The sequence below is a fragment of the Kitasatospora sp. NPDC088391 genome (assembly GCF_044753345.1).
Classification (GTDB): domain Bacteria; phylum Actinomycetota; class Actinomycetes; order Streptomycetales; family Streptomycetaceae; genus Kitasatospora.
The window spans coordinates 164,689-280,031 of record NZ_JBIVNB010000002.1 but is presented as its reverse complement, the minus strand read 5'-3'; the positions used below and the strand labels follow the sequence as shown (position 1 = coordinate 280,031).

The following is a 115,343-nucleotide window of genomic DNA, read 5'->3' as shown; positions in this document are numbered from 1 at the left end:
CCAGAGGGTGTTGCCGGGGATCGGTTCGACGTTGCCGTGCACGGTCTGGCCGGAGACCCGGGGGCGCCCGAAGTGGGTGTCGCGGTACGCCTCGACGTTCTCCAGGCAGGCGTTCAGGTCGTCGCCGCGCTGGAAGTTCTCGCCGGGACGGACCGGTGCCTCGTGCGGATTGACCTTCTGGAGCAGCGAGTTGCTCATCGGCGGGTGCACCTTGGGCTCGCCGCCGAGGTAGTCGACCAGTTTGCCGGTCAGCTCGTGCTCGGGGCCGATCCGCCGGTAGCCGCGGTCCTGCATCACGGCGTCGGTGTTCTCGTACGCGGGGGTGCGCTGCCGCTTCGCCGCGGGCGCGTCCTCGTCGCGCACGGCGGTGGGTTCGTCGTCCTCGCGGCCGCGCTTGCGGCTGTTGGCGGCGGGCGCGGGCGTGTCCGCGTCCCGCATGACGGTGTCCTCGTCGTCGTCCCGGCCGCGCTTGCGGCTGGTGGGGGCCGGCGGTTCCTCGCGCACGGCGGTGGGCTCGTCGTCCTCGCGGCCGCGCTTGCGGCTGCCGCCGGTCGGCGTGTCCTCCCGCATGACGGTGTCGCCGTCCCGGTCGGTGGTGTGCTCGGTCGGCGGGGTGTGCGGCTGTCCGGTGCCGGGCGCGTGGTCGGTGCCGGGCGCGTGACCGGTGGTGCTGCCGAAGCCGTGGCCACCGGTGCCCGGGGTGTTGGCGGGCGGCGGGGCGGGGGCGTTCAGGTCGAGGTCGTCCATCCGGCGGCGGACGTGGCGGATCGGGCCGTCGGTGCTGCTGTCGCTGTCGGAGTCGTCCTGTTCCCGGGGGCGCTTGCGCTCGGGGCGCCCGGTGTCGGCCGTCCCGTCGTGCATCTGCACGTCCTGGTCGGTGGCGGGCCGGTCGGCGTCGTCCATCACCGTGTCGGTGTCCCGGGCGGGGGCCTGGACCCGGTCGGGCTGGTAGTGGCCCTCGGTGCCGAGGCGGTTCAGCTGGTCGTCCGTCAGTTTGCTGCCGTCGGCGCGGTTGGCGAACTCGCCGGAGGAGCTGACGGGCACCCGGTCGGCGTGCGGGGCGGGGAGGCCGAGGTCGTCGACGATGATCCGGGAGCTGGCGCTGAGCTTGTCGTCGGCGCGCAACTGTTCCAGGTCGCCCTGGGTCTTGGGGGTCATCACGTCGCGCAGCTCGGGCGGCACCAGGCCGTTGGCCTCCAGGCTGCGGACGGCCTGGAGCAGGTCGGCGGTGTGCGGGGAGTACAGCACCTCGGGCGGGAGCTGGTCGTGGGCGACGGCGGTGAGCAGGTCGGGGTCGCGGACCAGGTGCGGGTCCAGGAAGTTCTGGATCCACTTGTTGACCATCTCGTCGCCGAACCGCAGGTTGGAGCCGCTGTTGGAGAGGCCGGCGGTGATCTGCTCGACCAGCGCGGGCACGTCCTCGACCTTGGCGGTCAGCGCCTGGTCGAACTTGGCGGCGGGGTGGTTCTCGCCCGCCGCGCCGTCGCGGGCGTACGCGCCGCCGTGCTGCTGGCCGACGAACTCGAGGTCGACGGTGCCCCAGGCGACCCGGGCGGCGGTGGTCTTCTCGGCGGCCTTGGGCTTGGTGATGCCGGCCAGTTCGTCCTTGTTGACGGCTTCGACGCGCCGCTGGATGTCCCGGTAGACGGTCAGGTCGTGGTCGGCGTTGACCACGTTGGCCCGGGCGGTGGCCAGCTTGTCGCGGGCCTTGCCGGCGGCCTCGTCGGCGCTCTTCAGGGCGGCGGCGTCCTTCTTCGCCGTCTCCTTCTTGGCCTTGTCGCCCTTGTCCGCGTCGGCCGCGGCGGCGGAGGCGTCGGCCTTCTGCTGGGCGGCGGCGAGGTCGGTGTCGGCCTTCTGGGACGCCAGTTCGGCGGCGTCCCGCTTGTCCTTGCTGGTCTCCAGGGCCTTCTCGGCCCGGTCGACGTCCTTGCCGGCCTGGTTCACCGGGCGCTTGGTGCCGTCCTTGACCGGGTCGGCCATGGACTTGATCCGCTGCTCGATCTCGCGCTTGCGGACGTCCGGGCGCTCGTCGCGGAGCTGCTTCTCCGTCGCGGCGAGCCGGTCCGGGGTGACCTGCTCGGGGTGCTGCCGCAGGTCGGCGGCCAGGTCGCGGAGCGCCTTCGGGTCGCCGCCGTTCTTGTCGTAGCGGGTGGCCAGGTCGTCGAGCCGACCGGCCAGCTTCTCCCGTCCGGCGGGGGTGTGGGTGCCACCGCCGCCCTTGGCCGCGGTGTCCAGCGCGGCCGCGGTGTCGTCCAGCAGGCGCGGGCCGATGACGCCGTTGACCAGGGCCAGGTCCTCGACCGCCTGCTGCTTGACCTTCTGCTCCAGCGTCGCCATCCCGGCGTGCACGTCGGCGAGTTGGGACGGGGTGGGGTGGTCGGGATGCAGTGCGTCGACCTTGGCGGCCAGCTCGTCCAGTTCCTTGCGGACGGGAACGTCCAGGCCGTTGCGGCCGAGTTCGCGCTCCAGGTTCGCCCGGGCCTCGTCGGCGGTGCGGCGGTCGGCGACACCGGCGGGGTCGAACGCACCGGGCAGCCGGTCGTTGCCGTAGGTGGTCCGCAGGTCGACGTCGTGCTCGGTCATCGCCAGGTCGCGGCGGGCCAGCGCCGCCTCCTCCGGACCGCCCGCGTGCAGCCGGTCCTCGGCCTTGCGCCCGAACCCGTCGTAGATCCGGTGCCGGTCGGGGGCCATCACCGAGACGAAGTCGCCGAACGCCTCGGAGGCGGCCCGGTGGCTTTCGCCGTCCATCGCCCGGGCCTTGAACACGGCAGCCGTCACGTACTTGTGCACCATGTAGTCGGCGATGACGTGGTTGCGGTTGATCTTGGCGTCGGCGAGCTTGACCTCGTGGTTCTTCATCCGGACCACGGTCTTCTCGGCGTGCGGCTCCTGGCTCATCACGCCGTGCTCGGAGTGGCCGAACGCCGTGCGGTAGTCGTCCTCGAACTTCTTCCACGCCTCCTTGCCGACCGGCTCGGGCACGCTCTTGCGCCCGCCGCCGGCCGCCGCCGGAGGGGCCGGCTGCTTGACCGCGGCCTCGGCCTTGGCGAGGTCCTGCTCGCGCTGCTCGCGGTCGGCCTTCAGCTCGTCGCGGCGGGCCTTCAGGTCCCTGATCCGGTCGTCGTGCACGGTGGACGCGCTCTTGCCCGCGTCCGTCCGGTTCTGCTCGGCCTGGTCGAGGAGTTCCTGGTTGCGGACCTCCTCGGCCTTGATCCGCTCGATGCTGCCGGGCAGCACCCGGGTCTCGGCCTCCTGCCGGGCCCGGGTCTGGGCGGCGGTCGGCTTCTCCTGCTGCGCGTGCTCGAAGATCGCCATCCGGTCGCGCTGCTCCTGCAGCCGCTCCCGGGAGGCGGTCAACTGCTCCCGCTCGGCGCGGAGTTCGGCCTGCCGGTCCGGGGTGTGCTGGTTGTTGCCCAACTCCCGTTCCACCCCTGCGATCCGGTCGTCGACCCGCTCGATCGCCTTGGGCAGCTCGTCGCCGCTGCGCGCGAGCACGTCGACGTGCTGGCGCTTCTGGTTGCGGTACTGGGCGAGGATGGCGGCGGTGTCGCCGTCCTCCAGCGCGGCCCGGTCGTAGCCCTCCAGGTTCTCCCGGACCTGCTTGAACTCCTGCGAGCCGCCGAGGAAGTGCTCGATCGTGTCGAAGGTCTTCTTGCCGTCGATCTTGTGCTCGTAGCCGCCGCCCGCCTTGGCCGGGGCCGAACTGCCGGACGCCGCGTGCTGGTTGGCGTGCGAGGCGGACGTGGACGGGGACGGCTGGGGGCTGGTGGTGCCGAAGCCGCGGCGCGGGCCGGCGGTACCGAAACCGCGCTGCGCCGGGGCCGGGGGCGGGGTGGCGGTGCCGGTGTCGCGGCCCGCGCCCGGGCGGATGGTGCCGCCCGCCGGGCCCGCGCCGTCGCCCGGCCGGACCGGGCCGGTCCGCGGCGTGTCCCGCACCTGGTGCGGAACGTTCGCCCCCGCGGACGGGCGGCCGCCGCCACCGTGCCCGATCGCGCCGCCACCGCCCACCGGGCCGGGCGTGAAGCCGCCCGCCATCGGGTTCTGCACGGGCGCCGAGGACGGCGCCCCGTCCGCGAGCCCGTCCGGGACCAGCTGCGGCGGCACGCCCTCCGGCGCGCTGCGCACCGGGGCGGGCCCGGCCGAGAGGCGGGTGCCGCCGTCCAGGTGGGTGCCGCCACCGGCGGTCGCCCCGGCCAGCTGCCCGGCACTGCCGAACACCCCCGAGAGGTTCGGCGTCGCCGTCCCCCGGGAGGGCTGCGCCGACGTGTCCGGGGTCGGCGAACTCTCGTGCGCACCACCGGTGTTGACGGCCTGCACCGGCTCGGTGCGCGGCGCGGACGTCGTGCCGCCCTCGTGGGCCGGCGGCGTGGGCTGGTGGGTCGGGGCCGCCGAAGTCTCGTGCCCGGCGGGCGGGTTGTGCGCGGCGGCGGCAGGCTGCTCGTGACGCGGGGCCGGTGCCGGGGCCTCGTGGACCTGCGCGGCGGGCTGCTCGGTGCGCGGCGCGGCCGTCGTGGTGCTGTCGTGCGGCTGCATCGGCTCCTGCCGCGGAACCTGCTCGTGCACCTGCTCCGGACGCGGCGCGACCGTGGTGGTGTCGTGCGGCTGCACGGTCTCGTGCCGCGGCGCGGGGGCCTGCTCGTGAATCTGCGCGGCGGGCTGCTCGTGGCGCGGCGCGGGCTCGTTGACCTGCGCGGGCTCGTGGCGCGGGGCCTGCTCGTGGATCTGCGCGGCGGGCTGCTCGGAGCGCGGCGCGACGGTGGTGGTGTCGTGCGGCTGCGCGGGCTCGTGGCGCGGGGCCGGAGTCTCGTGGACCTGCGCGGCGGGCTGCTCGTGGCGCGGGGCCTGCTCGTGCGCCGGGGCCGTGACCGGTTCGGTGCGCGGCGTGCTGGTGGTGGTGTCGTGCGCGAGGGGGGCCTGTTCGTGGCGTCCGGCCTGCTCGTGCACCGGGGCGGCGGGCTGCTCGGAACGCGGGGCGGTGGCGGGCTGCTCCGAGCGCGGCGCGGCCGAGGTCTCGTGCGTGGCCGGCGCGGACTCCTGACGCGGCGTCGACTCGTGCACCGGGGCGGTGGGCTGCTCGGAACGCGGGGCGGTGGCGGGCTGCTCGGAACGCGGCGCGGCCGAGGTCTCGTGGGTCTGCGCCGGGACGTGCGGCTGCTGCTCGGCGCGCGGGGCGGCCGAGGTCTCCGTGCGGCCCGCCTCCTGGCGCGGCGGCGCGGATTCGTGGGTCGGCGCGGGCGCGGACGTCTCGTGCGTGCTCGGGGTGCTGTGCCCGGCCCCGGACGTCGAGGTCTCGGGGCGGGGCGAGCCGCCGCCGAACGGGGTGAGGCCGTTCGGCTTCGCGCCGCCGGAGCCGGAGCCGCCCGGGTCGTGCGAGGTGCCGCCCGTCCCGAGGTCGCCACGGCTGCCCGCGCCCGAACCCGCCGAACCCGAACCCGAACCCGAGCCCGCCGAGCCGCTGTCGCCCGAGGGGCCGTGGTACGAGCCGGCGCCGGAGGCCGCGGAGGTGTCGGGCTTGTTGAAGGTGGGCGTGCCGCCGCCGTGTTCGCCGGCGGTGCCGCCGGCCGGGATGTCGAGCTTCGGGGGTTCGGCGGCCTTGGGGGTGTTGAAGTGGCCCTTGGCGGCGGAGGCCCCGGCGTGCAGGCCCGCGCCCGCCCCGCCGGAGAGGCCGGAGCCGAGCAGCGAGTCGCCGTCGACCTTGCCGGTGGTGATCAGCTGGGTGGAGACGTCCGCGCCGACGCCGACGGCCGCGCCGGAGGCCATCTTGCCCGCGGTGGTGTTGAGCGCGCCCTCGGCGCCGAGCTTCTTGCCGCCGGCGCCGATGCCCTTGCCGAGCAGGTGGGCGGACGCGCCGCCGACCGCGCCGCCGAGGACGTTCTGGCCGAGTTCCTTGCCGTCGATGCTCTTGCGGTGGCCCTCGGCCACCTCGATGCCCTGGGCCAGCAGGTTGATCGCACCCATCTGGGCGGCCTGCTTGGCCGCCATCATGAGGGTCTCCTTGAGCAGGGTCTTCAGCAGCTGCGAGACCACCACCCGGCTGGCCGCGATCATCGCCGGGACCTGGATCAGCGAGGCGCCCGCAGTGAACGGGGCCTCGGCCTCGGCGGTGGCCAACTCGAAGGCCAGGATGCCGAGTTGTGCGATGATCTGGATCTTGGCGGTCTCCGCGGAGTTGGCGACCTGCTCCAGCATGTCGCCCATGCCGTTGAGCGCGTTGACCGCGCCGGGGAGGTAGCCGGGGTCCTGTTCGGTGCCCTTGCCGACCGAGTACTTCTCCCAGTACTTGCCCAACGCCTCGGCCGCGACGCCCTGTTGGCCCTCCAGCGCGCGTTTGACCGCGTTGTCGGCGCCCTGCGCGGCGTCCTTCAGACCGTCCGCCGTCTTCCGGCAGTGCTCGGCCATGTCGCGCAGCTGGTCCTCGTCCGCCTCCGGCCACCGGGTGCCGGCGAGCAGGAGGAGGACCCACTGGAGCGGCTCCGGGAGTTCGACAGCCATGGGGTCAGTGCCTTCCGCTCTGGGTGGTCCGCGGGGTCATCGGGACGTGCACGGGGGTGGTGGGCATCGCGGGCGAGGCGGGCATCGCCACCGCGTCGGTCTCGATGCCGGCGAGTTCGGCGACGACCCCGCCGTCGGCGTTCTCGTAGCCGGCGGCCATCGCCTTCAGGCCGTCGGCGATGCCCTTGAGGGCGTCCGGGAGTCCCTTGAGGACGTCCAGGGTGTCCTTGCTGTACTTCAGGTAGCCCTTCTCGCCCTCGGCGAACTTCTTGCCCGACTCGTCGTTGCCCCAGGGGTTCTGGGCCTCCATCGAGGGCAGGAAGGCGCTCAGCGAGCGGTAGAGGTTGGCGACCTGCTCGGACGCGGCGAGCATCGGCGACACCGCGGACTGGTACTGCGCGGGGTCGACCTGGAAGCCCTTCCCGGCGTTGCCGGAGGCGCCGTCGGCGCGCCGCTTGGTCGCCTCGGTCCGGGCGGTGGGCTTCGCGGCGTCCCGCCGGACGGCCTCGGTCCGCTGCAGCGGCTGGGCGAGGTCACGGCCGCGCTCCGCCTGCAGGGGCTCGGCGAGGTCCCGGGCCCGCAGCGGCGTGGTCTCCGTCGGCATCGCCCGCTCGAAGGGCTGCAGCGGTGTCGTCTCCACCGGCCGGGCCCGTTCGAAGGGCTGCAACGGCGTGGTCTCCACCGGCGTGGCCCGATCGAAGGGCTGCAGCGGCACGCCCTCGTGGGCGGGGGTCAGCCGGTCCGTCGGCCGGAGCAGTTCGCCCTCCTGGGTGGGCAGCAGCCGGTGCGCGGCCTGCAGGGGTTCGGCCTGCTGCGCGGGGAACACCTGGTGGGCGGCCTCCAACGGGGCGTCGGCCTCCCTGGCCTGCACCCGCTGCATCGGCTCCAGCGGGACGCTCTCCTGCTGGACGGTGCCGACCCGGAAGTGCGTGGGCGCAAGTGGCTCCTCCGGCAACTCCCGGGCGACGTGCGCGGGTTCGGTGTACCAGACCTGCTCGTCGTTGCTCATGGTGGTCCTTCGTCAGTGCGGCGGTCGACGGGCGGGCGCGGTCAGTCGGCGGCGGGCGCGGCGGCCAGCCGGGACAGGGCGGCGCGCAGGAACGGGCTGGGCACCTGGTAGCCGCCCTCCTCGCGGAGCGGGGCGCGCTGCGGCGCGGCGGCCGCGTCCCCGGCGGCGGCCGAAGCCGTTCCCGAAGCGGTGGCACCGGCCGTGGCACCGGCCGTGGCACCGGCCGTGGCGTCGGGCGCGTCCGGGTGGCCGCGGCGGGCGGCGGCGCTGCGCGAGCGCTCCAGGTAGGCGTCGTCGGTGCTCTCCGCCGGTGCGGTGGCGGTCTCCTGACGGGTAGTCAGGTCGACGGCGGGGGCGGTCGTCGGGTCCGGCGCGGGGACGCCGTCCGGGGCCGTGTCGCCGGTGGCCGCGCCGCCGCCGAGCAGGACGCCGGCCAGCTGGCTGAGCGCCTCCTGCTCGCTGGCGGGACCGGCCGGGGCGGTGGGGGCCGGGGCGGGCTCGGGGAGGGTGAAGGTGCCGTCGGCGCGGGCGTCGTCCAGCCAGCGGCGGCGGGCGCGCTGCCAGTGGCGGTCGCGCGGGTCGACCTCGCCGGCCTGGCCGAGGATGCCGGCGTCGCCCAGCAGCTCCTCGTCCTCCTCGCCCTCCTCGCCGAAGCGGGTGGGGCTGAGGAAGCGGTTGCCGGCCCGGCCCTCCTTGCCGCCGCGGCCGCCGCCGTGGGCGCCGCCCATGCCGGGGCCGTGACCGCCGGCCGCGCCGGGGGTGCCGGCCGCGCCGGCCGAGCCGCCGCGGCCGGAGGTGCCGCCCGCGCCGAGGACGCCCGCCCCGGCCCTGCCGACCGCCGATCCGGCCCCGGACATGCCGTTCGCGGAGGCGCCGAGGCCGCCGCCGGCCCGGGAGGCCAGCGAGCTGCCCGCGCCGAGGCCGCTGCCGCCCGCGCCGCCGCGCAGCCCGGCTCCGCCCATCGCGCCGCCGCCGGGGCGGGCCGAGCCGCCGCCGACGACGCCGCTGCGGGCGGAGCTGCCGCCCGGGCCGCCGAGGCCGAACGGGCTGCTGCCGGTGCTGCCGAAGGGGCTGAGGCCGCCGCGTCCGGTGAGGCCGCCGGTGCTGGGGCGGCCGGTGCTGCCGCCCGGGCCGCCGAGGTTGCCGATGTTGGCCAGCGGGTTGCCGAGGTTGAAGGGGGCGGTGCTGCCGCCGGGCCCGCCGAGGTTGCCGGTGCCGCCCATGCCGGGGCCGGGGTTGAGGTTGAACGGCGTCGGGGACATCGTGGCGCCGGGACCGCCGGGACCGCCGAGGTCGCCGAGTCCGGCCAGGCCGAGCGAGCCCGAACCGGGGCTGAAGCTCGGCGGGGTGAACGTCGGCATGCTGCCGCCCGTGTTGCCCCCCGGGCCGCCGAAGCTCGGCATGTTCGGGGCGGGCATGCTGAACGGCGCCAGGCCGTTGCCGCCGCCCGCACCGCCACCGCCCGCGCCGCCGCCGGGAGTTCCGCCGGTTCCGCCGAACGCGCCCGAACCGCCGGGACCGGTGGACAGGTTGAAGGGAGTGGGCGAGGCGGGTCCGCCGTTGGCGCCGCCGAGCGCGGTCGAACCGTCCGGCGGGGTGGGCAGGTTGAAGGGGGTCGGCGTGCCGGTGCTGCCGGGCCCGCCGGTGCCGTCGGGCCCGCCGACGACGGTTCCGTCGGGGGCGAGCATCCCGTTCGGGAGGGTGCGGGTGCGGTCGGTGGCGCTCATCGTGCCGCCCGTCCCGGTGCCGCCCGAACCGCCGTTCCCGCCCGAGCCGTTGAGGGCGCAGGTCTGGCCCATGCCGGTCATGGTGGTGATGTGGTCGGCGCTCTGCCGGAGCATGCCGTCGACGCCGTTGCCGACCTGGCCGATGTACTGGTGGTAGACCTCGGCGGCCTGCTTGATGCCTTCGGACTGGGCGATGTCGTCGTGCTTGCCCGCCGGGTTCTGCTCCATGTACTCCTTGGCGTACTGGAGTTCGCGGACCATCTCGTTCTTGGTGCCGGTGACGGCCTGCGAGGCGCCGTGCAGCGAGTTGGCGACGGTGAAGCCGGACTGCAGGGTGGTGGCGACGTGCGAGCCGTCGCCGCCCGCGAACTTCTCCAGGTACTGCTGGAAGCTCTCGGCGGCGGGGCCGGACATGTTGCCCATCGCACGCTGGGCGGCGTCGGCGATCCCCCGGATGTGGGTGTCGGCGATCTGGTTCCACTTGTCCCAGGCCGCGCCGAGTTCGGCGAGCAGTTCCTCGTCGCCGTCGGGGAAGGCGATGTCCGCGCCGTGCTCGTTGCTCTGGACGGTCTTCAGTACCTCGGCGAGGTCGGCGGGCAGCTCGATCATGGCGGGAGGCTCTCCGGGAGGGCGATCGGGTACGGAGCGTGGACCGGCGGGAGCCGGCGCGGGCCGCGAACGGCCTGGGGAAGGATGCGAGGTGACGGCCCGTCGGCAAGGCGACGGACGAGGTCAGACCATGCGGGGTCCGGCGCCGCCGCCGTGGTTCAGCCGCTCGACCAGCGGGTTGCCGTGGTTGTACTCGAGGTCGGGCGCGTCCGGGTCGTGGTAGCCGCCGCCGGGGTTGGTGGTGCCGATCGTCACGACCGGGGCGGGCGGGGGCAGCGGCGGGTCGTCGCCGGTGACGACCTGGCCGGGCGCCGCGTCCGGCCGGGTGAGCGGGGTGGCGGGGACGGATTCGACGGTGCCGATCCGCAGGCCGGCCAGGTTCGGGTCGGCGGGCATCGCCCCGGTGTCGGTGATCCGGCCGAGTTCGGCGGCGCGCGCCTCGTCGTTGGACCGGTGGCTGTCGGCCATGGTCTTGAGGTTCTGGCCCATCGCGGTGGCGTTCTGGATCAGGGTGCGGATGCCCGCGAGCACCTGCTCCTGGTGGTCAGCCAGCCCGCCGACCGAGGAGCCGCCGCCCTGCAGCGACTTGCCCAGCAGGTCCGTCCCGTAGACGGAGGCCCGCACCTGCTTGATCTTTGCCTCCAGTTGGTTCGCGGGGCCCTCCAGCTCGTCCAACAGGTCCATGATCAGTTTCGCCGCCGCGTCGACCTCGTCGAGGTCGATCCACACCGAGTCGCCCGCCACCCCGCACGCCCTCCCGCACTCTGCGCCGCCCCGGACCGGCCCGCTTCCGCGCAGGGCAGGTCCGACCGGTCCGTTCGCCGCCGCCGGACGGACCAGGTCACTGCCACTCTACGTCCGCGTGACCGCGCACGGCCAAGCCCGGACGGCCGTTCTGACATCTCGTCACTCTCCGGACGAGCTTCGCAGACGTGCGGGAACCGGCAAGGACCCGCAAGGTATGCAGTTGGTAAATTCACGGTGTGAATTACGGGGTGGATTTCCGGTGACCCGGCCCGGTCGCCCGTGACCGACCCGGTCGAGTGGTGAAGATTCGGTGAACCTCCGCATCCGACCGGGTCGTTCGGCGCCCGTGACGTGAGGCTGGTCACCACCGGGCCGGGCGCCCCGTCAGAGCGTGACGGCCCCGGCGGGGGTGACGATCCGCAGGCCCGCCGCGTCGAGTTCGATGGCGAGCGGGGTGCCGTCCAGCGCGGCCTCGTTGAGCAGGGTGGCGCTGCCCAGGTGCCAGAGCCGCAGCGTGCCGTCCGCGTCGCCCGCGGCGAGCAGCGCCTCGCCGTCGAACTCCCGTCCCACCACGGCCCGGACGGCCGCGCCGCCGCCGGTCAGCTCGGCGGTCCGGCCGCCGCTCTGGACGTCCCAGACCAGCACGGTGCCGTCGGCCGCGCCCGCGATCACCACGGGGCGGCCGCCGATCTCGGCGAAGGCCAGCACCTCGGCGGGGCGCGCCAGGCCGGTGCAGACCGGTCCGGCCGCGCCGCTGCCCGCGTGCCACAGCCGCACCGCGAGGTCCTCGCCGGCGGTGGCCAGCACCGGCTGCCCGCCCGCCGAGGTGGCGGCGAGCGCGGTGAACGGGCCCTGCCCGGTGCGGAACCGGCGGCTGTCGGCGCCGTCGGCCGCGCCCCGGACCGCGATCACGCCGTCGCGTCCGGCGGAGACCAGCAGCGGCTGCTCGCCGGCGGTGAAGGCCAGCCCGGTGACCGCCCCGGCGTGCGGGACGGGCAGCGGGAGCGCGGTGCCGTCCGCGAGCCGGTGGCTGCGCACCGCGCCGGTGGCGGTGCCGCTGACCAGCAGCGGGCCGCCGGGGCCGGCGGCGGTCAGGTCGAGGGTGTGCACGGGGCCGCCCTCGGCGGGCAGGTCGAGCAGCTGACGGCCGGTCGGCAGCTCCCAGACCGCGAGCGCGCCGTCGCCGAAGCCCGCCGCCAGCACCGGGGCGCCGTCCGCCTCCCCGGCGGCCAGCGCGGTGAGCGGGGTGCCGGGCCGCCCGGCGGGCACGCCCTCGGTGCGGGGCCGCCCGGTGGCGGTCTCCCAGGCGGTGATCCGGCCGGTCTCGTCGCCGGTGTACAGCAGGTCGCCGACGGCGGCCAGGCCGGTCAGCCACTCGCCGGCCGGCCAGCCGGTCAGCGGGCGGCCGTCGTAGACGTCCCAGGTGCGCAGGGTGCCGTCGAGCGCGGCGGAGGCCAGCACCGGGCGGTCGGCCAGGGTGGTGAAGGCCAGGCCGGTCACGGTGCCGGTGTGGCCGTCGAGTTCGGCGACGCTCTGGCCGGTGGCGAGGTCCCAGACCCGGATCCGGCGGTCCTGCCCGGCGGAGGCCAGCACGGCCTGGTTGTCGACGGTGAGCACGGCCAGCGCCAGCACCTCGCCGCGGTGGCCGACCAGCAGGTGCATCAGCTCGCCGGTGCCCGCGTCCCAGACCCGGACGGTGCCGTCGGGCGCGGCGGCGGCCAGCAGGTCGAGGCCGCCGCAGTGCGCGGCGCGCAGCGCGGTGGCGCCGTGGCCGCCGGTCGGCAGGGTGCCGAGCACCCGGCCGTCGTCGGCCCGGACGGCCCGCAGGTCACCGGACTGCCCGGCCGAGAACGCCACCGGGATGTCCCGGCAGACCAGCGCGGCGACGGCCTGCGCGCCCTCGCCGCCGGTGGTGCCGTGCAGCACCTCGCCGCTGGTGGCGTCCCAGACCTGGACGGCGCCGTCGGTGCCGCCGACCGCGAACAGCGAGCGCCCGGCGGCCTCGCCGAGCGCGACGGCGGTGGGCGCGAGCCCGGCGTCGGCGCCGGAGCCGCCGAGCGGGGCCGCGTCGTCCAGCGCGGTCAGGCCGAACGCGCCGTCCGGCTCGACCAGCGCGTAGGCGGCCCGGCCGGCGACGGTGCCGACCACGGCGGCGGTGCGGGCGGTGCCGGACACCGGGTCGGGGAGGGCGAGCGCGGCGGGCAGCACGGCCGCGGCGGACGGGTCGCCGAGCGCCAGTTCCAGCAGCGCGCCGAGCGCCGCGGCGGACGGCGGCACCGGCGCCCCGGTGCCGTCGGCCCACTGCCGGTCGGGCTGCCCGGGCTGGCCCTGGACGGTCAGCCGCCGCCCGGCGGCCGGGTCCTCGACGGGGGCGGGCGCGGGGCCGAGGCCGCCGAGCACCCGGCGGATCAGCGCGGGGTCGATCCGGCCGGTGCGCTCCCGGCCGTCCCGGGTGGCGCGGAACGCGCCGTCGGCGGTGATCAGCAGCTCACCGCGGGCTCCGTCGTCCAGTCGTACGCTTCCTGACATGTCGTCACTCCTGCTTCGGGTGCGGGGAGGTGGGAGCCTCGGGGGGTTCGGCGGGGTCGCTCGTCGAGGTCCGCCCGGCCCTCGGGGCCGTCGCGGTCCTCGGTGTCGTTCTCGGTCTTCGGTGTCGTTCTCGGTCTTCGGGTTCTTCGGGGTCGTTGCCGGTCTTCGGGGCGGTCGTCAGCAGAGGTCTTCGGGCACGAGGGTGGCGTGCACGGCGTCGTGCAGCCGGTGGGTGCGGGAGCTGCGGAAGGCGCCCGGGCGGTAGCCGGCCCGGCGGAAGCCGATCGCGGCGCCCATCAGCTGGCTGGGCATGTTGTCGGCGGCGGCGTAGGCGTCGATCCGTTCCAGGCCGAGGCGTTCGAAGCCGAACCGGCAGACCAGGCGGAGCGCGGCCTTGGCGGTGCGCAGGCGGCGGTGCTCGGGCAGCAGCCAGACCGCGACCTCGGCGCGCGCGGCGGCGGGGTCGATGTTCACCAGCTCGGCCCAGCCGACGGGTTCCCCGGTTCCGGGGGGCGCGTCGGGGGCGGCCGCGGCCTCGACGGTGAAGTAGGCGGCCCGGCCGGTCCGCCAGAGCAGCGGGGGGACCTCGGCCAGCCAGCGTTCGGCGGCTGCGGTGTCCCGGTGCGGGACGACGGCCTGCAGGAACTCCCGGACCAGCGGGTCGTGGGTGCCGCGGTGCACCAGGGCGGCGTCCGCGGGGCACGGTCTACGCAGGACCAGCCCGTCGGCCGCCATCGGTCCGTCCTGAACTCCGGCGAGTGCCCTCACCGTTCCCCCCGTCGCCCTCCCGGGCTGCTCGGCAGCCTTCCGGCGTACCCTCCCCCGGGTGTCGACCGTCAGTCAAGTCAACCCCTTGCGCTCGGCGTTTGCGCACGTCAGCAGGACGTTAGTGGAACGTGAGCGCCGCCTTCCACACTGATTGCGGGGTTCGTCACTCCTTGTCCCGCCGCCCACCCTGCCCACTTGATCTCTCCCGGGCCGGGCGCCCCCGCTACGGGCGGCGGGACTCAACCCCCCTTCTTCGCCTTCCCGTCACCGCCCGTCCACCGCGATCGCGCCGTCGGGCAGCGGGACGGCGCGCAGCGTGCGGATCAGCGCGCGGACGGCCGCGGTCCTGGCCAGTTCGGGCGTGGTGACGTAGCCGACCTGCCGCGACGGGCGGTCCGGTCCGAGGTCGCTGACGGCGAGTCCGTCCGGCAGCCGGTCCAGGCTGAGCCGGGGCATGATCGCCATGCCGAGGCCGCGGGCTGCCATCGAGAGCACCACGGTGTCGTCGGAGACGTTGATGGTCGCGGGCGGTATCCAGTCCTGGCGGCGCCACCAGTCGGCCGTGTAGGAGCCGCAGTTCTCGTCCCAGTCGACCAGCGGCAGGCTGCGCGGGTCCGGGTGCCCCTGCCGGTGGGCGAGGGCGTACTCCTCGCGGTACAGCGGGGCGGCGACCAGGCCGGGCGGGACGGGGCCCAGGGTGGCCAGCGCGAGGTCGGCCCGGCCGTCGGCGACCTCCCCGGCGGTGCCCCGCCCGAGGTCCCGGACCACCCGGACCTGCGGCTCCAACTCGGGGTGCTCCGCGGCGAGTCGGGCCAGTACGGCGGGCAGCACCTGGACGGCGGCGCTGCGGAAGGCGACGATCCGCAGCGGTCCGCTCGGCCGCTCCGGGGCCTGCGGCCGGGCCTCGGCGGGCAGCGCGGCCAGCAGGCGCAGGATCCGCCGGGCGTGCCCGGCCACCCGCTCCCCCGCCGCGGTCGGCACCGCCCCGCGCCGCCCCCGCTCGAACAGCACCGCGCCGAGTTTGCGCTCGCAGCCGCGCACGGCGTGCGAGACCGCCGACTGGGTCAGCCCGAGCCGCCCGGCCGCCGCCGTGAACCCGCCGCTGTCCGCGACCGCCACCAGGATCCGCAGCTCCTGCGGGAGCAGTTCGTCCGCCATCGGACCAGCCTAGCCCCTGCCATGAACGGCGTTCATGGAACGGGGGCTGCCATCGACGACGGGGGCTGCCGGGCGGCGGCCCCGCTCCGTAGCGTTTCCCCACGTCACCCCCTTCCTCCTTGCTCCCTCCTCTCGAAACGGAGTGCTCCGCCATGCCCCGTACCGCCACCCGGTCCGCCCGCGCCGTCCACCAGGTCGCCCGCCCGGACGGGCTGCCCACCGCCGAGCTGTTCGCCTTCGTCGAGGACGAGCTGCCGCCGCTGACCGAGGGCGCGGCGCTGGTCGAGAACGCCTTCCTCTCGGTGGACCCGTACATGCTCGGGTCGATGGCGGGCGGCCCGGACGGCTACGGGCTGCACGCACCGCTGGAGGGGCGGGCGGTGGGGCGGGTGGTGGAGTCGCGCAGTGCGGCGCTGCCGGTCGGGACGCCGGTGATCCACCGCCAGGGGTGGCGCACCCACGCGGTGGTGGCGCCGGAGCAGGTCCGGGTGCTGCCGGACCCGGCGGGGGTGCCGTTGAGCGCGCACCTGGGCGTCCTCGGCGGCACCGGCCTGTCCGCGTACGTCGGCCTGACCCGGGTCGCGGCGCTGAAGCCCGGCGAGGACCTGTTCGTCTCGGCGGCGGCCGGCGGCGTCGGCACCGCGGCCGGCCAGCTGGCCCGGCTGCTCGGCGCCCGCCGGGTGGTCGGCTCGGCCGGCAGCCCCGCCAAGACCGCTTTCCTGACCGGGGAGTTGGGCTTCGACGCGGCCTTCGACCACCACGACGGGCCGGTGGCCGAGCTGCTCGCGCAGGCCGCGCCGGACGGCATCGACGTGTACCTGGACAACGTCGGCGGCGAGCACCTGGCGGCGGCGATCGGCGCGATGCGCGACTTCGGCCGGATCGCCTGGTGCGGCGCGATCGCCCAGTACGGGGCCGCGACGCCGCCCGCCGCCCCGCACAACCTGTTCGAACTGGTCGGCCGGAGCATCCGGCTGGAGGGCTTCCTGGTCCGCCACCACCTGGACGCCCAGCAGGAGTTGTACGACCTGCTGATCCCCGGGCTGCGCTCCGGCCGGGTGCTCGCCGCCGAGACGGTGCTGGACGGCTTCGACCGGACGGTGGACGCCTTCCTCGGCGTGCTGGCCGGTGCCAACACCGGCAAGATGCTGGTCCGCCTGTGAGCGGCGGGAGTTGACGGTCAGTCAGGAGCCGGGGATCAGCCGGCCGCCAGCCGGAGCTGCTCCTCGGCCACGATCCGGGCGGCCAGCGCCCGGTCGGAGCCGTCCACGGCCTCCGGCGTGTTCTCCGCGAGTTCGCTGCGCCGGGCGTAGCCGTCGAACAACTCGGCCTTGCGGCGCAGCAGTTCGACCAGGCCGCGGTCAACGCTGTCGGTGCCGAGCAGCCGGTGCACCCGGACCCTGCGGAGCTGGCCCATCCGCTGGGCGCGGGCCACCGCCTGGTCCTCCAGGGTCGGTTTGAGCTGCGGTTCGCACAGCAGCACCACGTTGGCGGCCTGCAGGTTGAGGCCGGTGCCGCCGGACTGGATCTGGCAGAGCAGCACGGCGTGCCCGGCGGTGGCGGTGAACGCGTCGACCAGGCGCTGCCGTTCCTCGATGTCGAGGCCGCCCTCGACGGTCCCGGCGACGGCCGGGCCGAGCGCGCCGGCGACGGCGGCCAGCACCTCCCGGAAGTACGAGAAGACCACCACCTTGTGCCCGCTCTCGGCGGCCTCGCCGACCAGTTCGCGCAGGCGGCGCAGCTTGGCGGAGTGCGCCGGGTCGGCCCAGGCGGCGCGGCGCATCGCCATGAAGTTGCCCTCGGCGACGGCCGCGGCGTAGGCGGCGCGGTCCGGGCCGGAGAGGTCGGTCCACTCGTCCACCCGCACCACGTCCGGGAGTTCGGTCAGCACGTCCTGCTGGTTGCGGCGCAGGTAGCCGGGGGCGACCGCGCGGCGGAACGCGCGCGGGCCCAATGCGCCGATCGTGGTGGGGAGTTCGGCGAGCAGTTCGGGCTGGAGGTGGCCGATCAGGGTGCGGAACTCCTCGACCCGGTTCTCCATCGGGGTGCCGGTGAGGAACAGCGCGTACGGGGTGCGGGCGGCGAACGCGGCCACCAGGCGGGTGCGCAGCGCGGCCGGGTTCTTGACGAAGTGCGCCTCGTCGACGACCAGGGCGGCGACGGGCTGTTCGGGCAGCGTCCGCAGCGACTCGTAGGTGGCGACCAGCACCCCGCCCTCGGCCTCCCAGCGTTCCCGGGCGGCCTCCCGGCCGGGGCCGTGGTAGCGGTGCGCGGCCAGCGTGGTGCGGGCGGCGGTCTCCCGCTGCCAGTTGACCAGCACGGAGGCCGGGCAGACCACCAGGAAGCGGGCCTCCCCGTTCTCGGCGGGCGGCGCGGCGGCGGGGCCCTCGGCGCCCTCCCCGGCCCCGGCGGCGGCCCGTTCGGCGAGGTGGGCGAGGACGGCGAGGGCCTGGACGGTCTTGCCGAGGCCCATCTCGTCGCCGAGCACGACCCGGCGGCGGGCCAGTGCGAAGCGGGCGCCGAACGCCTGGTAGCCGCGGAGCGAGACGGTGCAGCGGCGTTCGTCCAGCGGCTGGGCGCGGACCGCCTCGGCGAGCGGGTCGGGGAGGTGGCCCTCGGCGGCGGGGCGGCCGCCGCGGGTGGTGGGGCCGGTGAGGCGGCCGTCCTCGGCGAGCAGGGCGAGTTCGGCGTAGAAGTCGGCGGGGGCGTGCTCGAACGCCACCCAGCTCTCGACCCGGTCGGCGGCCGGGCGGAGCAGGTCGGCGCCGGCCTGGGCGATCCGCAGCGGCAGCCCGTCCGCCTCCGCGGCCCCGACCTGTTCGGCCACCGACTCGACGGCGGCCCGGGCGAGTTCGCGGCGCTCGGCACCGGCCAGCAGGCCGCGCAGCCGGCCCCGGGCGGGGCGGGCGGCGGCCAGCGGCGCGGCCAGGCGGTCCGCGAACGCGGCGGCCTCGGCGACCGTCCGGCGGGCGGCGGGCCCGGCCTGCACCAGGTGGTGGACGGCGGCGAGCAGCGCGGTGGCGTCCTCGTCGGGGTGCGCGGGGTCGAGGCGGACGGCGGTGCCCTCCTCGACGGCCGCGGCGATGCCCGCGGCGGCGGCCAGCAGCCGGGTGGCGGCGGGGGCGGTGACGCCGGGGACGCGGAGCAGGTCCTGCCGGGTGCGGTCGTGCACGTCGGCGACCGTCCGGTACCCGGCGGCGGTGAGGGCGCCGACCTGCAGGCGGCCCTCGCTGACGTCCTTGAGCCGCTCGACCGGGATGGCCGCGAGTTCGGCCCGCACCAGGCGTCCGAAGACGGCCCGGTGCGCGACCGCCACCCGCTCGACGGCGGCCCCGTGGTCGGCGGCCAGCACCCGGGCCGCCCCGACCAGCCGCCCGGCCCGGCCGAGCACTTCCCGGACCTCCCGCGCACCGCGCCCCACCGGCCACCCCTCCCGCTCCACCACCACCCGCCCGTACGGCCCCATCGTCGCACCCACCACCGTCGCCCCGGGGCCGGGCAGGAGGGGCCGTTCGGTTCCGGCCGGTCCCGGGGGACGAACCGGTTCGGGCGGCAGGCGGTGGGGTGGACCGGGCGTCCGCAGCCTCCGCACGGAGTCCGCCCGCCCCTGGTGGTCATAGGTCTCGAACAGCACCTCCCCCGTCCCCGCGGCGCACCACTCGTCCAGGGACCGGTACTCCCCGACCGGGCAGGTCAGGCGAGTTCGAGGCGGTCGGCGAGGCCGGCGGCGGTGAAGGCGGCGAGCAGGGGTTCGCGGCCCTCGGTGAAGTGGGCCCAGCTGTCGAAGTGGACGGGGACGACGCGGCGGGCGCCGAGGAGGGCGGCGGCCTCGGCGGCGCGGGCGCTGTCGAGGGTGAGCAGGGCGTTGTCGAAGATGCCGGTGCGGGCGGCGCCGGCGAACAGGACGGCGGTGTCGACGGGGCCGAAGCGTTCGGCGATCCGCTCGACCACGGCGAGCGAGGCGTTGTCGCCGCTGACGTAGACCACGGGGAGGCCGTCGCCGGTGAGGACGAAGCCGATCACCTCGCCGACGACCGGCTCGCTGCCGTCCGGCCCGTGCTGGGCGGGGACGGCGGTGACGGTGACCGCGCCGCCGCCGGGGCGGTCCAGGTCGACGCTCTGCCAGGGGGCGAGGCCGCGCGCGGTGCCGCCGAGGCGTTCGGCGCCGCCCCGGGTGGTGAGGGTGAGCGGGACGTCGGCGAGCAGGGCCCGGCCGCTGCGGTCGAGGTTGTCGGGGTGCTCGTCGTGCGAGAGCAGGACGGCGTCGACCGGGGTGAGGGCGGCGGGGTCGACGGTGCCGGGGAGGGTCTTGGTGAGGAACCGGCCGTCGCCGCGCGGGTAGTCGCCGGGGGCGTCGAAGGTGGGGTCGGTGAGCAGGCGCAGGCCGCCGTACTCGATCAGGGCGGTGGGGCCTCCGAAGACCTGCACGGTGGGGACGGCGGACATGGCGCACCTCGCGATTCGACATTCCCTCACGGGAAAACTTCAACTTCTCCGTGAGAGAAATCTAGCGACCCCTCACGGACGACCGCAAGCTTTTCCGTGAGAACGGCGCGCGACTCCTCATGCCCAACCCGGACGTTTAGCATGAGAGGCATGAACCCGAGCAGCCCCGCCGTCCCCGCGCCCGCCCCGGGCACCGACCGGTACCCGGCACTGGACTTCGCCAACTCGCTGCTCACCCTGCCCTCGGGGCCGCACGACCTGCTGGCGGTGCCGGAGCAGGCCACCGCCTGGCTGGTCGAGCACCGGCTCGCGCCGCCCGACGGGCGCGTCCACCAGGTCTGCACCGACCGGCTCCGGGGGCTGCGGGCGGCGGTCCGCGCCCTGCTGGCCGCCCGGGTCGACGGCGGCCCGCCCACCGCCGAGGCGCTGGCCGCCGTCAACGCGGCGCTGACGGCCGCCCCGTCCGCGCCGCTGCTGCACTGGGACGCCGAACGGGGCCCGCACCGGACGCTGCCGCACCCGGCCGACCGGATCGCCGACCGGGCGATGGCCCTGCTGGCCGCCGACACCGCCGACCTGCTCACCGGCCCGGACGCGGACCGGCTGGCCCGCTGCGGCGGCGCGCCGTGCTCGCGCTTCTTCGTCCGCACCCACGCCGCCCGGCACTGGTGCTCGACCCGCTGCGGCGACCGGGTCCGGGCCGCCCGCGCCTACGCCAGGAAGCGCGCCGCGGCACCGAACTGACGGCGCGTCGGGCACCGGAGCGCCCCAGGAAAGCACGGAACCCCGCCCGGCCCGGAGGCCGAACGGGGTTCCACGACGGTGCGGACGCGTCCACCCGGACGCGGCGGTGCGGACGCGTCAGTGCGCGGCGACCGGGAAGGTCGGGTACTCGACGCCGGAGACGTGCTGGACGACCCGCACGACCTGGCAGGAGTAGCCGAACTCGTTGTCGTACCACAGGTAGAGGATCGCGTTGTCGCCCTCGACCTTGGTGGCGCCCGCGTCGACGATCGAGGCGTGGCGGGAGCCGATGAAGTCGCTGGAGACCGCGTCGGGCGAGTCGATGAAGTCGATCTGCCGCTTCAGCGGGGAGGTCAGCGAGACGTCCCGCAGGTGCTCCAGCACGTCCTCGCGGGTGGTCTCGCGGGCCAGCTGGAGGTTCAGGATGGCGATCGAGACGTCCGGCACGGGAACCCGGATCGAGCTGCCGGTGATCTTCGCCTGCAGGTCCGGGAGGGCCTTGGCGACGGCCGAGGCGGCACCGGTCTCGGTGATCACCATGTTCAGCGGCGCGGACCGGCCGCGGCGGTCGGCCTTGTGGTAGTTGTCCAGCAGGTTCTGGTCGTTGGTGAACGAGTGGACGGTCTCCACGTGGCCGCGCAGCACCCCGTACTCGTCGTTCATCGCCTTCAGCGGCGGCACGATCGCGTTGGTGGTGCAGGACGCGCAGGAGATGATCTGCTCGTCCGGCTTGATGGTGTCGTGGTTGACGCCGTGCACGATGTTCGGGACGTCGCCCTTGCCGGGGGCGGTCAGCACGACCTTGGCGATGCCGGGGCGGAGGTGCTTGGACAAGCCCTCGCGGTCGCGCCAGCGGCCGGTGTTGTCGATCAGGATCGCGTCGTCGATCCCGTAGGCGGTGTAGTCCACCTCGCTGGGGTCGTTCGAGTAGATGACCTGGATCGCGTTGCCGTTGGCGACGATCAGGTTGTTCGTCTCGTCCACGGTGATGGTGCCCTGGAACTGGCCGTGGATCGAGTCGCGGCGCAGCAGCGAGGCGCGCTTGACCAGGTCGTCGCCGCCGCCGTTGCGGACCACGATGGCGCGCAGCCGCAGGCCGCCGGCCTTCTCGACCAGCAGGCGGGCCAGCAGGCGGCCGATCCGGCCGAAGCCGTAGAGGACCACGTCGCGCGGGGCCTGGCGGTCCAGCTTGTTGGCGCCGGTCGCACCCGACACCGCCCCGGCGGTGAACTCCGCCACCGACAGGCCGCGGTCGTCGGCGCGGTACGCGGCGGCGAGCAGGCCCAGGTCGATCTGGGAGGGGCCGAGGTCGAGCGAGGCGAGGGCCTGCAGGAACGGGAAGGTCTCGGTGATCGAGAGTTCCTCGCCGGCGATCTGGCGGGCGAAGCGGTGGGTCTTCAGGATGCTGACCACCGACTTGTTCACCAGCGAGCGGCTGTGCAGCAGGACGGTGACGTCCCGTTCGCGGTGGAGCCGGCCGATGATGGGGATCATCGACTCCGCGAGCTCCTCGCGGTTCTTCCAGTCAGTGAACACGTCGTCGTTGACAGTCACGATTCAACTTTCGAGGGTAGGCCGAGCTAGGCGCCCCCATGCTAGCCAGCGCCGCCCGGCCGACCGGGGACCGGTCTGCCCGCTGACCAGCGGTGGTTCCCGGGGTGTACGTGACGGCGGCCACACCCCGCCCGGCCCAGGACGGCTACCGCGCAGCTCCCGGCCCGAACTGACGGACCGTCAGCGCCCCGCGCCCCGTTCACGGGGCGTGACCAACATCACCCGCGTCACCTCCGTCACTCCCCCGGGTGACGCACCGTCAGTTCCGCCGGGGCCCGGCCCGCCGGCCCCGCAGAGTGGGAGACCCGGCCGAGGCCCGGCCGCACCGGCCGGTCCCGCCGCGACGAAGGGACCCCCGCCATGACCGAGCAGGCACACCGCCGGGCCGCGCTGGTCTTCACCCTGTTCGACGCCAACGGCAACGGAGTGCTGGACGCCCAGGACTTCGAGCTGATGACGGAGCGCGTACTCGCGGTCGCCGACGACTCGGCACCGGCGCACCGGCAGGCCCTCGCCGACAGCCTGGACCGCTACTGGCAGCAGCTCACCACCCTGGACACCGACGGCAACGGGGTGGTCGACGCCGAGGAGTTCGGCGGCTTCGTGCTGGACCCCGACCGCTTCGGCCCCACCGCCGCCGCCTTCGCCGACGCCCTGGCCGCGCTCGGCGACCCGGACGGCGACGGCCTGATCGAGCGGCCGCGCTTCCTCGCCCTGATGACCGCGATCGGTTTCGAGAAGCCCAACACCGAGGCCCTGTTCGACGCCATCGGCCCGGACCTGGCCGACCGGATCGCCGTCACCGACTGGGCCCGCGAGATCCGGCACTTCTACGCCCCCGACCGGCCCGACGCGCTCGGCAACCACCTGGTCGTCCAGCCTTCCTGATCCAGCCCGGCCCCGCCCCGCCACTTCCGAGGAGTCCCCGTATGACCGCAGCACGCATCGCCCTGGCCGTCGGCCGCGGCACCGGCCCCGAACTCGCCCCGGTGTTCGAACGGGTGCTGGACCGGATCGTCCGGCTGCACGGCCGCCGGGTCGAGCTGGTGCGCTCGCCACGGCTCTACCACTCGTACGTGTCGCTGCGGGCCGAGGCGGCCGGTACCGCGGAGGTCGCCGCGCTCACCGAGCAGGACGCCGCGCACTACGAGGCGTTCTGCCGGGAGCAGGCCGCGGCCGGCGTCCGGGCGGTGTTCCGGACCGCGATCAACGCCCAGTCGCTGTACCTGGTCCGGCAGCGGCTGGCCGCCGTCAAGGTCGAGCCGCTGACCGCCGACGGGGCCCGGCTGCTGCTGGTCCGCGACCAGGCCCAGGGCTTCTACACCGGCGAGAACGCGCACACCCCCGGCCGGGTGGTGCGCACCCTGGAGTTCGACCGCGCCACCACCGGGCGGGTGGTCCGGTACGCCGTCGAGCGGGCCCGCGCGCTCTGGCCGGAGGGCCCGGCCCGGGTGCTGATGGCCTACAAGTACCACCTGCTGGACGGCGCGCTGGACGACTGGACCGCCGAGCTGTCCGCCGAACTCGGCCTGGACATCGGCCTGTTCCAGCCCGACACGGTCAACCGCAACCTACTCGCGCACGGCGCCGCGGACCGCACCCTGCTGATCGCCGGCAACGAGTGGGCGGACATCATGCACGTCGTCCTGCTCGACCGGTACGGCTCCGAGCGGCAGGAGAACCGCTGCACCGAGAACGTCCACCTGCACCCGGACGCGGCCGGGCTGACCGAGTACCAGACCGTCCACGGCTCCGCCGACGACCTGGCCGGGCTCGACCTGGTCAACCCCGTCGCCACCATCCGGGCCGCCGCCCGGATCGCCGAGCGGCACGCCGGCTGCCCCGGCGCCGAGGCCGCGGTGGAGCGGGCGCTGGCCGAGGCGCAGGCCCGCGGCGCCCGCACCCCCGACCTCGGCGGCAGCACCGGGACGACCGAGGCCGCGGACGCCGTGCTGGCCCGACTCGGCTCCCCCGGGCGGGTGTTGGTCCCCGCGAGCGGGTCCGGCGCGCAGGCGGTGGCCCGGTGAGCACGGCCCTGGTGGTGGTCGACCTGCAGAACGACTTCTGCGTCGGGGACGTCGCCGCCGCCCGCTTCCCCGGCGAACCCGCGCTGCTCGCGCTGGCCGCAGCGAACTGCGCCCGCGCCGTCGACCTGGCCCGCGGCTCCGGCGTCGAGGTGCTGTTCGTCCGTTTCCTCGGCGACCCGGCCCACCAGGGCCCGGCCTGGCAGTGGCGGGACGCCGTGCTCGGCAAGCGGCCCAAGTGCCTGGAGGGCAGTTGGGGCGCCGAGTTCCACGCCGTCCGGCCCCGGCCGGAGGAGGCCGTGTTCACCAAGCGGGCCTGCTTCGACGCCTTCCAGGACCCGGAGTTCGAGCCCCACCTGCACCGCCGCGGCATCGACCACCTGGTGCTGGCGGGCCTGTTCACCGACGTCTGCGTGGACTCCACCGCCCGCACCGCCTTCCAGCGCGGCCTGCACCTGACCGTGCTGCGCGACTGCACCGCCGCCCTGCACCTGGCGGACGCCGACATCCTGCGCTTCATGGCCCGGCTGTACGGCGCCCGGATCACCGACCTCACCGACCACCCCTTCGCCCCGCCCGTCCCCCTCGCAGCACCCGAACCGGCAGGCCGACGATGACCCCCCTGAACGCCACAGGAACAGCGGCCGGAACGAGGACGGCAGCCGAGACCGGGGCCGAGGCTCGGGCCGGAACAGAGACCGAGGCCGGCGCCCGGACCGGGGCGGAGGCAGAGGCCGGGGTCCGAACCAAAGCGGAGGCCGAGACCGACGCCGGGGCGGAGGCGGAGAACGCCACGGGGGTCGGGGCCGGGGCTGGAGCCGGAACCGGGGCCGAGGCCGGGGCTGGAGCCGGAACCGAGGCGGAGGCCGGGGCCGGAGCCGAGGCCGGCACTCGGACCGGGACGGGAGCGGAGGCCGGGACCGACACTGGGGCAGAGGCAGCGTCCAGGGCCGGGGCGGAAGCGGAGAACGGTGCGGGGGTGGGCACCGGGGTGGGGCGGACCGCGCTGCTGGTGGCGCACGCTCGGGCGCTGGAGTCCCGGCGGCCGCGGCCGCTGGCCGTCGACCCGTTCGCCGAGCACTTCGTCCGGGCCGCGCCGGGCTGCGCCGACTGGCCTCGCGACCCCTCCCGGATCGCCCCGGGCGACCCGGTCTGGGACCGGCTGGCAGGCTACTTCGCCCTGCGCACCCGGGTGTTGGACGTACACCTGCTCAGCGCGACGCTCGCCGGCACCCGGCAGGTGGTGCTGCTCGGCGCCGGGCTCGACGCCCGCGCGCACCGGCTGCCCTGGCCGGCCGGCACCACCGTCTGGGAGGTGGACCGGCCCGAGGTGCTGCGCTTCAAGCAGGACGTCCTGGACGGGCTGGCCGCAGCTCCGCGGGCCGACCGCCGCCCCGTCCCCGCCGACCTGCGCGCGGACTGGACCGGCCCGCTCACCGCCACCGGACTCGACCCGACCCGACCGGTGGCCTGGCTCGCCGAGGGCCTCCTCCTCTACCTCCCGGCCGCCGCCGAACTCCGCCTCGCCACCGCCCTGAACGCCCTCAGCGCCCCCGGCAGCACCCTCGCCTACGAGGTCAAGACCGCCCCGGAGTCCCCCTCCGTCCGCTCCTCACCGGTCTACGCCGCCACCCGCACCCGCCTCGGCATCGACCTGCTCGCCCTCTTCGCCCCCGGCCCCCGCCCCGACACCGCCGCCACCCTCACCGGCCTCGGCTGGACCACCACCACCCGCACCCCCTTCGACCACTCCCCCGCTTTCCGCCCCGAGCCCCACGACCCCTTCGCCGCCAACCGCTGGATCACCTGCACGAAGCACCCGCACGTCTGACCCCGCAAGCGCCCGGAGCGCAAGCGCCGCCCCGGCCGGGCGGGCGGGCGCAAGCAGCCGCCCCCCTTGGCCCACAACCGCGCGGAGCGCGAGTGTCGGCCCGGCAGAACGCGGGACGACCCCAGTGGCAGACGAAGCCCCCGCCGGGGCGGGTGCCCACAGCCGCCGCCTCCCCGCACAACCGCGCGGAGCGCGAGCACCCACCCAGCGGAACACGGGACGCCCCCGACAGGGCAGGGCGCGAGCAATCGTCGCTGTTCCGCCCGGGGTGGGGTCGCCCGTCCGTCTCTCCCTGATCCGCTTTGCCGGCGCGGCCGTTCACTCCCGGCGGGCGCGCAGGGCCGGGCCGAGTTCGGCGATCAGGTCGCGGTAGACGGCGAAGGCCGGTTTCGGGGTGTGGTCGTCGCGGAGCAGGCCGAAGTGGTGGAAGAGGCGGTCGCCGGAGCTGTCGGCGTCGCGGAGGGCGAAGAGGGTGTAGCCGTCGAGGTTCAACTCCGCTGCCCGGCGGGCGACTTCGCGGATCACGGTGGCCAGCGCCCGGGCCTGTTCGGCCTCCGGGCGGCCGGGGCCGGTGGGCCAGCCGTTCTCGCAGATCCGGATCGGGACCGTCGCGGGGATGCCGGCCGCCGGGAGGTCGGTGTGCCGGAACCGGTCCAGGGCCCAGGAGACCGCGGCGGCGAGCTGCCCGGGCGGGACGGGGCGGAAGACGTCCGGGAAGAAGTCCAGGCCGACGTAGTCGAGCGCGGCGGGGAAGTCCGGCGGGGCGAGCGCGCCGAGCGCGGGCCAGAAGTCCGCGGCGGGGTCGAGGGTCGGCACGGCGTTGAACCCGACGGGGGCGGTCAGGCCGAGCGCCCGGACCTCGGCCTTCGCCGCCAGCACGCCCTCGACCAGCGCGGCCCGGACGCCGGGGACGCTGCCGTCGAGGACCGGCAGGTCGGCGTTGGGCTCCTCGCAGATCTGCACCGAGCCGAGCCGGGGACCGAACCGGCGGACCTGCCCGCGCACGTACTGCGCCCAGCCGTCCGTGCTGCCGGTGGGCTCGCGGAACTGGAGCACCAGGTCGAGCTTCCGGCCGGGGCGGCCGGTCCGGTCGGCCCAGTCGCCGGGGGTGCGGTCGGGCGGGGCGACGGTGCGGGCGAAGGAGTGGTAGATCCGGACCAGGAACTCCGGTTCCGCGCCCTGGAGTTCGTCGAGCACCGCGGCCAGCGCGACCGGGTCGTCGGGCCGGACGGGGTGGACGATCCCGGTCTCGTCGCCGAGCAGGGCGCCGGGGTAGATCCCGAACCTGAACGCGTGCCGTCCGTCCTGGTGCATCTGCGGCTCCCGAAAAATATTAGTGTCACTCCAATTTTTCAGTGACCCTATCATTGCCCCATGGCATCCCCGGGACTTCGTGAGACCAAGAAGCGGCAGACCCGCCGCGCCATCGCCGACGCCGCGCTGCCGCTGTTCCTGGAGCACGGCTTCGACCGGGTGACGGTCGCCGAGGTGGCCCGGCACGCGGGCGTCTCCACCAATACGGTCTTCAACTACTTCCCGGCCAAGGAGGACCTGTTCTTCGACCGGCAGGCCGAGGTCGAGCGGCACCTGGCCGCCCTGGTGGCCGCGCTCCCGCCCGGGCGCTGCCCGGTGGCGGCCGTCCGCGACGACCTGCGGGGCGCGCTGGAGCGGATCGACCCGGCGTACGGCCTCGGCCCGGACTCGGCGCCGTTCTTCCGCGCCGTCGAGGCCAGCGCCGCGCTGCGGGCCCGCGAGCGGGAGATCGGCGAGCGCGCCGAGGCCGCGCTGGCCGCCGCCCTGCCCCCCGCCCCCGGCTCGCCGCTGCTGGCCGGCGCGCTCGCGGGCGTCCACCGGGCCACCCTGCGCGAGCTGCGCCGCCGCGTCCTGGCCGGCGAGCCGCCGCGCGCCGTCGCCGCGGACCTCGCGGTGGCCGCCGGGGCCGCCTTCGACCTGCTCTGCCGCTGCCGCGCGCACCCCTGACCCGGGCCCGGCGCCGGGCCGTCCCGGCCACCTCGGGGGCCGTGACCGGCCCGAACGGGACAGTTCGGCGGAGTTGATCAGCACCGTTTCGCCGCATCGGGACTTGACGCGGCCTGGCCGGACGACGAAGGTGAGCGCACCATCTGACATGTTGCGTGTGAAATAACACAGGTGGCCTCACGCCACCGCCGAGGCGGGGCCGCCCGCACGCGAGGGGGGAGGCCCCGGGCCATGGACCTGGAACTGCGACACCTGCGGGTGCTGTGCGCGATCGCCGACACCGGCAGTGTGGGCCGGGCGGCGGCCGCGATCGGCGCGTCCCAGCCCGCCACCAGCACCCAGTTGCGGCGGATCGAGCGGCACCTGGGCGCGGTGGTGTTCGAACGGACGGCGGCCGGGGTGGTGCCCACCACCTTCGGCGCCGAAGTGCTGGCCGCCGCCCGCGAGGTGCTGTCCCGGGTGGACCGGCTGGGCCACGCCGGGGGCCCGGACGGCGAGCGCCCGCAGCGCGAACTGCGGCTGGTCACCGACTGCCCGGCCCTGCTGCCGGGCGCGCTGGCCCGGGCCCGGCAACTGCGTCCGGAGCTGCGCTGGACGGTGGCCGCCTGCCGCGAGGAGCCGTTCGACCTGGCCCTGCTGCTCGACCACCCGGGGGTCGGACCGCGGCCCCCGCAGGCGCTGGCCGGCCGGGCCGTCGCCACCGAGCCGGTGTTCGTCGCCCTCCCGGCCGGGCACCCGCTGCGCCACCACGCCGAACCGGCGCTGGCCGACCTGGCGGCGGAGACCTGGCTGCTGCCGGCCGCCGACGGGGCCGGCTGGCCCGCCCTGTTCCGAGCCGCCTGCGAAGCGGCGGCGCTGACCCCGGCCGGGGTGCGCGAACTGCCGTACGGGCGGCGCGAGGTGCTCGACCTGGTGGCGGCGGGGCTGGGCGCGGCGCTCGTCCCGGCGAGTACACCGCCGACCCCCGGGGTGATGCTGAAGCCCTTGCTGGGGGCGCCGGTCTGGCTGCGCTACCTGATGCTGTGGCGGCCCGCGGTGCTCGGCCCCGGACTGGTCGACACCCTGTTCGGGGCGGCGGTCGCCGCCTACCGGGAACTCGCCGCCGAGGCCCCCCACCTGCACAGCTGGGCCAGCCGGACGTTCCGCCCGCCGCGGGTCTGAGCCCCCCGGGCCAAGGCATTCCCGGCGGTGTTATGCCGCGTCGAGGAAATGTCATATGACCTGTGACATTGTTCTGACCCTGTCGACAGTGCCAGGATGCAGACGCGTCAACTCCCCCCATCTGATGCTCAGTGAGCTCCCCCACAGGAGAAGAAGTGCGCCTGCGCATACCCCTTCCCGTGCTGACGGCCGGTCTGCTGGCCGGCTGCGCCACGGCTGCCACCCTGCTGCCGGCCCCCGCCTTCGCGGCCACCGGCGGACGGTCCGAGGCCGCCGCGGCGGCCACCGCGTCCGGCGGGCAGAACGCCGCCGCCCCCGGCGGGGCGGTCCCCAAGCCGCTCGGCCCGATCGTCGACGCGGCACCCGACACCCACACCTCGGTGGCCGCCCCGCTGCCGCCCGCGCTGCTCGGCCAGGTCCAGATGGGCCAGCCCGCCGGCACCGCCGTCCAGACCACCCCCCGCCCCGCCGCCAAGCAGGGCCTGACCGTCAAGAGCGCCAAGGCGGGTGCCTCCGGCGCGGCCGCCGCAGCCGCCGCGGCCGCCCAGAGCTGTACCTACGGCGACTTCGGCAGCCGCTCCGGCGCGAGCCTGGTGGACTTCGTCAAGGGGTCCAGCACCACCTGCATCGGCACCCTGTACAACGTGACCGGCACCGACGCCGGCGCGATCTTCAAGCAGGCCAACATGCTGACCGTCGCGGGCGCCTTCAAGACGCTGGCGGCGAGCTACGACGGCACCAACAACTCCGGCATCCTGCAGCTGGTGCAGTTCCTGCGGGCCGGCTACTACGTGCAGTCGTACAACGCGGGCGCGGTCGGCAGCTACGACTCCTCGCTGACCGCCGCCACCAAGGCCGGCCTCGACACGTACTTCGCCGGCACCCGGTGGAAGGACGTCACCGACGCCAACGGCATCGTGCTGTACGACGTGCTGGTGCTGACCGACAGCGCCAACATCCAGGCGAGCTACCTGAACACCTACAAGCAGGTGCTCGGCTCGTACAACAACAGCTACAACGCGACGCCGAAGATGGTCAACGCCGTCAACGCGGTGCTGTTCGCCCCGCTGTGGCGCGGCAACTGGAACCCGGACTTCGTCAACGCGGTCGCCGCCGACACCAGCCTGGTCACCACGCTCGGCAACTTCGCGCTCAACCACCGCGACCTGATGGGCACCGCGAACGCCTTCCTGGACGTCAACGCGGGCAACGACCTCTCCCGGATGGCCGGTGCCTCCACCGCCGCCGAGAACACCGCCAAGCCGCTGATCAAGCAGATCCTGGACACCACCCAGATCCTCGGCGCCACCGGCTCGCTGTACGTGCACACCGCCTTCCAGGCCAACCAGTACGACGCCGGCCAGTGCTCGTACTACGGCATCTGCGACCTGCCGACCAAGCTCGCCGACACGGTGCTGCCGAACGTCCTGGTCTGCGACAACCGCACCCTGCGCGCCCAGGCGCTGACGGTGGCCCAGCTCCAGCCGGTGTGCGAGCACCTGCGCGGCGAGGACACCTACTTCCACGCCATGGTCAAGGACAACGGGCCGGTCCCGAACCAGTACGGCAAGACCGTCACCATGCCGGTGTTCGCCAGCGCCACCGACTACCAGACCTACTCCTGGGCGATCTACAACAACTCGACCGACAACGGCGGCCAGACCGTCATGGACGTCACCGACCCGAACAACAAGCCGGTCTGCGTGATGTACCAGAAGTCCTGGAACGACGACTTCCCGGGCAACATCTGGAACCTCACCCACGAGTACACGCACTACCTCGACAACATCTACGACATGAAGGGCAACTTCACCACCGAGACCTCCGTCCCGGACATCTGGTGGATCGAGGGCGTCGCCGAGTACGAGTCGTACTCCTACCGCGGGGTGACCGACACCCAGGCGATGACCGAGGCCGGCAAGCACACCTACAAGCTCAGCACCATCTTCCAGAACACGTACGGCAACTCGGACTCCACCCGGGTCTACCCGTGGGGCTACCTGGCCGTCCGCTACATGTTCGAGAAGCACCCGGCCGACGTGTACAACATGCTCAACCACTTCCGGGCCGGCGACTACCAGGGCGGCTACGCGGTCTACAACGGCGTCGGCACCTCCTACGACGCGGACTTCGACGCCTGGCTGACCCAGTGCAACGCCGGTGCCTGCTTCGCCACCGGCCCGACCGCGCTCTTCGACCAGGCCGTCAACGGCCCGACCGTCACCCTGACCGACCGCTCCGTGGTCACCAACTCCCCGGCGCAGATCACCGCCTGGCACTGGACCTTCGGTGACGGCACCTCCTCCGACGAGCGCAACCCGTCGCACAGCTACGCCGCCGCCGGCACCTACACCGTCGCGCTGACCGTCACCGACTCGACCGGCCGCTCCACCGCGACCCCGTCCTCGGTCACCGTCGCCTCCGGCACCGGGACCGGCACCACCCTGCCGACCTGCACCGACCAGCGCACCGACGCGATGGGCCAGAACTGCCAGCGCACCGGCCGCGCCCGGACCGCCGGCAACACCGACTACATGTACGTCTACCTGCCCGCCGGCACCACCACCCTGAAGATCACCGCCACCGGCGGCACCGGCACCGCGTACCTGTACTACAACGACAGCACCTGGGCCTCGCAGAGCGCCTTCACGGCCTCCTCGACCCTGTCGGGCACCGCCCAGACCATCACCGTCACCAACCCGACCGCCGGCTACCGCTACCTGAGCCTCTACGCGGTCACCGACTTCTCCGGCGTCACCGTCTCCACCCAGTTCTGACCCGCTGACCCCCACCCCGGGGCAGCCGCGGCCCCCAGCCGCGGCTGCCCTTCGGCGTTCCCGCCCTCAGCGGCGGGTTCGGGACGCGGCCGGGCGGGGCGGGCGCGGGGCGGGCGGTGCCGCCAGGCCCCAGTGCGCCCAGCAGGCGGAGTCGGGGTGCTCGGGTTCGGCGCCCGCGAGCAGCCGCAGCGTGTCCGCCCGCAGGCCGTCCCACCATGCGACCGGCCACTCGCCGGACAGGGTGCCCAGCACGTCCTGCCACCACTCGCCGCCGCCGAGGACGTAGCGCGGCAGCGCCGCCCGGGCCTCGGCCGAGCCGGTCCGGGCGAGGACGGCCAGCAGGCCGTGGGAGCGCCAGTTGTCCTGGTCGGTGCCGTCGAGCAGCGAGACCGGGAGGTCGATCGGCAGCGCCGACTCCCGGACCAGGTGGGCAAGGTAGTCGTGGCGCTGGTCGACCTGCCGGTCCCAGCGGGTGTCCGTCCGCAGGCAGTCGAGCACCGCCGCGCGGGCCGCGTCCGGCTCCTGCCGGGCGCGCAGCGCGCCGAGGCCGCGGCCGCGCTCGATCAGGCCGGCCGGGCTGTCGGGCGGGGCGTACCGGTATCCGTCGTCGTCCGTCACGGGCCACGACGATGCCCGATCGGCCGGTCCCCCGCGACCGGGTTTCCGCCGGGCGGTCCTCAGCGGCGGGCGGCGGCGGCCCTGACCTGGGGGTGTTCGACCGGGTTGTCGCGCAACTCGGCGGCGCGGGCCAGGAGTTCGGGGGTGTCCGGGGCGTGGGTGAGGGCGTGCAGGCGGGCCGGGCGTTCGCAGTCCCAGAGCGATTCGTGCAGCAGCGGGGCGGCGGCCGCGGGGGCGACGGCGGTCAACGCCCGCAGGTAGCCGGGGCGTTCGAGGGAGTGCGGGGTCTCGGACCAGAAGCGGTGCAGGGTGGGCGCCGCGTCCGCCGCGGCCGGGCCGAGGCGGGCCAGGCCGTCGGCCAGCCGGTCCGGGGCGTCCCAGTCGCGGCTGGTCCAGCGGCGTTCCAACTCGGCCAGCAGGAGCGGGAGATCGGCGGTGGTGCCGAGGTCCGCCAGGACGTCGAGGCCGAGGGCCGCCAGCCAGGGTTCACCGGACGCCGCCCACGCCCGGGCCGGGCCGAGGGCGAGCGGGCCGAGCCGCTTCACCTCGCCGCCGAGGTACGGCAGCGCCCGCGGCTTCGGGCCGCTCTGCCCGGCGCACCACAACTGCGGCACCAGTGGCAGCAGTTCGGGCACGGGCGGGCCGTCGGCCAGCGCGCGCACCCGGATCACCCGGCCGATGTCCGAGGTCCCCGGGTCGGCGAGTTCGGCGAGCAGCAGGGCGGCGTCGGGGGCCGACCGGGGCCGGGGTTCCCGCGGCACCTCGGGGGCGGCCGTCCCCCAGTGCGCCCAGCAGGCGGAGCCGGGGTGGTCGGGTTCGGCGCCCGCGAGCAGCCGCAGCGCGTCCGCCCGCAGGCCGTCCCACCATGCGACCGGCCACTCGGCGGACAGGGTGTCGAGCACGTCCTGCCACCAGTGGTGGCCGCTGCGCACGTAGCGCGACAGCGCCGCCCGGGCCTCGGCCGAGCCGGTCCGGGCCAGGACGGCCAGCAGGCCGTGGGAGCGCCAGTTGTCCTGCTGCCCGGCGTCGAGCAGGGCGATCGGGAGGTCGATCGGCAGCGCCGACTCCCGGACCAGGTCGGCGAGGTAGTGGTGCCGGGAGCCGGGCCCGCGGTGCCAGCGGGTGTCCGTCCGCAGGCAGTTCAGCACCGCGTCGCGGGCCTCCGCCCGCTCCTCCCGGGCCCGCAGCGCGCCGAGGCCGCGCCCGCGCTCGATCAGGCCGGTCAGGCTGTCGGCCGGGGCGTACCGGTACCCGGTGGCGGCGTCCTCACCCGGCATGCGGTTCCCAGCCGGTGGCGGCGGCCCAGGGTTCGGCGACGGCGATCACCAGGTCGACCACCGGGTCCTTGACGTCCGCGTAGGAGTCGAGGTCCGGGAGGGTGTCCGCCAGCAGCGACTTGAAGCGGGCGTAGGCGGGCACCGCCTCCGGGTGGTGGCGGAACCAGTCCCGGAACAGCAGCGCGAGCCGGGTGTTGGGCCCGCCCAGCACCCGCACGTGCAGGTTGCAGTCCGGCCCGGCGTGCCCGCGCCGCCGCCAGAACCGCTTCTCCCAGCGCCCGGGATCGTCGTCCAGCCCCGCCGGCACGTGGTCGTACCGGTGCGGGGAGCCGTCGAAGCCGAGCGCGGCGAGCGGGCCGGCGAAGAGCCGCTCGGCCTCGGCGAGGTCCGCGACGGCGACCTGCAGGTCGATCACCGGCTTGGCCGCCATCCCCGGGATCGCCGTGCTGCCGATGTGCTCGACCCGCAGCGCCGACTCCCCCAGCACGGCGCCCAGTTCGGCCACCAACCGCTCCGCGAGCCGGGACCACCCGGGATCGGGCGGCAGGACCAGGACGGGGCCGGAGGACGGGGCTGCGGTCATTCCCGGGAGTCTAGAGGAACGCCCCCGGAAGGATTCAAAGGTCCGGCGGCCGTCCACCGGCCCTCGGCGCCGGCTCGGCAAGCCCGGTCGGTGTGCGGGCGCCGTTCCGCGGGGGACGTTCCGAGGGGGGCAGCGATCGCGTGGCCGTAGTCGATCCCCGTACGGGCAGTCCCTTCGCAGGCCGAGCCGGACCCTCCCCCGACGTACTGGCCCCGGCCCGGGCGGTGGGCCGGGGGTCCTCGCCGTCGTCCGGCTCGACCGGGTGCGGCCGGGGGCCGTCCGGGTCTCTGTCGCATCCGGTACGCGGAGGGGGCGGGGTGGGAGATCATTCTCCGCATGACCCCCGTTCTGGTGTTCGGACTCGCCCTGCTGATCGCCCTGTTGACACAGTGGCGGCAGTGGAGTGCCCGGCGCCGGGCGGAGCTCGGGCGGGAGACGGCGCCGGGGGCGTTCGATCCGGAGGCGTACGGGCTGGTGCGGTCGGCGGAGCTCGATCCGGGGCGGGCCGGGCCGCCGATGCGGCTGTTGCGGCGCAAGGAGTTGGAGGCGCTGACGGACTCCTGCCTGGCGGGCGGCTGGCGGGCCGCGGCGGCGTACATGACGGCCGCCGGGCGGGACTGGGACGAGCGCTGGGCCCGGCTCGACCTGCTGACCCGGGTGGCCGCCGAGCGCGACGAGTGGCTGACCCGGTGGCGGGCGTCCGGGGTGGAGGGGGCGGCCGCGGCGACGGTGCAGGCCCGGCTGCTGCTGCGGCGGGCCTGGGAGGCGCGCGGCACGGGCCGGGCCGCCGAGGTGCCGCCGGACCGGCGGACCGCGTTCCGGGCCCTGCTGTCGGCCGCCCGCGAGATCGCCCAGCAGGCCGCCGAGCTCGATCCGGACGACCCCGGCCCGTGGGTGGTGCTGGTGACGGCGGCCCGCGGCGCCCCGCTGTCGCGGCGCCGGTTCCGCGCGCTGTGGGGCGAGGTGACGGCACGGGCCCCGCAGCACGCGGCCGGGCACGGGCAGGCGCTGCGCTACCTGGGCGCCGAGTGGCACGGCAGCGACCGCCGGATGCTGCGCTTCGCCGAGCGCGCGGTGCGCACCGCGCCGGACGGTTCGCCGCTGCCCGGGCTGTACCTGCAGGCGCTGTACCAGTTGGAGCAGCGGCACGGCCCGGCCGGGCTGCCGTGGGCCCGGCGGCGCCGGGCCCTGCTGCCGAAGGTGGCCGAGGCCCTCGCCGCCCTCCCCCCGACGGACGACCGGCTGCCGTCGCTGCGCCACCTGCTGGCGCACTTCGCGCTGCTCAGCGGTCGGCCCGAGCTGGCGCTGGAGCAGTTCCGCCTGATCGGCCCGTGGTGCGGCGCCCACCCGTGGACCTCGATGCGCGACCCGGTCCGGGGCTTCGACCGGGCCCGGGCGCTGGCCGTCTCGCTCACCGCCCGGACGCCCGGCCGGAGCCCCGGGGAACCGGCCGGACGGGTCGGCGGCCGCTCCGCCTGACGGCCCCGTCGGCACCCCGGCCACGCCCCCGCCGCACCCCCGCCGGGGGCGCGCGGGGAGGCCGCCGCGGCGGGATCGCACCCGTCCGGCACGGCGGACGGGCGAGTGCCGTGACCGCCCCTGGTTTCGGTCGTTATGACCGAACGTGAGTGCCGACCCCTGGGCCCCAACGGGCGTCCGTGACGAAACGATTCAGCAGGCTCCCATTTACGCCGGACTGGTGACGCTGTGGCACCAGTCGGGCCGCACCGTGCCCGGACGCCGGGACCACGAGTGGTCCCGGCTGGCCACCCCGCCCCGGTTCGCCGCCCGCCCGGCGCCGGAGCCGTTCACCCCGCTGCCGCCGCCCGACCCCGAACGTGTCCCCGGGCCCGAGCCCGAACGCCGGCGGGCCCAGGCTCCGACCCCGAGCCCGGCCCCCGCGCCCCCCGCTCCGTCCGCCCCGTCCGCTCCCGCCGTCGGCCGGTCCGCCGACCCGGGCCCCGGCCGCGCTCCGGAGCACCCCCTGCCGCCGACCCCGGCACCCGCCCCGCAGGCCCCGCAGCACCCCCAGCACCCGCAGCACCCCGCGCCGGCCCCGGTGCCCGCGTCCGCCCGTCCCATCCCGTCCGTCGTCCGTCCGAGGGAGGCCCGGTGACCCACCAGAACACGCCGCACACCTGGTTGCAGCGCGCCGAGGAGCCGGACTGCGTCCTGCTGCTGGACGTCACTGTCGCCCCGTGCCCGGGACTGCGGGTCTCGGTACCGGCCCGGCTGCGGTACCACCGGGCCGACCCGTTCGCCGTGCACCTGGACTGCCACGCCGACCTGGAGGAGCCGATCACCTGGCTGTTCGCCCGGGACCTGCTCGCCGAGGGCATGGACGGCTGGGCGGGCCTGGGCGACGTGACGATCCGCCGGTCGAGCGCGGACCCGGAGCTGCTGGCGATCGCGCTCAGCACGCCCGGGCAGACCGCCGTCCTGCACACCCCGGCCGCGCCGGTCCGGGACTTCCTGCGGCTGAGCCACCGGGTGGTGCCGCCGGGCGCCGAGCACCACTACCTGGACACCGAGACGATGCTGCGCCGGCTGCTGGGCGAGGTACCGGCCCGGCACGAGCGGGACGACTGGCCGAGTTGGCCCGACCGGAAGGAGCGGAAGGAACGGAAAGGCCGAAAAGAATAGGACCGGATTTCCTGCGGATCATTTCCTCCCCGCGGAACCATTTCCTCCCCACCGGAGGAACGGAACGACCGGCTTACATCCCAGCCGCCCGGCAGCTGCCGGGCGGAGTTTCCGGAAATCGGTTCTCGCCGTCGGCGCCGGATGATTATTCTGGGTCCGAAACACTTCGGCGGTCCGCGCAAGGAGTTGCTGATGCCGCACGTCCGTGGGCCCAACGCCGCCCTGCGCGCCTGCATGGCGGACGCCGGGTGGAACGGCCCCGCGCTGGCCTCCGCTCTGCAGAAGGTCGCCCGGGAGAGCGGTTTCAGTGTGGGCTACGACCGGACGACGGTGGCGCACTGGCTGTCCGGCACCCAGCCCCGGCCGCCGGGCCCGCAACTGTTGGAGGAGGCGTTCGCCCGGCGGCTGGGCCGCCCGGTCTCCCGGGGCGAACTCGGCCTGCTGCCGGGGGATTCCGCGCTGCCGGAGCAGCCCGGGCCGGTCCCGGCGGACGCCCTGGCGGAGCTGCGGCGGCTGCACGCCCGGCCGGGCCCTGACCGGCCGGAGGACGAGTCCTGCCAGCCCCCGCTGTTCCGGATCGACCCGCTGCCGCTGCCCTCCCCGCGCCCGCCGTTCCCGGGCCCGCCGGTGCCCCGGCCCGCCGCCCCGCACGCGCGGACGGCGGCGGCGGGCGGGCAGCGGGTCGGCGCCCGGCAGGTGGAGGCGGTGCGGGAGATCACGGCCTTCGGGGCCCGGCACTACGACGGGTACGGCGGCGCGGTCGCCCGCAGCCTGCTGCTCGGCTACCTGCGCGACCACGTGCTGCCCTGGCTGAAGTCCTCGGCGAGCGGCCCCCGGCACGACGAACTGCTGTCCGCGGCGGCCCAGTTGGTCCGCCTGGTCGGGCGGACGTACACCGACGACAACCGGCACGGCGAGGCGCAGCGGCACTACCGCTTCGCCTACCGGCTGGCCGCCGAGGCGCAGGACGGGCCGGGTCAGGCGATGGCGCTGCGCGACCAGTCCGGCCAGGCGGGGGCGCTCGGGCACCAGGCGTACGCGGCCCGGCTGGCGGACGCCGCGGCGGCGCACCTGCCGGGCGACGCGGCGCCGGGGGTGCGGGCGTTCGTGCAGGCCCAGCAGGCGGTGGCGGCGGCCCGGCTGCGGCAGGCCGCGGAGGCGCTGCGGCACCTGGAGGGCGCGCAGCACTGGGCGGGGCGGGCGGCGGCGGGCGGCGGTCCGCAGCAGTACCCGGAGCCGGCGCTGCTGTACCAGGCGGCGCAGGTGCACCGTTCGCTGCGGTCCACCGAGCTGTCGCTGTCGTACCTGCGGGCCTCGCTGCGGGCCCGGCCGCCGGAGGAGCACCGGACGATCGGGGTGTCGCTGCTGCAGCTGGCGCACCTGGAGCTGGACGCGGGCAACATCCACCAGGCGCGGCGGGCCTACGCGAACTTCCGCGAGCGGCAGGACGCGCTGCGCTCCCCGGCGACGGCGCTGCGGCTGTCCCGGTTGGAGGGCCGGTTCGCCCGGCTGGGCGGGTAGCGCGGGGCGGGTGGCGCGGGGCGGCCCGGCGGCAAGCGGGTGGCGGTCCGGCGGGGGTGCTTGGCGGCGGTCGGCGGCGGGTGGTCAATGGGCGTATGAACGATCCGTCGTACTACGCGCTGGTGACCATGTCCTCCCGCCCGCCGGTGACCGTGTCCTCGGAGCCGCCGGACGGGGCCGGCCCCGGCCCGGGAGGGGTGCCCGGGGGGCCGGCCGGCGGCGTCGCGGCGGGAGGGGGCGTCCCGGGCGGTCAGGAGGCCCGTTCGCCGAGGACGGGCACCCGGGAGCGGGTGGTGGAGCGGACGGGCACCCGGCCGACGGGGGCGACGGGGCCGGTGGGACGGACCCGGTAGCGGTTGAGGTGCCGGCGTTCGAGTTCGCGCAGGGGGCGGCTGCGCCTGGTCCGGGCGTCGGTCGCGACCGTGACGGTGCGGGCCTGGAACACCATCTGGCCGCGGCGGCGGGCCTCGCAGGTGGTGCTGATGGAGGCGCGGCCGAGGCGTTCCACCCAGATCTGCACGGGCAGCGGGGTGGGGCAGTGGTAGAGCGGCGAGCGGTAGTCGATCTCATGACGGGCGATCATGAAACCGTCCTCGAACAGCTCCTGGCCGTCGGTGTCGTCGTAGAGCAGGCAGTAGACGGCCTCCTGGACGTACTGCAGGACCTTGAGGTTGTTGACGTGGCCGAAGGCGTCCATGTCGCCCCAGCGGGTCCGGCACAGGTAGGTGTACAACGGTCAGCCGTCCATTCGGTGCTCGAAGCGGAAGCCGAGGGAGCGGCGCAGGTAGCCGTAGGCGTACGGCGAGCGGCGCAGGGCGGCGTCGCCGCCCTGCTCGTAGACCTCGCTGGCGGTGTCCAGGACGGCCCGGCCGAGGACCTTCTCGGCGCGGCGGCAGAGGTGTTCGAGTTCGGTCAGTCGCTGGGAGGCGGGCAGCCCGGCGAGGGCGGCGCACTCCTTCTCCACCTGGTCGACCGCGCCACGGTATTCAGGCATCGGTTCCTCATTTCCGGTCGGACGGGGGTGAGCGTGGGATTCATCTTTTGAGGGGAAGGAACGGCGACTTCGTTGACGCCGATTGCCTTCGGATGGTCAAACTCGATCACCCGGCGACCGGAAATGGTGAATACCTAAGTCTTTCGTTGAAGATGATGAAGACCTGCGCTGTTTTCAACGTCAGCCGGTCAGGGCGACCGCCAGCACCGCCTCCGGCAGCGCCGCCACCACCAGGCCGTCGGGGGTGACGGCGAGCGAGCGGACCGGGCCGCCGAGCCGCAGGTCCGCACCCCGGTGCCGGTCGCCCCAGCGGCGCAGCCGCAGCAGGCCGTCGGACCAGGCCGCGGCGAGCAGTAGCCCCTCGGGGGTGCTGCCGAGGGCGACGGCGGTGACGGGGTGGGGGCGCCGGTCGACGGGGGCGGGCAGCGGGGGGCGGCCGGGCATCCAGGTCCACACCCGGCCGTCCTCGCCGCCGCTGGCCACCAGCGTGCCGCCGTCCGCCGCGGCCGCGCCGACGGCGGTGACGGGGCCCTCGTGCAGCGGGGCGTCCGGGCGGTGGGCGGTACCGGCGGGGAGCACGGCGCAGGTGGTGAGGCCGTCGGCGCGGCCGGTCACCAGCGCGTCCCCGTGGGCGGCGACGGCGGTGCAGCCCGCCAGCGCCGCCAGGACCTCGGGCGGGGGGCCGGCCGCGCCGCCCGCGGCGGCCGGGAGCAGTGCGCCGGAGGCGTTCAGCAGGACGGCGCCGCCGGACGGGACGGCCGCGAGGGCGCGCGGGTGACGCTCCGTCAGCGGGACGGCGGGCAGGACCGGGCCGGGGGCGGGCCGGCCGGTGGCGGGGTCGACCAGGTGCAGGTGGGTGCCGTCGGCGAGCAGCAGGCGGCCGGCCAGCGGTCCGGCGCCGGGGGCGACGGCGCACGGGCCGGGCGCGGGGCGGCTCCAGACGGTGCGCCAGCGGGCGTCGGCGAGCGCGGCACAGTGCGCGGCGGCGGTCTCGTCCCGGCCGGTGAGGTGGGCGTGCAGGACGGCGGCGCGGTCGGCGGGGCGGGCCAGCGCGGACCGGTCGGGGGCGGCGAGCCGCCAGGCCGTGGCGAGCGCGGTGGGCGGGACGCCGGCCTCCTCGGCGTGCCGGAACGCGGCGGTGACGGTGGCGGGTTCGGCGTGCAGCAGCAGGTCGATCTCGTCGAGCATCGGGCTGGCCGGGTCGGCGGCGGAGGCGTGCCGCAGCAGCAGGGCGAGGCGTTCGGGGTCGCTGGCGGCGAGGTCGGGGCCGCCGTCGGGGCGGACCGGGATGCCGCCGGCCACCTCCCACATCATCGCGGGGTGGTCGACGGGCGGGCTCCCGGCGGCGACCCGGTGGGCGAGTTCGGCGGGGCGCAGCCGCCAGCGGTCGGCGATCGGCGGCGGGGGCAGCAGGGCGGCCGCGGCGTGCACGACGGCCTCGCCGCCCGCGCCGGGGAGGGTGGCCCAGAGTTCGGTGCTGAGCGGGCCGTCGGCGCCGGCCAGCGCGGTGAGGGCGTCGCGTTCGGCCCCGGGCAGGGCCTGCCACCAGGTGTCGGCGAGGGCGGCGGCGCGGGCGGCGGGCGGCAGCGCCGGGTCGGGCTTCGCGTCGGGGGTGCGGGCGGCGAGCTGGGCGAGCGCGGGGCTGGGGTGGGTGGCGTCGGGGTCGACGGGGTGGCCGGGCAGACGGGCGCACCAGGCGGCGTACTGGGCGGGGTCGGTCCACTGCGGGTGGTCGAGGTCGAGGACGGCGCCGGTGGGGGCGGCGGCGGTGAGCAGGTCGGCGGCGGGGCCGTCGGCGGCCTCGACGACCAGCAGCAGCCAGGGGACGGAGAGCAGCGGGGCGAGCAGGTCGCGGGCCAGTTGGACGGGGGTGTCGGGCAGCCGGGGGCCGCCGGCCCGGTCGAGGTCGGTGACGACGACGGTGCGCGGGGTGCCGTCCTGGAGCACTTCGAGCAGGTCGGCGGGGTCGCCGGCGGTGAGGCCGAGCAGGTCGGCGAGGCGGGCGGTGGCCGAACGGACCGTCAGGCCCTCGGCGTCGAGCAGGGCGTGGACCCGGCGGCCGGGGCGCGGGTGGTCGGGCGGGCAGGCGGCGGCGAGCCAGGTCAGCAGGTGGGTGCGGCCGCTGCCGGAGGAGCCGGAGAGCCGGCACAGCCGGGGGGCGCGGGCGTCCTCCAGCCAGGCCAGCAGGGCGCGGCCGGCCGGGCGGCGGCCGGCGTCCAGCGGCGGCAGGCCGGGGGCCGGGGCGTCGGCGGGGACGGGGTCGGGCAGCGGGCGGCCGTGGCGCGGGTTCGGCCGGTCCGGGGCGTCCGGGCCGGGCGGGCGGCTGCCGCGCACGGCGTGCACGGGGTGGCGGCCGGCCGGGTCGAGGCCGTCGTCGAGCAGGTAGTGCCAGCCGCCCTCCCCCGGTCCGGTGGTGGCGGGTGTGCCGTCCGCGAGGTGGGCGCCGGTGCCCTGGCCGCTGTCCACTGCTGTGCTGTCCTTCGTGCTCGTCCCCGTGCGCCGGTCCCCGTGGCGGGTGCGAACGGCGCGGGTGCGAACGGCCGGTCCCCCGAGCCGCCGCCTCCCCCGTCACCGGCGGCGTCAGCCTACTGGAGCCCTCCGGACACCGGTTCGGGCGGAACCCTCCGGCGGGTGCGGTGCGTGGTCCTCCCCGGGAAGCGGCCGGTGCGACGGAGGAGCAGGCGTGATCGTCTGGGTGAACGGCGGGTTCGGGAGCGGGAAGTCCACGCTGGTCGAGGAGTTGCGGGGCCGACTGCCCGAGGCGCTGGTGTTCGACCCGGAGACGGTCGGGTACCTGCTGCGCGCGGTGGTGCCGGTGCCGACCGGGGACTTCCAGGACCTGCCGCTGTGGCGCTCCCAGGTGGTGTCGCTCGCCACCGGGCTGCTGGCCGAGTACCGGCGGCCCCTGCTGGTCCCGATGACACTGGTCCGCCCCGACTACCGGGCGGAGGTGTTCGGCGGCCTCACCGCGGCCGGGGCCGACCTGCGGCACTTCTTCCTCGACCTGCCCGAACCGGTGCTGCGCGCCCGGATCGACGGGCGCGGCTTCTTCCCGGACGACCCGGCCCGGGACGAGCAGGTCCGCGCCTGGTGCCGGGACCGGATTCCGGCGAGCACCGCCGCCGCCGGAGCGCTGCCGGCCGGAACGGTGCGGCTGGACGCGGAACTGACGGTCGGCGAACTGGCGGACCGGGTGGTGGCCGCCCTCGCGGAGTGAGCCGAGGGGACGTCGGCCGAGGGGGCGTCAGCCGGGGCGGTGGCGGCCGAGGTCGGTGACTGGCCGGTCGACGGTGCGGCGGGCGGCGTGGACGATCTGGCGGGCGGTGTGGAACATCTCGGTTCCGTGGGCGCCGTCGGGAAAGCGTTCGACGACGCGGTGGTGCACGTGCTGCCGGTGGGCGAGCGTGTTCAGGCCGGTGAAGACGTCCATGTCGAGCTGGGCCTGGGAGGCGAAGCACGCCAGTGCCTTCCGTTTGGCGGCCAGGAGTTCGGCGGTGCCGACGAACACCAGGTTGGGCTCGAAGTCTCGGCTGTAGGGCGAGCGGAAGTAGATCAGGTCGGCGGCTTCGCGCATGGCGACGGCGGTAGCCTCCGTGCCGGCGACGGCGTGGTCGAGGTGCTGGTCGTCGGGGTAGTGGGTGTAGACGGTGTCGGGCCGCTCGTCGGCGAAGGCGTCGAAGAGGGCGGCGTTGATCGCGCCGCGGTGGTCGGTGAAGCGGGTGTCGGGGATCGCCGAGAAGGTGTACCGGTCGGTGCCCAGGATCTTCGCGGCGGCCAGGCACTCGGCGCGGCGAACCTCGGCGTCGTCCGTCCCGGGGCGTCCGGTGCTCAGGCAGTGGACGCGGACGCGGTCGCCTGCCCGGGCGTGCTCCAGTATCCGCATGCCCATGGCGAGTTCGGCGTCGTCGGGGTGAGCGACGACGGCGAGGACGGACCGTCCGGTGCGGGGTGCGTTCACGAGGGCTCCTCGATGGTGATCTGCAGGGCGCTGTGCAGGAGGCGGCCGTCGAGGCCCTGCCAGCGGAAGGGCTCGTGCTCGCCGCGGGGCCAGCGCAGGTAGTGGAGGCTGCCGACGGCGTCGACCTGGCCTCCGTGCCGGTAGGCGATCTTGGAGGTCTGGCCGCCGTCGAGATGGAACACTCCTGCGGGGTCGTGGCCTGCCCGCTCGACGAGTTGTGCGGTTTCTCGGACGGTGGCGCCCTGGAAGGCCGGGGCGAGGGGCGCGCCGTCCAGCACGGTCAGGGTCAGGTGTCGGCCGTCGAGGGCGAGCAGAGTGCGGGCGTGGCGGGCACCGGGTCGGAACGGGCTGGTGCCCAGGCTCTCGTCCCAGGCGGTGGTGCGCCCGGCGGCGGCGTCGGCGGCGGACGGCCCGAGCGACAGGGCGCTGTCGATTTCGGCGACCGGGAGGCCGTCGAGGGCGGTGACGCGGACGGGCGCTCCGAGGGCGAGGTGGGCGGGCCAGGGCCGGTGGGCGCGCAGGATGTAGGCGCCGGCGAACAGGTCGGCGCCGCCGCCGGGGTGCAGGGCCGTGATCCGCGGCCCGTAGGGGGTGGGGGCCACGGTGCAGTCGAGGGCGGCCGGGCCGCGGGGGGTGATGTTGGTTGCCGGGTCGACGTCGCGCCGGAACCCGGTACGGGGGTCGTCGCGGTAGCGGATGCGGCAGTTGGCCGCGCCGTACACGATGAGGTGGCCGGTCGGGGCGGGGTCGGGGCGGGGGTCCTTGGAGCCGCTCCAGGTGTGGGTGCGGCCGACGATGGTGAGGGTGCCGGCGGCGGGCAGGATGCGTAACCGGAGCCGATCGTGGTGCAGGAACAGGGCAGGCTTGGTGGCGGTGGGCAGGCCGGCGGCGTGGTGGTCGCGGACGGCGAGGTCGAGGCAGGGCTCGGCGGGCTGGTAGTCGGGGTCGTCGGAGATGTAGGCGAAGGCGCCGGAGACTGCGGCGACTGCGGGGCCGGTGACCAGGCGGCGCAGGTGGAAGCCGACCGGGGAGGAGACGGGCCGGACCTGGGCGCGCTCCAGGTCGACGGTGAGGGTGTAGGCGTTGGTGAAGCAGCCGCCGCCGAGGCCGACGGGGCGGGCGGCGAGCAGGACGCCCGGTACGACGGTGCGGGTCCAGGCGGGGACGGGGCGGGCGAAGGGGCTCTGATCGCGGGCCAGCGACGGAACGCTGGGGGCGTGGATGCCGCGGGCGCTCAGCTCGGCGAGCGCGACCAGGTCCGGCCGGTCGCCGGCCACCGGGGCGAGGTGGGTGTTCACTGCCCCACCTGCCTTACGGTCTCCAGGAGTTCGGGGACGGTGAACGGCTGGGCGCCCAGCAACCGCAGCAGGCCGTGGCGCACCTTCTCGGCGGTGGCGGGCGGGGCGGTGGGCGGGTAGGGGACGGTGCGGGCCTCCAGCCGGTACAGCAGCACCCCGGCCGTCACCGCGGCGAGGAGGTCGTCGCCGCGCCACCACCCGGCCGCCCGGGCGGTGTAGGCGTCGAGGAGCGCGGCCGCGAGCGGCTGCAGGTGTGCGGGCCGGGCGAGGTGGTGCAGGACCAGGTGGGCGAGGAGGTAGCCGACGTCGAACAGCGGCGCGCCGTGGTGGACGTTGTCGAGGTCGACGATCGCGGTGCGCCCCTCGGCGAGGCTGAGGTTCTTCGGGCACACGTCGCCCAGGACGAGTTGGCGGCCGGGCAGGGCGTCCAGGCGGCGGCACGCCTCGTCGAGGGCACGGTGCCCGGCGGCGCGCAGGCAGTGGCCGTAGGCGTGCTCGGCGCGGAAGAGGTCGTCGCCGTCGCCCTCGCGCAGCGGCGGAAGGCCGCCGGTGGCGCGGTGGACGCGGGCCAGTGCCGTGCCCAGGCGGGTGCACTCCTCGGCGGTGGCGCAGCGCTGGTCCAGGTGCTCGCGCCAGGTGCGCCGGTCGGGAAAGACGTCGCTCAGCACCATGGCGTGTGCGTCGGGCAGGAACGCCAGGACCTGTGGGAACAGGTCGGGCAGCAAACGGTGATGGAGTGTCAGGGCGCGGTGCTCGAAGGCGATCAGCGCCGGGTCGGTGGCGATCGGCATTCGGGCGAACCGGTAACCGCGGACCTTGACGACGACGCTGCCCTCCTCACCGTGGACCCGGTGGACGTGGCTGACGTTGCCGCCGGTGCACGCCTCGACGTGGGTGAGGCGTCCGGTGTGCGGGCGGCACTTCTCAAGGACGGGGAACAGGTGCGGGCCGAGGACTTGGTCCAGGTCGGGCGTGGCGAGGACAGCGGACGGGGCGGTCACCGTACGGCCCCCAATGTGGCGAGGGCCCGTCCGGCGGGCTCCGCCAGGACGGGGGCGGGGCGGAAGTCGAGGGCGACCGGGGCGCAGGGCTGCCCGTCGCCGGCTGCCCGGCGGGCCATCGAGAGGTAGGCGGCGGACATGAGGCGGGCAGGGCGCCGGTGGTCGGCCAGGTCGGAGGCCATCTCCGTGCGCGGGAGGCGGCCGGCGAGGTAGGAGAGGAACTCGGTGACGGCGCAAGTGCGGGCCGATTGCTGCGTCGGCAGCACCGCGTCGGCGCCGTCGCCCTGGACGAGGTCGTGGAAGCCGAGGACGCGGTGGCGCTCCCAGCCCAGGGCGAGCCGGTCGTTGCGGAAGACGTGGAGTGCGATGTGGTCGGCGCCGCCCGCCGCCCGCGGGTCGACGCCGTCCCCGTCGCCGTGCAGGGTCTGCAGGACGTGCAGGTGCAGAGCCTGGAACGGGCCCTGCTGGACGATGTGGCTCTCCTGCCCGATCCTCCCGTTGCCCTTGTAGAGACTGCCCGGCACCGGGTCGAGGGCGGCGCGCTGGGAGAAGGAGGTGTGGGCGAGGTTGTGGCTGCCCAGCGCCAGCACCCGGCCGCGGCCGCGGTAGGCGACATTCAGGTGCACGTCGACCTCGCCGAAGCCTGCGGTGAGCCGGTGCAACTGCTGTTCGGTGTACGGGTTGCGGTCGGCGAAGCCGGGCAGCAGCCGCGCGTGGTCGGCGACGGTGAGCTGGGAGAGGAAGTCGCCTGGACGGGTGCAGGCGGCGTGGACCTCGATCTCGTCGATCTCCTTGCCCGGGCGCTCGCCGGCGGCCAGCCACCACGGCACGGTGTCGAAGTGGTGGTAGCCGGAGTGCGCGGCCTTGCCGTAGCCGCTGGTGTAGCCGTGGTAGCCCAGGTCGACGAGTTCGTGGGGCAGGCGCCACTGGCCGTCGCCGTGGCTGGACTGGACCGAGGTGACGGGGCAGTTGGTGGCTTCGGCGACCTCGGCGATCAGCTCCCGCACCCGGCGGAAGGCGGGGTGCCAGCGGCGCTGGGCCAGCACGCTGACCACCATCCGCCCGTCGCGGTGCAGCGCGTCCCGGTAGGCGTCCAGCAAGGTCTCGAAGTCGTCGGCGACGGCCTGCGCGGCCGCCGGGTCGGTGGACGCACCCGGGTGCACCGTCAGCGGCTTGTCGAGCAGCACCGGCAGGCCGTGGCGGATCGCCCACAGCGCGTAGGGCAGGTGGACGGACGGTTCGGTCGCCACGACGACCGCGCCGATGCGCTGCCGCTCCACCAGGTCCTCCAGCACGTGCCGCACCGCGCCGGGCAGGCTGCGCCGGGAGACGGGGAACGGCGGAACGGGGACGACGGGCATCCGCCGCGGCCGGCCGGGTGTGCCGTGGTCGATCGGGGTGGCGGCGTGCGGCAGGTCGACGCCGGTCACCGTCCCGGCCAGGCCCGCGTCCTGCGCGGCGGCGAGCGCGGGCAGGTGGTTGAGGCGGGTGTGCGGCCCGGCCCCGATCACCAGGACGTTCACCGGGGCGCTCACCGGGCCACCGCCGCACGGCCGGTGCCGAGCAGGGGCAGGACGCTCTCGCCGACCCGGTACGCCTCCTCCAGGTGCGGGAACCCGGACAGGACGAACTCCTCGATGCCGAGCCCGGCGTACTCCTCGATGCGGTCGGCGACCTCGCGGTGCGAGCCGACCAGCGCGGTGCCCGCGCCGCCGCGCAGCAGCCCCACCCCCGCCCACACGTTCGGGTGAACCTCCAGGTCGGAGGTCCGGCCGCTGTCGCGGAAGGCGGCGTGCAGACCGGACTGCCGGGCCTGCCCGGTGGACTGGCTGGCGGCGAGCGTGGCCTGCACCCGGGCCACGTGCGCCGGGTCGATCCCGGTCAACAGGCGCTCGGCCGCGGCCCATGCCTGCTCGCTCGTGTCGCGAGCCACGACGTGGAAGCGGATCCCGAACCGGACGCTGCGCCCGGCGTCGGCGGCCAGGGTGCGCACGCGCCGCAGCTTGGCGGCGACGTCGGCGGGCGGCTCGCCCCAGGTGAGGTAGACGTCCGCGTGCCGGGCCGCGATGGGCAGCGCCTGGTCGGAGGAGCCGCCGAAGTAGATGCCGGGGAGCGGGTCGGGGGGCGAGAAGACGGTCGCGCCGCGCACGTCGTAGTGCTCCCCGGCGTGGTCGAACGGCTCGGGCCGCAGGGCGCCGCGCAGGACGGTCAGCCACTCGTCGGTGCGCGCGTAGCGCTCCGCCTTGTCGAGCAGGTCGCCGAAGCGGGCCTGCTCGATCGGGTCGCCGCCGGTGACGACGTTCAGCAGCAGCCGGTCCCGGCTGTGGCGCTGGAAGGTGGCGGCCATCTGCGCGGCGAGCGTCGGGGACATGGAGTCCGGGCGCTGCGCGACCAGGAACTTCAGGCGCTCGGTGTGCTGGGTGAGGGCGGCGCAGGTGACCCATGCCTCCTCGTTGAACGTGCCGACGGGGGTGAGGATCGCGTCGAAGCCCATCTGCTCGGCGGCCCGCGCGATCTGGGTGAGGTAGCGCAGGTCGGGCGCGCGGTGCCGATCGGCTCCGGGTACGGCGGTGGTGTCGTGGCCGGGGCCGTGGACCCCGCGCGTGCCGGTGGTCAGGGTGGCGCCGTCGCTGCCGGTGGGCAGAAACCAGTGGAACTTCACGGGGTGCTCCTGGTGGTCAGTCGGAGATGAAGTCGCCGGCGGCGCGGGCGCGCAGGCGGACAAGGAGCGGCTCGGGAACGGAGAGGGTGCCGGCCGTGCGGGTGGCGGCTTCGCGGGCGCGGCCCTGCTCACCGGGCAGGCGCCAGGTACCGTCGACGGCCGCGGCGGCGCGCAGTTGGTCGGCCAGACGGCTGTTCGCGGCGGCCGCGCCGCCGTCGGGGTCGGCGAAGGCGGGGTCGACGGCGACGAAGGCATAACCGGTGGTCCAGGTGTCCTGGACGCCCTCGCCCATGGGGAAGCCGAACAGGGAGCCGGTCAGGGATTGCAGGAGGACGGACAGCGCGAAGCCGCGGTGGCCGCCGAAGACGATCGCGGAGCGGGCGGCGTCGGGATCGCGGGTGGTGTTGCCGTCGGCGTCGACGAAGCACTGCTCGGGCAGCGGGTGGCCGGTGCAGCGGTGGTCCCACAGCACGCCCATCGGGGCGAGGGTGGTGGACATGTCCGCGCCCAGCGGCTCGCCGAGGGTGGGCAGGGCGAAGGAGAGCGGGTTGACGCCGAGGACGGGGGTGCGGCCGCCGGCCGCGACGGCCTCGGGCCGGGAGGTGTTGGCGGCGATGCCGATCATGCCGTGGGCGGCGATGGCCTCGGTGAACGCGGCAAGGATGCCATAGCGCTGGGTGTTGATCATCCCGACCAGGCCGACGCCCGAGCGGCGGGCCCGTTCAAGGGCGACGGTGACGGCGAAGTCGGCGCTGAGCGGACCGATCTCGCGGTGTGCGTCGATCACGGCGAAGGCGCCGCGCTCACGGACGACCTCGGGCACGCCCTGCCGTTCGGGGAAGAAGCGGGACTCGAAGGCAAACTTCGCCAGGCCGTGGGAGGGCTTGCCGCGCAGTTCTCCGGTCAGGAAGTGCTCGGCCACGCGGCGCCCGGCGCTGTCGGGGAGGCCCGCGGCCGCGCACGCCCGCACCATCAGGTCGGTCAGGTCGGCGATCGGCACCCGCGCAGTCGGCGGCCCGGCGGGGACGGAGCTGCAGGTGGAGGGGACGGTGTCGGGCATGGCTCTCCCGTTCGACGGCATGGCGAAGGAGGGACCGGGCCCGTGGCGGGCGGCCGGTCGACAGAGGGGTGGAGCGAGTTGGTCGGGTGTCAGGTGCGGGTGCGCCGGCGACGCCAGGCCATGGCAGTGCGCAGTTGGCCTTCCCGCTCGGTGCGGCGGCCGGGCAGGCAGGTCGCGGCCTGTTCGGCGCGGCGCCGGGTGAGCACGGCGACGAAGGTGTCGGCCGCGACGGCGGGAGCGGCGGCCCAGGTGGGCAGCGCCCGGAGGGCCCAAGCCTCGGCGTCGGCCGGGCGGGTGCCCGCGTCGATGATCTGGGCGAGCAGGAAGCCGGAGCTGAGCCAGCCCGCTCCCCGCCCGGGCCGGGCCCAGTCCAGCAGGACCACGCTGCCGTCGCTCCGCCGGATGAGGATGTTGCCCGGGTTCAGGTCGGTGTGCACGAGCCGGTCCCCGGCCAGCAGGCCCAGGTCCAGGCCGGCACCGAGGTGCGCCCAACGCTCCTCCGCGCGCAGCACGGCGGCGTCGGGGGCCGACAGGTGTGCGAGGTGTCCGAGGGCGCGGGCGGCGGCCTCCAGGTCGGCCGAGCCCGGTGACAGGTCGGCGCTGCGGCCGGGCACGTGCTCGAACAGCAGCCACCGCCAGCCGTCGGCGGTGCCGTGGTGCAGCAGTCGGGGGGAGAGCGTGCGGACGGCGGGCGCGAGGTCCGCCTCGACGTCCAGGGTGGGGGCGTGGCGGTGGGAGACGGGGGTGGCCTTGAGGAACACCCGACGGCCGGGGACGTCCAGGGCCAGGCGCAGCCGGGCGGTTCGGCCGACCGGGACCTCGGCGGCGGCGAGGACCGGGCCGACGGCCGCTTCGACGGCGGCGCGCAGCTGCTGCGGGACGCCGCTCCACCCGGTGGGCGCGGCAAGGCCGGGCAGGTCGGGGGCGAGGGCCATCGGGACACTCTCCTTGTCCGAGGTGCGGCGAAAGGGACAGGTGGTGCGTGGGCTACGGCCGGTGGGCGGTCATCCGGTCGAGGACGAGGTGTCCGCGCGCGATGAGGTCCTCGCGCTGCTTGATCAGGCCGTTGCGCAGGTAGGACGCGCCCAGACGGACGGTCAGCAGCTGCAGCAGCCGGTCCTCGCCGCCCGTCAGCAGGCGGCCGTAGCCCGTGAAGTACGCCTCGCGCAGGTCCGGCCGCTCGGCCCAGACGGCTCCGAACAGCCAGACGAACTCGGCGGCGGCGACGCCGTGCGCGGCGGTGGAGAAGTCGATCAGGCCGTGGCGGCCCGTGGTCTCGTCGTACAGCCAGTTCCGGGTCTCGTAGTCGCCGTGGCGGAAGACCAGCGGCAACTGCTCGGCGAGGCCGACCAGTTCCTTCGCCGCGGCCTCGACCGGGGCGAGGCGGTCGGGATCGAGGTACGGGGCGAGGGGCTCCAGGCAGTCGGCGGCCTCCCGCGCCTGCTCCTCCAGGTCGGCGCGCACTGCGGCGCGGTCGGCGTCGGTGTCGGGCGCGGAGGCGTCGTGCCAGCGGCGCAGCAGGCGCCCGGCGTCCTCGTACAGGCGCTGCTCGGTGGCGGCCGGCAGGGTCAGGCCCCGCACGACGCGGCCGGGCAGCGGCGTGCTGAGGATCGCCAGCAGGCCCGGGTCGGCGGCCAGCAGGCGCGGGGCCTGGGTGTCGTCCAGGTACGCGGCGGCGTAGGCGTAGCCGGCGACCTCGCGCTCGAACTCGCCGGCGCTGGGGCTGATCTTCACGTAGGCACCGGTGCCGTCCTCGGTGTGCACGTGCCACACCCGGGAGGTGCTGCGCGGCCAGGAGCGGTCCTCGATCGCGGCCCGGCCGGACAGGTGGCCGGCGACCCAGTCGCGCAGTTCGGACGGGAACGGCTTGTCGGGTGTGGTGGGCGTCATGGTGGCGGGTCTCCGAAAGGGCTTGGGGCAGGCGGGCGCGGGTTCCGGTCCGCGTCTTGCTCCCGGTTCAACGTCCCGGGGGCTGGCGGGGTGTCGGTGGTCAGAAGTAGTCGGCGAGCCAGGGCTCGCGCTCCGCGGTGACGGCCAGCAGCCGGGCCAGCAGCGCGAGGTCCCCGTGCAGGCCGGCCAGTGCGGCGGCAGCCGGGCTGCGGTAACCACCGGCGTACCAGGCGGCGAACCGACCCGGCGTCAGGGTGATGTCTGCGGCACGGCCGCCGCGGGAGCCGGGGGCCAGTTCGGCCCGGCCGCCACCGATGGTCAGGGTGTACCGGGCGGTGCAGGTGCCGCCCTGTTCCGCGAGGTCGAGCACGATCTCCTCGTCCAGGTGCTCGGGCCAGCCGCGCAGTGCGACGGCGCGCACGGGGTCCAGGACGCGCAGCATCCAGGGGTGCCAGGACGTGGCCACCGCCGTGCCGGCGTTCGCGAGGCGGTGCTGCAGCGGCGGACCGGGCGGCAGGCCGGTGCGCTCGAACCGGGTGGTGGGGATGCGGCCGTGGTGGCGGCCGAGGAAGGCCAGCATCGCGTCGGCGACCGGCGCGTCGGCGGCCCAGAAGTCGTGGACCACCAACTGCCGCCCGGCCGGGGTGCGTTCGGTGACCACCGCCAGCACCCCGCCCGGCTCACGCCCAGGGGCGGCGAAGGCGTAGGTCTCCAGTTCCGGGTGCTGCTCCCGCTGCCAGGCACCCCACCACGGCGGGCGCTGCCAGGTCCCGTTCCACTGCCCGGCGAGGCGGTCGCGCAGCCGGGCGAGCTGCCCGGTGTCGCCGTGGGTGACCTCCATCGTGTCGGCGCCGGACTGCTTGAGGGCGGCGGTCGGCACCGCCCAGGAGAACACCTGCGCCGGGGCCTCCCAGCCCAGGCGGCGCACGTAGCCGCTGGAGGCGGTCCACAGCGTGGCCAGCACCGCGCCCTGCTCCTGGAGCGCGCGCACCCGCTCCTCGACGAGGCGGGCCGCGAGGCGGCCGCCGCGCTCCTCCGGGGCGACGCAGCCGCAGCCCAGGCTCGCCGCCGGCACCGGGCGGCCGCCGAAGTGCTGCGGCACCAGCAGGCCCAGGCCCCCGGCCACCACCCGGCCGCCCCGCACCGCCACCCGCCGGTCGGCATACGGGCCCAGGCGCTCGACGTCGGGCACCGGCTGGCCGTACGCCCGCCGGGCGAGGGCCCCGTACTGCTCCCACTGGCCGTCGTCGGCCTCGGTGAACTCCGCGTCCATGCTCCGCCGTCCCCCTTTTCTAGTAGCCGGTGGTGTCGCGGTGGGCGGCCGGGTCGGCGGGGACGAAGAAGGTCCGGGTGCCGGTGACGACCACCTCCCCGCGCTGGTTGAACCCGTCGACCCGGCAGGTGACGATGCCCAGGTCGGGGCGGCTGTTGGAGCGGCGGGCGGTCAGGACGGTGCTGCGCGCGGACAGGGTGTCGCCGACGTGGACGGGCGCCTTCCACCTGACCTCGTCCAGGGCGAGGTTGCCGGCGGTCATGCCGCTGGTGGTGCGCACCGTCATGCCGAGCACGATGTTGAGGGTGAGCATCCCGCACACCAGGACGCACAGGTGGCCGGTGCGGCGGCAGTACTCGGTGTCGGAGTGGACCGGTGCCTCGTTGCCCATCAGCGCGAGGACCTGCACGTGCTCGGCCTCCGTCACCGTGCGCGCCGGCCGGTGCTCGATGGCCAGGCCGGGGACGAGGTCGTCCAGGCCCAGCCCGACAACCTCCCGGATGCGGACGCCCTCGACCCGGCGGAACCCGGCGGGCAGGGAGGAGGTCTGCCTCTGCTGCATCGTCAGCTCGCCTTCGTGGTCGGGACGGCGGCGCGTTCGGCCCGGCGCACGACGGCGCGGGCGGCTTCGACGATCGGCGGCCCCACCATCGCACCGCCCACCGTGGTGATGCGTCCGCCGGCCCTTGCAGCCGCGGCAAGGACCGCCCTGGCCGCCTCCAGCTCCTGCGGGCTCGGGGCGAAAGCCTGTGCGATGACCGGCAGTTGGCGAGGGTGGACGGCCACCTTGCCCGAGAAGCCCAGCTCGACCGCCTCCAGTGCCTCCCGGCGCAGTTCGCCGGGGTCGGGGGAGAAGTGCGGCGAGTCCACGGCCGGGATTCCGGCTGCGGCCGCCGCGGTGACGAGCTGCGAGCGGGGGTACCACAACACCCGGGAGGTGATCCGGCAACCGGCCGCCGCTGCGTAGTCGGCAGCACCGAACAGCACGCCCGCCAGACCCGGCGTCCGCACCATGCCGGGCAGGGCGAGAACCGCGCGCGGGGACTCGACCAGTGCCCAGACCTGCGCGGCCGCGCCGGCCGCGCGCACGGCCCGCACCACAGCCGCGATGTCGTCGCCCGACTCGACCTTCGGCACCACGACCAGGTCCGGCCACAGACCCGACTCGGCCATCGCGGCGACGTCCCGCACCCCCTCCGGATCGTCCACGGCGTTGATCCGCACCCCCAGCAGCGGGCCTCCGCCGCCCCGCATCCGGCCGCCGACGAAGGTGAGCACCGACGCGCGCGCACCGGCCTTCGCCGCAGCCGGCACCGAGTCCTCCAGGTCCAGCAACACCACATCGGCCCCGGAGCCGACGGCTGTGCCGAACCGCGTGGGCGCGGCGCCGGGGGTCACCAACCAGGTCGGCCCACCGAGCCCAGCGGGCACGGGGACGGCGGAGTGCACCCGATCCAACGACATGTTCGAATCCCTTCTCCAGCAGTCGAACGGCCCGGTCGGTGACAGCACGCGTCCAGCAGACCGGACGCCGTGCCACATGGCTGGGCGAAGGCACCAGTTCCTGCGGCAGCACCGAGCTGGAACCGGACACGGCGGCGCAGGAAGCCAGAAGCAATACAGGGTTCAACCCCAACGACAGCTCTCTGCCGCAGCCTGCGAGCCGGCCGGCATGCCCGGCGCTCCGGCCCGGGCGGACCCGTTGTGTGCTGAAGCAAGCACACACCGCAAGCATCGGCGCGACAATGGGATCGGGCGATCCACAACCGATGCCGATTCCGAAGGACACTGTCGATGTCCGACCAGCTGCGCGAGAATCTGAGAGCGGCCCGCCGGGAATCCGGCATGCCGTGGGCAGACTTCGCCCGCGCCACCGGCTTCACCGAGACGTACCTGCGCAACGTGGAGAACGGCAACCGGCGGCTGACCGACCAGGTGGCCGCCGCCTACGACCGGGTCCTGCAGACCGGGGGCACATTCGTCCGCGCCGCCGCGGGCGCGGCACCGGCGGACGTCCCGTGGAGCCAGGACGGGGCGGCCTTGGCCGTCCTGACCGACCTGGCCGCCGGGAGACGTGTGGACCGCCGTACCCTCCTGACCGCCGGAGCCGCGCTGTCGGTGTCAGCCGCCGACTGGGCCGCAGCCGTACGCCCCGGACGGAGAGGGCCCGGCTTCGCCGGGATCGATGCTCCGGCGCTGCTCGCCGGTCTGGAGGGCCGCCTCGACCACCTGCGCAGGGTGGACGACGAGTTGGGCAGCGGCGAGGTCTTCCGCGCCGCGCGCAGCGACCTGTCGCTCGCGGTGGCGGCGATCAAGTCCGGGCGCTTCACCGGCGGCTCCCAGGACCGGCTGTACGCGATCGCGGCGGAAGCGGCCCGCCAGGTCGCCTGGAGCGCGTTCGACCAGGACCGCCCCGGCACCGCCCAGTCGTACTTCGACGCGTCGCTGCGGGCCTCGGCCGAGTGCGGGGACGTGGTCGCCGGCGCCTACACGCTCTCCTTCGCCGCCATCCAGTGCTACTCGACGCCCGGCCTGGCCCGGCGTGCCGTCGACGTCCTCGACACCGCCCGGAGCCAGGTCCGGGGCCGCTCCACTCCGCGGATGGCGGCGATGCTGGCCGCCCGCACCGCCCGCGCCCTGTCCAAGGCCGGCGACGCACCGGGCGCAGCGCACCAGCTCCACCTCGCCCGGGCCGCCCTGGACAAGGGACCGAGCAGCGACGACCCCGCCGTCCTGTACTGGGTCACCGAGGGCGAGATCGAGATGATCGCCGGCTCCTCCGCCCTCGAACTCGGCGACCACCGGGAGGCGTTGCGCCGGTTCGCCGCCGGGATGGGCACCTACCGGGGAGACGAGCGGTATCCCCGTTCCCACGCGATCTACCTCGCCCGGGCCGCCGAGGCCCACCTCGCCGAGGGCGACCTCGACGCGGCGGTCGCCACCGGCCGGCACGCGGCCGTCTGCCTCGGCGGCGTGGACTCCGCCCGCTCGTCCTCCCAGCTCAAGGGGCTGAGGCAGAAGTTGCTCCCCCATGCCCACTACCGGCCGGTCGTCGAGTTCCTACAGCGCGGGTAGCCCCAGCAGTTCCCGGAGCCGACGCGCCATCACCTGCTCGTCCAACCCCAACAGGGTGGTGAACCCCAGGGCGGACGCGGCCTCGACGTTGGTTTCGGAGTCGTCGACGAACACGCACTCGTCCGCCGTCAGGCCCAGGCGGTCCAGCACGACCTGGAACAGGGCCGTGTCCGGCTTGCGCAGGCCGTGGTCGGTGGAGAGCACCACCACGTCGAAGGCACCGTCGAGGTCGAACCCGGCGTAGGGGTCGTAGGGCTGTCGACCGAGCGAGTTCGACAGCACCGCTGTCCGGATGCCCACAGCCCTGGCCTGCCGGGCGACCGACAGCACCGGGTAGGCGGGGAAGGCGTCGTGCAGGTAACGCGCCATCAGGTTGTCCGGCTTCACGCCCATCAAGGCGCCGAAGCCGGTGTTCCAGTCCTCCTGGCCGATCTCACCGAGTTCCAGCCGCCGGAACAGCTCCTGGCCGTAGGGATCGGCCCAGGCTGCCAGGAACGTCCCCGGCCTGATCCCCTCCCGCTGCTCGAACCACTGGATCGTCTCGACCATGTTCGCGGTGAGCACGCCGAAGAAGTCGAAGACCACACCGCGGTAGCCGGGTTCGTCAGCCATCCTCACAGCGTACGAGGCGGAGGCAGCGGACCGGGGCGGTTCGCGGAAGCGGACAGCCGCCGGCACCGGCGGCTCTTCCTGGTGGGGACGGTTCCTAGCCGGGGCGGTGGCGGCCGAGGTCGGTGAGGAGGGTGTCGAGGGCGGTGGTGAGGGCGGCGGCGTTGGCGGGGGTGAACCAGGTGGTGCGGAGGCGTTCGTTGCTGCCGCCGGGGGTCTCGTGGGCGGCGGCGAGGCGGTCCAGCGGGAGGGCGGGGTCGGCGAGGCCGCGGCCGAGGCCGGTGAAGAGGCCGCGGACGTAGTGGTCGGCGGTGTCGGCGTCGATGCCCCGGTCGGCGGCCCAGGAGGCGAGCGCGGCCAGGTAGGCGAGGTGGGTGCTGAGCGCGCCGGTCAGGGCGGACAGCACGTCGAAGGCGGCCTCGTCGGGGACGGGCAGCGTCCCGCCGGTGCGGGCGAGCAGCGCCTCGACCGCCGGGTGCGCGGGGTGGACGACGGTGACCGAGCGGCGTTCGGCGATCGACGGCAGCGGGATCGCCCGGACGATCGGGGCCGCCGTCCCGAGGGCCGCGCGCAGTTCGGCGGCGCCGACGCCCGCCATCACGTTCAGCACCACCCGGTCCGGGGCGATCTCCAGCCCGGCGAGCGCCGCGGCCAGGTCGGCGCGCCGTACCGCGAGGACCACCAGCTCGGAGCGGTCGGCGACCTCCTGGTTGTCCCGGCAGACCGTCACCCCGGGGTGGCGTCCGGCGAGTTCGGCGGCCGTCCGGGCGCCGCGCGGCGACAGGAACACCTCGGCGGGTCCGTCCGCCCCGGCCCGCAGCCCCGTCACCAGGGCCCGGCCGATCTCCCCGACCCCGATGATCCCGACCCGTTCCACGCCTGTGCTCCCGTCCGTCGGCCCGCGCCGTCAACTCCCCTTTTCGCGCAGGGACTTGCGGGTGGTGCCGAGTTTACGCAGCACGGCGGCGACGTGGTGCTCCGCGGTGCGTTCGGAGACGAACAGGGCCGCGGCGATCTCCTTGTTGCGGGCGCCCTCGGCGAGCAGGTCGGCGACCTGGCGCTCGCGCGGGGAGAGCGTGCCGGCGGGGTCGTCCGGGCCGCGCGGCACGGGGGCGGCGGCGGGGTGCAGGCGCAGCCGGCGGCGGCAGCGGGAGGCGTCGGCGACGGCGCCGAGGCCGTCGAGGACCTCGATCGCGGCGGTGAGCAGGGGGGCGGCGTCCGCGCCGGGGCCCGCGGCGGCGGCGCGTTCGGCGGCGAGCGCGGCGGGGTACGGGCGGCCGATGGCGAGCCAGGCGTCCCGGGCCCGGAGGAAGGCGGCGGCGGCCTCGGCGGGGGTGTCGGCGAGCAGTCCGGCGGCGTGGTGGCGTTCGGCGTGGCCGCCGGGGGTGTCGAGTCCTTCGAGGCCGGCCGCGTGGTCGGCGGCCAGCGCGGCGGCGGTGGCCCGGTCGCCGCGCCGCAGGGCGGTCTCGACGGCGGCGGGGAGCAGGTCGAAGGCGAACGGCCAGGCTTCGCGGCGGCGCAGCAGGCGCAGGGCGGGGCCGAGGGTCTGCCAGGCGCCGTCGTGGTCGCCGCGGGCGAGTCGGAGGCGGGCGAGGCCGGCCGCGGAGGGGAGGGCGAGGATGCCGGTGGCGTCCTGGTCGAGGGGGTACCGGAAGTGTTCGGCGGCCCGGGCGGTGCGGCCGCGGGCGGCGGCGGTGGTGCCGCGGGCGGCGGCGAACAGGCCGGTGTCGGCGACGGGGCTGTCGGGGTGGCGGCGGCGGTAGGCGTCGAGCGTGGTGTCGAAGCGCGCCCAGTGGCCGGCCGCCCAGTCGAGCAGCACGGGGTAGCTGTGGGCGTACATGGCGAGGCCGTCCAGGCCGTTGCGTTCGCAGAGGTCGGCGGCCTCGGCGGACCAGGCGGCGATCCGGGAGTCGCCGCCGGTGCAGTAGGCGAGTTCGGCGGCGTTGGAGAGGGCGATGGCGGTGCAGAACACGATCTTGGGGCGGTCGCTGCGCCGGGGCAGTGCGGCGATCCGGGCGGGGATGCCGGGGTCGGCGCAGTCGGGGACGAAGACCAGCCGGTTGGTGCGGACGACGGCCTCGGTCTCCGGGTCGTCGACGCGGTCCAGCAGGGCGATCGCGCGGTCCATCCAGGTCCGGCGTTCGGCGGCGGTGGCGTCGCCGGTGTCCATGGCGGCGATGACGGCGAAGGTCTTGGCCGCGTGCCGGGGGTTCTGGTCCGCCAACTCGCCCGCCGCTTCCTCCAGTTCGGCGACGCCGTGGGCGCCGCCGAACCGGGTGCGCAGGATGTTGCCGAGCCGGGAGCGGATCTCGCCGCGGTCCGCCGGGGCGAGTCCGGGGGTGTCGATGATGCGGCGCAGCGCGTCGACGGTGGGGCCGGTGGCCTCCGCGGTGTAGGTGACGGCGTCGGCCAGCGCGCGGGCGGCGGCGCCGAGTTCGTCGGCGGGCAGGCCGGGGTGGTCGATGATCCGGCGGAGCATCAGGGCGGCGGTGCCGAGGTCGCCGACGTCCATGGCCTGTTCGGCGGCGGCGCGGGCGTGCGCCAGCCACTGCGCGGTGTCGCCGAGCGCCAGGGTGTGGTGGGCGATCTGGACCAGCGGCGGCGGGTCCTGGGCGGTGAGCAGGTCGAGGACGCGGCGGTGCAGCCGGGTGCGGGCGGGGCCGGGCAGCGCGTCGTAGTCGGCGCGGCGGGCCAGCGCGTGCGGGAACCCGTAGCGGTCGGGGCCGTGTTCGACCAGGACGGAGCGGTCCAGGGCGTCGGTGAGGGCGTCGGTGCCGCGGTCGGGCGGCAGGGCGGCGGCCTCGGCGAGCAGCGCCTCGGAGGCGGGGACGGCGAGCACCGCGGCGGCGTCGACCAGGGCGGCGGCGTCGGGGGTGAGCCGGTCGATCCGGGCGGCGAGGACCTCGCGCAGGCTGCGCGGGACGCCGAGCAGTTCGGGCCGGCGGTCGTGGTCGGGGCGGCTGCCGAGGGTGATCAGGTCCTCGACGGCGATCAGCGGCAGGCCGTGGCTGCGCTCGTACAGGGCGCGGGTCAGCTGCCGGGCCCCGGCCTCGCCGAGGACGGAGCCGGCCAGCTCGGCGAGGGCGGGCCGGTCGAGCCGGCGCAGCGCCACCTCGCGCAGGACGGTGCCGGCGGGGCGGCGCAACTCCCTTCCCAGCAGGGCGCCCTGGAGTTCCTCGCCGCGGTAGGTGAGGACCAGGGCGACGTCCTCGGGCAGGCTGCCGGCCAGCAGCAGGAGCAGTTCGCGGGTGGCGTCGTCGGCCCAGTGGACGTCCTCGACGACCAGGGCGACGGGGGCGGCGGCGGCGAGCAGGGCGCGGGCGGCGTGCAGGACGGCCTGCCGGTGCCCGCCGGGCCCGGCGGGTTCGGCGGGCGGCGGCGGCAGCCGGTCGGCGAGGGCGGGCAGCAGCGGGGCGAGGGCCGCGGCGGCGGCAGCCGGTCGGCGAGGGCGGGCAGCAGCGGGGCGAGGGCGGCGGTGGCGGGGCCGAGCCGGGCGTCGGCGGGCAGCAGCGGGCCGAGCGCGTCGAGGGCGTCGACGACGGGCCCGAACGGGAGCGGTTCGCGCAGCGGGTGGCAGCCGCCGGTGACGGTGCCGACGCCGCGCTCGCGCAGCACGGCGGCGGCCTCGGCGACCAGCCGGGTCTTGCCGACCCCGGCCTCGCCCTGCACCAGGGCGACCGCCGGACGGTCCGTCAGCACGTCCAGCAGTTCGCGCAGTTCGCGGTCGCGTCCGACGAAGGCGAAGCCCCGGCGGTCGGCTCCGTGCCGGTCGGCGCTGCGGCGGTCGCTGCGGCGGCGCTCACCCCCGGGGCGGTCGGCGGCACGGCGCTCGGCAGCACGGCGCTCGCCGCCGCGGCGGTCGGTGCCGGGGCCGGGGCCGGGGTCGGGAGGTGGTGCCGTGCCTGCCATCCGTCGCTCCTGACCTGCGGGACGCCTGCTCTCACGCTACTGCGGGCGCGGGCCGGCGTCCGCCCGGGGTCCGCGGGCGCCCGGGGTCCGGCAGGCCGGGCACGGCCCGGGTCCGGGCCGGGAGCCGACCGGCCGGGACGCAGGGACAGGTCGACGGAAGCATGAATTCAACACAACCGAACAACCAGGAAGGGACTCAGCCGGCGCGGGCCGCCCGGAACCGGCTCTGACCGGAGTTCCGTGAAAGACCAGGTCATCGGCGTGAATGCAGGATCGTTTCGCTGCGGGATGACCTTCAGGTGGCTCTCGATTCGATCGAAGACGTGCTGTTTCCCGGAGTCGATGTTGAACTGGAGCGGGTGACCGCCGGGTTGGACCTGGTACTGGTCGAGGTCGCCGCGTGCGGCCCGGCCGTCCGCTGCCCGGACTGCGGGATACGAGGGCGGCGGGTCCACTCCACGTACCGGCGCACGGTGGCCGAACGCCCGCTGTCCGGGCGGAAGTTGCTGATACGGCTACGAGTGCGCCGGTACTTCTGTGACCGCCTCCGGTGCGGCCGGCGAACGTTCGTCGAGCAGGTCCGGGGACCGAGCGAGCGTCACCTGCGCTCCAGCACCGGGCTGAAGGACTGGCTGCGGGCCGTCGCCGTCGAACTCGGAGGCCGCGCGGGCGAACGGCTGTGCCGCAAGCTCAGCGTCGCGGCCGGCCGCACCCGGCTCCTCGGCCTGCTCGAAGCACCCGAAGTACCCGAGCGGGCGCCGCGGGTGCTCGGCGTCGACGAGTTCGCCTTCCGCAGGGGCCACACCTACGGCACCCTGCTGGTCGACGTCGAGACCGGCCGCGTCGTCGATGTCCTGCCCGACCGCACCTCGGAAACCTTCGCCGCCTGGCTGAGCGAGCATCCTGGCGCCGAGATCGTCTGCCGCGACCGTGCCGGCGCCTACAGCCGGGCGATCAAGGAAGCCGCACCGGAGGCGACCGAGATCGCCGACCGCTGGCACCTGCTGCAGAACCTGTCCGCCGCGGTCGAGAAGACCTGCCACCAACACCGCGCCTGCCTGCGCAAACACGCCGACCAGGAGGTGCCGCCCGAGCCGCCCGCGATCGACCTGCCGGTCCTCCAGGAGCCCCGCACTCCGATCGTCGAGCGCATCCGCGATCGCCACGCGGACGTCCACCGGCTGTTGGAGCAGAAGTGGACGATCAGTGCGATCGCCCGCTACCTGGGGCTCGACCGCAAGACCGTCCGCCGCTTCAAGACCACCCCGCTCGATGAACTCATCGCCTCAGCAAGGGAGTTCGGCACGAGCAAGCAGGGGCTGCTCGACCCGTTCAAGCCCTACGTGAACAGCAGGTTCACCGCCGGGTGCACCAGCGCCCAGCAGCTGTTCCGCGAGATCACCGAACGCGGCTACCGGGGCAGCGTCCTGGCCGTGCGCCGCTACGTCGCCTCCCTGCGCGAGGGAACCGCCGAACCCGTCCGCGCGGACATCCCCAGCCCGCGCCGGATCACCTCCTGGATCATGCGGCCCACCGGCGCGCTCACCGAACGCGAGCAGGACAGGCTGCTGAACGTCAGGATCGCCTGCCCGGACATCGCCCGGGCCTACGACCTGGCCCGATGCTTCCACGACCTCATGACCAACCGCCTCGGCAGCCTCCTGCTGGACTGGATCGACCAGGCCGAGCAGGACGCCCCGGCGCCGATGCGCTCGTTCGCCGGCTTCCTCCGCCAGGACCTCGCCGCCGTCACCGCCGGCCTCACCCTCGAATGGAGTTCCGACAAGGTCGAAGGCAACGTGAACCGGGTCAAAACACTCAAAAGAGCCATGTACGGCCGGGCCTCGTTCCGACTCCTCCGGACCCGGATCCTCGCCCGACCATGAAGATCACGTGATCAGTCATCAGCCGCAACGAGGAGAGTCAGGGTCTGCCGATTGTCGTCGATGGCAACGAACTCGTGGAACTCGCCGTGCACGCCGCCCCAGTCGTGGAAGGCATCGCTGCCCAGGTCTCGGAGGCAGTAGAGACGGCTGGCGGAGTTCACCGTCGCACGGAGCGTCGCATCGAGTGCGCGCTCCAGCGAGTTCGGAAGACCGCCGAACTGGTTCACCCACTCCTCCAACACCAGCGCGGTCCTGTCGCGGCTGACCGGCTGGTACTCGTCGGGGCTGATCACGTTGAGCCAGTGGGGTCCGTGTCGGAGGCCATCGGGGTCGACACCACCTCCGGCGTAGTCGTCACGGAACTGCTCATGCGCGACAACAGCGGTGAGCAAGTCCGGGTCCTGGCAGTCTCGCGCGAACCGGAAGGACTTCAGATCGACCCAGCGGAAGCCGTGACCTCTGCCATCGGGGAAGGGGTGGTCGCGAAAGTTCACGAAGGTTCGTTCGATGAAGTCGAGCTTTGCCACCCGGCCACGCTACCCCGATGCAGCTCGCCAGGGCGGCTTCACGAAACTTCGGCCAGAGCCCCGGAAACTACCCAGGGAGCCCGGCGGAACTACCCATGCCCCCGGCGCCCCGCCACCGGAATGGGCACCCGCGCCCCTGGCCCGGACCGGGTGCGGCGGCCTTCCCTGGAACCACCAGCCCCACCCGCACCGTCCGGAGGCGAGCAGCCATGAACACCGGGACCCGCTCCACGGCCAGCCGGCCGACCGCCATCTACCTGCGCTGCTACCCGTACGACGCCGGGTTCCTGCTCGACTTCTGGGACGTGCTGAGCCGCTACGCCCTGGCGGCCGGCCTCGGCGAGGCGACCGTCTTCCTGGACAACGGGCGCGGCTCCCGCGACCCGCTGACCGCCCTGGAGGCCCTGCTCGGCGCGGTGGCCGAGGGCCGGGTCTCGGCCGTGGTGGTGCCCGGCCCGTACGTGTTCTCCCTGGACGACGCGAAGGCCCGCGCCACCGTGCGCCGCTTCGAGGCGGCGGGCTGCACCGTGCACGAGCTGCCGCACCCGCACGCGGAGATCGCCGCCGCCCGGTTCGCGGCGGCCCGCTGAACCCGCGACCCGCCGAGCCCGCGGCCCGGACGGTCCCGTCAGGGCACGTCGGCGACGACCAGCCGGCCCACCTGCTCGGCGAGCACCGCCCGGGCCGCCCCGTCCAGGCCCGAGTCGGTGACCAGGCAGTCCAGTTCGTCGAGGGCGGCGAACGCGCTCAGGCCGACCACGCCCCACTTGCTGTGGTCGGCGACCGCGACCACCCGGCGGGCTGCCGCGATCATCGCCCGGTTGGTCTGCGCCTCGGCCAGGTTGGGCGTGGTCAGCCCGGCCCGTTCGGAGACCCCGTGCGCCCCGACCACCAGCACGTCCACGTACAGCGAGCGGATCGCCTGGTCGGCCAGCGGGCCGACCAGGGCGGCCGACGGCGTGGGCGTGCCGCCCGTCAGCAGCAGCGTCGGCCCGGCGCCCGGGTGCCGGGCGTTGTGCTCGCGCAGCAGGTCGGCGACCGGCAGCGAGTTGGTGACGACGGTCAGCCCGCGGACCTCCAGCAGCCGTTCGACCACCGCGTGCGCGGTCGTCCCGGCCGACACCGCGACCACGCTGCCCGGCTCCACCTGGGCCGCCGCGGCGGCGGCCAGCGCGGCCTTGGCGGCGGCCTCGCGCCGCGCCTTGGCCTCGAAGCCGGGCTCCTCGGCCCGCCCGCCGGCCGCGACCGCGCCCCCGTAGATCTTCTCCACCTCGCCGGCCCGGGCCAGTTCGTCCAGGTCCCGGCGGATCGTCATGTCGGAGACCCCGAACTGCTCCACCAGCCCGGCCACCCGGACCGCCCCCGTCCGGCGCACCAGGTCGAGGATCAGCGCCCGCCGCTGGGGGCCGAGCAGTACCGGGTCCGTCACGGGCTCTCTCCCACCGCTCGGCGTTGGCTCACGAAGCAACAGGATAGTGCGGCTCCGCACGCCACCGACCTGCGTACCCCGACGGCCGACTCCAACACAATCCAACGCAATCGATTGGTAGGGATACGAGGCAAAAACCCGCCCGCGCCCACCGGAGACCGCTCCGACCTGCGAGAACACGCTCCGGAGCGGAGATCGCACCGAATCGGCCCGGCCGAAACCCTTGACACAACCGAACACCGCTCCGAAACTCTCGGACAACCGCTTGTTTGCGCCAACATCAGCGAACGGACGCGCTGAGCCGGCCGGCGGCCCTCCCCCACCCCCACCCGATGCACGAGGTACCTCCCATGCCGCGTTTGAGATCCGCTTTCCTCGGCGCCCTGCTGGCGCTCGCCGCGCCGCTGGCCACCGGCACCGCCCCGGCCCAGGCCGCCCCCGTGCCCGTGGTCAACGGCACCCGGTTCACCGACACCACCGGCGCGGCCGTGCAGGCGCACGGCGGCGGGGTGATCAAGGTCGGCGCGTACTACTACTGGTTCGGCGAGGACCGCAACGCCGACAACAGCTTCCGGTACATCTCGGTGTACCGCTCCACCGACCTGAAGACCTGGGAGTTCCGCAACCACGCGCTGACCCAGGCCACCGACCCGGAGCTGGCCTCGGCCAACATCGAGCGGCCCAAGGTGATCTACAACGCGGTCACCGGCCAGTTCGTGATGTGGATGCACAAGGAGAGCGCCACCGACTACGGCCAGGCCCGGGCCGCCGTCGCGGTCTCCTCCACCGTGGACGGGAACTACGGCTGGCGCGGCAGCTTCCGGCCGCTGGGCGAGATGTCCCGCGACATCACCACCTTCGTCGACGACGACGGCACCGCGTACATGGTCTCCGCCGCCAACGAGAACCAGGACCTGCACGTCTACCGGCTGACCTCCGACTACACCGGCATCGACGCCCAGGTGCAGAGCCTGTGGAACGGCTCCTCCCGGGAGGCGCCCGCGCTGTTCAAGCGCAACGGCGTGTACTTCCTGCTCACCTCCGGCGCCACCGGCTGGGCCCCGAACCAGCAGATGTACGGCACCGCGACCAGCGTCACCGGCAGCTGGAGCGGCCTGCAGAACATCGGCGACGGCGTGACCTACGGCAGCCAGACCGCGTACGTGCTGCCCGTCCAGGGCACCTCCGGCACCAGCTACCTGTACATGGGCGACCGCTGGGGCAACTCGATGGGCGGCACCGTCAACGACTCCCAGTACGTCTGGCTGCCGCTGACCTTCCCCACCGCCACCAGCATGACCATGGGCGACTCGCCGCAGATCACCGTCGACGCCGCGGCCGGCACCGTCGCCCCGATGGCCGCCACCTGGGAGAACCTCAAGGGGCAGCAGAGCGGCAAGTGCGCGGACGTCGGCGGCTACTCCTTCGCCGCGGGCGCGCAGGCCCTCCAGTGGTCCTGCGGCTGGGGCGCCAACCAGAACTTCTGGTTCAAGCCGCTGAGCGGCGGCTACGTCCAGCTGATGGCCCGGCACAGCGGCAAGTGCCTGGACATCGCCGGGAGTTCCACCGCCGACGGGGCCGCCGTGGTGCAGAACACCTGCTCCACCGCCACCTCCCAGCAGTGGACGGTGAAGACCGACGGCAGCGGCAACGTCCGCCTGGTCGACCGGCGCAGCGGCAAGTGCCTGGACGTCACCAACCAGTCCACCGCCGACGGCACCGCGCTGGAGCAGTGGACCTGCAACGGCGGCACCAACCAGCTGTGGCGGCGCGGACCGGCCTGGCTCTGACCCCGCACCGCCCCCGACCCGGCACGCCCCTCCGTCCTCGCCCGGCGAGGGGCGTGCCGTTCCCGTGTCCGCTGTTCCCGTGCGTTCCCGTGTCCGCCGTTCCCGTGCGTTCCCGTGTCCGCCGTTCCCGTGTCCGCCACCCCGGAGGAGAACACCCGTGCCCCGTCCCGCACCGCCCCGCCGCCGCCGCAGCACCGCGCTGGCCGCCCTGGCCTCGCTGGCCGCGCTCGCCGCCGCGCTGCCGACCGCCGCGCCCGCCGCGGCGGACACCCCCGCGCACGTCACCGTCCGCCTCGACCCCAGCTACCAGCAGCAGCCGTTCCAGGGCTGGGGCACCGCGCTGGCCTGGTTCGCCAACGCCACCGGCAACTGGCCGGACAGCGAGCGCAACGCGCTCGCCGACGCCCTGTACGGGCCGGACGGCCTGGGCTTCACCGTGGCCCGCTACAACATCGGCGGCGGCGACAGCCCGGAGACCGCGCCTTACCTGCGCCCGGGCGCGGCCGTGCCCGGGTACTGGAACCGGCCCGCCGCGTACGGCCCGCCCGGCGGCAGCACCGCCGGCTGGACCGAGCAGCCGGACTGGTGGGACCCGAACGACCCGGCCGACTGGAACCCGCAGGCCGACGCCGCCCAGCGCTGGTGGCTGACCGCGGCGAAGGCCCGCGGCGCGGACACCTTCGAGGCGTTCTCCAACTCCGCCCCGTACTTCATGACCGACAGCGGGCTGGTGTCCGGCGCCGTCGACGGCTCGCAGGACAACCTGCGCGCCGACCAGTACGACCGGTTCGCCGCCTACCTGGCCGGGTCGCTGCAGCGGGTGCAGGCCGCCACCGGCGTCACCTTCGGCTCGCTGTCGCCGATGAACGAGCCCGGCACCTCGTACTGGCACGCGGGCGGCCCGCAGGAGGGCTCGCACTGGGACGCCGCCTCGCAGGCCCACCTGGCCGGCAGTGTGCGCGGCGCGCTGGACGCGGCCGGGCTGGGCACCCCGGTCGCGGCGATGGACGAGACGAACCCGGACCTGTTCCGGGCCGACTGGTCGGCCTGGCCGGCGACCGCCCGGGCCGCCGCCGGGAAGCTCAACACGCACACCTACTCCACCGGCGGGCGCGCCGGGGTCCGCGACCTGGCCAAGGGCGCCGGGCTGCCCGCCTGGATGTCCGAGGTCGACCTCGGCGGGTCCGTCCCGCAGAGCTTCACCGACATGTCGCCGGCCCTGGACTTCGCGCACCGGATCACCGACGACGTCCGGGAGTTGGAGCCCTCCGCCTGGGTGATGTGGCAGGCGGTCGAGGACTACGCCAACATGACGCCCGCGCACGAGAACTCCAACTGGGGTCTGATCCAGGTCGACCTGAACTCCACCGACCCGGCGAACGAGCCGCTGCGGCTGAACAAGAAGTACTGGGCGATGGCCAACTACAGCCGTTTCGTGCGGCCCGGCGCCCGGGTGATCGCCACCGACTCGACCGACACGCTGGCCGCGCTGCGGCCGAACGGGACCGGCGCGGTCGCGGTGTACACCAACTCCACCGGCGCGGCGCAGACCCTGACGCTGGACCTGGCGGGCTTCCAGAGCGTGGACCCCGCGGTGCCGGTGCAGCGCTGGACCACCGACGCGGGCAAGAACCTGGTGCGCGACCCCGACCTGGCGGCCACCGCCGCCAAGACCCTGACCGTCACGGTCGGCCCGGGCTCGGTCACCACCTTCGTGCTGCCCGGCGCGACCGGCACCGCCGCGGCCGCCGCGACCGTCCCCACCGGCCAGGTGCGCCGGCTGGTGAACGACCGCAGCGGCCTGGCGCTGACCGCGTCCGGCACCGCCGTCGTCCAACGGGCCGTCAGCCCCACCGACACCACCCAGCAGTGGAACTTCACCCGACTCACCGGCACGTACGACTCCACCGCGGCGTACCGGATCACCAACGTCCGCAGCGGCAAGGCGCTGAGCGTCACCGGCGGCGTGCTGGGCTTCGCCGCGGCGGGCGGCTCGACCCAGCAGCAGTGGCTGCTGTCCACCACCGGGGACGGCCACGACACGCTGGTGAACCGGGCCAGCGGCCTGCTGCTGGACGTCACCGGCCAGTCCACCGCGGACGGGGCGCCCGTCGGGGTGTGGCAGCCCACCACCGGCGACAACCAGTCCTGGGCAGTGCGCTCCGCGGCGGCCGACGCGTACCGGTCGCTGAAGGTCCGGCTGAGCGGGCGCTGCGCGGAGGTGGCCGGCGGGTCGACCGCGGCGGGCGCCGCCGTGGTGCAGCACACCTGCGGGAACGCCACCGACCAGCAGTGGACGCTGCGGCCGGGCGGCGGCCCGGGGCAGGTGAACGTGGTGGTGCGCTCCACCGGGCAGTGCCTGGACGTGGCGGGCCTGTCGACGGCGGACGGCGCGCCGGTGGTGCAGTACCCGTGCAACGGCGGGGCGAACCAGCAGTGGTCGGTGCGCGACACCGGCTCCGGGTACGTGACGCTGCTGGCCCGGCACAGCGGCGAGTGCCTGGACGTGGCGGGCGGCTCGACGGCCGACGGGGCGGCGCTGGTGCAGCGGCCCTGCACGGCCGCGCCGGGTCAGCAGCTGCTGGTCGGCTGACCGGCCCGGCGGCCCCGACGGCACGGCGGCGGGCACCACCTTCGGGGGTGGTGCCCGCCGCCGTGCTTCCCGAGGGTGCGTCAGCCGGCGGGCGGGGGCGCGGTGCTGGCGCGGACCACGAGCGCGGGGGTGACCACGACCGGCGGGTCGTCGGTGCCGCCGGGGGCGTCGATCCGGTCGAGCAGCCGGGCCACGCACTGGCGGCCGACCTCCGCGAAGTCCTGCCGGACGGTGGTCAACGGGGGCAGGTAGTAGGCGGCCTCGGGCAGGTCGTCGAAGCCGACCACGCTGACGTCCTCGGGGACCCGGCGGCCGGCCTCGTGCAGGGCCCGGACCAGGCCGAGGGCCAGGTGGTCGTTGGCGGCGAAGACCGCGGTGACGTCGGGGCGGGCGGCCAGTTCGCGGCCGATCCGGTAGCCGTCCTCGGCCGTCCAGTCGCCGTACCGGAGCGGGGGGACGGGGGCGCCGGCGGCCTTCAGGGCGGCGTGCCAGGCGGTGGCGCGGCGGCGGGCGGCGTAGGAGTCCTGCGGGCCGCCGAGGTGCCAGACGGTGCGGTGCCCGAGGTCGAGCAGGTGGCGGGTGGCGGCGGTGGCACCGGCGGCCTGGTCGGTGTCGACGGAGGGGAAGCGGTGCTCCGGGTCGCCGTCGGCGACGACCACGGGGACGCCGGAGTTGACGGAGAAGCCGGGCCGGTCGAGGATCTGCGCCTCGATCACCACCAGGCCGTCGACGGCCTGTTCGGTGAGCTGGCGGACGGCCTGCTGGACGGCGAGTTCGGTGCGGTCCTCCACGCAGACCACGTTCAGCGAGTAGCCGGCCCGCTGGGCGGCCCGGGAGATCGCGGCCAGGGTGCGGGCGTTGCCCTGGGCGGTGACGTCGAAGGTGACCACGCCGAGGACGTGGAAGCGGCCGAGGGTGAGCGCCCGGGCGGCGCTGTTGCGCTGGTAGCCGAGGACCCGCATCGCCGACAGCACCCGGTCGCGGGTCTCCGGTTCGACGTTGCTGCGGTTGTTGGCGACCCGGGAGACGGTCTGCGAGGAGACCCCGGCGAGGGCCGCGACGTCGGCCTGGGACGGGGGCCGCGACCTGCCGCGGGCGGTGCCGTCGGTGCCCGTGTCCTGTGCCATCCGCTCCTCCTCCATGTCTGCGTAAACATGCTACCGGGGGCGGGGACGGCGACGACCACCGCCCCGGCTGCCGGGAGCAGCCGGGGCGGTGGTGCCGGGCGGGGCGGCCGACCCTCGACGACCGGCCCGCCGTTCCGTCCCCCGGCACCGGGCCGGGCCGCCACGCCCGTGGGGCGACCCACCTGGGCCCGGTGGCGGGGGACGGAAGCGTGACGGCGGGGTCAGGCGGGCAGGCCGACCGCGCGTTCGCCGCTGCGGCGCTGCTGGACGACGACCGCGACGACCAGCAGCGCGCCCTGGGCGACGTTCTGCCAGAAGGAGTTGATGCCCTGGACGGTGAGGCCGTTCTCCAGGGCGCCGAGCAGGGCGACGGCCAGCAGGGTGCCGCCGACGCCGCCCTTGCCGCCCTTGAGCGCGCAGCCGCCGAGCGCGGCGGCGGTGATCGCCTTGAGCTCCAGGCCCTCGCTGCCGGAGGTGGGCTGGCCGGAGCCGGTGCGGGCGGTGAGCAGCACGCCGGCGAGGGCGGCGACCACGCCGATCAGGCCGTAGACGGCGATCAGGTACTTGTTGATGTTGATGCCGGCGAGGCGGGCGGCGGTGTCGTTGCCGCCGATCGCGTAGACGTTGCGGCCGAGGTCGGTGCGGGACAGCAGCACGTGCACGGCGAGCGCGACCAGGACCAGCAGCCACACCATGACGGGCAGTCCGGCGATCCTGCCGCGGCCGAGGAAGACGAACACCGGGTCGTTGAGCACGTAGCCCTGGGCGCGGCCGTCGGAGACCAGCTGGGCCAGGCCCTTGTAGGCGGCCAGTCCGGCCAGGGTGGCGATGGTGGGGTTGACCCGGCCGTGCACGATGACCGCGCCGTTGAGCAGGCCGATCAGCAGGCCGGTGCCGACGGCGGCGGCGATCCCGGCGTAGGCGTCGGAGCCGGCCGCGGTGAAGGCCATCGCGGAGACCACGGAGGCGACGCCGGCCTGCGAGCCGACCGAGATGTCGAGGCCGCCGCAGACGATGACGACGGTCTGCACGACGGCCAGCAGGCCGGTGATGGTGGCGGCCTCGGCGATCACCTGGAGGTTGGTGAGGCTGAGGTAGTTGCCGTTGAGCGTCCCGAACACGGCCAGCACGACGACCAGGGCGCCGATCAGGCTGAGGTGCTGGGCGCCGAGCCGGGCGAGGACGGCGGGGCGGGCGGGGCCGCGGGCGGCCTCGGGCCGGGCCGGGGGGCTGGTCAGGGCGGTCATGAGGTGGCTCCGGGGGAAGAGGGGCGGGGCGTGAGGTCGTCGGCCATGGCGAGGTGCAGCACGGCCTCCTCGGTGGCGTCGGCGCGGTCGAGCTCGCCGGTGGTCCGGCCGCCCTGCATGACCACGATCCGGTCGGACAGGCCGAGCAGTTCGGGCAGTTCGGAGGAGATGACCAGCAGGGCGACGCCCTGTTCGGCGAGGTCGGCGACGATCCGGTAGATCTCGGCCTTGGCGCCGACGTCGATGCCGCGGGTCGGCTCGTCCAGGATCAGCACCTTCGGCCTGCGGGCCAGCCAGCGGGCGAGCACCACCTTCTGCTGGTTGCCGCCGGAGAGCTTGCGCACCTCGTGCTCGATCGAGGGGGTGCGCACCCGCAGCCGGTCGGTGTACTCCTGCGCCAGCTGCTTCTCGGCGCCGCGCCGGACGAAGCGGAAGCGGCGCAGGCGCTCCAGTACGGCGACGGAGGTGTTGTCGCGGATCGAGCGGTGCAGGAACAGCGCCTGGGCCTTGCGCTCCTCGGGGGCCAGGCCGAGTCCGGCGCGGATCGCGGCCCGCGGGCCGCCGCCGGTCAGCGGCGTGCCGTCGAGGGTGGCGGTGCCGGAGCGGATCGGCAGGTCGCCGGCCAGCGCGAGGGCGAGTTCGGAGCGTCCGGCGCCGATCAGTCCGGCCAGGCCGACCACCTCGCCGGCCCGTACCCGCAGGTCGATGCCGTGCACGTGGTCGGTGGTCAGGTTCTGCACGTCGAGGACGACCCGGCCGGGGGCGAGGCGTTCGCGGGTGAACATCGCGGTCAGGTCGCGGCCGACCATCAGGCGGACGAGTTCGCCCTCGTCCGTGGTGGCGGCGTCCTGGACGCCCGCGAGTTCGCCGTCGCGGAGCACCGCGATCCGGTCGGCGAGCCGGAAGATCTCCTGCATCCGGTGCGAGACGTAGACGACGGCGACGCCGTCGGCGCGCAGCCGGCCGATCAGCGCGAACAACGCCTCCACCTCCTGCTCGGAGAGCGAGGAGGTCGGCTCGTCGAACGCGACGAGCTTCGCCGGGCCGGTCAGCGCCCGCAGGATCTCCACCAACTGGCGCTGTGCCGGGGTGAGTTGCGAGCCGAGCAGGTCGGGGTCGAGGACGCCCGCGAAGCCGAGGCGCTCCAGGTCGGCCAGGGTGCGGCGGCGCAGTTCGGCCCGGTCCAGGCGGCGCAGCGAGCGGCGCGGCAGCGAGCCCGCGTAGACGTTCTCGGCGACGGTGACGTGCGGGACGATCTCGGGTTCCTGCGGGATGATCCGGATGCCGGCGGCCCGGGCGTCGGCCGGGGAGCGCAGGTCGAGGCGGCGGCCGTCCAGGTGCAGGTGGCCCTCGGTGGGCCGGTGGTCGCCGGTGAGGATCTTCAGCAGGGTGGACTTGCCCGCCCCGTTCTCGCCCATCAGCGCGGTGACCCGCCCGGCGGGGAAGTCCAGGGTGACGCCGCCGAGGGCCCGCACCGCGCCGAAGCGCTTGCTGACGGCGACGACACCGGCCGTGCCGGGCGGGGGCGGGGAGTGGTCGGGTGGGGTGGTCATGGCGGGTCACCTCGGGGCGTACGGGCGGGTGGCGCGGGACGGGGACGGCGCGGGGCGCGAGGGCGCGCGAGAGGGCGGGGAGGGTGCCGGCCCCGGTGGGGGCGGTCGGGGCCGGCGGGCGGGTCAGCCGCAGGTGACGCCGGCTGCCTGCCAGTTCGAGGCGTCCACCATCCGGGTCGGCGCGAACGCCTCGGCGGGGAAGTCCTTGCCGTTCTTGAGCCTGTCGTACATGGTCCGGACGGCGAGCGCGCCGACGTCCTTGCCGTTGATGAACAGCGCGGCCTTCATGCCGCTGGGCTGTCCGCTCTTCCAGTCCTTGCAGGCCAGGTAGGCGCCGAGGCCGACGCCGATCACGTCGTCGGCCTTGAAGCCGGCGTTGGCCAGCGCGGTGACGCCGCCCTGGACGTTCTCGTCGTTGCAGCCCCACACCACCCAGTGCTTGACGCCGGGGTTGGCGGTGACGGTGGCGGCGACCTTGTCCTGGGCGCCGGTGGGGGTGTTGTCGGTGGCGACGTCGACGGTCTTCACGCCGGGGACGGCGGTGTCGAAGGCGGCCTGCGCGGCCTTGACCCGGTCGCCGCAGACCGTGACGTCCTGCTTCCAGGCGGCCAGCACCCGGGTGTCGGCGGCGCTCCAGCCCGCCTTCCCGTACTCCTCGGCGGCGCGCTTGCCGACCTCGGCGCCCATCTGCTGGCCGGAGAAGCCGATCCGCGGTACCAGCTGGTCCTTGGCGCAGGCGGACGGGTCGGGGCCGTTGGCGCAGATCTGGTCGTCGGAGGTGAGCAGTGCGACCTTGGCGTCCCGGGCGGCCTGGACGACCTGCGGGCCGACGGCGGGGTCGGGGACGACGACGATCAGGCCGTTGGACTTCTGGGCGAGCGCGGACTGCGCCTCGCTGACGGTCTTGTTGGCGTCGTTGCCCAGGTTGACGACCTTCAGGTCGACGCCGAGCTCGGCGGCCTCGGCCTTGGCGCCGGCCGCCTCGCCGACGAAGTACTCCTGGTCGCCCTGCTTCTGCAGGTAGGTGATCGAGATCTTCCCGTCGACCTTGGCGACGCCGCCGTCGCCGGAGGCGGACTGCTGTCCGGTCGAGCAGGCGGTGGCGGCCAGGCCCAGGGCGAGCAGCAGGGCCGCGGCCGAGGCGGTGCGGGAAGGGGAGGGGGCGGTGCGAGGCATGGGGACGCTCCTTGGCGCAGGAGTCCGGACCGGCGCGAAACTGCGCACTGAAGTCAACAGACAACCGAACACGATTAAACGTGATGCAACAATGAGAGGAGCAAAGCCGTACCGGAGTCAAGCCGGTCGCCCCGCCGATACCGGGTCGTGACCTGCGCCCCGAATCGCCCGGCGGCACCCCCACCCCCGCCCCGACCGCCCTGAGCTGCTGCTTCTTCGGGCCGGGCGGGCCCCCGCCCGATCACGAAGCTGCATCGCGGCGCAACAACGGCTTGACGCCCCGGCAACACCGGGTCAACACTCGTCGCCAACACCATGTTGGCGTAAACATCCGCCGAAGGGCACTTCCCGTGAGCACGTCGCAGAGCACCGCCTCCAGTACCGTCCGGTCCCGCTCCGCCCCCGCCGTCCGCCGGCCCCGCCGCCCGCGCGGCGCCCGGCACGGCGGCTGGGGCTTCGCGTTCTTCGCACCGTTCCTGGTGGTGTTCGTGATCGGGGTCGCCGCGCCGCTCGGCTACGCCGCCTACCTGAGCCTGTTCCAGGACCGGCTGATCGGCGGCACGGTCTTCGTCGGGCTGGACAACTACCGGCGGGCGCTGGGCGACGAGCTGTTCCGGGCCGGCCTGTGGCGGGTGCTGCTGTTCCTGCTGGTGCAGGTCCCGGTGATGCTGGGCCTGGCCCTGCTGGCGGCGCTCGCCGTCGACAGCGGCCGGCTGCGCCGCCCCGGCCTGTTCCGGATCGGCGTCTTCGTCCCGTACGCGGTGCCCGCCGTGGTCGCCTCGCTGATGTGGGGCTACCTGTACGGCGACCGGTTCGGCCTGGCCGGCCAGCTCGGCGACCTCTTCGGCACGAAGCTGCCCGACCTGCTCGGCCCCGACTGGATGCTGGCGTCCATCGGCAACGTGGTGACCTGGCAGTACACCGGCTACAACATGCTGATCCTGTACGCCGCGCTGCGCACCGTGCCGACCGAGCTGTACGAGGCCGCGGCGCTGGACGGGGCCGGCGAGTTCCGCAAGGCGTGGAGCATCAAGCTGCCCGCGGTCCGCCCGGCCCTGGTGCTGGCCACGGTGTTCTCGATCATCGGCACCTTCCAGCTGTTCAACGAGCCCAACGTGCTGCAGTCGCTGGCGCCGAACGTGATCTCCACCAGCTACACGCCCAACATGTACGCCTACAACCTGGCCTTCAACGGCCAGCAGTTCAACTACTCGGCAGCCGTCGCCGTGGTCCTCGGCGGCGTCACCGCCGTGATCGCCTACGCCGTCCAGCTCCGGTCGATGCGGAAGGGACAGGGCGCATGAGCAGCAGCAGCACCACCACCACGAAGCGGCGGCCCCGCCGCGGCCGGGCCGGCAACGCGCTCACCCTGGCGATGGCCCTGATGCTCGGCTACGCGCTGCTCCCGCTGGTGTGGCTGTTCATGGCCGCCACCAAGGACACCTCCTCGCTGATGAACAGCTTCGGCCTCTGGTTCGGCGACGGCTTCCACCTGTTCGGCAACATCGGCCACGTGCTGAGCTACGACGACGGCATCTACCTGCGCTGGTTCGGCAACACCCTGCTGTACGCGGTGGTCGGCGCCGGCGGCGCCGCGTTCATCGCCACCGCCGCCGGGTACGGCCTGGCCAAGTACCGCTTCCGCGGCCGCACCGCGCTGGCCGCGACCGTGCTCGGCGCGATCGCCGTCCCCGGCACCGCGCTGGCCGTCCCCACCTACCTGCTGTTCAGCAAGGCCGGGATCGTCGACACCCCGTGGGCGGTGCTGCTGCCCTCGCTGGTCAGCCCGTTCGGCGTCTACCTGATGCGGGTGTACGCCGCCGAGGCGGTGCCGGACTCGATGCTGGAGGCCGCCCGGATCGACGGCGCCGGCGAACTGCGCACCTTCTTCACCGTGTCGCTGCGGCTGCTCGCCCCCGGCTTCGTCACCGTCCTGCTGTTCGCCCTGGTCGCGACCTGGAACAACTACTTCCTGCCGCTGATCGTGCTCAGCGACCCGAAGTGGTTCCCGCTGACCGTCGGCCTGAACCAGTGGAACGCGATGGCCACCGGCGCGGCCGGCAGCGGCGCCACCACCACCGACTTCTACCCGCTGGTCGTCACCGGCAGCCTGCTGGCGATCGTCCCGCTGGTGGTCGCCTTCCTCTTCCTGCAGCGCTACTGGCAGTCCGGCCTGTCCGCCGGCTCCGTCAAGGAATGACGGCACCCCCTTCTCCGCCCCTCCCCTCCCCCGCAAGGAACCGCCATGTCTCCCGCACCCTCCCGCCGCCGCAGACTCGCGGCCCTCGTCCCGGCCGCGGCCCTGCTGCTCGGCCTGACCGCCTGCGGCTCCTCCGGGCCCGCCGCCCCCGCGGTCACCGACCCCGCCGCGGCGCTGGACACCCCCACCACGCTGACCTTCTGGACCTGGGCGCCGAACATCGACAGGACCGTCGCGCTGTTCGAGCAGAAGTACCCGAAGATCAAGGTCGACGTGGTCAACGCCGGCCAGTCCGCGACCGAGTACACCAAGATGCAGACCGCGATCAAGGCCAGCAGCGGCGGCCCGGACATCGCCCAGGTCGAGTACTTCGCGCTGCCCGAGTTCGCGCTCTCCAAGCGGCTGGTGGACCTCAAGCAGTACGGGGCCGCCGGCCTGGAGCCGAAGTTCACCCCGTCCGCCTGGTCGCAGGTCGCGCTGAACGGCGGCGTCTGGGCCGTCCCGCAGGACACCGGCCCGATGGCGATGTTCTACAACCAGAAGCTCTTCGACCAGCTCGGCCTGAAGCCCCCCACCACCTGGGCCGAGTTCGAGGACGTCGCGGTGAAGATCAAGGCGTCCGACCCGAACCGCTTCATCACCTCGATCGACCCCGGGGACGCGGGCGGCCTGGACAGCCTGGTCTGGCAGGCCGGCGGCCGGCCCTTCCAGCAGAAGGACGCCACCGGCGTCGCCGTCGGCCTCCAGGACCCGGGCAGCAAGAAGGTCGCCGACCTGTGGTCCTCGCTGCTGCAGCGCAAGCTCGTCGACCCGACGCCCGGCTGGACCAACGAGTGGTGGCAGGGCATGGGCTCCGGCCGGTACGCGATGTGGATGACCGGTGCCTGGGCCCCCGGCAACATCGCCTCCACCATCCCCGACACCGCCAAGGACTGGCGGGCCGCGCCGATGCCGCAGTGGTCGGCCGCCGACAAGGTCTCGGCGGAGAACGGCGGTTCGGCCGTCGCCGTCCCCACCTCCAGCAAGCACCAGGCCGCCGCCGCGGCGTTCGCGATCTGGCTGAACTCCGACCCGGAGGCCGTCCGCTCGCTCAACGCCAACGGCCTCTTCCCCGCCACCACCGAGCTGCTCACCGACCGGGCCTTCCTGGACAAGCCGCTGGACGCGCTCGGCGGCCAGCAGGCCAACCGGGTCTTCGCCGACTCCTCCGCGACCGTCGGCACCGGCTGGCAGTACCTGCCCTTCCAGGTGTACGCCAACTCGGTCTTCAAGGACACCGTCGGCCAGGCCATGGGCGGCGACCTGAACGCCGGCCTGACCGCCTGGCAGAAGCGGATCGCCGACTACGGCAACCAGCAGGGCTTCAAGGTCACCACGCCGTGACTCCCCGGCCGGCGCCCGCCCCGGGCGGGCGCCGGCCCCGTCCCCCAGCACCCCCAGGAGCAGCAACCCCATGCCCGTCCTCGACACCGACGGCGGCGAGTTCACCCTCGACGGCGCCCCGTTCCGCATCCTCTCCGGCGGCCTGCACTACTTCCGGGTCCACCCCGGCCACTGGGCCGACCGCCTGCGCAAGGCCCGCCTGCTGGGCCTCAACACCGTCGAGACGTACGTCCCGTGGAACCTCCACCAGCCCCGGCCCGGCGAGTTCCGCTTCGACGGCGGACTCGACCTGCCGGCCTTCCTCGACCTCGCCGCCGCCGAGGGCCTGCACGTCCTGCTCCGGCCCGGCCCGTACATCTGCGCCGAGTGGGAGGGCGGCGGCCTGCCGTCCTGGCTGCTCGCCGAACCCGGCGTCCGGCTGCGCAGCAACCACCCCGGCTACCTGCGCGCCGTCGAGGGCTGGTTCGGCGAACTGCTCCCCCGGGTCGCCGACCGGCTCGCCACCCGCGGCGGCCCGGTCCTCGCCGTCCAGGTCGAGAACGAGTTCGGCGCCTACGACGACGACACCACCCACCTGGCGCACCTCGCCGACCTGCTGCGCCGCCACGGCGTCGACGTCCCGCTGTTCACCTGCGACCAGCCCGGCGACCTCGCCCGCGGCGCCCTGCCCGGCACCCTGGCCACCGTCAACTTCGGCAGCCGCGCCCGCCAGGGCCTCGCCGCACTGGACGAACTGCGGCCCGGGCAGCCGAAGCTGTGCGCCGAGTTCTGGATCGGCTGGTTCGACCGCTGGGGCGGCCGGCACGTGGTGCGCGACGCCGACGACGCCGCCCGCGCCCTGGACGAGCTGCTCGCCACCGGCGCCTCCGTCAACCTGTACATGTTCCACGGCGGCAGCAACTTCGGCTTCACCAACGGCGCCAACGACAAGCACACCTACCGGCCCACCGTCGGCAGCTACGACTACGACGCCCCGCTCGACGAGGCCGGCGACCCCACCGCGAAGTACCACGCCTTCCGCGACGTGCTGGCCAAGTACGGGCCGCCGCCCGCCGGACCGGCCCCCGCTGCCGCCCGCAAGCTGCCCGCGACCACCGTCCACCTCGCCGAGAGCGCCCCGCTGCTCGCCGACCTGCCGCTGCTCGGCACGCCCGTCCCCGCGCTGCGCCCGCTCACCATGGAGGAGCTCGGCCAGGACTTCGGCTTCGTCCTCTACAAGGCGGTGCTGCCCGCCGCCGGCCCCGCCCTGCTGGAGGCCGGCGCCGTCGCCGACCGCGCCCAGGTGTTCGTCGACGGCCAGCCCGTGGGCGTGCTGGAACGCGAGCGGCACGAGCGGGCGATCGCCTTCCACGTCCCCCGGGCCGGCGCCGTGCTGCGGCTGCTGGTGGAGAACCAGGGCCGGGTCAACTACGGCGAGGGCCTGCACGACCGCAAGGGCCTGCACGGGCCGGTGCTCCTCAACGGCGCCGAACTGACCGGGTGGAGCAGCCTGCCGCTGCCCCTGGACGACCTCTCCGAACTGTCCTTCACCGGCACCGCGGGCCCCGTCCCCGGCCCGGTCTTCCACCGCGGCGCCTTCCAGGTCGACGAGCCCGCCGACACCTTCCTGCACCTGCCCGGCTGGACCAAGGGCAACGCCTGGGTCAACGGCTTCCCGCTCGGCCGCCACTGGTCCCGCGGCCCGCAGGGCTCGCTGTACGTGCCCGGCCCGGTCCTGCGCCCCGGGTCGAACGAACTCACCGTCCTGGAGCTGCACGCCGCCCCGTCCCACCGCACCGCCCGGCTGCTCCCCCACCCGGACCTCGGCCCCACCGAGGAGTAGCGCCGTTCGGGTCAACGCCGCGGGTCGGCGGCGGTGTGAACGGCCCCGGCATGGAAAGAAGGGCCGCATGCGATTTGTTCCGGATGCGGTGGCGGCGGCGGTGCGCCGCGGAGCCAGGGACCCGTTCACCGTGCAGACGGTGCGGGCCACGGTCGCGGCGACCCTCGCGTACGTGGTGGCGACCTGGCTGAGCAGCGAGCCGGTGCCGCTGACCGCCCCGCTGACCGCGCTGCTGGTCGTCCAGGTCACGGTGTACTCGACGCTCACCACCAGTGTCCGGCGGGTCAACTCGGTGGTCGTCGGCGTGCTGATCGCGATCGGCTTCTCCACCGTGGTCGGCCTGTCCTGGTGGAGCCTCGGGCTGATCATCCTGGCCTCGCTGGTGATCGGACGGTTCGTCCGGGTCGACGAGTTCGTCCAGGAGGTCGCGATCAGCGCGATGCTGATCCTCGGCGTCTCCCAGGTCACCTCGCAGGCCTGGGACCGGGTCCTGGAGACCCTGATCGGCGCCGCCGTCGGCCTGCTGTTCAACCTGGTGTTCGCCGCCCCCGTCTGGGTCGACACCGCCGGCGAGTCGATCGAGGACCTGGCCCGCCGGGCCCGGCAGCTGCTGCTCGACCTCGCCGAGCAGGTCGGCCGCCCCGTCCCCGTCGAACGGGCCGCCGAGCGGCTGCACGAGGCCCGGCGGCTCGACCAGGCCATCGCCCAGGTCGACGCGGCCCTCCGGCAGGCCGAGGACAGCCTGCGGCTCAACCCGCGGATCAGCGAGGGCCTGCTGTCCCGGCTCGTGCTGCGCACCGGCCTGGACACCCTGGAGATCTGCGTGGTCGTGATCCGGGTCATCGCCCGCTCGCTCACCGACCTCGCCAAGCGCCGCGCCCCCGGCGAGCAGCTCTTCGCCGGGGACGTCGCGGTCGCCCTGGAGGAACTGCTCGGCCACGTCGGCAGCGCGCTGGTCAGCTTCGCGGTGCTGGTCACCACCCAGGTCAGCCGCAACGCCGAGGAGGCCGAGCAGCGGCTCGCCGCCGAACTCGCCGCCGCCTGGTCCTGCCGCGAGAACGTCGCCCGACTGCTGCTGCACCGGGTCCGGGAGCACCCCGAGGACTGGCAGCTGCACGGCGCGCTGCTCGCCGAGATCGACCGCATCCTCGACGAACTCGACCTGGAGCACCGCGGCCGCCGGCTGATGGAGGAACTCGACCGCGCCTCCGTCGCCGCCCGCGACCGCTTCACCCGCTTCGCGAAACTGCGCCGGCTGGCCCGCGGCGAACGCCTGCGGCCGCGCCGCGGACGGTGAGCCGTTCGGGGGAAACGTTTTATCTGACCGGAGTGTTGTGATGGGCCGTCAGGAGGACGCGAGGACTCTCGGTGGGGTGGTCGGCGCGGTGCCGGCTCTTCCCCCCTCCCCGGAGCGCCCATGACCCCCCACCGTCTCCGCCCGGCCGGCGTGCTGGCCGGTGTCGTCCTGCCGCTGGCCTTCCTGACCGGTGCGGCGCACGCCGCGCCCGGTGACAACGGCGACGTGAAGGTCCACGACAGCGCCACGGGCGTGGACAGCCAGAACGACGACCCGAAGGTCTGCACGTTCTACCTGGACGGCTTCAACTTCGACGCCGGGCAGTCCGTGTCCTGGCACATCGACCAGCAGCCGCCGACCGGCAACGCCCAGGTGCTGAGCGGCACGCTCCCCCTGCCCACCGGCCACGCCCGCACCGTCGACCAGTCCCTGCCGAACGGCCACTACAAGCTGTTCTGGAACTTCACCGGCGAGAACGGCGACGCCAAGCAGAAGACCTTCATGGTCGACTGCCCCGCGCCCAGCGGCTCGCCGTCCCCCGTGAGCGGCGGCAACCCGTCGCCGTCCGCCTCCCCGTCCACCTCCACCCCTCCCTCCGCTTCCTCCTCCCCCTCCGCTCCCGGGCGGACGCCGCAGGGCGGGGTCGCGGCGGGCGCGGGCGGTGCCTCGCACGGGGCGAACCCGGCCGAGGTCGCCGTCGGCGCGGCGCTGATCGCCGGGGCGGCCTGGCTGGTGGTGCGCCGCACCCGCAACCGTTCGCGGCGTTGACGTTCCCCGCACGCCGCAGGCGCTCCCGCGGCGCCGGCCCGCTCCGGGTCGGCGCCGCGGCCGTCGCGCTGCTGTGCGGGGCCTGGCTGGTCCGGGACGGCCTGACGACCGCCCGGCCCCCGGCCCCGCCGCCGCTGCCGCCGGCCGCGACCGCGGGCCCGACCACCGCGGCCGCCCCGTCCGCCGCCCCCGCCGCCCGGGCGCTCGCCCCGTCCGAACCGCGCCGGCTGCGCATCCCGTCGATCGCGGTCGACGCCTCGTTCGTGCCGCTCGGCCTGGACGGGCACGGCGCCCTCGGCACCCCGCCGGTGGGCCGCCCCGACCTGGTCGGCTGGTACCGGGACGCGCCCGCCCCCGGCGCGGACGGCACCGCCGTGGTGGTCGGCCACGTCGACGACCGGCACGGCCCCGGCGTCCTCTACCGGCTGGGCCTGCTGCGTCCCGGCCTGACCATCAGCGTCACCCGGCAGGACCGCCGCACCGCGACCTTCACCGTCGACGCCGTCCGCTCCTACCCCAAGTCCGCCTTCCCCGCCGAGGTGTACGCCCCCACCGGGCGGGCCGAACTCCGGGTGATCACCTGCGGCGGCCACTACGACCGGCGCACCGGCTACGACTCCAACACCGTGGTGTTCGCCCACCTGACGGCCTGACTGCCTGACGGGCCGTCCGGGTGCTCAGGGCCCGGCCGCCGGGTCGGGGAGGTCGCAGGAGAGCTGGTCGGCCGCGAAGGCGGTGAGCAGGCGCAGGGCGTGCTCGACCGGGACGGCGGAGTTGTGGCTGACCAGGTGCAGCCCGAGGCCGTCCTCCATCGCCAGCAGGGCCTGCGCGAGGTCGTGCGGCTCGCGGCGGAGCGTGAAGGCGCCGGACGCCGCGCCGGCCTCCAGGATCGTCTCGTAGAGCAGCACTTCGCGGTCCCAGAGCGAGGACATCAGCGCGGCGTGCACCCGGCTGCGGGCCGCCAGGCCGTGCAGTTCGTAGAGCAGTCGGCAGCTCGCGTCGTCCGGCCCGGCGGGCAGCCCGGAGCGGAAGGCCCGGGCCAGGCGCTCCGCCGGGCCGGCGATCCGGGAGACGGCGCGCAGCCGGGCCGCGACGTAGCGGTCGACCAGGGTCCGGTGCAGTTCGTAGACCAGGTCGTCGGTGTTCGCGTAGTGGTACAGCACCGACCCGGGCGAGACACCCGCCTCGCCCGCCACCGCCCGCACCGTCAGCGCGGACAGCCCGCTGCGCAGCAGGGCGCGCTCGGCGGCCTCGACGAGTTCGGTACGGCGCTTGGCGGAGTCACGGCGGGCGGTCACCCGGCCATCATCGCCCACCGGCGGGAGCGGGCGAAGCGCCGGGGACGGCCGACGGCAGGACGGCAGGACGGCAGGGACGGCAGGGACGGCGGGGACGGGTGCGGCGGGGCCCGGCCCGGGGAGGCGGTGCCACGGGACGGGCCGGAGGCGGGCGGGCAACGGCGGGGGCAACGAAGCGGGCCGGGCGAAGCGGGCCGGGCGACGGGACGTCAGGTCGCGGGCGCGTCAGGCGCGTTCGCGGGCGGTGACGGTGGCGGCGTGCGCCGGGAAGTCCTCGTGGGCGGCGAAGGCGGTGACGATCGGGGCGAGGCGGCGGAAGGCGGCCTCGTCGAGGCGGGCGACGGCGATCCTGGTCAGGTAGGTGGCGGCGGTGACGCCGCTGACCCGGCGGGCGTAGCCGGAGGTGGGGAGGGTGGCGGGGGTGCCGATGGCGAAGTTGGAGGCGGCCATGGTGGTCCACTGGCCGAGCAGGACGGTGCCCGCGTGGCGGACCCCGGGCAGCCAGGACTCCGGTTCGGCGACGGCGAGTTGGAGGTGCTCGGGGGCGTAGGCGTTGGCGATCTCCAGCGCCTCGGCGCGGTCGGCGGCGAGCAGGACGCCGCCGTTGCGGAGGATCGACGCGGCCGCGTATCCGGCGCGCGGGGCGGGCAGCGCGGCGAGCTGCTCGGCGACGTGCGCGGCGGCCTCGGCCAGCACCCGCGGGTCGGTGCCGACCAGGACGGCGGAGGAGTCGGGGCCGTGCTCGGCCTCGTTGACCAGGTCGACGGCGAGCAGCCGGGGGTCGGCGGAGGAGTCCGCGAGGATCAGGGCGTCGCTCGGGCCGAAGCCCGGTTCGGCGACGCAGCCGAGGCGCTGCGCCTCGGCCTGGGCGGCGGCGACGGCGGGACTGCCCGGGCCGACGATCCTGCCGACGGCCGGGACCGTCGCCGTCCCGCAGGCCAGCGCGGCCACGCCCGCGGGGCCGTTGCACCGGTAGACCTCGCTGATGCCCAGCTCCTCGGCGACCACCAGCACCGCCGGGTCGACCCGGCCGTCGCCGCCGGGGGCGGGGGGCACCAGGACGGCGATCCGCTCGACGCCCGCGACCACGGCGGGCGTGCCGGTCTGGATCAGCACCGAGGGGAACGAGCCCTTGCCGGACGGCACGAACAGGCCGACCGAGTCGATCGGGCGGACGATCTCGCCGGTCTCCACCCCGTCCGCCGCGCGCCGCCACTCCCCGCGCGCCAGCACCGCCTCGTTGAACGCCCGCACCTGCCCGATCGAGGCCCGCACCGCCACCACCAGCTCCTCCGGCAGCCCGGCCCGCGCCCGCGCGAACTCCTCCGCCCCGACCCGCAGCCGCCCCGCCGTCAGCTCCACCCCGTCGAACCGCCGGGTCGCGTCCAGCACCGCCGCGTCCCCCCGCACCCGGACGTCCTCCACCAACTCCCGGATCGCCCCCCGCAACTCCCCGCCCACCGCCCCGCCCCGCTCCAGCAGCCCCCGCCGCTCCCCCGCCGCCAGCGCGGACCAGCGACGGACCTGGGGGGTCAGGGCGCTCACGGAACTCATGGGGGTTCTCCTTCAGCGGTCGGTGCTGCTCGGCAACTTTGAACAAGTGTTCAGAAGTTTCCGACCGCCATCAACCGGTTTTACCGGAGCAGATCCCTCAAATTGTTGATCGGGTGTTCAGTTTCCGGTCAGGTGGGCTTCGGGGTGTAGCGGGCGAGGAAGAGGTCGACGCCGGCGGTGATCTGGGCGTCGAGGGCGGGGAGGTCGAGGGGGGTGGTGGGGGCGAAGGTGTGGACGAGTTGGGGGATGCCGACGGTGGTGGCGACGAGTTGCTGGACGGCGAGGCCGGGGTCGGGGACGTCGAGGGCGCCGCGGGCGGTGAGGTCGGTGAGGAGGTCGATCAGGGGGCGGTTGTTCATGTCGTAGGTGACGCGGTACCAGAGGCCGCCGAGTTGCGGGAAGCGGTCGATCTCGCCGATGACCAGGCGGCGCAGCGACATGATGCCGGGGCTGAGCAGGATGCGGGCCAGCGCCGCGGTGTGGCGGATCAAGCCGGTGCGCAGGTCGGGGGCGGCGGCGACGGTGGCGGCGGCCGGGGGGAGGTCGGCGTAGGTGGTGGGGAGGACGCCGCCGACGACGGCGAGGAAGAGGCGCTCCTTGCTGCCGACGTGCTTGTAGACGGTGGCCTTGGAGACGCCGGAGCGCTTGGTGATGGCGTCCATCGAGGCGGCCGAGTAGCCCTCGGCGAGGAATTCGGCGAGGGCCGCGTCGATGATGGCGCGGCGCTTGCGGGTGCTGGCCTCGGACGGGTCCGGGATGGTCGGGATGCCGTACTCGTCGAGCGGATCGGGGGTGGTCTCGGCGGGCATGGTGCGGTCCCTTCGCGGTGGGTGGGCGGGCGGTGCCGTCCCGGGAGGGGGACGGATCGGGTCGATCGCCCCGTCAGTGTATGAACTGAACAGTTCGGTCGACAACGGACGCGAGCACCGGCCCGGCCGCCACTCCCAGCGGGAAGGCCAGGTTGAACAGGCCGATCGCCGCGCCGCGCCGCTCGGCGGGCACCGCGTCGGCGGCGAGCGCCGTCAGCCGCCCCTGCCCGCCCGCCGTGACCAGCGCGCTGACCAGCGAGCCCGCCGCGACCGGCGCCGCCCAGGGCGCGAGGGCCGCGACCGCGGCGGCCGCCAGCGAGGCGGCGGCCAGCACCGCGGGACGCTGCCCGGGCCGGACCACCCGGGTGGCGAGCAGCGCGCCGGTCAGCGCGGCGCCGGAGACGGCCAGCGCGGTGGGCAGCGGCGCCCAGCCGGTGAGCCCGGCGACCCGGCGCGGGACGCCGTACACCAGCGCGAAGTTGACGGTGGCGAGCAGCAGCATCAGCGCGGCGGCCCGCCGGAAGGCCGGCACCCGGAGCAGGTCGAGCGGCAGCACCCGCCCGGGCGCGGCCGGGCCCGCCGCGCCGGACCGGGCCGCCCGCAGCGCCGCCGGGACGACCGCGAGTCCGAGCAGCGGCAGCACCGTCGCGGCCCGCCAGTCGAGCGCCTGGGCGGCCAGCGCGCCGACGGACAGCCCGACGATGCCGCCCGCCGCGTTGCCGACCGCGACCCGTCCGGCGGCCCGGCCGCTGCGGTCCCGGCCAGCGATCCGGAACGCCGCGAGGGTCAGCCCGGCCGCGCCGACCGCCTCCACCGCGCGCCCCGCGAGCAGCACCGGCAGCAGCGGCGGGGCCGCCAGCAGGACGGCCGCGCCGAGCGCCACCAGGACGGCGCCGAGCCGGACCATCCGCTCCGGCCCGCCGCGCCGGGCGAGCGCCGACATCAGCGGCGTGCCGACCACCAGCCCGATCCCGTACCCGGTCAGCAGCCAGGCGGCCGTCCCGACCGGGACGTGCAGGACCTCGGCGACGGCGGGCAGCGCCAGGCCCGGCCCGGAGATGCCAGCCGCGGCCGTCCCGGCGAGCAGCACGGCGGGGAGGGTGGTCGGGGCGGGAAGGGCGGCGGTCCGGAGGGCGGGGGCGGCGGAACGGGGGGCGAGGAGCTGGTGGGCGTTCACGGTGGAAGCACTTCCGTTCACGGGATTTCGCGGGATCTCACGGGATTTCGCGGGACTTCACAGAGGGCGTGCGGGACGGGCGGGGCGGGGGCTCACTGCGGCATGACGCCCATCGCGCCGCGGGCGAAGTCCTGCTGGGCCTGCCGGAGTTCGGCGGCGGTGTTCATCACGAACGGGCCGCTGCGGGCGACCGGTTCGCCGATCGGCTCGCCGGTCAGCACCAGCACCTCGGCGGGCCCGTTCTCGGCCCGGACGGTGAAGCGCTCGCCGTCGGCGAGCACCGCGAGGTGCCCGTCCGGCAGTTCGGTGCCGCCGACGGTGGCGCGGCCGGTGAGGACGTAGACGGCGGCGTTGTGGTGGGTGGGCGCGGTGAACTCGGCGCGGCCGCCGGCGTCCAGCCGGGCGTGGGCGACCAGGACCGGGGTCAGGGTCTCGAACGGGCCGGTGGCGCCGTGGGTGGAGCCGGCGATGACGGTGATCCGGGCGCCGTCGGCGGTGACGGCCTCGGGCAGGTCGCCGGCCTCGGCGTTCTGGCTGCGCGGGGCGGTCCACTTGTGCCGGGCGGGGAGGTTCACCCAGATCTGCAGCATGTGCTGGAGGCCGCCGGCGGCGAGGAACTCCTCGGTGGGCAGCGCCTCGTGGACGATCCCGGAGCCCGCCGTCAGCCACTGCACCCCGCCGGCCCGGACCACGGCCCGGTGGCCGCGCGAGTCGGCGTTGGCGATGTCGCCGGCGATCACGTACTGGATCGTCTCGAAGCCGCGGTGCGGGTGCGGCGGCGCGCCCTTGGCCTCGCCCGGCGCCAGCTCGACCGGCCCGACCTGGTCGACCATCAGGAACGGGTCGAGGAAGGGCAGTTGCTCGGTCGGGAAGGGCCGGCGGACCGGGAATCCGGCGCCCTCGTAGGTGTGGAACGGGCTGACGGTGCGGGTGACGGTGCGCTCGGGGGCGGCGCCGGGGGCGGTGGCGGCAGCGTCGGTGGCAGTGGCAGTGGTGGTGGCAGGGGTGGTGGCCGCGGTGGCGGCGGGTGCGGTGGTCATGGCTCTACTGAACTAGACGGACCAGTTCACTGTCAAGACTGAACCGTTCCGTTGACAAGACTGAACCGAATCGTTTAGTTTTCTCGGCGTCGGAACAACCGCCGCACCACTCGCCCCAGGGGGACCACCATGACCGGCTCCAAGATCTTCGCCATCTCCGGCTCGCTCCGCGCCGACTCGCACAACACCCGACTCCTGCACGCCGCGCAGAAGTTCACCCCCGTCGACCAGCAGATAGAGATCTACGAGGGCCTGCGCGACATCCCCCCGTACGACTACGACCTGGACACCCCGGAGCTGCGCCCCGCCGTCGTCGAGGACCTGCGCCGCCGGGTCGCCGAGGCCGACGGCCTGCTGATCGCCACCCCCGAGTTCAACTACTCGATCCCCGGCGTGCTGAAGAACGCGCTGGACTGGCTGAGCACCGACTGGACCCGCACCGAGGGCCTGCCGCTGCACCGCAAGCCCACCGCGATCCTCGGCGCCGCCCCCACCAACTTCGGCAGCGTCCGGGCCCAACTCGCCCTGCGCCAGGTGTTCGTGTGGACCGAGAGCGACGTGGTGGTCAAGCCCGAGGTGATCGTCTTCCGGTCCCACGAGCGCTTCGACGCCGACGGCAACCTGACCGACGAGACCACCGTCGGACTGCTCCGCGGCCTGCTCACCGCCCTGCAGGACAAGATCGACGCCCGCTGAGGACGGCCCGCCGCCCCGCGCCCGCCCGCCCACCTCCCGGAGGGTCCGCCATGACCATCCCCGTCACCGCCACCCACCTCGGCACCGCCACCCTGCTGCTGCGGATCGGCGACCTGACCGTCCTCACCGACCCGGCGCTCGACCCCGGCCCCGCCGACTACCCCGCGGCCCGGCCGCTGCGCCGACTGGCCGGACCGGCCCTGCCGGCCGACCGGCTGCCGCCCGTCGACCTGGTGCTGCTCTCGCACGACCAGCACAGCGACAACCTCGACCCGACCGGCCGCACCGTACTGGCCCGGGCCCGGACGGTGCTCACCACGCCCGAGGCCGCCGGACGCCTCGCCGCCGAGCACTCCTCCGGCCCGGTCCGCGGCCTCGCCCCCTGGGAGAACCACCGGATCACCGCGGGCCGCACCACCGTCACGGTCACCGCCGTCCCCGCCCGGCACGGCCCCGCCGGCACCGAGGCCGTCACCGGGCCGGTCACCGGCTTCGTGGTCGAGTACGAGGGCGGCGCGCTGTACGTCTCCGGCGACACCGTCCGCCACGAGGCGCTGGACGCCGTCGGCGCCCGCTTCGACCTCGACATCGCCTTCCTGCACCTCGGCGACGCGCACTTCCCGGGCACCGGCGAGCCGGCGTTCTCGATGAGCGCCGCGGAGGGCGCCGCGCTCGCCCGCACCCTCGGGGCCCGCACCGTCGTCCCCGTCCACTACGAGTCCTGGGCGCACCTCGCCGAGGACCCGGCCCGGATCGACGCGGCCTTCGCCGCCCCCGACCTGGCCGGCCGCCTGCTCCGCCTCACCCCCGGCGTCGCCACCGCGATCCGGTCCGGCGCACCGGCGGCCGCCGCGCCGTCCGGGGCCGCCCCGAACCCGAAGGAGAACACCGGCACCGTGTCCAGCACCGGCTCCGTGTCCAGCACCGGCTCCGTGTCCAGCACCGGCTCCGCGCCCGCCGAGGTCCGGCACCGCACCGTCGAGGTCAAGGGCCTGCCCGTCTTCTACCGGGAGGCCGGCGACCCGGCCAACCCCACCCTGGTCCTGCTGCACGGCTTCCCGAGCAGCTCCTCGATGTTCCGCAACCTGCTGCGCGACCTCGCCGACTCCTACCACCTGATCGCGCCCGACCACCTCGGCTTCGGCCGCTCCGCGACCCCGCCCGTCGAGGAGTTCGCGTACAGCTTCGAGAACCTCACCGACCACACCCTGGCCCTGCTCGACACCCTCGGCGTCGACCGGTTCGCGCTGTACCTCCAGGACTACGGCGCGCCGATCGGCCTGCGGATCGCCTCCCGGCACCCCGAGCGGGTCACCGCGCTGATCTCGCAGAGCGGCAACGCCTACCTGGAGGGCTTCACCCCGTTCTGGGACGTGCTGTTCGCGCACGCCGCCGACCGGGCCGCCCACGAGCCCGCCGTCCGGGAACTGCTCACCGCCGGGGCCACCCGCTGGCAGTACACCCACGGCGTCCCCGCCGACCGCCTCGACCTGGTCTCCCCCGACACCTGGACCCTCGACCAGGCCGGGCTCGACCGCCCCGGCAACCGGGAGATCCAGCTCCAGCTGTTCTGGGACTACCAGTTCAACCTCGACGGGTACCCCGCGTTCCAGGAGTACTTCCGCACCCACCGCCCGCCGACCCTGGTCGCCTGGGGCCGCCACGACGAGATCTTCGGCCCCGCCGGCGCCACCGCCTTCGCCCGCGACCTGCCCGACGCCGAGATCCACCTGCTGGACGCCGGCCACTTCGCCCTCGAGACGCACGGCCCCGAGATCGCCGCCCTGATCCGCGACTTCCTCGGCCGGACGCTCTGACCCCCCGTCACGCCGGGGCCCGCCCCCTGTCGCCAGGAGGCGGGCCCCGGTGCGTGCCTGCGACCGCCCCGCTCAGCGGCCGGGCCTGCGCATCGTCCGGATCTCGCCGCCCAGGCTGTCGGCCCGCGAACCCACCGCGTCGATCCGGCCGACCGTGTCGGCCTCGTTCGCCGCGTGGTTCTCCGCCATGATCTGCAACTTCTGGCCGACCTCGCCGAGGCGCTGCGCCAGCGAGTCCATCGACTCCTGCATGCCGTCCCGCAGGCCCTCGTACACGATGCCGAACTTCTCGCCCAGGTCGTCGTCGCCCCACGGCGGCTCGCTGCCGCCCTCCAGCCCCTCCAACCGCGACTTCGCCTGATCGGCGACCCGCTGGAACGCGGCGGCCACCGACTCCAGGCTCCGGCCCTCCGCGCGCAGGTTGGCCTCGTCGACGACGATCTGCTGTGACATCCGGACTCCCCCGTCCCGCTACGGCACCATGACCGTGCCGCACCAACCGACCTGACCTTGCATCCGACCTCGGACCCGACTGCCGCTACCGCCGCCCGTCCCCGGTCGAACAGCGATCGTACGTCCCCGACCGCCCGCCTGGCCACGCGCGGTCGACCGACCGCACCGGCAGGACTCTCTCCCACTCACCGGGTCGGGAACTCGCCGACCCGGGCGCCGTCGAGCAGGCGCTTCGGGAGGTAGGGCGACTCGACGTCGAGCGGGAACTTGCCGTCGAAGGCGTGGCAGGCCACCGCGAGCGGGCCGAGCGCGACCGCGGCGGAAGTGTTCGACGACCAGGCCTCGTTCGAGGTCCAGTACGACTTGTGGAACTCCAACGCCTTGACCAGGGACGGCCCGAACTCGTCCTCCCGCTTGCGCAGCAACAGGTAGAACAGGTGCAGCGGCGGGTACAGCAGGTAGTCGACCACCTCGGGCGGGGCAATGTGCGGGGCCGACGGGTCCGAGGCCGCGAACGCGACCTCCAACTTGTCCAGCAGATCCGGACGACGCAGCCAGTACGTCTGCAGCACGTCGATCCAGGCGTACAGGAACTCGTCGTACACCCCCTCCTGCACCCGCAACCGCTCCAACGGGATCTCGCACAACCGCTTGATCCGCTCCTGGTCCCGGCAGACCATCGCCAAGTAGAGCGTACTCAACCAGGTGTCCGCATTGGCATACGTCCGCCGCCCCATCGCCGGAACCGACCGCATCCGACCGTCGATGAAACAGTCGACCGTCCCCTCCTCCACCCCCGTCACCGCGAACAACGCCGAACCCACCTGCAACGCCGCCACCGTGGCCTGCCACGTCTCCAACCGCCCCGCCTCCGGATCAGCCAAGCAGTGGTTCCACCACGCCGAAAGCGCACTGCTGAACGCCAGATCGATCAGATCCGCCGAAGCTTCGAGCTTGTCGACCCGCCGCGCCACCCGGCCGCTCAACCGGTCGGCCAACTCCTCGGCATCAGACCGAGCCACCAGATGCCGGGCCATGTCCATGGTCATGAAGGAGCCTTCACAGGTGTGCCCTCCGGTTCCTTGTCCGCTTCACGTCCTTGGTCACCGGGTCGGGAACTCGCCGACCCAGGCACCCTTGAGCAGGTAGATCGGCAAGTACTCGGAGTCGACGTCGATCGGCATGTCGGCGTCGAAGGCCAGGCAGGCCATCGCCAGCGGGGCGAGTGCCACCAGCCCCTCCGACTTCAGCGCCCGGGCCTCGTTCCCCATCCAGTATTCCTTGTGCCAGGTCAGCGCGGTGGCCAGGGACTTGTTGAACTCCTCGGTCTCCCGGTGCAGGTAGAGCCGGAACAGCTCCAGCGGCGGGTGGAGCAGCTTGAGCATCACTTCCCTGCTCGCCACCCGGGCGTGCTCCGGCGCCGTCCCCTCGATCGCGGCGACCAGCGTGTCCCATGCCTCGGGCCGATGCTCCCAGGCCAGTTGCAGGGTCTCGATCCACTTGTACACGTACTCGTCGATCTCGGCGCCGGACGCCCGGAGGAACTCGACCGGCACTGACAGGAGTTGACGGATTCGCTCCTTCTCGCGGCAGATCACCGCGAGGTAGAACGCGTTCAGCCACAGCACGGGATCCAAGTACTCCTGCGGCCCCGTGGCCGGCAGTTCCAGCACCTCACCGTCGGTGCCGACCCGACAGTCCACCGGGCCGGACTCCGCCGTCGCGGACTCGAACAGCGCCGCCCCGATCTGCATCGCCAACACCCAGGAGTCCCAGGTCTCGTACAGGTTGGCCTTGAAGTCGAGCTGGCAGCGCCGCTTCGCCAGGTCCAACGCGTAGTCCAGGGCGTCGGCCCGGTCGTCCTCGGAGTCCGGCATCCCCGCCACCAGTTCCGCGACAACGGCGGCCCGCCCCGCGAGGGACGCTTCGGTGGGAACGCCCAGCACCTCGTGCCGCGCAATCTGCTCGTTCATCACATTCCGTTCTTCCAGGCGTGGTCGAGCAGGTACTTCGGGAGGTACGGCGACTCGACGTCGAGCGGGAACTTGCCGTCGAAGGCGTGGCAGGCCACCGCGAGCGGGCCGAGCGCGACCGCCCCTCTGCTGTCGGCCGCTCGCTTCTCCGTCTCCGTCCAGAACCTCTTGTGGAATTCGAGCGCCTCGGCCAGAGCGGGCCCGAACTCCTCCTCGCGCTTGCGCAGCACCTGGTGGAAGAGGTGCAGGGGCGGACAGAACAGCAGGTTGATCGCCTCGAAGGCCGCCGGGTCGGCGGCCTCCGAATGGGACGCTTCGAAAGCGATCTCCAACTTGTCCAGCAGGTCCGGCCGTTGCAGCCAGTAGCTCTGCAGGGCGTCGATCCAGGCGTAGAGGAACTCGTACACCCCCTCCCGGACCCGAAGTCGCTCAACCGGGATCTCGCACAACTTCCGCGCCCGCTCCTGGTCACGGCAGATCATCGCCAGATAGAACGCATCGAGCCAGTTACGAGCACCGGCGTACGTCCGTGGGCCCATCGCCGGGATCGACCGCATCCGACCGTTGATGAAGCAGTCGACCGTCCCCTCCTCCACCGCCGTCACCGCGAACAGCGCCGAACCCACCTGCAACGCCGTCACCGTGGCCTCCCACGTCTCCGGGCGCGCCGCCTCCGGATCGACCCGGCAGTGCATGTTCATCGACAGCCGAGCATGGTCGAACAGGATGTCGATGATCTCCGCCGACCCCTCCAGGAGGTCGACGAACGTCCCCACCTGCTCGGCCAGATCACGCGCGATGGTCGCGGTGTCGGGGCCGGCGGCGAGGTGACGGGCTACGGTCACGGTCATACAGTGGCCTTTGCAGGTGGGGCCGGCCCGGGTCAGCGGGTCGGGAACTCGCCGACCCAGGCGCCGTCGAGCAGGCACTCCGGGAGGTACTCGGACTCGACCTCGATGGCCATGCCCGCACCGTGCGCGAGCACGGCCATCGCGAGCGGGGCCAGGGCAACGAAGCCCTCGGGGCTCTGGGTCCGGGCCTCGTTGGCCGTCCAGTACTCCTGGTGCCAAGTGAGCGCGGTGGCCAGGGACTTGTTGAACTCCTCGGTCTCCCGGCGCAGGTAGAGCTGGAACAGCTCCAGCGGCGGGTAGAGCAGCTTGAGCATCACTTCCTTGCTCGCCACCCGGGCGTGCTCCGGCGCCGTCCCCTCGATCGCGGCGACCAGCGTGTCCCACACCCCCTGCCCGCCGTCCCAGGTCAGCCGCAGCGCCTCGATCCACCGGTAGACGTACTCGTCCATCTCGGCGCCCGAGGCGCGCAGGAACTCGGCCGGTACCGCCATGAGCTGGCCGATCCGCTCCTCCTCGCGGCAGATCACCGCGAGGTAGAACGCGTTCAGCCAGGTCAGCGGGTTCAGGTAGTCCTGCGGCCCGGTGGCCGGCAGCTCCAGCACCTCGCCGTTCGTCCCGACCCGGCAGCGCACCGGGCCGGACTCCGCCGTCGCGGACTCGAACAGCGCCGCCCCGATCTGGGTCGGCAGCACCCAGGCGTGCCAGGTCGGATTCGTCCCGGCGTCCGGGTCGAGCAGGCAGCGCCGCTTCGCCAGCCCGAGCGCGTAGTCGAGCACCTCGGCCCGGTCGTCCTCGGAGTCCGGCATCCCCGCGACCAGCTCCGCGACGATCGCCTCCAAAGGCTCCAGGGAACGTTCGGAGTGGTCGCCCCGCACCTCGTGCCGGGCAATGCGGACGGTCATCGGGCACCGCCGGACTGACGGGGCGTCACGGCCGTCACGTCGGGAACTCGCCCAGCCACTCGTGGTTGAGCAGGTACTTCGGGAGGTACGGCGACTCCACGCCGAGCGGGAACTTGCCGTCGAAGGCGTGACAGGCCATAGCAAGTGGGCCGAGCGCGATCGCCCCTCTGGTGTCAGTCGCCCGCTTCTCCGTTTCCGTCCAGAACCTCTTGTGGAATTCGAGCGCCTCGACCAAGGCAGGCCCGAACTCCTCCTCGCGCTTGCGCAGTACCTGGTAGAAGAGGTGCAACGGCGGATAGAACAGCAGGTTGATTGCCTCGGAGGCCGCCGGGTCGGCGGCATCCGGATAGGACGCTTCGAAAGCGATCTCCAACTTGTCCAGCAGGTCCGGCCGTTGCAGCCAGTAGCTCTGCAGGGCGTCGATCCAGGCGTAGAGGAACTCGTACACCCCCTCCCGAACCCGAAGTCGCTCAACCGGGATCTCGCACAACTTCCGCGCCCGCTCCTGGTCACGGCAGACCATCGCCAGATAGAACGCATCGAGCCAGTTACGAGCACCGGCGTACGTCCGTGGGCCCATCGCCGGGATCGACCGCATCCGACCGTTGATGAAGCAGTCGACCGTCCCCTCCTCCGCCGCCGTCACCGCGAACAGCGCCGAACCCACCTGCAACGCCGTCACCGTGGCCTCCCACGTCTCCAGGCGCGCCGCCTCCGGATCGACCCGGCAGTGCATGTTCATCGACAGCCGAGCATTGTCGAACAGGATGTCGATGATCTCCGCCGACCCCTCCAGGAGGTCGACGAACGTCCCCACCTGCTCGGCCAGATCCTTGGCGATGGCCTGACTGTTGGGCTCGGGTTCGATGTGACGGGCAACAGTCACGGTCACGGAAGAGTCCCCTTACTGATGTCAAACCGCCGGTACTGCAGGCCAGTATAGCTTCCGCTATTCTTCTCGCCCTTCACAACGATGTACTCCAGATTTCCCGTGTGAAGCGCCGTAATAATTTTCGTCACAAGTTTGGTTTCGCCGCGCTCGGTCATCTCCCTGATGATGTCATTGAAATACTCCCTGCTCCCCTGCGAAACAATGTTGCGCTCGCCGTTCGCCTCGACTATCCGCGAGCCGAGCTTGGTGTCGGTGCTGCTCTTGGCTTCGACAACGACGACCCGGCCATCGTCATTCGTCCACACCTGGTCGAACTGGTCGTTTCCGTTCGCCGGACCGAGCAGCGGCTCATCGGTGAAGCCCTCGTATTTCTCGGCGATGTAATGATGCCTGGCCGCCGCTTCCCCGAATGCCTCGGTGGCCTCTCCCATCGCGGTATGGGTCTTCTTGTAGGCCGTCTGGGCTTCGGGCAGGCCGGATTCGTCCCGCCACTTCCTGGTTTTATTGTCCACATCGATGGCGTCGTGGCGCCTCTTCGCGAATCCGTCGAGTTCGCCTCGCCGCTCATCGCTGGTGACGGTCTCCCGTCCCATCGGGACGTAGTCCGGGTCGAGGTAGTGCGGCTCGGGCGGCTCCGGGGCGTCCTTGGCCCTGATCCATGGCGCGTCCGGTTTCAACTGCATGAGTTGCGGCGGCGTCTGCCCGCTCTCGTCCTTTGTGGCGAGCAGCAGCCGGCGGCCGTTCTTGTCGTAGTACTTCTCCCGGTACCCCGCCTCCTCGTTGGCGCGGTAGACCTGGATCTGCTCGATCTGGTCCTTGGTGAGACCGGGTCGGCCGTAGATGTCCGGCGGGTCGCCCATGAAGTCGGGGCGCTGCACCCTCAGCCGGTCGGCGTCGGGTTGACCGTCCGGCGCGTTCGGGTCCGGATGCGTACTGTCGCCGGCCGCCTCGGCCGGGGCGCGGCGGTCGTGGGACGGGTCGGTGTCGTGGGACGGGTCGGCGTGGTGGTCGGGCGTGACCGGGTTGCGGTCCGGGCCGAGCGGGACGGCGAAGACGCCGTGGTCGCCGCTGTGCAGGGGCTGGTCGGAGCGGCGCCCGGTCTGGGCGTCGATGTAGGTGATCTTCCCGTTGTGGTTGACCGCGTTCCAGGCGTGCGCCCGGCCGTCGGCGTCGCGGGTGATGATCACCGCCTGCGAGCCGTGGCCGCTGCGCCGGAGGGTGTCCTCCAGGCGGCGGTAGGCCGCCGGTCCGTCGCCCAGGTCGGAGAACTTCGCGCCCAGCGCGTTCTCGATCCGGTCGCGGCCGTTGCGCTCGCCCCGGTCGGACGGGTTGCCGTCCGCGTCGTGGTCGGGCGTCCGGGCCGCCGCCGGGGTGGGGTGCCCCGAGTAGGTGTCGACGGTCGCCAGCGCGACGTCCACGCAGTTGTTGCGCCGCCCCGGCTCGTTCGGGTCGCCGTTGACCGCCCGCGGCCAGTCGCTCTCCGGGTCCGGGTGCCGCTGCGGCCGCCCGTCGGCGTCGCGCGGCACCGAGTCCTCCACCCGCTGCCGGTCGTGGGCCCCCGGCTCGACCAGCCCGCCCGGCTCCCCGTACGGACGGTCGGCCGTGGCCGGCCGCGACGGGTCGTGCGCCGGGGTCTCGTCGGGACGGTGGGTGGGCGCAGGGGAATCGGACGGGTGGGTGGCGGGAGCGGCGGGAGCCGAGTCGGTGGGACGGGAGTCCGGGTGACGCGGGTCGGTGGCACGGGGATCGGCGGTACGGGGGTCCGTCGAGCGCGGGTCCGGATGCGTCGGGTTGTCGCGGGTCGGGGCCGTCGGCGTGTGGTCCGCCGGACGGGGCTGCGCCGGGACGGTGCCGGGGCGTTGCGTGGAGTCCGGACGCGGGGTCGGCGTGCGGTCGGCACCGTCCGGGCGCGACGGGGCATCCGAACGCGGGTGTGCCGGACCGGAGTCGGGCCGCCGGGCGGAGTCCGGGTGGGCGGGGGTCGCGGGCTGGCGGCCCCACGGGGCGGTGCGGGGGTCCGGGCGGCCGGTGGTGGGCTGCTGGCCCAGGGTGACCGGGCGGTCGGGGCGGGGCGCGTCCGTGGGCGGCCGGTGGGTGGGAGTGGCAGCCGGCGGCGTGGCGCCGGTGGGCCGGTCGCTCCTCGGGGTGGCCGAACTCGTGGGCCCCGCGGTCGGGTTGACGGGCGGCATGCCGGTCGGACCGGTGGCCACGGGTCCGGTGGTCGGGTTCGGCTGGGGCGTGCCCTGCGGCGGGACGTCCGCGTGCGGTGCGCGGGTCGGCGGCGCGTCCGCGACGGCGGTCGAGGCGGTCTGGACGTTGGCCCGCGGAGCCTCGTGCTCGGCGTTCTGGCGGGACGGGTCGGCCGCCGGGCCGGGCACGTGCGGCACCCCCGGGACCGGCGGCGTCTGTGCCCCCGGCGTCTCGTGCTGCGGTACGGCGGCCGGACGGGTGTGCTCCGGGCCGGTCGGCGCGCTCGGGGCAGGACGAGGGCCCCCGCCGGGCGCGACACCCGACGCCTCGTCGGCCGGGCGGCCCGGCCCCCGCGACTCGGCCTCCGGCCGGGGACCGGGGGCGGCGGCCTCGTGCCCGTCCCCCCGCGGGTCGGCACCCACCGGGTGCGGGGCCGGGTTCGGCACCGCGCCGCCCTGCGGACGCGAATCCGGCGTCGGGGCGCTGTCGGGCTGCGCGTGCGGGGCCGAGCCATCACTGTGGGGTGCCGGGTTAGGCGTGCCGTCGGGCTGCGCGTGCGGAGCCGGACCGTCACCGTGGGGCGCCGGGTTCGGTGCCGCGCCACCTTGCGGGTGGGCACCCGGACCGGGCGTCGGAGTGCCGTCGGCCGGACGGGAGTCGGAAGTCGGCGTGCGACCCGACGGACCGTCGCCCTGCGGCCGCGCATCCGGCGCCGGGGCACCGTCGTTCCGCACCTGCGGGGCCGGGCCGTCACCGTGGGGCGTGGGGTTCGGCGTGCCGTCGGGCTGCGCGTGCGGAGCCGGACGGGAGTCGGGAGTCGGCACCTGCCCCTGCGGACGCGCATCCGGCGTCGGGCCATTGTCGGTCTGCGCGTGCGGAGCCGGACCGTCGCCGTGGGGCGCCGGGCGCGAGTCGGGGGTCGGTGCCTGACCCGACGGAGCGTCACCGTGCGGACGGGAGTCCGGGGCCGGGGTGCTGTCGGTCTGCGCGTGCGGAGCCGGGCTCGGGGACGGGGACGGGCTCGGGGTCGGGGCCGGGCTCGGGGCCGGGGTCGTGTCCGGGGTGAGGCGGGTGCCGAAGGGGTCGGACTGGTCGGTGGAGCGGTGGTCGGCCGTGGGGGCGGGCGCGGGGCGCGGGGCGCTGTCGGGGCGGGTGGTGCTGTTGTCGCCGGTCGAGGAGGTGGGCGAGGTCGGTGACGTGGGGTGCGAGGTGGGGGTGTTGGTGCCGCCGGGGGTGGTCGGCGAGGGGGTGGGGGCGGTCCGTCCGCCACCGCTGTTGTCACCGCCGTTCGGCGTGCTGCCCTCGTTGCCGCCGGTGCGGTTCCCGCTCCCGCTCCCGTTGCCGTTGCCGTTCCCGTTGCCGTTCCCGTTCCCGTTCCCGTTGCCGTTCTCGCCGGTGCCGGAGTCGCCGGAGTTCCCGGAGTTGCCGCTCTCGTTGCCGTCCCCGTGGCCCGCCGCGCTGTCGGCGCGGTGGCGGACCGCTCCGCCGGCGCGGGAGCCGACGCCGTCGCGGAGGCTCTCGGTGAAGGTGTCCTGCCAGTTCTTGGCGGCGTCGACGCCGTCCTCGATGCCGCGCTTGGCGGTGCGGCCGAGGTCGTAGCCGTCCTGGGCGCCGAAGCCCTGGTTGACGGTCTGGGCGATCAGGTCGCTGATCATGCCCTGGACGGCGGAGACGATCGGGTCCTTGAGGGTCTCCATGATGGCTTCGATCAGCGCGTCGCGGAGTTCCTTGAGGAGCCGCCGGACGATCATCTTGGTGGCCTGGGTGGCGCCGAGCGCGCCGACTTCGGAGAGGCCGAAGGTGAACGGGGCGGCGGCCTGGGCGGCGATGATCTCGGCGGCCAGGATGACGAGTTGGGCGATGACGGCGATCTTGCAGGCGACCACGATCATGGCGGCGGCGTCGAAGGCCGTCGCGATCAGGCGGGCGGCCTGGGCGGCGTCGGCGAGGTAGCCGTCGCCGCCGGTGGTGAACTTGTCGAAGGCCTTGCCGAAGGCGTCGATGTCGTCGCCGAGGTTGGCGGAGCGGACGCTGGAGGCGGCGGACAGGGCCTGGTAGTTGATCTCGTCGACCTGGTCGGCGAAGTCGCGCCAGACCTGGGCGCATTCGCGGAGCTTGTCCTCGTCGGCCTTGGGCCAGTCGAAGCCGAGCATCTCCAGGACCCATTCGAGTCCGTCGGGCAGCATCATCGACACGAGTCAGTTCCCCCAACTGACGGGACCACCGGGGCCGGAGGGATCAGGACCGGTACCGGCGACCGGGGGCACAGACAACACGGACAGCACAGAAGGCGCGGAAGGCAAGGACAGTACGGGCAGGGACAGATAAGTCGCTACATTAAACGACCAGTCAAATGATCCTACTCATCCGGCCAAGACAGTTCGCCACCGCCCGTACCCCGGGCGGCGGACCGGCGGACGGGGGCGGAGGGTACCCTCGGCCGGGATTTCACTGTCACGGAGGAGCAGAGGAGCAGCAGTGATCACCCAGGAACAGGCCCTCGCCACGGCCGAACGCTGGCTGAACGGCAGCGCGGCCGACGGGGGGCACCGGGAGGTGCGGTACCGGGAGTTCGGCCTGGGCTGGGCGGTGTGGGCCGCGCCGGCGCCGCTGGAGCGCGACCCGGTGACGGGCGAGCGGCGGCCGCCGGCGGATCTCGGTGACGCCTGCGGGGTGGTGGACCGGGAGAGCGGGGAGCTGAGCGTCTGGCCGTCGGTGCCGGTGGACGAGGTGATCGCGGGGTACGAGGCGCGGCACGCCGAGCGGGCGCACCGTGCGGACCCGCCCGCCACGGGGCCGGGCAACACGGCGGTGGCCACCTACGTGGACCCGGCGAGCGGGGAGGAGGCGATGCTCTACCGCCACGCGGGGCCGGGGCTGCCGCCGGTGGAGTACCAGGTGGCGGCGGAGCTGGCGCGGATCGGCGTCCCGGCGGGCAACGTGGTGGCGCTGCACACCGACCTGCGGCCGGCCACCCTGCCGGGCGGGTACACCGCGGCGCTGGTCGAACGGGCGTTCCCGAACGCGGAGTTCTCCTGCTCGCACACCTACGGGATCTTCGCGGAGGAGCGTGCCGAGGGCGTCGCGGCGCTGGTCGAGCACGCCGGGCGGACGGCCCGGCTGGCCGGGCAGCAGCCCCCGCCGCGGCCGCGCCGGGTTCCGGCGCCGCAGCCCGGCGAGGTCGCGGCGGCGGAGCCGGTGCGGGACGTGGCGCTCGGCCGGCGGATCGCCGAGGTGCTGGGCGAGGTGGTCCGGTACGACGCCGACGACATCGCCGCCAGCGCCCTGCCGGCGGCCGCCCGGACCACCCTGACCTGGGCCGGACTGCCCGCCGCCGTCACGCTGTTCTTCGCCGCCGACCGGCCGGACGGCCCGCCGCCGGGCGGCCTGTTCGCCGACCTGCGCACCCATCTGACCGCCACTGGGACGGAGTTGGAGCCGCAGCTGCTGGACGTGCTGGCGGGGTGGACCCGGATCGGGTCGGACGGCCTGTGCGTGGTCGCCGTGCAGTGCGGCGGCGACGAGCGGGACGCGGGCTCGGTCTGGGCCGTGCACCCGCGCACCGGCAGCGGCCGCTACGTCAGCGACTCGGTGGCCTCCTTCCTGCGCGGCCTGGACGCCCTGGTGACGGCGCGGGCCGCGCTGCCGGGCCTCGACCCGTTCGCGGCCGGCGCGGCGGTGGCGGCGCTGCAGCAGGAGTTGGCGGCGATCGACCCGCGCGCCTTCCACAAGGACTCGACCTGGTGGAACGTCGTGGTGGAGCAGATGTGGCACGGCCTGTTCTGAATCCGCTTCCGATCCGCTCCTGACCCGTTCCTGTTCCGTTCCTGACCCACCGGCACCCCCCGGGCGCGCATCCGGGGGACACCGGGAGGTCACGGGGTCTCGCCCGCGTGCGCGAAATCGCACGGCCAGGCGGCGCAGAGCGGGGGCGTCGCCGGGCCGGGGGCGGCGCGGGCTCCTCTTGCATGGGCCGCATGGCAACACTTCGACACGGACCCCGCCCGTCCGGCCACCGCCCGTCCGGACCCCGCCCGCCCGGGCCCCCCGCGCTGCTCCCGTGGGTGCGGCAGACCTGTGCGCCCAAGCGGCCGCCGACCGTTCCGACCGCGGCCTGGCGGTCGCTGCTGGCGATCGGCGGGCCGGTCGGCGGCGGGCTGCTGGTCGGCCGTCCGCTGGAGGGGGTGATGGTCGCCCTCGGGGCGCTCTCCGCGGTGCTGACCGACGTGGCGGCCGGGTACCGGCACCGGGCGGTCACCATGGCGGTGCCTCAACTGCTGGGAATGGTCGGGGCGTTCGCCATGCTGGCGGCGCACGGCGGGCCGCTGGAGGGGTGGGTGCTGCCCGCGCTGGGGGTGGTCGCGGGCGTGCTGTCCTGCCTCGGGCCGGAGGGCTCGCTGGCCGGGATGATCCTGCTGATGGACGCCGAACTGGTGCTCGACGTGCCGCTGCCGGGTCCGCTCTGGCACGGTCCGGCGCTGCTGCTGGGCGGTGCGCTGGCGGTGGTCGGGCTGGCGCTGGCCGGTCGGCCGCTGCGCGGCGACCGTCCCGAACGGGCGCTGCTGGCACAGTGCCTGACGGGTTGTGCGGAGGCGCTGGAGGCGGTCGGCCCGGCGGGCGCGGACCGGCGGCGGGCGCTGCACGAGGCGGTGGAGCGGGCCCGGCGCACCGTCGCGGTCGGCGGCAGCACGCTGCTGGGACGCCACCTGCCGGGCCTGCTGGTGCTGTCCGAGCTGGCCTCGGCGGCCGGGTCGCACGGGCTGCCGGTCGACCCGGCGCTGCCGGTCCGGCTGCGCGCCGAGGCGGCCGCGCTCACCGAAGGGCGCACGGGCGGGCGGGGGGCCGGGCCGGCCTGGCCGGTGGCGGGGTGCGCGTTCGAGGCGCGGATGGTGCGGGCCGCGCGGGCGGCGGTCGCCCCGGGGACGTCCCGGCCGCGCGCGACGGTGGCGGAGCGGCTGCGCCGACGGGCGGTGCGGCAGTGGCCGGTGGTGCGGCCGGTGCTGGCGGACCCGGGCTCCTGGCTGGCCGGGCTGCGGGTCGGCCTGGCCCTGCTGCTGGCCGGGGCGGCGGCGGCCCGGCTGCACCTGCCGCACCCGTACTGGGCGGTGCTGAACGTGACCTTCGTCTGCCGTCCGGACGTCGGGCCGGTCACCGGGCGGGCGCTGGAACGATTCGCCGGGACGGCGCTGGCGGCGCTGGCGAGCGGGCTGGTGCTGGCGTCCACCGGTTCGGCGTGGGCGCTGGTGGGGGTGCTGGCGGTGGCGGCCGGGCTGATCCCGGCGCTGGCCGGGACGGGCTACCTGTACCAGACCTCGGCGCTGGCGACGGTGGTGCTGATGGCCACCGAGCTGGCCGGTGACCCGGCGCTGCCGCTGCTCGGCCCGATCCTGGCGAACTGCGCGATCGGCTGCCTGGCCTCGGTGCTGGCCTGCGAGCTGTTCGGCGGCCGGACCCGGCAGCTGGTGCTGGCCCGCCGGCTGGCGGGGGCGGTCGAGCAGGCCGCGCTGACCCTCGGGCCGGGGCGTCCGCGCCCCGCCTCGGCGCTCGCCGCGCCCCGGGCGCACCTGCAACTCGCCCTGGCCCGGGCCGAGTTCGAGCGGATTCGGCGCGAGCCGCCGTGGCGGCAGCGCAGCACCGGGCAGTGGGCCGACCTGATCGAGGAGGTCGAGCGGACGGTCGACACCGCGCTCGCCTCCCGGCCGGGGACGGACGGCGCCCGCCACCGCCTCCGCCACGCCGCGGCCGGCCTGCGCCGGATGCCCGCCCCGCGCACCCGCCCCACCGGCCGCACCACCGGCCGCACCACCCGCCCGGGCAACCGCCGCTGACCCGGCGTCCCGGGAGGACCGGGTCGGGGCAGCCTACTGTCGACGGTCGGGCAGCGGCCCGCAGCGCGGCGATCGGACGGGAGGCGCGGGCGTCGAGCGAGTTCCTCATGGCGGCGGACGCGAGGATGCCGGAGTTCTTCTCCGAGATCGCCGAGGACCCCGATTGCGGCAGTTGGCGGGTCGTCCCGCCGCCGCCCGCCGACTCCCCGGCCCGGACCCTGCCCGCGGGGGCGTGATCCGGGCCGGGGGGAGGCGGCACCCGGGGCGTCAGCGGTCCGCGGTGGCCAGGCCGCGGGCTTCGAGGATCGGGCGGAGGGCCCGGACCGCGTAGAAGCTGCGGGACTTGACGGTGCCGACGGGGATGCCGAGGGCGGCGGCGGCTTCGACCACGGAGCGGCCCTTCATGTGCAGCTCGACCAGGACGTCGCGGTGGTGGGAGGGGAGTTCGGCGAGTGCGACGGCCATGTCCCGGGCGTCCAGCAGTTCGTCGTAGGGGTCGTGGGCGCCGCCGTGGCCCTCGGGGGTCTCGCCCGCGACCTCCTGGGGGCGGGCGGACTGCATCCGGAAGTGGTCGATGGCGATCCGGCGGGCCACGGTGAACAGCCAGGGGCGGCTGTGCTCGGGGCCGCGACGGATCGCGTCCGGGTTCTGCCAGGCCCGCAGCAGGGTCTCCTGGACGATGTCCTCGGCCTTGCCCCGGTCGCCGCTGGTGGCGCGCAGCATGGCGCGCATCAGGTAGCCGCCGTGCAGGCGGTACAGCTCGGCCAGGGTCTGCTGGTCGAGGGTGGGACGTCGCGGCGCGCAGGCCGCGCCGGGGGTGCCCGCGGTGGGTGCGGTCCCCCTGGTGGTGTCCGGTCGTGCGGCTGTCGCTCCGTCGGTCGGCCCGGTGGTCGGGTGGGTGTCCTTCAGATGAGCAGTAGCGTCGATGGCCACGGCGGTAGAGCCCTTCACAACAATCGTCGGCATTGGGCAAGCCGCCCCGCCTGGCCCACCACCTTCTGCCGCCCACCTTCGCGGGCTGTCCCAACGTCGCGCCAACGTCGCGCCAATGCGGCCGCCCGGGCGGGGCCGACGGGGCGTCAGGCGGGGTGCCGGGCCGGGTGCCGGGCGGTGTCGCCGGTGCGGCGGCGGTGGACCCGGGCCGCGGCCGCGCCGAGGGCGACGACGACGGCGAGGGCCGCGGCGGACCAGGCCAGCGCGGTGGCGCGGCGGACCGGGGTCGGGTCGGGGGCGGGCGGGACGACCACCTGCGGGGCGGGGAGCGCGGCCGCGGTCGGGGCGGCGGCGGTCGGGGCGGAGAGCGCCGCGACGGGGTCGACGGTGCCCCAGCCGAGCAGCGGGTCGGGGACGGCGGTGCCGGGCCGGTAGGCGGTGGCCTTCAGGCGGGCGGCGAGCCGGTCGGGGGTGAGGGCGGGTTCCCGGGAGAGCAGCAGGGCGGCCGTCCCGGCGGTGAGCGCGGCGGCGCCGCTCGCCCCGTCGGTGGTGAACTGGCCGCCGCCGGGGCCGGGGGCGCGGAGCTGGGTGCCGGGGGCGGCGAGGTCGACCCGGGCGGGGGCGGCGTTGATCGCGGCGCCGTCGGGGCCGACGCCGGCCACCGCGAGGACGCCGGGCAGGGCGGCCGGGTACACGGCGCCCTTGGCCTGGGCGTCGTCGGGGGCGGTGGGCGCGACCAGCAGGACGCCCTTGGCGGTGGCGTAGCCGACGGCGTCGGCGAGCTGCTGGCTGGAGCCGGCCGCCGGTACGCCGACCAGTGCGATCCGGGCCCCGTTGTCGGCGGCGGCCCGGATGCCCTGGGCGAGCAGGTCGGGGGTGGTGGTGCCGGCGTCGTCGGTGACGGCGACGGCGAGCACGGTGGCCTCGGGTGCGACGCCGGCCGGTCCGCCGTCGCTCGCGGCGCGGGCCGCGACCAGTCCGGCGAGCAGCGTGCCGTGGCCGACGCAGTCCCGTCCGGAGTCGCCCTGCCCGTACACCCGGGGCCCGAGCCGGAGCCGTCCGGCGAGCGGGCCGGCCGCGCCGCCCGCGGCGGAGTCCACGCCGGAGGCGAGCACGGCGACGGTCACGCCCTTGCCCCGCCCGAGCGGCCAGACCGCCTCGGGGTGCAGGTAGACCTGCGCCCACGGGAGCCCGTCGACGCTCTTCGTGGACGCCTTGCGGCAGCCGTTCTCCTGGACGTCCGGCAGGGTCTGACGGACCGTCGGCAGATCCGTCGGCGACGGCGAGGGCGTGTCCGCGGCCGCCGTCCCGCCCGGCCCGAGCAGCGCCAGCACGTACACCACCGCGCACCCGAGCGCCGCCGCCGACGCCCGCCGCCCGAGCGGCCCCGCGTCCTGCGGCCGGAGGCCGTGCCGGGTCCGGGGCGGGGTCGTGCCGGGGTGCGGGGTCATGCCGGGGTGCCGGTGGAGGTGGCGAGGTCCTGCGGGAGGAGGAGGCTGAGTTCGGAGACGTCGGCGAAGTCGAGGCGGCCGAGGCGGCGGGCCTGGCGGGTGATCATGCCTTCGAGGGTCTGGCGGGCGTAGCGGCCGTTGCCGAAGGTGCGGTCGCGGGGGACGCCGGCGAAGTGCCGGGCGAGGGCGGCGACGGTCTCCGGGGAGCAGGTGTAGCCGGCCTTCTCGGCGTGGCGGCCGACGATGGTGACGAGTTCGTCGTCGGTGTAGTGGCCGAACTCGATCTGCCGGGAGAAGCGGGAGGCGAGGCCGGGGTTGGAGGAGAGGAAGTGCTGCATCTCGTCCTCGTAGCCGGCCACGATGACCACGACCTCGTCGCGGTGGTCCTCCATCAGCTTCATCAGGGTGTCGACGGCCTCCTGGCCGAAGTCGTTGCCGCCGCCGCCGTTGCGCGGGGTGAGGGTGTACGCCTCGTCGATGAACAGGACGCCGCCGCGGGCCCGGTCGAAGGCTTCCTTGGTGAGCTGGGCGGTGTGGCCGATGTAGCGGCCGACCAGGTCGGCGCGGGCGGTCTCGATCAGCTGGCCGGTGGGCAGGACGCCGAGTTCGGCGAGGAGTTGGCCGTAGAGCCGGGCGACGGTGGTCTTGCCGGTGCCGGGCGGGCCGGCGAAGACCAGGTGGTGGCCGATCTTCGCGGTGGGCAGGCCGGCCTCCTCGCGGCGGCGGGTCTGCCGGAGCAGGTCGACCAGGTCCTCGACCTGCTCCTTGGCGGCGGGGAGGCCGACCATGGCGCGGAGTTCGGCGAGCAGTTCGGTGCCGTCCTTGCGGGCGGCGGGGTCGGGCCCGGCGGGGGTGACGTCCTCGGCGAGGAGCCGGGCCAGGTCCTCGTCGGTGATCTCGGGGTGGGCGGCGAGGCGGGTGGCCTGCCGGTCGACCATCTCCTCGAAGACCTTGCGGGCGGCCCGGCCGTTGCCGAAGTCCTCGCCCTTGGGCAGCCGTTCGAACAGGGTGCACAGGGCGTCCCGGGTGCCGTCGGCGAGGGTGTAGCCGTGGCTCGCGGCGGCGCGTTCGACGATGGTGACGAGTTCCTCGTCGGAGTAGTTGGCGAATTCGACGGTGCGGCTGAACCGGGAGGCGAGGCCGGGGTTGGAGGCCAGGAAGTCGGTCATCTCGGTGGAGTAGCCGGCCACGATGACGACGATCTCCTCGCGGTGGTCCTCCATCAGCTTGACCAGGGTGTCGATCGCCTCCCGGCCGAAGTCGGGGCCGCTGCCGCCGGAGCCGGCCGAGAGGGTGTACGCCTCGTCGATGAACAGGACGCCGCCGAGCGCGGAGCGGAACACCTCGGTGGTCTTCAGCGCGGTGCCGCCGATGATGGAGGCGACCAGGTCGGCGCGCGAGGTCTCGACGAGCTGTCCGCCGGCCAGCACGCCGAGTTCGGCGAGGATGCTGCCGTAGAGCCGGGCGACGGTGGTCTTGCCGGTGCCGGGCGGGCCGGCGAAGACCAGGTGGCGGCTCATCGGGAGGGCGGGCATGCCGGCGAGTTCGCGGCGCCGGGCCAGCTTGTTGAGGTTGACCAGGGTGGCGACCTGCTCCTTGACGCCGGCCAGGCCGACCAGCGACTCCAGCACCTCCAGCGGCCCGGGCGGGGCGGCGGACGCGGCGGCCGGGGCCGGGTCGGCGGGGGTGGCGGCCGGGCCGCCGGGGGCGGGGTCCGCCCCGGCCGAAGGGGCGGCCGGGACGGAGGTCTGGGTGGTGGCGGCGGCGGTGCCGTGCGCGTCGGGCAGGCCGTTCTCCTCGCTGACCAGCTCCTCCAGGGCGAGCCGCTCACTGGCGGCGGTCTGCCGCAGGCCGGAGCCCTTGTTGCGGGAGAGCGTGCAGCCGGTGAGCCGGACCGCCTCGACGGAGTCGGTGCGGACGCCGTCGCCGGTGTTCTCGGCGGCGGTGACCTTGGCCAGGACGGCGCGGGCGCCGCTGCCGATCCGGAGGCCGTGGCGGCGGTTGCCGGTAGCCCGTACCCGGGTGCAGGTCAGGTCGGCGCCGTCCTCGGCGGTGATGCCGTCCTCGCCGGAGCCGGTGATCTCGCAGTCCCGCAGCTGGGCGGTGCCGACCCGGCCGAGCAGCACGCCGGAGCCGGTGGCGCCGCGGACGACGGTGTCGCCGATCCGGGTGTCGGCGCCGTCGGCGACCCGGATGCCGGAGCGGCCGGCGTCCAGCACCTCGCACTTCTCCAGCTGGCCGCGGCCGTCCCGCAGCGAGGCGACGCCGTCGCCCTTGGCGCGGTGCACGGCGGCGCGGCGCAGCCGCGGGTTGGCGCCCTCGGTGATCAGCACGCCGGTGCCGGCGGCGTCGCGGACCTCCAGCCGGTCCAGGTCGGGGGCGCTGTCGCCGGTCAGTTCGAGGCCGTCGCCGCCGCAGTCGCGGACCACGGTGCGGGACAGGGTGGGGCCGGAGGACTCGCCGATCCAGATGCCGGTGCCCTGGGCGGCGGCGACCTCGCAGTCCTCGAAGGTGCCGCGGGAGCGGCCGGTGACGTGGATGCCGTGGCCGGCGGTGCGGACGGTGCGGCAGCGGCGCAGTTCGGGGTCGGTGCCGGCGGCGAGCGCGATGCCGTGGCCGGAGGTGCCGGTGACGGTGCAGTCCTCCAGCACGACCCGGGCGGTGGAGCTGATGTAGACGCCGATGGTGGTGTCGCGGACGTCGGTGCGCAGCAGCCGGGTGGTGCTGTTCTCCTCCAGCGCGATGCCGGGCTTGTCGGTGACGGAGATCTCGCAGCCCTCGAAGGTGCCGCGGGCGTCGCCGTTGGCGCAGATGCCGTTGCCGCGGGCGTCGCGCAGCACGCAGTTGCGCAGCAGCGGGTCGGCGCGTTCGCCGATCACCACGGCGGAGCTGCCGAGGTGTTCGACGACGCAGTCCTCGATGACGCTGTTGCCGGTGGAGGTCTCCACCAGGCCGGCGCCGGCCGGGTTGGTGACCCGGCAGCCGCGCATCGCCAGCGAGCCGTCGCCGCGGGTGAGCAGGGCCGTCCAGGAGCTGCCGACGATCTCGCAGTCCTGGAAGGCGGCCTGGCCGCGCGGCACGTCGACGGCGGGCAGTTCCTCGTCCTGTCCTTGCAGGATCAGGCCGGTGAACTGCACCGCCTCGGCGGTGACCTGGACCACGCAGCCGCGCCGGGCGGTGATCCGGACGGTGCCGCGGGCCTCGGCGGCGGTGATGGTGACCAGCTTGTTGATCACCAGGTTCTCCTCGTACCGGCCGGGCCGGACCGAGATCACCGCGCCGCTGCGGGCCTCCGCCAGTGCCTCGCCGATCGTGCGGTAGCGGCCGTCCCGCTGTTCCGGGCAGACCGTCAGCACGTGGCGCGACATGGCGGGGAGTCTCCTCTTCCTGGCGGGGGGCGGGGCGGGCTGACGAGGTGTCAGGAGCAGTCGGCGCGGACGGCGGAGGCCGCGTGGTGGGCCTGTTCGGCGCCGGAGCCGAAGTCGATGCCGCGGTCGTGCAGCATCACGGCGATCTTCCCGTTGGTGGCGGGGAAGGTCCCGGCGTTGACCCACTTGCCGCGGTTGGCGGTCTGGTCGATGGTGAACGCGCTGATGGTGCCCTCGCCGGTGGTGAAGTACCGCTGCACGGTGTAGTAGGCGGGCTTGCCGCCGACGGCCTTCACGTCGCCGTTGTTCGGGATGTACACCGAGATCCTGCAGGTGCCGGAGGGGACCGGGTTGGTGGTGAACGCCCACAGCACGGACTTGCCGGCGTCCTTGCTCGCGTTGCCGGACATCGGCAGCGACACGTACTTGCCGCTGCAGCCCGAACCGGCGTAGCCGCCGGTGCTGCTGCTGGTCCAGCCGGTGCTGCCCTCGGTGTACCAGCCGTTCTGGTCGTAGCCGGTGCCCGCGTTGGTGCAGCCGGTCCCGGCGACGGCGCTGAAGCTCGGCGCGGCCGGGGCGGTGGTCTTGTTCGGCGCGGGGACGACCGGGGCGCCGCCGCCGGTGGTGGTTCCGCCCGTGGTGCCGGAGCCGCCGGAGGTGCCGCCGGTGCCGGAGCCGCCGGAGGTCGAGCCGCCGCCCGTGCCGCCGCCGGTGCCGCCCGTCCCGCCGCCCGCGGCGGAGCCGCCGCCGGTGGTTCCACCGGTGCTGCCGCCGGTGCCGGTGCCGCCGGCGGTGCCCGCGGCGGCGGGGTCGGTGGAGGTCGGCGCGGCCGAGCCGCCCGGGAGCAGCGCGGCGTCGACCGGCGCCGGGACGGCGGTCGGGTCGTTCGGGCCCGGGGTGGGCAGCAGGTCGCCCAGTTCGGGGCCGCCGGCGGGCGGCTGGTCGGCCTGGCCGGCCGAGGTGTTGGTGGTCTTCGGGCCGCTGTCGGTGAGGACGAACGGCAGGCCGAGCAGCAGCACGCCGGCGGTGACGGCGGCGAGCACCATCGGCTTCCTCGAACGGCGGCGCTCCGGCTCCTCCTCCCCGTCGGCCCCGTCCGGGTCGTCGCCGTCGAAGCCCCCCGCGGTCGGGTCGGGCATCGGGGCGGTGGCGGGCTCCTGCTCGGGCGACAGGAACGGGAACACCCCGGCCGGGGTGCGGGGCGGCCGCGGGGCCCGCCGGTCGTCGCCCTCCGCCTCCGCCTGGGCCTCGGCGGCGGGCCCGGGCCGGGCCGCCGCGGGCTGCGGTTCGGCGGCGGGCGGCGCGGCCGGCCGGCGCACCGCGTTGGGGTCGGGCAGCACCCGGCCGTACTTCGGCGCGGACGCGGCCGGCTGGGCCGCGGCGGGCTCCACCTGCCCGTACGAGGGCGCGCCGGACCCGGCGGCCCCGCCGGAGCCCTCCTCGATCTCCCAGGCGACCGAAGGCAGTTGGACTCCCCCGGCGCCGGCCTGAGAACCGTTTCCACCCGTGCTCGTACCCACCAGAACTCCTCGGCTCCCCATGCGGTCCTGTCGACGGGACCGCCCCGCCGACCGGACTGCGGACGCTCCCACTCCCTAGCTACGGGCCGGACCGGCCCGGCGGTTCACCCGTGGGGGGAACCGCCCGTCAGGGCGTCGACGATCCTCTGCTCCTCGGAGCGGAGCAGCCGGGTGAGCCCGTCCACCGTGACGCGGCCGCCGCGGGACAGCCGCTCCACGGCGAGCACCAGGTCGGCCAGCTGACCGGCGGTCGGCCCGGTGCCCTCCGGCAGCCCGAACAGCCGGCGGACCAGGGCCGTCGCCCCTTCCGCGGTGCCGCCGGCGAGCCCGACCAGCGCGTGGGCGGTGCGCAGCGCCCCGAGGTCGCTCGCGTCGAGGGCGGGCCCCGTCCCGTCCTCGACGTGCCCGGAGTCCTCGCCGAACAGGGTGCGGCTCAGTCCGACGGCGGTGACCTGCTGGTGCAGTTCCTCCTCGGTGCGGGGGGCGAACCGGGTCGGCCAGTCCGCGGTGCCGTCGGCCAGGGCCCGGTGGAGGCCGTCCAGGAGCGGCAGGTCGGCCTCGGCGACCTGGACGACACTGACCTCCTCCAGCGGGATGTCCACCGTGAACGGGAGCGTACCGGCCAGCGGGGCCTTGGCCGGGCCGCTCGCGCCGCCGCCGTCCTGGGGCGTCGGCGCGGAGCCGTCGAAGAAGGTCACCGTGACCTTGGCCGCCCCCTTGAACCGGCCCATCGGGATCTCGTACTTGCCGTTGGCGATCCCGCCGCCGGAGTCGCCGAGGCTGCCGCCGTTGCGCCACTGGTGCTGCAGGCCGAGCGTGCCGGTGGGGTTGTAGGGGGTGAGGTCGTCGCCGAGCTTGGCGCCGACCTGGGCCTGCAAGCCCCACTGACGGACCTTCAGCTCGCTGTGCTCGGTGCCGGCGGAGCCGTTGTTGGCCGGGCTCAGCACGGCCTTCTGGTGGTTGCCCTGGTGCTCCAGGTCGACGACCTCCACCTTCACCTCCATGCCCAGCCCCTTGCCGAGGTCCCAGTGCGAGGGCGGCTTGCCGGTGGAGACCGGCACGCCCTGGCTCGCGGAGTGCAGCAGCGCGGAGAAGTAGCTGTGCGAGACGACGTTCTCGACCGTCGGCCTGACCCGCTCCCAGGTGCGGGAACCGAAGTACTGCTCGGCCCCCTGGCGCACCAGGTCGTGCAGGCCGCCGACGTCGCCGAGCCAGCGCAGCACGTCGGTGTCGCGCAGACCGTGCTTCTCGATCCGCGCCGGCGGCAGGTGGATCCGGCCGGGCACCGGCTTCTCGGGCGCCGGGGTCGCCTCCCGCTGCGGGGTGGAGGTCTCGGTGGTCTCGACGATGGTCTCGAAGCCGATGTCCGCGGTGCGCCGCCGGAAGACACTCGCGCCCACCCACGGCTTCCGGGTGAACTCCATCTGCAGTCGGGCGACGCCCTCGAAGGCCCGGCCGGCCACCTTCGCCTTGGTCCCGGAACCGGCCGTGAAGCCGTCGGCCACGGTGTCGATCCGGTCGGTGCCCCGGGCGCCGTTGAACGAGCCGCCGACGTTCATCGTGACGCCGGACGGCAGCACGACGTAGCCGACGGCGCCGACGGTGACGGAGTGGCCGCTGCCCTCGCCGTAGGCGGTGACGCCGTCGGTGTTGGTGTAGCCGTGCTGCACCTGGGTGCTGGCGTTGAACTCGGTGTCACCGGTGTGGCCGAGGTCCCGCAGGTCGTTGCGGACCACAGCGGTGATCCGCACGGTGCTGCGCCCGTGCCGGACCACGATCGGGTCGCCCGCCGTCATGGCCTTCAGCCGGGCCTGGAGCTTCTCCGGGGTGAGCGCGGCCTCCAGCTTCCGGTCCAGTCCCTTCCAGTCCGACCGGAACGGGTTGCCGCCCGGGTCGCGCTCCGACTTCCGGACCAGTCCCTCCCAGTCCCACTTGAGCGGGTTGTGCCCCGTCCGGCCCTCCGGCGTCAGGGCGAACTCCTTCCAGCCCCACCGGAGCGGGTTCTTCTCCACCACCAGGACGTGGCGGGGATCGCCGACCGGCACCACCTTCCGCACCACACCGTCCTGCCGGACCAGGCCCTCCCAGTCCCACTTGAGCGGGTTGTGCCCCGTCCGGCCCTCCGGCGTCAGGGCGAACTCCTTCCAACTCCACTGGAACGGGTTCTTCCGGAACCGGGAGCCGGTCCCCGCCGCGTCCTGCTCCGGCAGCACGCCGTCGTGCACCTTGGGCAGGGACCGGTTCCGCTCGCCCTCCCAGGCGATGCCCTGCCCGGGGACCCGGACGGTCCTGCGCTCCTCCTGCGGCCACGACGTGATCTGGTCGAGGACCGACCGGCCCAGGGACGGCTGCGGCGGCCCGACGGGCGCTTCCCCCTCCGCGGCGTCCCGCTGCTGCCGGGCCGCGGCGTCGGCCCGCTTCTGCTCGGGCGTCCGGTACCGGTGCACGTCGGTGACGATCGCCGACGAGTCGAGCCGGTCGCGGTCCAGGCGGTGCGGCTGCTCCTGCGGCGGCTCGACCGGGGCCGGCACCTTCTCGGCGTCGCGCCGCGGCACCGCGACCCGGGCGTCGGCCCGCACCGTCTCGTGGTCGGCGCGGTGGAACAGCTCCAGGCCGGTGTGCTTGACGGTGTGCTTGATGTCGATCCGGTACGTGACCCCGGTCTCGAAGAGCTCGGCGGGCTCGGAGTGCTTGCCGCGGTTGGAGACCGAACCGATGGTGTCCGCGACGTTGCCCTGGGCACGGTCCCGGCGCCAGATGTAGCCCAGCGTCACGTCGAACAGCTTGTTCTTGTACTTGCCGACCGCGCCGGCGGTGAGCCGGTGGAGCTCGTCGTGCGCGTAGCCCTGCCCCTTGGAACTGAGGGCGCCGGACTCGAACTCGTACTTGGCCAGCGACGAGTGGTGCGTGCTGCTCCCCAGCTCGGCCGTGACGGTGACCTCGGCCGTCCAGGACTTGCCCGAGATCTTCTTGGTGATGCTGCCGCCGAGGGTCAGCTCGGCCAGCCGGGTCTTCAACCCGGTCTCGGTGAAGGAGTTCTCGACCCGGCGCTTCTGCTCGACGGTGAGCGTGCCGTGCTTGTCCGCCAGTTTCTGCTTCACCACGGCCGCCACCTTGTCGGCGCCGGACAGGCTGTGCACCACGTAGGAGGCGTTCAGCTCGCGCTGGTCGCGCATCCGGGTCGGCGCCAGGTAGGGCGGCGGCGGACTCTTCGGCTTCGCGCCGTCCCCGCCCTCCTTCTGCTCCTTGCTCCCGTCGCCCTCCTTGTGCTCCTCGTTCCCGTCGTTCTCCTTGTGCTCGTTGCCGTCCTCGCCCTCCTTGCGGCCCTTCCCGTGGGGGGGCTGCTCCTTCGGCTCGGGCGGGGTGAGCCGGACCTTACCGTCCTCGCCCGGCAGCACCTTGGTGTCCTCGGTGTTCCGGGTGTCCAGGCCGAACTCGGCGTGCAGGTCGGCTGTGAGGGGCTCCCCCGCCTCGCCCTTGACCTTGATGTGGAACTCGACCGTCAGGTCGGCGCCGAAGATCGCCTGCGGCGCCCCGTACTTGCCGTTGGCGTACATCCGGTCGGCGTCCCGGGCCCGCCAGGCGAAGCGGTCGCGGTACAGCTTGCCGCCCGAGGCGACCAGGTCGCCGTCGGGCTTGGGGCTGTTCGGGTGGAACGCCCCGCCGAGCTGGCCCTGGACCGCGCCGGTGGTGGAGAGCAGCCGCCGGTCGGCGCTGAACCCGGTGTTCTCGTTCACCTGGTTCAGTTCCGCCGCGGCGTCGTGCCGCCGGTAGACGAGTTCCTTGACCTTGGCGACCGCGGTGACGACGTGCTTGCCGTTGTCGAACAGCGTCAGCGGCTCGCCGCGGGTCATCCCGACCAGCCGGGGAGCCAGGTTGGACTGGCCGGCCCGGGACAGCACCTCCTCGCCGTGCTCCTTCCAGAACGCGGCGTGGGTCCCCGTGCCCAGGCTCTTCAGCTTCGTGCGCAGGTCGGCGACGTTCCCCACGTCCCGGACCACCACGTCCTCCCGGAGGCCGTCCTTCCACACGTCGTACGACGGCTCCTGCGGCGGCAGCGGCTTCTTCGGCGGGGCCGCGGCCTCCGCCCCCTCCTTCGGGGGCGCCGTGGTGTCGGCCTGGTCGACCAGGAGCCGGACCTTGGCCACCGGCCCCGTCGCAACCGTGTGACCGTTGTCGAAGGTCAGGTCGTACCGGACGTCGGCGTCGAACAGCGCCCCGTCCGTCTTCGACTTGCTGCTCAGCTGCGAGGTCTCGCTGGACCCCTCGATCGTGACGTGCTCCAGGCCGACCCGGATGTTCGCGTTCGCGTTGTCCGAGACCGCCTTGCTCTTGATCGACGGCACCAGGGAGCCCTGGAGCGCGTGCCCGGTGCTCTTCGCCGTGCTGTGGACCTGCTGCACGGTGGTGCCGATGTTGAACTCGGGAGCCTTGACCGACCCGATGTGGTCCGGCTGCTCGACCTTCGCCGTGATGTCCACCGAGACGGTCCGCCGCCGGTGGAGCGGGCCCACCTCGATCTCGACCCTGATCGGCTCGTCCGCCGTCATGCTCCGCAGGCTCCGCTCCAGGCGCTCGAAGCCCACCTGGGAACGGATCTGCTCGCGCAGCTGCGGCCAGTTCGCGAGAACCTGCTCGGCCCCGTCGTCCCGCGGCGGCCGGTTGCCGCCGAGGTCCGTCATCTCGTGGTCCCCGGCGGGCCCGGGCCTCGCGGCGGCGTCGGCCACCGCCTGCTTCAGCCGCTGCTCCACCTGGTCGAGCATCTCCTCCACCGCCTCCCTGCCGGGGCGGTGGGCCTCCGTGGACTCCAGCGGGCGCAGCTCCTGGACGATGTCCTGACCGCCGATCCGGCCGTTCAGCAGGCGTTCCGGCGCGATCAGCTTGTCCCCGGGCGCCACCGGCGGGTGGTACGGGACAGCGGTCCGCACCGTCACCCTCACTGGCGCGGTGTGGTCCTCCTCCGCCTTCGGCCCCGGGCCGCCGGCCTGCTCGGTCGGCTTCGGGCCGGTCACCTCCACGACGGACCCGCCGTGCTTCAACTGCCCGAATTCCAGGTTCAGTTCGAGGTGGGTCAGGGACAGGTCGGCGTCGACCGTGCCCTTCGAACGGGCCACCGGCCCGCCGATCTCCAACTCCACGTCGCTGTGGCCGTTGTCGTAGAAGTAACCCAGCATGTCGGTGACGTCGGCGACGCTGTCGGACTGCTTCGACTGCAGGCCCACGCTCGTCTGCCAACTGCCGTCCGACCGGGTGCCGGTGCTGGTCCGCTGGTCGACGCCGTTCTCGAACTCGATCGCCCGCAGACCGGTCCACTCCCGCCCGGTGACCTTGCCGCCCAGCAGGATCTTCCCCGACCACCTGTTGCTGCTGAACGGCGCCTCCCAGACCTTGCCCTGGGACAGCGCGGCCACCATCGGCCGCAACGCCGTGGGCCCGAAGTACGCGTCCGCGAACGCCTTGATCGCCACCTCGTCCCCCGGCGAGACCCGCTCCAGCACCGCCTTCACGCGGTCCCGCACCGCGGACTGACCTGCCGTCAGCTCGATCACCAGGTCCGTGCCCCGGATCGGCCGCCTCTCCATCTCCGCGACCCGGAGCTTGGAGGCCTCCTCCTTGGCCGCCTTGGCGTCCTTCGCTTTCTGCGCTTCTTCCTTGGCCTTCCGGTCCGCCTCCTCCTGAGCCTCCCGGGCAGCCTTCTCCTTCGCCTTCCGATCGGCCTCCTCCTGAGCCTCCCGGGCAGCCTTCTCCTTCGCCTTCCGATCGGCCTCCTCCTGAGCCTCCCGGGCAGCCTTCTCCTTCGCCTTCCGATCGGCCTCCTCCTGAGCCTCCCGGGCAGCCTTCTCCTTCGCCTTCCGATCGGCCTCCT

Annotated in this window: 83 protein-coding genes and 2 pseudogenes (1 of these 85 running past the window's edge); 30 read left to right on the top strand and 55 right to left on the bottom strand. The window is 74.8% G+C overall.

Annotation, left to right across the window (positions count from 1 at the left end; genetic code table 11):
• From ACIQBJ_RS05780 to ACIQBJ_RS05750, 7 genes are all read right to left on the bottom strand, one after another.
• A protein-coding gene (locus ACIQBJ_RS05780) for a toxin glutamine deamidase domain-containing protein (protein ID WP_400704109.1) crosses the window boundary here: on the bottom strand, positions 1-6,492 show its 5' portion. 7,164 nt of this gene lie to the left of the window's left edge; the window shows 6,492 of its 13,656 coding nt (coding positions 1-6,492); the start codon lies at positions 6,490-6,492; its stop codon lies beyond the left edge, outside the window.
• A gap of 4 nt (positions 6,493-6,496) precedes the next feature.
• Entirely contained in the window at positions 6,497-7,501 is a 1,005-nt protein-coding gene (locus ACIQBJ_RS05775) for a hypothetical protein (protein WP_400704106.1), read from the bottom strand.
• A gap of 41 nt (positions 7,502-7,542) precedes the next feature.
• Positions 7,543-9,837, bottom strand: a complete 2,295-nt coding sequence (locus ACIQBJ_RS05770; RefSeq protein WP_400704103.1) for a hypothetical protein — start codon at positions 9,835-9,837, stop codon at positions 7,543-7,545.
• A gap of 123 nt (positions 9,838-9,960) precedes the next feature.
• A complete protein-coding gene (locus tag ACIQBJ_RS05765; RefSeq protein ID WP_400704100.1) occupies positions 9,961-10,581 on the bottom strand; it encodes a WXG100 family type VII secretion target in 621 nt (206 codons plus the stop codon).
• Positions 10,582-10,968: 387 nt separating this feature from the next.
• On the bottom strand, positions 10,969-13,113 hold the full coding sequence (locus ACIQBJ_RS05760; RefSeq protein ID WP_400704097.1) for a WD40 repeat domain-containing protein: 2,145 nt from the start codon (positions 13,111-13,113) through the stop codon (positions 10,969-10,971).
• A gap of 177 nt (positions 13,114-13,290) precedes the next feature.
• Positions 13,291-13,848, bottom strand: a complete 558-nt coding sequence (locus tag ACIQBJ_RS05755) for a GNAT family N-acetyltransferase (RefSeq protein WP_400704094.1) — start codon at positions 13,846-13,848, stop codon at positions 13,291-13,293.
• 297 nt (positions 13,849-14,145) lie between these two features.
• Positions 14,146-15,039: a LysR family transcriptional regulator gene (locus ACIQBJ_RS05750; protein WP_400704092.1), complete on the bottom strand. Its 894-nt coding sequence runs from the start codon at positions 15,037-15,039 to the stop codon at positions 14,146-14,148.
• Between the two features lie 152 nt (positions 15,040-15,191).
• Here ACIQBJ_RS05750 and ACIQBJ_RS05745 point away from each other — a divergent pair, with 152 nt between their 5' ends.
• A complete protein-coding gene (locus ACIQBJ_RS05745) occupies positions 15,192-16,202 on the top strand; it encodes an NADP-dependent oxidoreductase (protein ID WP_400704090.1) in 1,011 nt (336 codons plus the stop codon).
• Positions 16,203-16,237: 35 nt separating this feature from the next.
• Here the strand turns inward: ACIQBJ_RS05745 and ACIQBJ_RS05740 are convergent, their stop codons facing one another.
• On the bottom strand, positions 16,238-18,517 hold the full coding sequence (locus ACIQBJ_RS05740; RefSeq protein WP_400704089.1) for a DEAD/DEAH box helicase: 2,280 nt from the start codon (positions 18,515-18,517) through the stop codon (positions 16,238-16,240).
• Between the two features lie 215 nt (positions 18,518-18,732).
• Entirely contained in the window at positions 18,733-19,485 is a 753-nt protein-coding gene (locus ACIQBJ_RS05735) for an MBL fold metallo-hydrolase (RefSeq protein WP_400704088.1), read from the bottom strand.
• Between the two features lie 150 nt (positions 19,486-19,635).
• Between ACIQBJ_RS05735 and ACIQBJ_RS05730 the strand changes: the two genes are divergently transcribed.
• The gene (locus ACIQBJ_RS05730) at positions 19,636-20,229 is read left to right on the top strand and encodes an ABATE domain-containing protein (RefSeq protein WP_400704086.1); all 594 of its coding nucleotides are present in this window, start codon (positions 19,636-19,638) and stop codon (positions 20,227-20,229) included.
• 117 nt (positions 20,230-20,346) lie between these two features.
• Here the strand turns inward: ACIQBJ_RS05730 and ACIQBJ_RS05725 are convergent, their stop codons facing one another.
• Positions 20,347-21,783: a glyceraldehyde-3-phosphate dehydrogenase gene (locus ACIQBJ_RS05725; RefSeq protein ID WP_400704084.1), complete on the bottom strand. Its 1,437-nt coding sequence runs from the start codon at positions 21,781-21,783 to the stop codon at positions 20,347-20,349.
• A gap of 360 nt (positions 21,784-22,143) precedes the next feature.
• Between ACIQBJ_RS05725 and ACIQBJ_RS05720 the strand changes: the two genes are divergently transcribed.
• The 4 genes from ACIQBJ_RS05720 to ACIQBJ_RS05705 all read left to right on the top strand — a co-directional run bounded on the left by ACIQBJ_RS05720 (position 22,144) and on the right by ACIQBJ_RS05705 (position 25,638).
• Complete coding sequence (locus ACIQBJ_RS05720) at positions 22,144-22,671, top strand: EF-hand domain-containing protein (protein WP_400704082.1); 528 nt, start codon at positions 22,144-22,146, stop codon at positions 22,669-22,671.
• Positions 22,672-22,712: 41 nt separating this feature from the next.
• Positions 22,713-23,810, top strand: a complete 1,098-nt coding sequence (locus ACIQBJ_RS05715) for an isocitrate/isopropylmalate family dehydrogenase (protein ID WP_400704079.1) — start codon at positions 22,713-22,715, stop codon at positions 23,808-23,810.
• Positions 23,807-24,424, top strand: a complete 618-nt coding sequence (locus tag ACIQBJ_RS05710) for a cysteine hydrolase family protein (protein ID WP_400704076.1) — start codon at positions 23,807-23,809, stop codon at positions 24,422-24,424. Before ACIQBJ_RS05715 ends, ACIQBJ_RS05710 begins: the two co-directional genes overlap by 4 nt.
• A gap of 362 nt (positions 24,425-24,786) precedes the next feature.
• Entirely contained in the window at positions 24,787-25,638 is an 852-nt protein-coding gene (locus ACIQBJ_RS05705; RefSeq protein WP_400704073.1) for an SAM-dependent methyltransferase, read from the top strand.
• 318 nt (positions 25,639-25,956) lie between these two features.
• Here ACIQBJ_RS05705 and ACIQBJ_RS05700 read toward each other — a convergent pair whose 3' ends face one another.
• A complete protein-coding gene (locus ACIQBJ_RS05700; RefSeq protein ID WP_400704070.1) occupies positions 25,957-26,952 on the bottom strand; it encodes a hypothetical protein in 996 nt (331 codons plus the stop codon).
• A gap of 60 nt (positions 26,953-27,012) precedes the next feature.
• On the opposite strand from ACIQBJ_RS05700, the gene ACIQBJ_RS05695 reads away from it, so the two are divergent.
• The 3 genes from ACIQBJ_RS05695 (at position 27,013) to ACIQBJ_RS05685 (ending at position 31,556) form a co-directional block, all read left to right on the top strand.
• Positions 27,013-27,618, top strand: a complete 606-nt coding sequence (locus ACIQBJ_RS05695) for a TetR/AcrR family transcriptional regulator (RefSeq protein WP_400704067.1) — start codon at positions 27,013-27,015, stop codon at positions 27,616-27,618.
• 231 nt (positions 27,619-27,849) lie between these two features.
• The gene (locus ACIQBJ_RS05690; protein WP_400704064.1) at positions 27,850-28,779 is read left to right on the top strand and encodes a LysR family transcriptional regulator; all 930 of its coding nucleotides are present in this window, start codon (positions 27,850-27,852) and stop codon (positions 28,777-28,779) included.
• Between the two features lie 155 nt (positions 28,780-28,934).
• Entirely contained in the window at positions 28,935-31,556 is a 2,622-nt protein-coding gene (locus ACIQBJ_RS05685) for a collagenase (protein ID WP_400704061.1), read from the top strand.
• A 66-nt stretch (positions 31,557-31,622) separates the two neighbouring features.
• On the opposite strand, the gene ACIQBJ_RS05680 is transcribed toward ACIQBJ_RS05685, so the two are convergent.
• Genes ACIQBJ_RS05680 through ACIQBJ_RS05670 form a run of 3 tightly spaced genes read right to left on the bottom strand, consistent with a single transcriptional unit; the run spans position 31,623 to position 34,034 of the window.
• Complete coding sequence (locus ACIQBJ_RS05680) at positions 31,623-32,174, bottom strand: hypothetical protein (RefSeq protein ID WP_400704058.1); 552 nt, start codon at positions 32,172-32,174, stop codon at positions 31,623-31,625.
• Positions 32,175-32,233: 59 nt separating this feature from the next.
• Entirely contained in the window at positions 32,234-33,451 is a 1,218-nt protein-coding gene (locus tag ACIQBJ_RS05675) for a hypothetical protein (RefSeq protein ID WP_400704055.1), read from the bottom strand.
• Positions 33,441-34,034, bottom strand: a complete 594-nt coding sequence (locus tag ACIQBJ_RS05670; RefSeq protein WP_400704052.1) for a GrpB family protein — start codon at positions 34,032-34,034, stop codon at positions 33,441-33,443. Before ACIQBJ_RS05670 ends, ACIQBJ_RS05675 begins: the two co-directional genes overlap by 11 nt.
• A gap of 336 nt (positions 34,035-34,370) precedes the next feature.
• On the opposite strand from ACIQBJ_RS05670, the gene ACIQBJ_RS05665 reads away from it, so the two are divergent.
• The 3 genes from ACIQBJ_RS05665 to ACIQBJ_RS05655 all read left to right on the top strand — a co-directional run bounded on the left by ACIQBJ_RS05665 (position 34,371) and on the right by ACIQBJ_RS05655 (position 38,198).
• Entirely contained in the window at positions 34,371-35,513 is a 1,143-nt protein-coding gene (locus ACIQBJ_RS05665; RefSeq protein WP_400704049.1) for a hypothetical protein, read from the top strand.
• A gap of 633 nt (positions 35,514-36,146) precedes the next feature.
• On the top strand, positions 36,147-36,677 hold the full coding sequence (locus ACIQBJ_RS05660; RefSeq protein ID WP_400704046.1) for an SsgA family sporulation/cell division regulator: 531 nt from the start codon (positions 36,147-36,149) through the stop codon (positions 36,675-36,677).
• A 192-nt stretch (positions 36,678-36,869) separates the two neighbouring features.
• Entirely contained in the window at positions 36,870-38,198 is a 1,329-nt protein-coding gene (locus ACIQBJ_RS05655; RefSeq protein ID WP_400704043.1) for a hypothetical protein, read from the top strand.
• Between the two features lie 250 nt (positions 38,199-38,448).
• Here the strand turns inward: ACIQBJ_RS05655 and ACIQBJ_RS05650 are convergent, their stop codons facing one another.
• The 3 genes from ACIQBJ_RS05650 to ACIQBJ_RS05640 all read right to left on the bottom strand — a co-directional run bounded on the left by ACIQBJ_RS05650 (position 38,449) and on the right by ACIQBJ_RS05640 (position 41,658).
• A complete protein-coding gene (locus ACIQBJ_RS05650) occupies positions 38,449-38,931 on the bottom strand; it encodes an acyl-CoA thioesterase (RefSeq protein ID WP_400704040.1) in 483 nt (160 codons plus the stop codon).
• Between the two features lie 3 nt (positions 38,932-38,934).
• Positions 38,935-39,192: a hypothetical protein gene (locus ACIQBJ_RS05645; RefSeq protein ID WP_400704037.1), complete on the bottom strand. Its 258-nt coding sequence runs from the start codon at positions 39,190-39,192 to the stop codon at positions 38,935-38,937.
• 180 nt (positions 39,193-39,372) lie between these two features.
• On the bottom strand, positions 39,373-41,658 hold the full coding sequence (locus tag ACIQBJ_RS05640; protein WP_400704034.1) for a hypothetical protein: 2,286 nt from the start codon (positions 41,656-41,658) through the stop codon (positions 39,373-39,375).
• Positions 41,659-41,875: 217 nt separating this feature from the next.
• Here ACIQBJ_RS05640 and ACIQBJ_RS05635 point away from each other — a divergent pair, with 217 nt between their 5' ends.
• Positions 41,876-42,409 (top strand): AAA family ATPase, encoded by a 534-nt coding sequence (locus tag ACIQBJ_RS05635; protein WP_400704031.1) that lies wholly within the window; start codon positions 41,876-41,878, stop codon positions 42,407-42,409.
• A gap of 27 nt (positions 42,410-42,436) precedes the next feature.
• Here the strand turns inward: ACIQBJ_RS05635 and ACIQBJ_RS05630 are convergent, their stop codons facing one another.
• From ACIQBJ_RS05630 to ACIQBJ_RS05580, 11 genes are all read right to left on the bottom strand, one after another.
• A complete protein-coding gene (locus tag ACIQBJ_RS05630) occupies positions 42,437-43,150 on the bottom strand; it encodes a PIG-L deacetylase family protein (RefSeq protein ID WP_400704028.1) in 714 nt (237 codons plus the stop codon).
• Positions 43,147-44,448, bottom strand: coding sequence for a hypothetical protein (locus tag ACIQBJ_RS05625; RefSeq protein WP_400704025.1), 1,302 nt, complete (start codon positions 44,446-44,448; stop codon positions 43,147-43,149). The genes ACIQBJ_RS05630 and ACIQBJ_RS05625 overlap by 4 nt, the downstream gene beginning before the upstream one ends.
• Positions 44,445-45,449, bottom strand: a complete 1,005-nt coding sequence (locus tag ACIQBJ_RS05620) for a phosphotransferase (RefSeq protein ID WP_400704022.1) — start codon at positions 45,447-45,449, stop codon at positions 44,445-44,447. The genes ACIQBJ_RS05625 and ACIQBJ_RS05620 overlap by 4 nt, the downstream gene beginning before the upstream one ends.
• Positions 45,446-46,984: a Gfo/Idh/MocA family protein gene (locus ACIQBJ_RS05615; protein WP_400704019.1), complete on the bottom strand. Its 1,539-nt coding sequence runs from the start codon at positions 46,982-46,984 to the stop codon at positions 45,446-45,448. Before ACIQBJ_RS05615 ends, ACIQBJ_RS05620 begins: the two co-directional genes overlap by 4 nt.
• The gene (locus ACIQBJ_RS05610; protein WP_400704016.1) at positions 46,981-48,111 is read right to left on the bottom strand and encodes an LLM class flavin-dependent oxidoreductase; all 1,131 of its coding nucleotides are present in this window, start codon (positions 48,109-48,111) and stop codon (positions 46,981-46,983) included. Before ACIQBJ_RS05610 ends, ACIQBJ_RS05615 begins: the two co-directional genes overlap by 4 nt.
• 16 nt (positions 48,112-48,127) lie before the next feature.
• Positions 48,128-49,171, bottom strand: a complete 1,044-nt coding sequence (locus ACIQBJ_RS05605; protein WP_400704013.1) for an Ldh family oxidoreductase — start codon at positions 49,169-49,171, stop codon at positions 48,128-48,130.
• A gap of 89 nt (positions 49,172-49,260) precedes the next feature.
• On the bottom strand, positions 49,261-50,106 hold the full coding sequence (locus ACIQBJ_RS05600; protein ID WP_400704010.1) for a hypothetical protein: 846 nt from the start codon (positions 50,104-50,106) through the stop codon (positions 49,261-49,263).
• Positions 50,107-50,158: 52 nt separating this feature from the next.
• The gene (locus ACIQBJ_RS05595) at positions 50,159-51,061 is read right to left on the bottom strand and encodes an aminoglycoside phosphotransferase family protein (protein ID WP_400704007.1); all 903 of its coding nucleotides are present in this window, start codon (positions 51,059-51,061) and stop codon (positions 50,159-50,161) included.
• A 100-nt stretch (positions 51,062-51,161) separates the two neighbouring features.
• Entirely contained in the window at positions 51,162-52,334 is a 1,173-nt protein-coding gene (gene eis / locus ACIQBJ_RS05590; protein WP_400704004.1) for an enhanced intracellular survival protein Eis, read from the bottom strand.
• Positions 52,335-52,353: 19 nt separating this feature from the next.
• Complete coding sequence (locus ACIQBJ_RS05585) at positions 52,354-52,896, bottom strand: MaoC family dehydratase (protein ID WP_400704001.1); 543 nt, start codon at positions 52,894-52,896, stop codon at positions 52,354-52,356.
• A 2-nt stretch (positions 52,897-52,898) separates the two neighbouring features.
• Complete coding sequence (locus ACIQBJ_RS05580; protein ID WP_400703998.1) at positions 52,899-53,798, bottom strand: HpcH/HpaI aldolase/citrate lyase family protein; 900 nt, start codon at positions 53,796-53,798, stop codon at positions 52,899-52,901.
• Positions 53,799-54,128: 330 nt separating this feature from the next.
• Here ACIQBJ_RS05580 and ACIQBJ_RS05575 point away from each other — a divergent pair, with 330 nt between their 5' ends.
• Positions 54,129-55,409 carry a helix-turn-helix domain-containing protein gene (locus ACIQBJ_RS05575; RefSeq protein ID WP_400703995.1) on the top strand — a complete coding sequence of 427 codons (1,281 nt, stop codon included), beginning with the start codon at positions 54,129-54,131 and terminating at the stop codon, positions 55,407-55,409.
• Here ACIQBJ_RS05575 and ACIQBJ_RS05570 read toward each other — a convergent pair.
• From ACIQBJ_RS05570 to ACIQBJ_RS05555, 4 genes are all read right to left on the bottom strand, one after another.
• The gene (locus ACIQBJ_RS05570) at positions 55,395-56,021 is read right to left on the bottom strand and encodes an HAD-IA family hydrolase (RefSeq protein WP_400703992.1); all 627 of its coding nucleotides are present in this window, start codon (positions 56,019-56,021) and stop codon (positions 55,395-55,397) included. The two genes, ACIQBJ_RS05575 and ACIQBJ_RS05570, sit on opposite strands and share 15 nt — an antisense overlap.
• A 94-nt stretch (positions 56,022-56,115) precedes the next feature.
• On the bottom strand, positions 56,116-56,895 hold the full coding sequence (locus tag ACIQBJ_RS05565) for an NAD(P)-binding domain-containing protein (protein ID WP_400703989.1): 780 nt from the start codon (positions 56,893-56,895) through the stop codon (positions 56,116-56,118).
• 30 nt (positions 56,896-56,925) lie between these two features.
• Complete coding sequence (locus tag ACIQBJ_RS05560; protein WP_400703986.1) at positions 56,926-59,163, bottom strand: LuxR C-terminal-related transcriptional regulator; 2,238 nt, start codon at positions 59,161-59,163, stop codon at positions 56,926-56,928.
• On the bottom strand, positions 59,049-59,927 hold the full coding sequence (locus ACIQBJ_RS05555) for an AAA family ATPase (protein ID WP_400703983.1): 879 nt from the start codon (positions 59,925-59,927) through the stop codon (positions 59,049-59,051). Before ACIQBJ_RS05555 ends, ACIQBJ_RS05560 begins: the two co-directional genes overlap by 115 nt.
• A gap of 323 nt (positions 59,928-60,250) precedes the next feature.
• On the opposite strand from ACIQBJ_RS05555, the gene ACIQBJ_RS05550 reads away from it, so the two are divergent.
• On the top strand, positions 60,251-61,813 hold the full coding sequence (locus tag ACIQBJ_RS05550) for an ISL3 family transposase (protein ID WP_400703980.1): 1,563 nt from the start codon (positions 60,251-60,253) through the stop codon (positions 61,811-61,813).
• An 11-nt stretch (positions 61,814-61,824) separates the two neighbouring features.
• On the opposite strand, the gene ACIQBJ_RS05545 is transcribed toward ACIQBJ_RS05550, so the two are convergent.
• Positions 61,825-62,340 carry a hypothetical protein gene (locus ACIQBJ_RS05545; RefSeq protein ID WP_400703977.1) on the bottom strand — a complete coding sequence of 172 codons (516 nt, stop codon included), beginning with the start codon at positions 62,338-62,340 and terminating at the stop codon, positions 61,825-61,827.
• Positions 62,341-62,549: 209 nt separating this feature from the next.
• On the opposite strand from ACIQBJ_RS05545, the gene ACIQBJ_RS05540 reads away from it, so the two are divergent.
• Positions 62,550-62,930 carry a hypothetical protein gene (locus tag ACIQBJ_RS05540; protein WP_400703974.1) on the top strand — a complete coding sequence of 127 codons (381 nt, stop codon included), beginning with the start codon at positions 62,550-62,552 and terminating at the stop codon, positions 62,928-62,930.
• Positions 62,931-62,968: 38 nt separating this feature from the next.
• Here the strand turns inward: ACIQBJ_RS05540 and ACIQBJ_RS05535 are convergent, their stop codons facing one another.
• Complete coding sequence (locus ACIQBJ_RS05535) at positions 62,969-63,769, bottom strand: DeoR/GlpR family DNA-binding transcription regulator (protein WP_400703971.1); 801 nt, start codon at positions 63,767-63,769, stop codon at positions 62,969-62,971.
• 350 nt (positions 63,770-64,119) lie between these two features.
• Between ACIQBJ_RS05535 and ACIQBJ_RS05530 the strand changes: the two genes are divergently transcribed.
• Both ACIQBJ_RS05530 and ACIQBJ_RS05525 read left to right on the top strand, forming a co-directional pair.
• Positions 64,120-65,559, top strand: coding sequence for an RICIN domain-containing protein (locus ACIQBJ_RS05530; protein WP_400703968.1), 1,440 nt, complete (start codon positions 64,120-64,122; stop codon positions 65,557-65,559).
• Positions 65,560-65,716: 157 nt separating this feature from the next.
• Positions 65,717-68,152 (top strand): RICIN domain-containing protein, encoded by a 2,436-nt coding sequence (locus ACIQBJ_RS05525; RefSeq protein ID WP_400703965.1) that lies wholly within the window; start codon positions 65,717-65,719, stop codon positions 68,150-68,152.
• Positions 68,153-68,232: 80 nt separating this feature from the next.
• Here the strand turns inward: ACIQBJ_RS05525 and ACIQBJ_RS05520 are convergent, their stop codons facing one another.
• From ACIQBJ_RS05520 to ACIQBJ_RS05505, 4 genes are all read right to left on the bottom strand, one after another.
• Positions 68,233-69,279: a LacI family DNA-binding transcriptional regulator gene (locus ACIQBJ_RS05520; protein ID WP_400703962.1), complete on the bottom strand. Its 1,047-nt coding sequence runs from the start codon at positions 69,277-69,279 to the stop codon at positions 68,233-68,235.
• Between the two features lie 221 nt (positions 69,280-69,500).
• A complete protein-coding gene (locus ACIQBJ_RS05515; RefSeq protein WP_400703959.1) occupies positions 69,501-70,526 on the bottom strand; it encodes an ABC transporter permease in 1,026 nt (341 codons plus the stop codon).
• Complete coding sequence (locus ACIQBJ_RS05510) at positions 70,523-72,079, bottom strand: sugar ABC transporter ATP-binding protein (RefSeq protein WP_400703956.1); 1,557 nt, start codon at positions 72,077-72,079, stop codon at positions 70,523-70,525. Before ACIQBJ_RS05510 ends, ACIQBJ_RS05515 begins: the two co-directional genes overlap by 4 nt.
• Before the next feature lie 123 nt (positions 72,080-72,202).
• The gene (locus ACIQBJ_RS05505; RefSeq protein ID WP_400703953.1) at positions 72,203-73,255 is read right to left on the bottom strand and encodes a substrate-binding domain-containing protein; all 1,053 of its coding nucleotides are present in this window, start codon (positions 73,253-73,255) and stop codon (positions 72,203-72,205) included.
• 350 nt (positions 73,256-73,605) lie between these two features.
• On the opposite strand from ACIQBJ_RS05505, the gene ACIQBJ_RS05500 reads away from it, so the two are divergent.
• The 7 genes from ACIQBJ_RS05500 to ACIQBJ_RS05470 all read left to right on the top strand — a co-directional run bounded on the left by ACIQBJ_RS05500 (position 73,606) and on the right by ACIQBJ_RS05470 (position 81,378).
• Complete coding sequence (locus tag ACIQBJ_RS05500; protein WP_400703950.1) at positions 73,606-74,559, top strand: carbohydrate ABC transporter permease; 954 nt, start codon at positions 73,606-73,608, stop codon at positions 74,557-74,559.
• Positions 74,556-75,455, top strand: a complete 900-nt coding sequence (locus tag ACIQBJ_RS05495) for a carbohydrate ABC transporter permease (protein ID WP_400703947.1) — start codon at positions 74,556-74,558, stop codon at positions 75,453-75,455. The genes ACIQBJ_RS05500 and ACIQBJ_RS05495 overlap by 4 nt, the downstream gene beginning before the upstream one ends.
• A 45-nt stretch (positions 75,456-75,500) precedes the next feature.
• Positions 75,501-76,838 carry an ABC transporter substrate-binding protein gene (locus tag ACIQBJ_RS05490; RefSeq protein WP_400703944.1) on the top strand — a complete coding sequence of 446 codons (1,338 nt, stop codon included), beginning with the start codon at positions 75,501-75,503 and terminating at the stop codon, positions 76,836-76,838.
• 70 nt (positions 76,839-76,908) lie between these two features.
• On the top strand, positions 76,909-78,660 hold the full coding sequence (locus ACIQBJ_RS05485) for a beta-galactosidase family protein (protein ID WP_400703941.1): 1,752 nt from the start codon (positions 76,909-76,911) through the stop codon (positions 78,658-78,660).
• 67 nt (positions 78,661-78,727) lie between these two features.
• Positions 78,728-79,957, top strand: coding sequence for an aromatic acid exporter family protein (locus tag ACIQBJ_RS05480; RefSeq protein ID WP_400703938.1), 1,230 nt, complete (start codon positions 78,728-78,730; stop codon positions 79,955-79,957).
• A 120-nt stretch (positions 79,958-80,077) separates the two neighbouring features.
• Positions 80,078-80,725 carry a hypothetical protein gene (locus tag ACIQBJ_RS05475; protein WP_400703935.1) on the top strand — a complete coding sequence of 216 codons (648 nt, stop codon included), beginning with the start codon at positions 80,078-80,080 and terminating at the stop codon, positions 80,723-80,725.
• Entirely contained in the window at positions 80,722-81,378 is a 657-nt protein-coding gene (locus tag ACIQBJ_RS05470; protein ID WP_400703932.1) for a class F sortase, read from the top strand. Before ACIQBJ_RS05475 ends, ACIQBJ_RS05470 begins: the two co-directional genes overlap by 4 nt.
• A gap of 24 nt (positions 81,379-81,402) precedes the next feature.
• Here ACIQBJ_RS05470 and ACIQBJ_RS05465 read toward each other — a convergent pair whose 3' ends face one another.
• The 5 genes from ACIQBJ_RS05465 to ACIQBJ_RS05445 all read right to left on the bottom strand — a co-directional run bounded on the left by ACIQBJ_RS05465 (position 81,403) and on the right by ACIQBJ_RS05445 (position 86,603).
• Complete coding sequence (locus ACIQBJ_RS05465; protein ID WP_400703929.1) at positions 81,403-82,023, bottom strand: TetR/AcrR family transcriptional regulator; 621 nt, start codon at positions 82,021-82,023, stop codon at positions 81,403-81,405.
• 225 nt (positions 82,024-82,248) lie between these two features.
• Positions 82,249-83,577 carry a histidinol dehydrogenase gene (gene hisD, locus ACIQBJ_RS05460; RefSeq protein ID WP_400703926.1) on the bottom strand — a complete coding sequence of 443 codons (1,329 nt, stop codon included), beginning with the start codon at positions 83,575-83,577 and terminating at the stop codon, positions 82,249-82,251.
• A 128-nt stretch (positions 83,578-83,705) separates the two neighbouring features.
• Positions 83,706-84,386 (bottom strand): TetR/AcrR family transcriptional regulator, encoded by a 681-nt coding sequence (locus ACIQBJ_RS05455; RefSeq protein WP_400703923.1) that lies wholly within the window; start codon positions 84,384-84,386, stop codon positions 83,706-83,708.
• Between the two features lie 73 nt (positions 84,387-84,459).
• The gene (locus ACIQBJ_RS05450) at positions 84,460-85,563 is read right to left on the bottom strand and encodes an MFS transporter (protein ID WP_400703920.1); all 1,104 of its coding nucleotides are present in this window, start codon (positions 85,561-85,563) and stop codon (positions 84,460-84,462) included.
• A 92-nt stretch (positions 85,564-85,655) separates the two neighbouring features.
• Positions 85,656-86,603 carry a pirin family protein gene (locus tag ACIQBJ_RS05445; protein WP_400703917.1) on the bottom strand — a complete coding sequence of 316 codons (948 nt, stop codon included), beginning with the start codon at positions 86,601-86,603 and terminating at the stop codon, positions 85,656-85,658.
• 129 nt (positions 86,604-86,732) lie between these two features.
• Between ACIQBJ_RS05445 and ACIQBJ_RS05440 the strand changes: the two genes are divergently transcribed.
• The 3 genes and pseudogenes from ACIQBJ_RS05440 to ACIQBJ_RS05430 all read left to right on the top strand — a co-directional run bounded on the left by ACIQBJ_RS05440 (position 86,733) and on the right by ACIQBJ_RS05430 (position 89,116).
• Positions 86,733-87,299, top strand: coding sequence for an NADPH-dependent FMN reductase (locus ACIQBJ_RS05440; RefSeq protein WP_400703914.1), 567 nt, complete (start codon positions 86,733-86,735; stop codon positions 87,297-87,299).
• Positions 87,300-87,349: 50 nt separating this feature from the next.
• Positions 87,350-88,003, top strand: a pseudogene (locus ACIQBJ_RS05435) (MBL fold metallo-hydrolase); the annotation flags it as partial.
• A 228-nt stretch (positions 88,004-88,231) separates the two neighbouring features.
• Positions 88,232-89,116: an alpha/beta fold hydrolase gene (locus ACIQBJ_RS05430; protein ID WP_400705800.1), complete on the top strand. Its 885-nt coding sequence runs from the start codon at positions 88,232-88,234 to the stop codon at positions 89,114-89,116.
• Positions 89,117-89,188: 72 nt separating this feature from the next.
• On the opposite strand, the gene ACIQBJ_RS05425 is transcribed toward ACIQBJ_RS05430, so the two are convergent.
• From ACIQBJ_RS05425 to ACIQBJ_RS05395, 7 genes are all read right to left on the bottom strand, one after another.
• Positions 89,189-89,569, bottom strand: a complete 381-nt coding sequence (locus ACIQBJ_RS05425; RefSeq protein ID WP_400703911.1) for a hypothetical protein — start codon at positions 89,567-89,569, stop codon at positions 89,189-89,191.
• Positions 89,570-89,754: 185 nt separating this feature from the next.
• Entirely contained in the window at positions 89,755-90,618 is an 864-nt protein-coding gene (locus ACIQBJ_RS05420) for an immunity 49 family protein (RefSeq protein WP_400703908.1), read from the bottom strand.
• A 54-nt stretch (positions 90,619-90,672) separates the two neighbouring features.
• Positions 90,673-91,542: an immunity 49 family protein gene (locus tag ACIQBJ_RS05415; protein ID WP_400703905.1), complete on the bottom strand. Its 870-nt coding sequence runs from the start codon at positions 91,540-91,542 to the stop codon at positions 90,673-90,675.
• On the bottom strand, positions 91,542-92,393 hold the full coding sequence (locus tag ACIQBJ_RS05410; protein ID WP_400703902.1) for an immunity 49 family protein: 852 nt from the start codon (positions 92,391-92,393) through the stop codon (positions 91,542-91,544). The genes ACIQBJ_RS05415 and ACIQBJ_RS05410 overlap by 1 nt, the downstream gene beginning before the upstream one ends.
• A gap of 32 nt (positions 92,394-92,425) precedes the next feature.
• On the bottom strand, positions 92,426-93,295 hold the full coding sequence (locus ACIQBJ_RS05405; RefSeq protein WP_400703899.1) for an immunity 49 family protein: 870 nt from the start codon (positions 93,293-93,295) through the stop codon (positions 92,426-92,428).
• Between the two features lie 34 nt (positions 93,296-93,329).
• Positions 93,330-94,187 carry an immunity 49 family protein gene (locus ACIQBJ_RS05400; RefSeq protein WP_400703896.1) on the bottom strand — a complete coding sequence of 286 codons (858 nt, stop codon included), beginning with the start codon at positions 94,185-94,187 and terminating at the stop codon, positions 93,330-93,332.
• On the bottom strand, positions 94,184-98,566 hold the full coding sequence (locus ACIQBJ_RS05395; protein WP_400705798.1) for a toxin glutamine deamidase domain-containing protein: 4,383 nt from the start codon (positions 98,564-98,566) through the stop codon (positions 94,184-94,186). The genes ACIQBJ_RS05400 and ACIQBJ_RS05395 overlap by 4 nt, the downstream gene beginning before the upstream one ends.
• Positions 98,567-98,855: 289 nt before the next feature.
• Here ACIQBJ_RS05395 and ACIQBJ_RS05390 point away from each other — a divergent pair, with 289 nt between their 5' ends.
• Together ACIQBJ_RS05390 and ACIQBJ_RS05385 are read left to right on the top strand one after the other, a co-directional pair.
• On the top strand, positions 98,856-100,163 hold the full coding sequence (locus ACIQBJ_RS05390; RefSeq protein WP_400703893.1) for an SUKH-4 family immunity protein: 1,308 nt from the start codon (positions 98,856-98,858) through the stop codon (positions 100,161-100,163).
• Positions 100,164-100,441: 278 nt separating this feature from the next.
• Positions 100,442-102,205: an FUSC family protein gene (locus tag ACIQBJ_RS05385; RefSeq protein ID WP_400703890.1), complete on the top strand. Its 1,764-nt coding sequence runs from the start codon at positions 100,442-100,444 to the stop codon at positions 102,203-102,205.
• A gap of 267 nt (positions 102,206-102,472) precedes the next feature.
• Here the strand turns inward: ACIQBJ_RS05385 and ACIQBJ_RS05380 are convergent, their stop codons facing one another.
• The 5 genes and pseudogenes from ACIQBJ_RS05380 to ACIQBJ_RS05360 all read right to left on the bottom strand — a co-directional run.
• Entirely contained in the window at positions 102,473-103,138 is a 666-nt protein-coding gene (locus tag ACIQBJ_RS05380; RefSeq protein WP_400703887.1) for a sigma-70 family RNA polymerase sigma factor, read from the bottom strand.
• Positions 103,139-103,284: 146 nt separating this feature from the next.
• Positions 103,285-104,589: a S8 family serine peptidase gene (locus ACIQBJ_RS05375; protein ID WP_400703884.1), complete on the bottom strand. Its 1,305-nt coding sequence runs from the start codon at positions 104,587-104,589 to the stop codon at positions 103,285-103,287.
• Positions 104,586-107,957 carry a right-handed parallel beta-helix repeat-containing protein gene (locus ACIQBJ_RS05370; protein WP_400703881.1) on the bottom strand — a complete coding sequence of 1,124 codons (3,372 nt, stop codon included), beginning with the start codon at positions 107,955-107,957 and terminating at the stop codon, positions 104,586-104,588. Before ACIQBJ_RS05370 ends, ACIQBJ_RS05375 begins: the two co-directional genes overlap by 4 nt.
• Positions 107,958-108,007: 50 nt before the next feature.
• Positions 108,008-109,477: a hypothetical protein gene (locus ACIQBJ_RS05365; RefSeq protein WP_400703878.1), complete on the bottom strand. Its 1,470-nt coding sequence runs from the start codon at positions 109,475-109,477 to the stop codon at positions 108,008-108,010.
• A 104-nt stretch (positions 109,478-109,581) separates the two neighbouring features.
• Positions 109,582-115,343: pseudogene (locus ACIQBJ_RS05360) on the bottom strand (hypothetical protein); the annotation flags it as partial.

Coding starts and splice junctions, on each gene's coding strand:
- ACIQBJ_RS05775 (WP_400704106.1), bottom strand. CDS start 7,501: ATGAGCAACGACGAGCAGGTCTGGTACACCGAACCCGCGCACGTCGCC.
- ACIQBJ_RS05770 (WP_400704103.1), bottom strand. CDS start 9,837: ATGATCGAGCTGCCCGCCGACCTCGCCGAGGTACTGAAGACCGTCCAG.
- ACIQBJ_RS05760 (WP_400704097.1), bottom strand. CDS start 13,113: ATGTCAGGAAGCGTACGACTGGACGACGGAGCCCGCGGTGAGCTGCTG.
- ACIQBJ_RS05755 (WP_400704094.1), bottom strand. CDS start 13,848: ATGGCGGCCGACGGGCTGGTCCTGCGTAGACCGTGCCCCGCGGACGCC.
- ACIQBJ_RS05750 (WP_400704092.1), bottom strand. CDS start 15,039: ATGGCGGACGAACTGCTCCCGCAGGAGCTGCGGATCCTGGTGGCGGTC.
- ACIQBJ_RS05745 (WP_400704090.1), top strand. CDS start 15,192: ATGCCCCGTACCGCCACCCGGTCCGCCCGCGCCGTCCACCAGGTCGCC.
- ACIQBJ_RS05735 (WP_400704088.1), bottom strand. CDS start 19,485: ATGTCCGCCGTCCCCACCGTGCAGGTCTTCGGAGGCCCCACCGCCCTG.
- ACIQBJ_RS05730 (WP_400704086.1), top strand. CDS start 19,636: ATGAACCCGAGCAGCCCCGCCGTCCCCGCGCCCGCCCCGGGCACCGAC.
- ACIQBJ_RS05720 (WP_400704082.1), top strand. CDS start 22,144: ATGACCGAGCAGGCACACCGCCGGGCCGCGCTGGTCTTCACCCTGTTC.
- ACIQBJ_RS05715 (WP_400704079.1), top strand. CDS start 22,713: ATGACCGCAGCACGCATCGCCCTGGCCGTCGGCCGCGGCACCGGCCCC.
- ACIQBJ_RS05700 (WP_400704070.1), bottom strand. CDS start 26,952: ATGCACCAGGACGGACGGCACGCGTTCAGGTTCGGGATCTACCCCGGC.
- ACIQBJ_RS05695 (WP_400704067.1), top strand. CDS start 27,013: ATGGCATCCCCGGGACTTCGTGAGACCAAGAAGCGGCAGACCCGCCGC.
- ACIQBJ_RS05690 (WP_400704064.1), top strand. CDS start 27,850: ATGGACCTGGAACTGCGACACCTGCGGGTGCTGTGCGCGATCGCCGAC.
- ACIQBJ_RS05675 (WP_400704055.1), bottom strand. CDS start 33,451: ATGCCGGGTGAGGACGCCGCCACCGGGTACCGGTACGCCCCGGCCGAC.
- ACIQBJ_RS05670 (WP_400704052.1), bottom strand. CDS start 34,034: ATGACCGCAGCCCCGTCCTCCGGCCCCGTCCTGGTCCTGCCGCCCGAT.
- ACIQBJ_RS05665 (WP_400704049.1), top strand. CDS start 34,371: ATGACCCCCGTTCTGGTGTTCGGACTCGCCCTGCTGATCGCCCTGTTG.
- ACIQBJ_RS05655 (WP_400704043.1), top strand. CDS start 36,870: ATGCCGCACGTCCGTGGGCCCAACGCCGCCCTGCGCGCCTGCATGGCG.
- ACIQBJ_RS05645 (WP_400704037.1), bottom strand. CDS start 39,192: ATGCCTGAATACCGTGGCGCGGTCGACCAGGTGGAGAAGGAGTGCGCC.
- ACIQBJ_RS05605 (WP_400704013.1), bottom strand. CDS start 49,171: ATGCCCGACACCGTCCCCTCCACCTGCAGCTCCGTCCCCGCCGGGCCG.
- ACIQBJ_RS05600 (WP_400704010.1), bottom strand. CDS start 50,106: ATGGCCCTCGCCCCCGACCTGCCCGGCCTTGCCGCGCCCACCGGGTGG.
- ACIQBJ_RS05595 (WP_400704007.1), bottom strand. CDS start 51,061: ATGACGCCCACCACACCCGACAAGCCGTTCCCGTCCGAACTGCGCGAC.
- eis (WP_400704004.1), bottom strand. CDS start 52,334: ATGGACGCGGAGTTCACCGAGGCCGACGACGGCCAGTGGGAGCAGTAC.
- ACIQBJ_RS05585 (WP_400704001.1), bottom strand. CDS start 52,896: ATGCAGCAGAGGCAGACCTCCTCCCTGCCCGCCGGGTTCCGCCGGGTC.
- ACIQBJ_RS05580 (WP_400703998.1), bottom strand. CDS start 53,798: ATGTCGTTGGATCGGGTGCACTCCGCCGTCCCCGTGCCCGCTGGGCTC.
- ACIQBJ_RS05575 (WP_400703995.1), top strand. CDS start 54,129: ATGTCCGACCAGCTGCGCGAGAATCTGAGAGCGGCCCGCCGGGAATCC.
- ACIQBJ_RS05570 (WP_400703992.1), bottom strand. CDS start 56,021: ATGGCTGACGAACCCGGCTACCGCGGTGTGGTCTTCGACTTCTTCGGC.
- ACIQBJ_RS05555 (WP_400703983.1), bottom strand. CDS start 59,927: ATGGCAGGCACGGCACCACCTCCCGACCCCGGCCCCGGCCCCGGCACC.
- ACIQBJ_RS05540 (WP_400703974.1), top strand. CDS start 62,550: ATGAACACCGGGACCCGCTCCACGGCCAGCCGGCCGACCGCCATCTAC.
- ACIQBJ_RS05530 (WP_400703968.1), top strand. CDS start 64,120: ATGCCGCGTTTGAGATCCGCTTTCCTCGGCGCCCTGCTGGCGCTCGCC.
- ACIQBJ_RS05520 (WP_400703962.1), bottom strand. CDS start 69,279: ATGGCACAGGACACGGGCACCGACGGCACCGCCCGCGGCAGGTCGCGG.
- ACIQBJ_RS05515 (WP_400703959.1), bottom strand. CDS start 70,526: ATGACCGCCCTGACCAGCCCCCCGGCCCGGCCCGAGGCCGCCCGCGGC.
- ACIQBJ_RS05510 (WP_400703956.1), bottom strand. CDS start 72,079: ATGACCACCCCACCCGACCACTCCCCGCCCCCGCCCGGCACGGCCGGT.
- ACIQBJ_RS05505 (WP_400703953.1), bottom strand. CDS start 73,255: ATGCCTCGCACCGCCCCCTCCCCTTCCCGCACCGCCTCGGCCGCGGCC.
- ACIQBJ_RS05495 (WP_400703947.1), top strand. CDS start 74,556: ATGAGCAGCAGCAGCACCACCACCACGAAGCGGCGGCCCCGCCGCGGC.
- ACIQBJ_RS05490 (WP_400703944.1), top strand. CDS start 75,501: ATGTCTCCCGCACCCTCCCGCCGCCGCAGACTCGCGGCCCTCGTCCCG.
- ACIQBJ_RS05485 (WP_400703941.1), top strand. CDS start 76,909: ATGCCCGTCCTCGACACCGACGGCGGCGAGTTCACCCTCGACGGCGCC.
- ACIQBJ_RS05480 (WP_400703938.1), top strand. CDS start 78,728: ATGCGATTTGTTCCGGATGCGGTGGCGGCGGCGGTGCGCCGCGGAGCC.
- ACIQBJ_RS05475 (WP_400703935.1), top strand. CDS start 80,078: ATGACCCCCCACCGTCTCCGCCCGGCCGGCGTGCTGGCCGGTGTCGTC.
- hisD (WP_400703926.1), bottom strand. CDS start 83,577: ATGAGTTCCGTGAGCGCCCTGACCCCCCAGGTCCGTCGCTGGTCCGCG.
- ACIQBJ_RS05455 (WP_400703923.1), bottom strand. CDS start 84,386: ATGCCCGCCGAGACCACCCCCGATCCGCTCGACGAGTACGGCATCCCG.
- ACIQBJ_RS05445 (WP_400703917.1), bottom strand. CDS start 86,603: ATGACCACCGCACCCGCCGCCACCGCGGCCACCACCCCTGCCACCACC.
- ACIQBJ_RS05440 (WP_400703914.1), top strand. CDS start 86,733: ATGACCGGCTCCAAGATCTTCGCCATCTCCGGCTCGCTCCGCGCCGAC.
- ACIQBJ_RS05425 (WP_400703911.1), bottom strand. CDS start 89,569: ATGTCACAGCAGATCGTCGTCGACGAGGCCAACCTGCGCGCGGAGGGC.
- ACIQBJ_RS05420 (WP_400703908.1), bottom strand. CDS start 90,618: ATGACCATGGACATGGCCCGGCATCTGGTGGCTCGGTCTGATGCCGAG.
- ACIQBJ_RS05415 (WP_400703905.1), bottom strand. CDS start 91,542: ATGAACGAGCAGATTGCGCGGCACGAGGTGCTGGGCGTTCCCACCGAA.
- ACIQBJ_RS05410 (WP_400703902.1), bottom strand. CDS start 92,393: ATGACCGTGACCGTAGCCCGTCACCTCGCCGCCGGCCCCGACACCGCG.
- ACIQBJ_RS05405 (WP_400703899.1), bottom strand. CDS start 93,295: ATGACCGTCCGCATTGCCCGGCACGAGGTGCGGGGCGACCACTCCGAA.
- ACIQBJ_RS05395 (WP_400705798.1), bottom strand. CDS start 98,566: ATGATGCTGCCCGACGGACTCGAATGGGTCCTGGAGATGCTCGGCTTC.
- ACIQBJ_RS05375 (WP_400703884.1), bottom strand. CDS start 104,589: ATGACCCCGCACCCCGGCACGACCCCGCCCCGGACCCGGCACGGCCTC.
- ACIQBJ_RS05370 (WP_400703881.1), bottom strand. CDS start 107,957: ATGTCGCGCCACGTGCTGACGGTCTGCCCGGAACAGCGGGACGGCCGC.